This is a genomic window from Microcoleus sp. FACHB-SPT15, assembly GCF_014849525.1.
GTDB lineage: Bacteria > Cyanobacteriota > Cyanobacteriia > Cyanobacteriales > Coleofasciculaceae > Symplocastrum > Symplocastrum torsivum.
Genome location: NZ_JACJNU010000008.1, coordinates 1 through 97,610 on the forward strand (window position 1 = coordinate 1; position 97,610 = coordinate 97,610).

Here is a 97,610-nt window from a genome sequence, read left to right on the forward strand (position 1 = left end):
TTGGTATTTATTGAATATTTCAACCGAACCCTGGCTAAACCATTTGAGTGGAAGTACAAAGGCTACGCAAAGACCGTCTAGACTGGTGGGTTATTTCTGCCGCGCTGCACTAGGGTTAGAACTGACTTGCTTGGTTAACCACGCGATCGCACCCTTCTTCATCCCTTCCCCGTCAATCAACACCACAGCAGGGGCAGGATAGCAAGTTTGGATATTTAAATTGAGATAAGGAAGTTTTTCATCAACCGAACCACCCGATTGCTGCCATTTGCACTCAACAATTAAACCAGCAGGAATTGATACTGTATCAAAAATATAGAAGTCTACATAGATATCGGTTCCATAAATTCCTGGCCCAATATAAACTTGCTTGGCATAGCGTTTCAGGCATTCCTTCGAGTAGACAAGCCATTCCCTCCGTCGCTTTTTCGGCAAGTCTCGGCAGATTTCGGTATATCCATGGACTTGTAAGATTGTTTCAACTGTTCTTTCTAAGACATTTCCAGAAATAACAGCCCTACCACCCTGATTCATTGTGCTTCCCAAGGTTGATGGGTGAATCATATATAGCGGTTCTCCTAAAGGATGAGGTACAAGGTTCTGGGTTTTCGGGAATTGGGAATGGGGAATAGGTAAGAAAGTAAGAGGTATCTCACTAATACGAGAATCGCCATAGACAAAGATTACCTCTACTAGCTCTTTTTTTCTAGTTTTTTGGGTTCATCTACAAGTTGCCAGAAAAAATCATCAAAAAGTCGATTATTTTTGGATTAAAATAGTACTTATGTACTGTATTTGATGACGTTGTGGTATTAGCTTAATACAGATAGAATTGCCACTTCGTAATTGTGTACTTGAGATAAAAGTATGTGTGGAAGATATACCCAGAGCAAGTCGGCTGAAATTATTACTAGAGCCTTTCAGCTAGATAATGTGTCTGACATAGAGCCTCGATATAACATTGCGCCAACTCAATCAGTTTTAACAGTTTTACAACCATCGGCATCGGCAAATCGGCAGGGCAAAATGTTGCATTGGGGTCTAATTCCTAGCTGGGCGAAAGACCGGAAGATGGCATCTAAGCTAATTAATGCTAGGGCAGAAACAGTAGCTGAAAAACCAGCGTTTAGAAGTGCCTTCCGGAAACGGCGCTGCCTAGTCGTTGCCGATGGTTTTTATGAGTGGCAGCAACAGGAGAACAAGAAGCAAAAGCAGCCATTTTATTTTCGTCTGAGTGACGGGGAACCATTCGCCTTTGCTGGGTTGTGGGAGCAGTGGCAAGATGCCACAGGTGAGGAAATTGAGTCTTGTACCGTCCTAACAACGGAAGCAAATGACTTGATGCGTCCAATTCACAACCGGATGCCAGTGATTCTTGAACCAAAAAACTATGATTTGTGGCTTGATGCGGAGGCAACAAAACCAGAGTTGTTACAGCTACTGCTGCATCCCTATCCCACTGAAGAAATGACGGCTTACCCGGTGAGTACGGCGGTAAATAAGCCGACTAATGATAGTGCAGAGTGTATCAATAGCATTTAGCTGGTGAACATTCACCCGATCAGGTGACCCAATCGTATGAAGGCGATCGCATTTGAGATCAGCCAACTTAGTCATAGGTCATAGAACAGTAGCTAGCAACCTCGCTAGGTAACACCAACAAGGGCAGAGTGTCACTACCTAGCGGGGAAGTTTCTTAAATTGAGTATTGCTTGTTGATAGGCTTTGACTTGCAGATCAATACCAGTAATCGCCGTACCCACAACAACGGCATACGCTCCCAGTTTCAAAGCGTCTTGAGCCATCTGAGGCGATGCAATGCCACCTTCGCAAATTGCTGGAATATCTAGTTGTTCGACAATCTGGGTAAGGAGGTCAAAACCAGGAGGGGAAAGGTGTTTAGTTTGAGCTGTGTAACCATAAAGAGTTGTACCGACGAAATCAGCACCCGCCTTTTGTGCTGCGATCGCATTTTCAATCGTATCCACGTCAGCCATCACTGGTTTATTCAGTTCCTCGTGAATTCGAGCAATCAACGTCTCGACCGTTTCGCCACCAGGACGTTGCCGTAACGTCGCATCAATAGCGATAATATCAGCCCCAGCCGACGCAACAAGGGCAGCATGGTGAAACTGCGGTGTGATGTAAACGTCAGATTCCGGCAACTGCTGCTTCCACAGCCCGATAATTGGAGTTGTCGGGAGTTGTCGGCGTACTGCCTCGATATGGGCAGGGGTATCAATCCGAACAGCAATTGCTCCGTGATTACTAGCCGCTTGTGCCATGGCGGCAATGATGATTGGGTCATGTAGGGGTGAGTCAACTGGTGCCTGACAAGAGATAATCAAACCTTGAGGTAAAGCAGTACTGGGGTTGAGAGGGTTAGCGGGCATATATAAGTCGAATGTCACTGAGTTAAGCGAAAAGTAATCGTTCGTTGGAAAAACCCGGATTGGGGGACGTTGCCCCCCAAACCCCCCACTGGGGGACAAGCGTCTCCCCCAGTCCCCCCGCGCAAGGGTTAATCGGTGGAGAGTCGTTAAGTTAAGTTAGTGCCATTCATATTAATTCAGTGAAATTTAGCTTAAGAAGGGGTGTCATCCGGGAAGGAAAAGTAGGCGCAGGCAAACAAAGATAAGTGCGCCTAAACCGCCCGCCACAGGAAGCGTAATTAGCCATGCCAAACCAATAGATTTGAGTGTTTGGAAGCGGAGACTCTTCCAGTTTTGAACCAGTCCAATGCCAACAACACCGCCAACCAGGGCATGAGACGTGGAAACGGGTAGCCCAATCCGCGAGGCAAGCAAAATGGTGGTAGCTGTAGCAAGTTCTGCACAGAATCCCCCACTAGGTTGGAGAGGGATAATATTTTCCCCAATCGTGGCAATTACTTTTTTGCCCCAGACAGCTAATCCAAGAACAATACCACTACCGCCGAGGATAAGAATCCACAAGGGAACAGTGAAGCCAGTTAGGGGAACAGAATTAGTACGAATAATATAGGCGATTGCGGCTAGAGGAGCGATCGCATTTCCCACATCATTTGAGCCATGAGCAAAGGCAACAAAGCAAGCACTTAGTACCTGAAACTTCCCTAGTTGGCGTTCTACGGGATTGGGAATTGGGGAAGAAGATGTTTTAGAAGAAAGTGTTGGTGTTGAAGTGAATCGTGCTAATTGATGCCAGCTAAAAATAGAAAGAGCAACAGCCGCAGCAGCACCTGTAGCAATTGGTAGATCGTGAGCTGGAAGCGGGAAACTGGCAAAGAAAGGGCGTTCAAATATGGTTGGTAGCACAATGATGCCGAAAACGCCCAAGAGTGTTGCACTTAGCCAGGGAATCCACTCGCGTAGCTGCCTGATTGGATTGGGTTTGTCGAGAATTGAATATTTTATAAGGCTGTAAAATCCTGCTGCCAAAGCGCCACTCACAAGAGGCGTTACTACCCAGGCGCATGAGATACGACCAATATTTGCCCAATCAACTGCACCAAACCCTGCGGCTACCCAGCTAAATCCTGCGATCGCTCCAACAACGGCATGGGAAGAGGATACAGGCCATCCCTGACTTGTGGCAATTTGCAGCCATACCCCACAGGCGATCAAAACGGAAACCATGCCAAGGATTAGCACCTGAGGCATTCCGGCAAACAACTCAGGATTTGCCACTTCAGTTGCCAAGGTTGCAGAGACACCTTGACCAAATAAAACAGCGCCTGTGAACTCCAAAATTCCTGCAATTACTATGGCTTGCCGTAGTGTGACAGCCTTAGAGCCAACAGAGGTTCCCATCGCGTTGGCGACATCGTTCGCTCCCAAATTCCCAGCAAGATAGAAGGCGAGGATTCCCGTCAGAACTAATTGCAACACCGTGGATGACATCACCCTTGACCTTCCTCCAGCAAAATATCCTTCACCATCGTCCTATGGCAATTGTAGGACTGACGACTCAAGCCAACATAAAACAGGCTCTCCTTGTTGACCATCTTGCCAGACTGAGCCAACCGTATAAATCACCCATTGGGCGGGGAGTGGGTTGACAATTGTATCGACTTGTAGATGCGTAATATCTCCTTCAGTTACAGCTATTTTGCCTGGTATCATAGAAATTATCCATTAAGAGTAATGAGCATTACATAAGCGGATGTTAAGGCTTTTGAATTAGTATCCTAGAATCTGGAGTCTAAAAAAGTAGTGTTGTGCTTACGTGCTAGCTCTGTTCTAGAGAAGCGCTCCTAAAGCTTAAGCCTCGCGAACCTCCAAAATTAGAAAAATCTGGAGCATTTTGGTGGGGAAAAGCCAAGATTTAAATAAAAATACCCACTTAGCTAAGCTGAATTTCTGTAATATAAACTCGCGCAATCGCTCGCTTCAATTGCACACAACTTAGAACACTTCTGTTCTAAATACAACTTATTTCAGCTATGCAAAGAAATCTTCTCGCTATTGCTCTAAACGATATGCCGTTGTCATCTCAGCTCCAAACTGGGGAGCGCTGGCCGACTTTTGAGGAAATTTTGCAGCGTCTCCATACTCAGGGAATCTTCATCCATCCTGAGCAATTAGCAGAATTTCTACTCGCACACGGACTACCTGTTCATCTTCGTTATGTCCCTGCTCGTTTGCGGCTCAAAGCGCTAGTAATAAATCAGAATTATCAAGGAGATATGGTACGCCTGATTGAAGAACTTGAGCCACCGTCCTGGGATTTCTCGTGGATGGATAGCATCCAGAAACCTTTTACTCAGGACGACCATAGTACTTTCGCTCACCTGTTTGAACAACAAGAGCAGCCTTGTTGGGATTATTTATGATGCGCTAGCCGTTAGTCGTTGTTATCTGAACTCTTTTAATGAAGATAAATTCCCCGATGAACTCAAATGAAACTTTAGAATCCTCTAGTGTTGCTGGCTCAGAATCATCTGGGTTGACAGCAGAACAGTATCGCGCCAAGATGCAGCGACGAAAGGAAGTACAGGAACAACGCCTTGCACAAGCGTCGCAAGAGAAGGGTTTAATTGTTGTCAATACTGGCAATGGCAAAGGTAAGACAACAGCAGCCCTAGGAATGGTGTTGCGATCGCTTGGTCATGGTTACCGAGTTGCGATCGTACAATTTATCAAGGGAGCCTGGGAACCAGCAGAAAAAGCAGCATTCCAACATTGGACATTAGCTAAAGATGGAGAAGCACCCCAGTTGGAGTTCCACGCGATGGGAGAAGGCTTCACTTGGGAAACTCAAGACCGAGAGCGAGATATTGAAAAAGCTAAGGTGGCGTGGGAAAGTGCGTTAGGGTTTATTCGTAATCCTGACTTTCGTCTGGTACTGTTGGATGAAGTTAATATTGCCTTAAAGCTGGGTTACTTGAGTGTTCAGGATGTTCTTGCTGGACTGGAAGAAAAGCCAGCGAATACTCACATCATTCTTACAGGCAGAGGCGCACCAACGGCATTAATTGAAAGAGCTGATTTGGTGACGGAAATGACGCTTGTTAAGCACCCCTTCCGTGAACAGGGCATTAAAGCACAACCTGGTGTTGAGTTTTGATGTAAGAGATTTTAATAAAAAGCTCAAGTTGTAGAGATTATTCTTGACACTGCTGAACTGGCTTTAGTAGGACTTACGCACAAGTGCAATATCTGGTAGGGGCGCAAGCCTTGCGCCCCTACAAATGGTGGTTAAAAGGTGGATTTCCGTTCCAAACTTCACTCGATAGGGTGAACCCAAAAAGAGGAAGTATAGCGGCTACAGTCAGTCGTAATTTAAAGGTGTCGAGAAACTTGGATGAATAATGTTAGTTATGCTCAAGGCAAAAGACCTTAAACTTACGCGCCTTGGAGATTTTACTCTGGGAGGGCTACATCACATTCATTAGCAATTGGCTAGCCCAGAATCCCGAAGCCAACATTCTCAATATTACTGTTTCGTCTAATGTCAAAACGACGGGTTGGGACTGTTTAATTTGCTACAGTGAAAGCTAAGTCAATTACGACATCGGTAACAGTACCGCTCACGGCTGGCTGATTTCTTAAGTATTTGTCTTCTATCAACTACTGCTTACTATGACCTCTCCCAATTCGCTTGACGGATATGGGTTGTTGTAAGGTATTCCGAAAAAGCAGAAAGGCGATCGCATTAAAGCCTAAACCCTCAGTTGTTTTTCTCCCTACGGTTATTTTGATTCTGTATAGATGGGAATAAGTTGAGGCAAAGATTCGGTGAAGCACCCGGAATAATTAAGTACTTTAAGTAGTTGTGTGAAGCAGTGAAATCAGATACCCGTGAAATCCCTTAGAAAGTCAAAATCGTCAGGTTTGGTTTCCGTAGGTTCGCTGTTTCCCTGTAATGTGTCCTGAAATAGGATGCCCCTAATACTTTTCCGTCCTTAGAGGTTCTATCAATCAATGAAATCTACACGACTCCAAAAATTAGTTCACTTTTTAAGGGATGACTTAGCAATTCCTTCTGCTTCGATTGACCTCGCTATACGCCATCAGCCTGATATGCCAAATCTTTTACCAATGATTCTTTGGCAGTATGGGCTGGTTACATTAGAGCAGTTAGACCGAATTTTCGATTGGATGGAAACAGCATAGCCTTAGATTCTGCCTAAAATGGACGTTTCAATTAGGCAAACGATACTTCGTCAAGTGATTTATTTTTGTTCAAGCATTCCAAAGGCTTCGAGGTATTTGAGTCCTGATCCGGTGTTGAATAACACAACCCTTTCGTCCCGGCTTACCTTACCTTGGCTGATTAATTGTTTCAGCGCGGGCAGACAGGCTCCCCCTTCAGGAGCAACAAATATACCTTCAGCCACACCGATTTCTTTTACTGCCCAAAGTAGCTCCTCATCAGTCACAGCGACAGCACTGCCGCCACTGTTGCGAAGAATGTCAAGCATCATGAAATCACCAATAGCGCGTGGAACCCTCAGCCCTGATGCTATGGTGTGAGCATTTGTTATCTCTGCCCCAAACTGGGAACCTGAGTTGAACGCCTCAACAATCGGCGCACACCCAGAAGCCTGTACGGACACCATCCTTGGACGCTGGCTACTGATCCAACCCATTCGCTCCATCTCATCAAACGCCTTCCACATCCCAATCAACCCTGTCCCGCCCCCTGTGGGATAAAGGATGACATCAGGTAACTCCCAACCAAGTTGTTCGGCAAGCTCATAACCCATTGTTTTTTTACCTTCAACTCGGTAAGGTTCCTTGAGTGTCGAAACATCAAACCACCCTTCCGCCTCTTTGCGATCGCTTAGAATACGACCACAATCCGTAATCAAGCCGTCGATCAACGTTACATTTGCACCTGTTTGTTGACACTCGATGATGTTTGATGAAGGAGTATCGCTAGGCATAAAGATAAATGCTTCAAGCCCTGCCTTGGCAGCATAGGTAGCCAAGGCTCCTGCCGCATTTCCGGCTGAAGGGACTGCAAGCTTTTTTACTCCAAGCTCTTTTGCCATTGAAACAGCGACTGCCATGCCTCGCGCTTTAAATGAAGCCGTCGGATTAAGTGATTCGTCTTTGATGTAGAGGTGACCCATTCCTAGCAGAAGACCTAATCGCTCAGCTTTCAGGAGGGGTGTCATCCCTTCTCCGAGAGTGATGCGGTTACTTTGAGCATCAACAGGTAGTATCTCTTCGTAGCGCCATAACGTTGGAACGCGACTGGTAAGTGATTCTCGTGAGAGAGTTGTCTGCACATGCTCCAAGTCATAGGCAACCATTAGAGGCTTGCCGCAATCACACAGGTTATAGAGACGACGTGGTTCGTACTCTTTGCCGCAAGATGAGCAATACAGATGTGTGACGTTCATTATGTTGCAAAAACTTCTAGAGGACAAAAGATCTAGTCATCCTAGCCTATTGCCCCCTATTATTCTTCATGAATTGCTGTAGGTTGGCTCAAGCCAAACCAAAACCCAACAGGCATCTGATCGGTTTTATTGGGTTGTTCTACAGGAAGGCTAAGGCTTTATTTACCTCAAGCCAACCTACACCACTTAATTTAGTTTCTGTTCCTAAGAGGACTAACCCCTGCTGAGTCCAGATCTAGCTTTGATATTCGTTCAGACAGGAACTTAAAATTTGCTGGTCGTTCTCGCTAATTTGATTAATGGGTTGATATCCTTCGAGTCCAACAGCATGAGGATAACTTAGAGAGTCGTAGGTGTTTTCAAGGTTTATCTGTCCGCCAGCCGCCGCAATTGGGGATCGCTGTGTCCGAGCAATTGTATGGGAAAATGCCGTTTGATCGTAAGGGTTGGCAACAGTCAAATTCATTTGATTTGCATCAACCGTACCCTGAAAACAGCTATATTCTGAGCTTGGCATATATAGGGCACCAACTACCTTGCCCTGACGCGCTTCAAATACGATATATTCTTTGCCAATTTGTTCCGGTTCCGAGGACTGACCGTAGAGGTAGGTGCCATCTGGGATTGCGCCATCTGGAACTTGAGCAATTGCAACCGAAGTGGAGTTAGCCGCTTGAGTTTCTTGCAGAGGTGCCGCTGCTTCTAAAGTCGAGGCATTGGTTGCCAACCCTACGGTTAGAAGTAAACCAGTTAGCGGCAATTCCCAACGATTGAGCAGCGGACGTGACGAGAGAAAGAATCCAACTAATCGGTTAATCACCGTGGTTACCTCCTTAGAAAAACTTCGAGACACCCTGGAACTGAACGTTTGGGAGCTGGACTGTACAGGTTTTAGAAGCCAAATTGCTGAAAATCGCTTGATTTAGGCGAGAACAGAGTTTTGTTGACCAGCAGCCCTAAATATATTTATAAACCGGAACAATACTCGCTTTTACTTCTCTTCTGACCGGTTTGTTAACCGTCACACCTTGTACTTGCTCTTGTTAACAAGTTAACAAAGTACCTAGGGGTGACGATTCCCTCAAATGGGTGAACACTTGCTCACCTAAATGGGTGGTCTTTATCAAGAGCAACAACCCGTCACACGGTAGTTTTGTGGAGAATAAATTGGATCTGGGATTGAGCCAGTGTATTGAGTTCAAGGAATTCACTCTCCTAACCCTGCTTAACAGACTTATTGCAAAAGGCAATTGTTATGGCGTTGCACTAGTATTTATCTCCTAGGGATTTGACACTTATGCAAGAAGTCTGCTGATTGGCGTCTAGCTAGCCTATAACTTCAACGGTAAGGAGAGGGATTTCGCAAACATTCAAGAAATTTTTGCAAAAAAAAGAAGTGGTAACATTGCTTGCTACCACTCCTGTTTGTGTATTACTCAAACCGTTTTACATTAGCTGGCGATGTACTCCCGGACGTTTCCGTGACGACGGCGCAGCTGTGCCAAAGCTTGGTGTTCCAATTGGCGCACTCGCTCACGGCTGAGGTTGAGCCGTTGACCAACTTTTGCCAGTGACAGCTCATTGCCGTCTTCTAACCCAAAGCGTAGCGCTAATACTTCGCGCTGCTGAGGGGTCAGTTCTGCTAGGAGGTTATCCAGGTCTTGCCGTAGGGACTCCTGAGTTGTGAAATTAACAGGAGTTAAGCCATCATCTTCCAGGAGATCAGACAGTTCGGTATCCTGGTTGTCTCCAACTCGAACATCAAGCGAGATCGGTTGACGAGCAATACTCAAATATTCCCGAATCATTGAGGGTTCTAATTCCAACTCCTGAGCAATCTCAGCGGGAGTGGCATTGCGCCCTAAGCTCTGAGCAAGTTCTCGTTGGACTTTCTTGATTTTGTTGAGCTTTTCGGTGATGTGAATAGGCAGACGAATTGCACGCGCTTGCTGAGCGATCGCACGGGTGATTGCTTGACGAATCCACCAGTAAGCGTAGGTTGAGAACTTGTATCCCCGTGTGGGGTCAAATTTCTCTACACCCCGCTCTAAGCCTAGGGTGCCTTCCTGGATTAAATCCAGAAATTCCATATTCCGCTTCTGGTACTTTTTCGCGATCGCAACGACTAGGCGCAAATTTGCCTCAATCATCTTGCGCTTTGCTCGCGTCCCCTGCGTTAGTATTTTATTCAGGGATGCTTCGTCGAGATTAACGTGATCTGCCCACTCTTTGGTCGTCGGTTCACGCTGTAGCTTTTCAGCCAAGGCTTCTTTCGCCTCGATCAGCGTCATCATGTGCTGTACCTGCTTACCGAAGACAATTTCTTGCTCATGAGTCAGCAGCGGCACACGACCAATCTCATGCAGGTAAGTGCGAACCATATCTGCTGAGAACGTGGGCTTGGTCGTCTTTTTGGTGGTGTTAGCAGTGGGCATTTGTTGAGTTGTAACTCCGTCGTAAACAAGCAGTAAATCTTTCGCGGATTTCGACCTCAAAAGCGACGATCATCTTTCACCCTGAGGTTACTTACGCGAATCGGTAAAATACATCCTACAAAAGATGTATGGATCGCCTAGTTTCTCTAACGAGAGTAGGAGATCTAAAACGTGAAGGGGGCTGAGCTAGATACTGAGGAAAGTCTCTCTTCCGTAATTCTGCTGTGTTTCCCAGCCTATCGCTGCCTATAACTGGAAAACGAGCAAAAAATCGAAGTCAATATGACTTTGCTTTAGTACTATCGTATTACAGATTTAGACGCCAGTAAAGAGGAAAAGGTTCAACAACTTGGCTAGATAACTCTGGCGATGGTGTCGCAACATTAATTAATACTCCTAATGACACCGACAGAACTAAGTGGCTTGTATCGCTTCCTTTATATAATGATCACCCACTAAGCATTGAACTGAGCAACCCCTCGAAGCGAGAAAACCGAACCGATCTATGGAGTAATGTCTGGAAACCCAAAGTTTAGCAGGAATGAATAGGAATTGCATACCCACTTTGATTGGTCAAAGGAGGTGTTATGTGGAGAATACAAAGCAAAGCCTCCTGCTAATGCAATCGTAGCCTAAACCGAGAATTTTTATGTTCCCAACGTACCATCCTTGCTCAAGGCACAGGTTCGGCGGGACTCTCAAACCTTAGTGGCTTCCTCCCCGCTCCATAGCCCTCTGTACGGGCTTATTACTCGCCTGGGTCGCAGTTTTTTCCCAATCTGCCTGCTCTAATACCGCATCCAACACATCCGTAATGTTGCAACGTTGCTCAAATGCAATGCGCCTCAAAATTTCGTGATGCTCTGGCTGTATGTATACTGGCTTTCTTTGTGTCTGTGCCATTTCCCGCATTTTTCAGTAAGTTGCCTTCAGCCCATTGTACCTTAGCTAAGGAAATAAGTTGACAATTAGCTAATTATCTAATTTAATAATTTTATAGACAACCAATACCCCCGCATTTTGGAAGTATCGAAAACAGAGCGATCGCATAATTTTAAAGTTTGTGATTTATTTACGGAAGAATAGAAAGTCAATGAAAAAAACGATAGTCTCTTTATTTTCGGGCTGCGGCGGATTGGATATAGGCTTTCGTAAAGCTGACTTCAATGTCCTATGGGCAAATGAGTACGATAAAGATATTTGGTCAACCTACGAACACAATCATCCAGATACATTTCTCGAACGACGAGACATCAGAAAAATTGCTTCAGAAGAAATTCCCGATTGTATTGGAATTATTGGCGGCCCCCCATGCCAAAGCTGGAGTGAGGGGGGTACTCAGCGAGGGATTGATGACGATCGCGGAAGGCTGTTTTTAGAGTACGTGCGTATTCTAAAACACAAGCAACCTCTATTTTTCCTAGCAGAAAATGTTTCTGGAATGCTGCATAAAAAGCATGACTCAGCCCTACGAAACATCATTGCAGCCTTTGAAGAAGCTGGTTATGCTGTCTCCTTCAAGTTATTGAATGCTAAGTGCTATAACGTCCCACAGGACAGAAAGCGAGTCATCTTTATTGGCTATCACGTTGATTTGAACAAACGCTTTAATTTTGAATCGTTAGTGTCTGGTTCTGGCGTTCCCACTCTACGAGATGCCATTTGGGATTTACGCGATTCGGCAACTCCAGCCTTAGCAAATAATAAAACACGAGAGGACGCTTGCTTCGTGCCAAATCATGAATACATGGTTGGTGGGTTCTCTAGTATTTATATGTCGCGCAACCGAGTTCGTCCTTGGAATGAACCATCTTTTACTATCCAAGCTGGTGGTCGCCATGCACCCATCCATCCCCAGGCAAACAAGATGATTCATGGGGGAAAAGATAAATGGATATTTGACCCTAATTCATCAAAACCTTACCAGAGATTATCAGCGCGAGAGTGTGCCAGAATTCAGACATTTCCTGACAACTTTATTTTTTACTATGAAAGACTGGCTGATGGATATAAGATGATTGGTAATGCGGTGCCTGTAAACTTGGGCTATGCTTTAGCCCAGGTAATACACAAAGATTTATTTGACTACAATAAAGATTTAATAGAAAATGAACAATTAATAAAAAGGCTTGATTGTTCTCTTGCTATTTCTGTACTCTGAGGATTAAAAATGAAAAAACTATTTATAGATTTATTCTCAGGAGCCGGAGGACTTTCCTGCGGCTTAGAAATGTCTGGGTTCAAATGCTTGCTGGGGATCGATCAAGATAAGACAGCTATAGAAACTTTTAAATTAAATCACAAATATGCCCAAGCTATTGCTGGCGATATTAGAAAAATATCTACAGAATCTATAAAAGAGCTTATTGGAAATCAAAAGGTAAGTCTTATTTGCGGTGGTCCTCCTTGCCAAGGATTTTCAACAATTGGTCAAAACAATAAAGAAGACGAAAGAAACTTCCTTTTCTGGGAGTTTGTTAGATTTGTAGAAGCCTTCAAGCCAAATTATATTTTAATGGAAAATGTAACAGGTCTTCTTGCAAAAAAGAACGAACATACATTAAAAACAATTATTAAATGTTTTACAAATTTAGGTTACACCATTGATGTTAAAGTTTTATCAGCACATCACTATGGAGTACCGGAAAAGAGGAGAAGAACTATTTTCTTAGGAAATAAATTTGGCGTTGCTAACATCTATCCAGAGCAGTTGTTTAAGAATTCAGAAAAAGAGTCTACTAATTTACCTTTACCCAGAACTGTTGACTGGGCGTTTAGAAACTTATGTGAAGTTAATGGTAGAGTTTTTAATCATGACCTAGACAGTGCTCAAATACCTAATGAAATAGAAAAGAAAAGGCTCCAGTTTATCCCTGAAGGGAAAAGTGTTAGGTATAAAAAAGACGAGCTAGCGTACCTTCCTAAAGAATTATGGTTTGACGTAGATTGGAAAAATCTTCATGAAGAAAGATTTAGAGAAGCAAAACTAAACAGACTTAGCAGAAATAGTTGTTCTGGCACAATTAATACAAATCGTACAAGTTATTATCATCCAATTGAAAATCGTTATTTAACTGCTAGAGAAGCTGCGGCAATTCAATCTTTTCCTCCAGATTACATTTTCTGCGGAAGTCTTAATCAACAGTGGAGGCAAATTGGTAACGCAGTTCCACCTCTGTTAGCTAAAGCCATTGGGGAAGCAATACTTAAACTCGATCAGTGTAAAGATTTAATGGAAAAAACTCTTTCCATTCAAGATGTAAGTTCAATTAGAGCTACAGCTTTTTCTTATAGAGAAAATGTAGATGAACATCAATTTATTCAACTGAAGTTATTTTAAGACTTATGGAACTATTAGTGGGAAAATCCGTCCTTCTTTTTCTTCTACATCATATATAGATTTTAGAATTCGTGGCCCCTTTATTTTTAGAACTGCATAAAAGCCATACTTGTAGATAGGCAAACTATGTATAGTTTTTGCCCGTAACCTCAACACCATTTGGCAATTAAATTGAGGAGTCCCTAAACTCAGGATATCTGTCTCAAGATGGTAGAATCCATAACCGCCTATTTGTAGATAGTAACAATTTTTGTGGCTGTAATAGCTATATAATGATCTAATATCTATATCTCTACTATCTTCAAAAATTCTCTGATCCACTTGTTTGTGTTCGGTCGCTATTTCATCTCTAGGAATGGTGTATCTATTAGGAATGATATTTTTATTATTGATAATATCTAAAACTCCAATCTCTGTATAAAACCTGGTAGTAGGATCGTCTACACACCAAGTCCAGATCCCATTTCCCCAATTCAGCATTTTTTGTCCATAATCAGCTCGTAAATCTAGTTTTACTTCTAGTCGGCATTCACGAGAATTGTGTATAAACCGAATATCGGGTCCTCCACTAGCGCCAGCTCTAGTGGAATTTGGTGATAGTAATCCCTTTTGTTGAAAAATTTCAAAAATGACTCTCTCATAAGAATCACCACGGTTATATCCGACCATAAGAATCACCTCGGTTATATCTCAGAGTAATCCCTGAGTTTTAGTGATCCTGACTTCCCTAAGCAAATTAGGCGGAGAAATCAGCCAGCCACTTAAAACCTCTCATCGTAGCCTACCCCACCGCAAACTCTGTAAATTGCCTTTTGAAGGGTGAATGAAACGCTAAGACAATATCGCTTTTAGGAACCCCTAGCTCTACTAATTGATTAGCGATGCCAATCTCAGTGCCATCATGCTGTATCCAGATTTTGCCATCTTTGATATCTAGATGCAAGACACAACCATATACCCGTCTTTTATTATTCCAGCCAGCATGAACTAATTGATAATGGTCATGTTCACTATCAAAAATGGTTTGGGATTCAACATCTTCAGACGCTGACTTATAGCTAGCGTATTCTCTCAGTAAGTTTTGAATATGTTGGCGATATTCGTCTACTTTTCCCATTGGACAATCACCTCAGTCTCAGGTTCATAAACGATTAGCTTGAGTTGATGATGCTGGATTGCCATCTGGGTAAAGGGAAGAGTAAAGAAAGTATCGTAAGCATCGACAGTAATAGCTAGATATAAAATCCGCTCTGGATCTTGTCTTTCCAAGACTAAACGATAATTCAAAAACTGTCCCAGAGCCAAATGAAACTCAGAAATGGCAGATGGTGCTAGAAAACTCTTAATCTCAACGGCTATTTTCTCTCCATCTTTCTCAGCAGCAATAACCTTTTCTGCACCTAAATCTATGTAAATGTTAATGCCGCCAAAGCGAATGAACAACGGGTCATCAGTAATTAGCCACCCTTCTTTTTGAAGGGCGTTCTTTACAGCGTTGTGAAAGACATCTTTAGCAGACATTGACTATAGCCTCAAAACCCCAAATCAGCTTTAGCCGCTTCAGCAGCAGCGAATACTTCTTCATCACTCATTTCATCCCAAGCTGTATCACCAATTTCGGCATAGAATTTTTCGTCATAAGGACGAGTTCGCACCACGACTGGCATTGGAACAGCGTGACCTAGAATTAAGGCTTGTTGCTTGGAGTCGAGTTTGGCAAGTACCGATCGCAAACTTTGCCCCCCAGATACCCCTGTAAAGATTGCCTCAATATCTTTGTCATCATTCAGCAAGGCTGTAATACGGGTACCAATCTGGGACATCACTTCGTTGTCAATCCCAGAAGGACGCTGATCGACTACCAGTAGGGTGACGAAGTATTTACGCATCTCACGGGCAATGATCCCAAAGATTGTTTGACGAACTGTAGCGGGATCGAGGAAACGGTGTGCTTCTTCGATCGTAATGACGAGTGGGCGGGGGCGATCAATTGGATTTTTCGACTGCAAGAACTTCTCTGCCTTGCGTACATAGCTGCCATGAATGCGGCGAGTCATCACGTTCGTTGCCAACATATAGGACAGCATATTGGACTGGGAACCGAATTCCACCACCACATGCTTACCCGCTTCTAGGGATTGCAAAATCTGATCGACATAATTATGCGGGCAAGCGCTACGCATATATTTCAACTCATCCAAGCGCAGCAGTTTGCGCTGCAATGCCATGATTGAGGATTTGTTGCCTCGCTTCTCATCGCAAAATAGCTGGATTTCTTCATTGGTCATATTGAGCAACTGAGTAATCCAGGATTTGCCAAACTCGTTACGGAGAATGATCGCATTTTCCAAACTTGCCTCAGAAAGGTTTAACTCTTGACGCACCAACATGATGTCTTCGACTTCAATTTGGTCGTAGCTGAGATAAAGTTCATGGGCATCACGTATCCCCCGACGTTTGGTTGATTCGGGATCGAGGGTGTAAACCTGCACCTGGCTGGGAAATAACTGGCGCAAGCCTTTTACTGTGCTGAATTGTTTGCCCTCCGAGACGGCTTCCCAGCCATATTCTGAGTGCATATCAAAAATCAGGTTAACTGCCGCTTGCTTGCGGATAATTCCCGATAGTAGTAGCCGAGTCAGGAACGATTTGCCTGTGCCAGATTTGCCGAAGACACCATTACTGCGTTCGATGAATCGATCTAAATCAATACATACGGGAACGTCCATGTCAAGGGGCTGACCAATGGCAAAATTCCGCCGAGTCGGGTCATCTTCCCAACCAAAGACAGCACGAAAATCGCGATCGCTTGCGTCAAATACCTGAGAGAAGTGGCTAGGAATTGTTTTCACTGGCAACAATTCCATACTCTCGCTACTTTGGGCTTGAAAGGAGCCAAGTGAAGTGTTCCCATTAGGGACAATTGCTGACTTGCCATTGCTCAACTCTTGTGGCGTAAACATCAGCATTGGCGTGAGATTAACTGTCCCAAACGTGCCACTGCCAGCCAACACTTCTCTTAAAAAGTCATCGTCAGCGCTAGGAGGGTTGGCAAGAATTCTTTGGCTGGATGTCCCTAAAGTGACATCCGTGAGCATACAGAAAAAGCGCGATCGCACGCCTTGGACTACCAAAAACTTGCCAACTCGCATCTCTTCCACAGAGACATCGGGATGCAAACGCACTTCCAATCCTGCGGACAGAGAACCTTGAATAACTGAGCCTAATGGCTGATCTAAATTCATCGCGGCAACTGTTCTAATGCTAGAAAGCATATCTCAGGTTTAACTTATTTATCTCGTATTCTTGCTCTGTCAAATGCAACTGACAGCTCTTTTTTTATTCCCCAACCGTCAGTTACCTTCAAAACACAAAGGAAACTAATCATACCTGCTAATAGTACATAGGTACCATTATTTTTGCATCTAGTTGCATCTATAGCAGTCGCCAAGACGACTCTTGACTCTCGCTTTCATACTGAAACCAAGTCCCGTCAATATGCATCCCCTCTACCGTCTGCCATACTGCCATACTGCATCACTAACCAATTTCAGGACTTACGCAGAAAATCTAGTAGCAGGGTGCATTAAATAACACACCCTGCTACAGCTAGCGTTTAGCGTTTGATGAATAATTTTGCGTAAGTCCTAAACCGACTCTAATCAATTTCAATTGATGTCGGTGCAGAACCACTACTTGGTGTGGTAGTAGAAGCGGTCAATGGCTTACGGTAATCAGCATAGATGCGATCGCGCCAATCGAAAAATGTTTCGTAAAGAGTGCTATCTGCTAAACCAGGAATTCCTTTACCTTTGAGGGCTTCTGGCAAATCCAGGTAGGGGCCCACAGGAAACTTGAGTAGCATACTTAAGCCTGCTACCGCAAAATCAGCGAGGCAAGGGGTATCTGAAACCAGATAGGGACGATCTAAAAGCAGCAGACTCAAGGCTTCTAAATCTTGCTTCAGACCATCTTTTGCTTCTTTTATTGCCTCTCCACCAAACCCAACACCAGTACCCAAGAGGTCAAGAAGTTCTGGAGGAACAGCACCTACCACAGTCTTGAGGAAATCAGGCGCGGTATTGGGTAAAACTGAGGTGCGGAAGCTTGGATTTTGGCTTAATGCGCCAAACAACACCTTACGACTTTTAAGACCAATCGATTCATCTGCCCATTCTTCCATGAGCAAGCATAAGCCACGTTCTTTAGGATCTGTTGGGATTAAGGGTTTGTCTGGGTACTTGCGATCCAAATACATTGCGATCGCGGTGGAGTCACTAATTACTGTACTTCCATCTTTGAGGACTGGTACTCGCCGTTGACCAGACAGTCGGAAGAGATCTAGCTGTCCTACTCCTGGGGTAACTTCAATCTTGCGATAAGCTAGCCCCTTGTAATCCAGGATTAGCCGTATTTTTTCAGAGTATTGCGACAGTTCAAATTGGTACAATTCCAGCATCTTACATCTCCTCGCTGTTTACTTGGGAAATACTGTTAATTTAACGTTTCCAGGTTGCTACTTGTTACCTTCTGATTCCTGAGTAGGGTTTGCCCATTCTACTCAAGAGGCTGATTTAAGTTGATCATTAAATTTGTTAACTAACTTATGCACACTCAACAAAATTTCAGGTATTTCTAAAGCTTAAAAATTAAATTCATGGAAAATCCCCCATTGAAGAGATGGGGGAAAATACTTGAGCGATCAATTTAGGAAAGCTTTGGAAGCTGTTTAGGCGGCGCGTCTGGTTACTAAGCCCCAAATGAAGATAAGGATCAGGGCACCAATGACAGCAAAGAGGATACCAGGAATACTGAAAGCTCCTGATGTACTTATCCCTAGCAACGTGCTACCTAGCCAACCTCCAACTAGAGAACCTAAAATCCCTAAACCAATCGTTGCGAAGATACCGCCGCCTTGATTTCCTGGGTAAATAGCTTTAGCGATCGCACCAGCAATTAGACCTAAAATAATCCAAGCAATGATGTTCATTTGGTTCTCTCCTTAACTCAGTTGATTAACGTTTTTTTCTCGTTTATGTTTAGAACAAAGCTTTTTGAGTGATTTATGCAGCTCGTCTGGTTACTAAGCCCCAGATGAAGATAACGATCATTGCACCTAGAACCGCAAAGATAATACCAGGTATCGATAAGGCTCCTGCTGAAGCGGCTGATGCTCCTCCTATACCTAGAGCGCTACCCAGCCAACCACCAAGTAAGGCACCGACAATACCAAGAGCCATCGTGGCAAGGATACCGCCACCTTGGTTACCGGGATAAATGGCTTTGGCGATCGCACCTGCAATTAAACCTAAAATAATCCAAGCAATAATACCCATATCTTCTTCTTCCTTTTTATCAACGTTTTCTTTTCTCTTTATGCACCTAGAATATCAACGTCAAGAAGCTAGGCACCTCTATCAGAGGGAATAATCGAAAGGTAGAGAAATATTAGATAGTTTTAAATGTTTTCTAACTAAAGAGGCAGAAGGTTACTGAGCATTCGCTGCTCAATCAATCATTTAATCTTAATACCTTAGTACTATTGAGGCTTTATTTAAGAGGAAAAACTATTTCCTAATAATGCAAAATAAGGCAGTTCTGCACTTTGGTTCAGCTGTTCCCCTTAAAAATTAAGAATATTGTCCCAGTCAGGATTACTAGACTTAAGCAACATCACGCTGTTACAACATACTTTGTAAAGTGTGACTGGAGTTTATTTTAAGAAACCCGATGCAAGAGTTCTAAGTTGATCGGTTCTCCAGGTTGAGGGTCAATTACCTGGGTTTGCAGGTTGTGTAGAGCCAGTTGCGATCGCAATTCATCCACACTCCCAACAGTACGCAGCAAAGAATTCACTAATCCTTCATACTTCACATCACCACCCGCTGCCGTGGGAAGAAAAACTTGTGGTTCCAGCCATTGAGCGAGCTGCAAAGCCGTTTTACTGCCCTTAATAATTGCTCCAGCTAGCGGTAGCTCTAAACTCACCACAGGACTAATGACAACATCCACAGGTGCATATTTTTTTAACTCAGCCGGAGGAAAACCATGTGGTTCGTAATAGAGCGTTGTCGCGCTATCCAAATGCTTCAGGAGATAGCTGTTTTCTACCTGTAGTCCAATCGGTGCTCCTGGTAACGCTCGAATTTCGAGTTGATTAGCTAGAGTGAATGTCTGACCAGGGCTAAGACGGGTTACTTGGGTATAGCCTAACTGTTCCACTACCTTAGCCGCGCTGGGAGAAGCAACAACAGGGATTGTCCGGTTTAGTTGCTCTAATGTGGGTCGGTGAGCATGGTCTTCTAAACCTTGAGAGAGAATAATCAAGTCAATCTTATCGGGTAGAGACGCTAGTGGTTGCGATCGCTCACCTTTAAACAACCAACCTAGATTGCCAAAAACCAACGAACCAACTAGCCAAGGGTCAATCAGTATCCGTTGCAACCCCAGTTCAACTAGCCAGCTATTTGCTCCGAAATAAGTTAGGTACATGGACGTTTAATTATTAGATTTATTATTAAAAATTGTAAAAGAACTGATTAATAATTTTAGGTTAGGCAGACATCTATGACGAAACAGCTAGTGCTAATGGATCACGATGGCGGTGTAGATGATTATCTAGCCCTACTGCTGCTGCTGACGATGGAACACATCCAGCCGATTGGTCTTGTTGTTACTCCTGCCGATTGCTACATCCAACCTGCTGTAAGCGTCACACGCAAGATTTTGGATTTGGTCGGGCGTTCAGACATCCCCGTTGCAGAGAGTACCGTGCGGGGTATCAATCCTTTTCCCACCCTCTACCGCCGCGATTCCTTTATCGTTGATAATCTCCCCATCCTTAACGAATCCGAAGAGATTCAGACACCTCTGTTGACCCAATCCGGTCAAGAATTTATGGTGCGTGTGCTGATGGAAGCACCTGAACCAGTAACATTGCTTGTGACGGGTCCCTTGACAACCGTAGCTTCTGCTCTTGATCTAGCCAAGGGGATTGAAGCCAAAATCAAACAGATTATTTGGATGGGTGGTGCGATTAATGTTCCTGGCAACATTGCTCTAGACATCGAGCCAGGTCAGGATGGTTCAGCAGAATGGAATGTTTACTGGGACCCTCTTGCTGCTTACCGGGTGTGGCAGACACAGATTCCAATTGTGCTGTGTCCCTTGGATATCACCAACACGGTGCCAGTAACAACAGAATTTGTCCGTCAACTAACAAAACAACGTCGATATCCTCTCTCAGATTTCGCAGGGCAATGTTATGCACTTGTGACAACGCAAGATTATTACTTCTGGGATGTTCTGGCTACCGCCTATCTAGGTCATCCAGAGTTTTATGAACTGCGCGATTGGGAAACCGTAATTGTGACAAGCGGCAAGAGTCAGGGACGAACCCAAGTTAAGTCTGGCGGTAGAGTAATTCAAGCGATGAATAAGGTAAAGAAAGAACAATACTATGCCTACATCTTGCAACAATGGGCACGCTAATCAATGAATGTACAGCTTTTGGGACTCTACACTCTTGTGACAGAGCAGAAGGCATTTTGGTCAAATCACTCAGGAGAATTCTGAGAAATCTTTAGTTATTTTAATATTCGTAAATCTTTTTACTTAGAAATAAGTAAAATAGGTAAAAGTACTAATATGCTATCGTTTCTTTTCATACAGGGTCATCCAGCCAAGCCAAAGCAGATCCCTTTCTAGGGAAGACATCTAACACAAGCGCATTTTACCTAGTTCCTAACCTATATCCCTAAGAACTAGAACCAATTTATCTACAGTTATCTATAAAGGAAGCGACATCACCCGCCCCGCTTTCCTCCCATATTCCCTATAAGAAACTGGGTTTCTAGCGGGATGTTTTATATGACTCACCAATTAGCATCCGCCGTGTCCGCATCTCACTCTCCTGAGATTTCAGCCCCTCAGTCGTCAAAATCAAACGTGCATTCTCTTGCTGCTCTTTGGGCACGGAAATATTATGTTTCCGTTACAGGTATGGAGGAGCAGGCATCGATTGAAAAAGATGAAAATCTCAAAGAGGTTACATCTAAAGAAGGTCGAGAGCGCACGTCTGATAAGCTGAGGCAAAACTTAACATTGGCTAGCGCTCAAGCTTGGTCTTTGACGGAAACGCTGCTCTCAGAAGAGATTCGTCGTCACGGTATTGACCCAAACTTGATCAATCCCTTACAGATTGCTGCAGATACCCGTCACCTATTTCAAAAAGCTTTGGCGGCTTATTCAGAACACACAACACCAAGACGATTGTCTGTGGTTGTGAGTAAAGACTTTGGTCAGGTACGGCAAAAATATACAAGTGTTGACCGCCGTGCAATTGGCTTCGTCAGTATGCAGTTCCACTACACAGGTCAGATGTTGCTGAAGTGGCTTTCCCCCGCAGAGCAAGCGCTGTGGATACCTTACTTGAAGGTAATGGATGACCACATGTATATGCCCCTACAGGCGGCATACGAAGCTGCGGCGAACCATTCCTTTGATTCTCCAGCGCTAAGTGCCGTTCAGCATCTTCTACCTGTTAGTAGTAAAATTGCTGTCTCGGTTTGTCAACAGATATGCCGTCAACATCCCAAATACGCAAGTTACAGTGGGTCTCTAAATAGCATCACAGTCAAGACAGCTAGCATTCGGGATGTTGAGATGTTTCAGGTTTATCTGTGCCTATGCGTGTTAGAGGATGATATTCACTCGGTGCAGCGAGAACTCTTTCCCTTATGCGTAATGCTATATCCTCGTCTGCGCGTGAGCTGGAGATTAGTGCAAGACATGATAAAAACTCTAGGTTGGGATATGCATGATCGCCTATCTCCAGACGATATGGCAGCCTTCATACCTTATCTGCGTACCTTGACAGAAATGTTTTCTAGTGATGTGTTCAAATAGGTTCAAATAGCATAAATTTAAAGAATATAGCAGTTCTCAGTTAAATGAGGTGCTGAGGTAGAGCTAAAAGCTGTGAAACCACGTTGGAGTTAGAAAAACAAAAAAGCTGATGGCTGATAGCTGACAGCTTTCGGCTTCTATTAGTTTGGTGAAGGAAGAGGGCAGTTTTGTCTACAATAAACTTCAACAAAGCCGATAGATGCTGGTTTTTGAAAGTCTTTTGTTTCCTTTAATTCTGCTGTGGAGGAGGGATAATTTCCGGCAAATTGCTGTCCTTTAGGTGCAGCAACCCGGAAAGCGATCGCTTCTGAAGGGTCTTTGGCAAACTTGACGTATTCTCTCGACTCATTAACCGTGCTGTACGATAAGGTTGCCTCTCCGTAAACTGCCTCGGCTTGCGTAATTGGGGTTCCGGAACCAATACCTTGGGCTGTTCGATAGTTGGGATTATCTGTGACTAGCGCTTCAATGATATCGGAGTCACTTAAAGGTACTCCGGCTGGGTAAAGAATGTAATATTGCGTTTGCCCAGATTGCACAATAGCGATCGCATCAAAATCAACAATAAAGGGTGACTTCACCTGAAACTGCGCCTTCGTTCCGAGTCGCTTTTTGAGTTCCCCGAACGTCATCCCTACCTTCGCTTCACCAATCCCCTCTGCTGAAATAAGCTTGGTTTGATTAGGTGCAGTTGAATTAGGGGCTACTGCTGTTGTGCCCTGAGGCGTGTTGCTGCTGGGAGAAGTCGCTACAGTTGGACTCTCAACTGGGGAAGAATTGGTAGTTTGGGGTGTAGTGGTAGTGACGGGTGGAGGAGATGTCTCTGGAGTTTGCGTTGACGGAGGCTTTGCCTCACCACAACCCATGAGTAAGAGCAACGCACTAATTGTAAATTTGATTTTAAGTTGACTCATCATTGGTTTTCTTCTCCCAATTCTCAATTCCCAATTCCCTACTCCCCACTCTCATCTAAAGTATTCACTTCCGGTAGAGCCTGATCAGGAATAGCTAAGGCTAACTGATAGAGTTGACGGCGAGGGAGTTTGGTGACTTGCGCTAACTGGCGCGATGCTTGCGATCGCGATACTCCCTGAGCCATTATCTGTTGCAACTCTGCTTTTAGAGCATCTTCTGATAGCACTGTTGTCACAACTTGAGCGCCCGCAACAACTAAAGTAAATTCTCCCTTGGGTTCACGCTGGGTATAGTGAGCGATCGCATCCTCAATTGTGCCTCGCCAGAACTCTTCATACAATTTCGTTAACTCTCGTGCCAAAACGATCTGACGGTCTTTTCCGAAATGGTCTGCCAAATCTTGCAGGCTTTTTCGTAAGCGATGAGGAGATTCGTAAAAAACTAAAGTTCTAGATTCTGCTTCCAGAGATTCTAGACGTGTTCGCCGCTCCTGACCACTTGCAGGTAAAAAGCCTTCAAACACAAATCTGTCTGTTGGTAATCCTGCCGCGCTGAGTGCTGTGATGGCAGCCGTAGCCCCAGGAATGGGTACGACTGTTATCCCGGCTTCATTACAAGCTTTAACCAACTCATAGCCAGGGTCAGAGATTCCCGGTACTCCAGCATCCGTAACCAACGCGATCGCTTTTCCCTCATGCAGTTGACTCAGTAACTCTGGAAGACGTTGAGCGCGATTGTGTTCGTGATAGCTCAACTGAGGTGTATTGATCTGAAAATGCTGCAATAGTTTTCCTGTATGGCGTGTATCTTCTGCTGCGATCGCATCTACCGATTGCAAAATCCGTACCGCCCGAAAGGTCATATCTTCCAGGTTGCCAATCGGTGTCCCTACAACATAAAGCGTTCCTAATTTCATGAAAATTTTGGCTGTTGTTCTTGCAGTTCTCGCTCATCTACTCGGTAGACATGTACTTGATTGCGCCCTTGCTTTTTTGCAGAGTAGCAAGCCGTATCCGCTGCATTTAGAATATTTTCTGGATTTAAACGGCAGTCGTTGATTGATACCAGCCCAATACTAATACCAAGGGTAAAGGTTTGGTCTTGCCACACAAATCGGAACTCTTGAATAGACTTGTGCAGTTTCTGAACAACTCGTGTGGCTTCCTCTAAAGAGCATTGATAAAGTAGCAACCCAAATTCATCACCGCCTAAGCGAGCTAAAGTATCCGATTTGCGGCACCGATTTTGCAGTAAGCTGCTGATTTGGCGTAGCAGTTCATCACCAGCCAGATGACCACAGGTATCATTAACAATTTTGAAGTGATCTAAGTCCATGTAACAAAGTGTGCATTCCTGAGCGGAAGCCCTCGCCGTACTAACAGCTCTCTCTAAGCACTTCTCAAATTCACGGCGATTCACTAAATCGGTGAGAGCATCGTGGCTTGCTTGCCAGGAGAGTTGCTCATTTACCCTTGTCAGTTCAGCCGTTCGCGCTCCCACTAGTTCTTCTAAGTGTTCTTGGTAGTGTCGTAGCGCTGTATCTGACTGCTTGCGCTCTGTGATATTTTCTACCATGGCAATGCAGAATTGGGGATTTTCTTCGGCATCACGCACCAAAGAAACAGTAAGATGACCCCACACCATCTGCTTCTGTTTGGTGATATAAATCTTTTCTAGCTGGTAGAAGTCGCGAAGACCCTCGACCATCTCTCGATAAAGCTCCGCTTCAGTTGAGATAAAGTCTGAATGGGTGAATTGAGTAAAACGCATCTTACTCAATTCGTTCTCACTGTAGCCCAACATCTTGCGGAAGGCTGGGTTTGTTGCCATCAGTTCTCCGGAAACATTCGCCAGTACAATTCCAGTCGCCGCATCCTCAAAGACTAAACGAAAGCGGGTTTCGCTTTGTTTAAGTGCGGCTTCAGCCAAGATGCGATGCCTTACGGCGGCTTCGCTAGCGCTAATTTCCTGAGCGAGTTTTTGATTAGTTGCTTCTAATTGAGCAGGGCTAGGCAGCGCTAAAGCTTGAGGAATTAAGCCAAATAGTTCTATAGCTGTGTACAAGGAAATTAATGCTGTAGTTAGCTTAATTCCTCCAGAAAGCCAATAGTCCGGATGCCAGAGTGTCCAAACTGCCATCAGATGACTTGTTCCACAAGAAATGATGAACGCCCCAAACATTAGAAAGATTCCTTGAAAGGGCATATCCCGTCGCTTGTGGACGAAGTAGATTAGCATAATTGGAATTGAAAAATACGCTAACCCAATTAGTGAGTCTGAAGCTACGTGCAACCAGACAAGTTGTGGCTTCCACAGGTAGCAGTGACCATGGGGGATGAAAGAGTTTGAGGAAAAGAAATTTTTTACAGGTTCCAGCATGAGTTGTTACTGCTCCTTAAGAGCGGATAACAAACAATATGCCTAATGTGTCCATATTATCTTCCCTCCAAGGGGCAACGCAGGTCGAACCAAAACTTACAATTTAAACTCTAAAATTTTCAGCATTAGCCTGAACTGGAGAGAGTCGATGGCAAAAAAGGGACTTTTTGTGGGAATGGTAACGTTAGATCTGGTTTATCTAAGCGAAAAGCTTCCGGATAACAATCAAAAAACTGTTGCTTCTGACTACACTGTTACCGCTGGTGGACCAGCCACGAATGCGGCAGTCACGTTTAGTTACCTGGGTAATCAAACAACACTACTCGGTGTCGTTGGCATTCACCCAATCACATACCTAATTCGAGGTGATTTAGAAAAGTATGGAGTGACTGTTGCTGATCTTGCCCCCACTACCGTTGAACCGCCACCCGTTTCTTCTATTATCGTTACCGAAACCACTGGTGATCGCGCCGTGATCTCACTCAATGCTACTAGGATACAAATTAGCCCTGAACAACTGCCTACAACTATTGGCTTAGATGTTGTCGATTTAGTGATGATTGATGGTCATCAAATGCTGGTTGGATTTGCGATCGCTCAAATTGCAAAAGATAATAATATTCCAATTGTCATTGATGGGGGTAGCTGGAAGCCTGGATTTGAAGAAATATTGCCATTTGTGGATTATGCAATTTGCTCGGCTAATTTCTATCCACCAGGTTGTACTACTTGTGAGGAAGTCATTGCTTATCTTGCCGCTATAGGGATTCCCCACATTGCCATCACCCAAGGCGAAAAACCAATCCAGTATCTCAGCGATGGTGTATCAGGTGAGTTGCCAGTACCCCCGATTAATGCCGTTGATACGATGGGGGCGGGTGACATCTTCCACGGTGCTTTCTGTCACTACATCCTAGAGCAAAACTTTACCGATGCCCTAAACGCTGCAACAAAAATTGCCTCTCGTTCTTGTGAATTCTTTGGGACTCGTCGCTGGATGGAAAACGATTCCAATCCTGGTTGATCAGCGACAACAAATTTAACTTGCATACTCTACTGGTTCTTGCTGACTGTTGACACTCCCATTTACCCAGCGAACAGTCAACGAAATAAGGCTTGGAGTTGAGAATCGTAACAAAATGTTGCTTGAAAGGAAGATGTTGAAAGCTTCAAGCTAAAGCAGAAATATCACTGACTACCTTCATCCGTCCCCGACGCAAGGCACGCAATAAGCGATCAATTGCATCTCTCTCTTCTTGGGTGAGGGAATCTTCTAGCAGTGCAGCCATTAACCCATATCTATCAGCTAGTGTAATTGTTCCAGAAGTGCTGACATGAGCAAATAAATCGGAGATAGCACCAGGTAAGAGGCGAACTTGAACGTACATCGGACTCCATAGAACTCGATACTCTTACTATGAGTCGTTTTAGATCGGTTAGGAGTGATTGAACACAAACAATCACCGTGACAATTACCCACTTTTTAGGTGAGTCAAGTCGATTTTTTGGGTGACATTACTGTTGTTTTTGTGTGAGTTACGTGCTAAGGAATGGTGATATATATCGTTGTGTTTTGTGAGCTTAGTCACAATTAGTAGTACTCTGCTGGTTCGATCAAAGCTGGTAGGGAGTTTGCGGAGCTTACGTCAGATGAATAAAAAGCGATCGCCTACCCTTCGTGACTTCAAAAACAGCTAAGACAGTCAACAGGGAGGCGCAGGTGACGTAAGCACCACCACAACTGTTCCTTGTGCAAGTTGTAAAAACTGTCTATTTGCTCCTCTATCTCTAAATTGCGATCAATATGATGCGAATAACCTACTAAAGATTTCAGTTGAGGTAGACGAATTATGCAGTCACCAGTTAGTAATCAAGTTCACAGTACAGGTTGGGTTGTTCAAGCTTGGGCTTCTTTTGTTCTGTCTGTTGGCGCTATGAGTATTGGTATTCTGAACTTGCCTGTGGATAATTGGGCAAAAGGTTATATGGGAATGGGTTTAGCTTTCACGGTTGGCTCTACAATCAGCATGGCGAAAACAACTAGAGACAACCACGAAGCCAAAAGACTAACAGCTAGAGTCGATGAAGCAAGAGTGGAGAAACTACTCAGCGAACACCACCCTCTCAAATAAAAGCAAATCCCCAATTGCACTTAAGCATTGAGGATTATCTAACTGAGAAGCTGTACCAAACAGACCCTTCGTTTTTGTATTAAGCGTTAATAATGGCTTTTCTTTTTATTCTGTTTATTCAGCTTCTTACGTCGAGCTAGGGTAGCAACGACACTAGGGTCAAGTGGATAGCCGACAAGTGGAATTACCTGATATTGCCGCTCTTCTTCAAGATGTTTCAGTTCGGTGTAATCAACCCAATGAATGCAATCAACTGGACAGGTGTCTATTGCTTCTTGAATTACCTCTTCTGAATCCCCATCCTGCTGAACTACACGCGATCGCCCGTAGTCGGGTTCGATATAAAATGTATTGCGGGCAACATGAGCGCAATGCTTACAGCCAATACAGGTGATTTCATCAACATAAATACCCTTTTGCCGTAACATCCCTCCCAGTTCTGGCTCCAAACCTGAACGCTCTGGAGCATCCCGGAAGATACCTCCTAATTCTGGCTCTAGACCCGAACGCTCCAGTGACGATGAGGAGTCAGACATTAGGCACTCCAGCGCTGTACTACCAAGCGGATTGAACCATCCTGATTTTGTTGTTGTTCGGCAACTTGAAAGCCTTGCTTAGCAGTTTCTTGCATTACCGTGTGGTAGGCATAACGCTGGGTTACACGATTGAGGAAACCATCGACAGACAAAGGCTGCTGCCAGTACTGTAAGTCGGCAACGAGTTCGTATTCATTTCCATTCCAACTAAAACCAATGTCATAGTCATTGTCTTGTTCTATGACGACTTCGGCAGTGCGGGTCTGACCTTGGTATCCTCGAACTGAGCGAGGACCAGATTTCCAGTCAGCTCCCAGGTCTGACAGAGCCGCTTGCAAAGAGACAACGTTGCGGATTTGTGTTTTAATGTTGCTGAAATGTGACATCTTAGTTTGAAATAATTTACTTTATATTGAACAAAAAAACTTACCAATCGCTGAATGTCGCTTGAGCGGTTGCTGTTGCTGACTGCTTCAACGGCTGGGCAAAATATTCTGATGTCTGCTCTTGAGAGACTACTCGCCCCAATTGAGCTTCTATGGCTGCTGTCACCTCTGAACAAGAGGCTCCAACAATACCAGTAACTTTTTCCTGTACTCGACCATCTGGATAGATGACAAACTCCAAGGTTTCCATGCTCATGGCTGACTGTTGGGTAATCCTCAATTTCGGGTGGATAGTGATTTTAGCGATCGCTTGCGCGGAGCCTTCATACCTGTTTACTAACCAATTAATTGGCGAGTAAACAGGTAATCAATCGTGAGCAATCGCCTCACTCCGAATCATATTTCAACAAAACTTAGTAAATAGCGGGGATCATACTCTAGTCTTTAAGTAGTTTCTCTTAACTTTAAGATGCCGTCAAGCTGTCGTATTTCTTAAATATCAAGCGTTAATAAAACTATACATATCCAAATTTAGGCTTACTTGTGTCTTTAGGCTGATCTATAGAGCCAGGAACTCAGATAATTAAAGTCTATTTTATTGAAGTCAGGCATTATGAGTGAAAAGCAAAGCACCAGTCCAGCTAATGTGACAACGGCTGATTCTCTAATAACAACGCCAGTACGGGTAGGCGTTCTGGGCTTTGGGGGGTTAGGGCAAGCCGCCGCCAGAGTTCTTGCCCCCAAGCATGAAATGAGTTGGGTAGCCGCCGCTGATCAAAAAGGCTATGCCTATAATGCGGCTGGATTAAACCCCGATGCCTGTATTGCGACTTATGCCTCTCAGGGTTCATTAGGTTATCTAGAACCAACAGGTACTCTCAGCAACCACAGTATTTCAGACTTAATTGAACAAGCGTCTGTTGATGGGTATTTTTTAGCCTTGCCAAATTTGCCCAATACCTTTATGGCATCTGTAGCACGACAATTTATTCAAGCTGGATGGCAGGGTGTATTAGTCGATGCCCTTAAGCGTACCAGTGCAGTTGAGCAGTTGTTGGAGTTGCAAGCTGAACTTCAAGCAGCAGGCATCACCTACATGACAGGCTGTGGTGCGACACCAGGATTATTAACAGCCGCCGCCGCTTTAGCCGCTCAAAGTTATGCCGAGATTCATCAGGTGAAAATTACCTTTGGGGTTGGGATTGCGAATTGGGAAGCTTACCGGGCAACAATCCGGGAGGATATTGCTCACCTCCCTGGCTATGATGTTGAACGTGCCAGGGCAATGAGTGATGCTGAGGTGGAAGCTTTACTCGAAAAGACGAACGGCATCCTGAGCCTGGAGAATATGGAACACGCCGATGATGTAATGTTGGAATTGGCAGGAATTTGTCCGCGCGATCGCGTTACTGTTGGTGGTATTGTTGATACACGCAACGCCAAAAAACCTCTTAGTACCAATGTCCAAGTGACTGGTCGTACCTTCGAGGGCAAAATTTCGACTCATACCTTTACCCTTGGTGATGGAACCAGCATGGCAGCCAATGTCTGTGGTCCCGCATTCGGCTACCTCAAAGCTGGAGTATCGTTACACCAACGCGGAATCTATGGTTTATTTACTGCTGCCGAAGTAATGCCGCAGTTTGTCAAGTAGTGTAGCAGAAATCAACAAAAGCTGATAGTAATAGTTAGCCATTAGTAGTTAGTAGGAAGAATGCCGACTAACTACTAATAACTAACAACCAAGAACTAAGAACCAACAACCAACCATCAAGCCGGAGGACTTTCAGGAGACAACGTTCCTAACTCTTCCTCCTCCATAATTTCTGGCATCTCCACAATAAAAGGTAGACTTGCACCCAACAAGCCTCGTTGAATGCGTTGAGGAGTCTCTGGAAATACAACAAACAGTGGATAAATGCGATTATCTCCCTCGCTAAGTACGTGTTGATAGCGGATAGGCATCAACCACTCGTAGTCTTTGTCTAACAGCACTTGTGTTTGACGCCAACGACTTAATAAGTCGGAAAAGTCCTCGTGGGGGCGATGGATAAAGACAAGAATCTCAACCCCCATCTTAATTTTCCATTCCGGATCGCACATCAAAATAGCAACATCACAGGGCAAGCAAACAGCGCCCTGTAAGCTAGTAAGACCACTGGCAGTGTTATGTCCTGGTGGCTGAGGATTGCGGATACGCACAATCGGCAAGGGAATCGTAATCACGCTTTCGTCAGGTCGGCGCATACTCGGAATCATCTCTAGATACGGCCGATATTTCTTAAGCAGTGCGATCGCTGCCTCATGATTGCTGTACTCCGCTAAGCTAGCTTCGTAATCCGATTGCTTAATAGGCATTTTTCTAGATTTAAAAAGCGATAATTAACTAAATTTTTCTTAACAGTCTAGTAAAGTGGATTAGACAGATGACTTCTAAACAAATAGAGGGTTTCCACGTCCTCAGACCTCTGAATCAACAATGAAAACCCTCTCCTAAAAAGCCATAGGAACTTAAAATTTCCTACTCTTGCTTTAAGCCGTTTGACTTCTATCCCAAAGCATCATAGACCTTAAACAGAGGCAGATACATGGAAAGCAGAATCACAGCTACCATCCCTGCCAAGAGAACCATCATGACTGGTTCGATAAGGCTAGTCAGTGCTTTAACAGCTTGCTCTACTTCATCTTCATAGAAGTCAGCTACCTTCATCAGCATGGCATCCAACTCACCCGTTTCTTCACCAATGCTGATCATCTGAATTGCCAAGAGTGGAAACACTTGATCTCGTTGCAAGGCAAGACTAATCATCCCACCTTGTTGAATATCTTGCTTCGCTGCCTCCACAGCATTGGCAATGACTTGGTTGCCAGAGGTATCGCGAACAATATCTAATGCTCCGAGAATTGGTACTCCTGAACGAGTCAACGTCCCAAAAATTCGGCAAAAGCGAGCAACTGCGGCTTTTTGATTCAAATCACCAAACAGCGGCATTTTCAGCAAAAAGCCATCGATTTGTAAACGACCCATTGGTGTCTTGTAATACCACCGGAAGGCGATGCTGACAATGATGACAAAGGCGATCGGAATAATGATTCTCCAGCTTCTGAGGATTTCGCTTATATTGACCATAAATTGGGTCAAAGCTGGCAACTCTACACCCAACTCCTCAAAAATCTCAGCAAAAATTGGGATTAAAAACACCGTCATCGCGAAAAAGACAAGAATCGCAATGACTCCAACTGCCACAGGGTAAGCCAAGGCTGACTTGACTTGGTTTCTCAACCGTGCCATGTCCTCAAGAACTTTGGCTAATCGGTTTAGTACCTCATCAAGGACACCCCCAACCTCGCCAGCCTGAACCATGCTAACGTACAAGGTGTCAAAACACTCTGGGTGTTTACGCATTGCCTCAGAGAGATTTGTTCCCTGCTGCACCTCACCGCTAATGGCAACTAGGGCTTTTTTCAGCTTTGGCTTAGGACACTGTTCTGATAAGACACCAAGGCAGCGAACCATAGCCACCCCAGCATTGACCATGGCAGCAAATTGGCGCGAAAAGACAGCCTTATCTCTGATTGTGACAGAGCTAAAGCTTGTCATGAATTCTTTTACATCAAAGTCAATGCCGAAGCTTTTCTTGATGTTTCCGACGATAGGATAGCGGTTTTGGAGGATGCTACGGGCTTGTTCGGGAGAAGTCGCTTCAATTTTTTCTTTCTTAGCGTTTCCTCTGACGTCCCGAACTTCAGCAATGAAGGTAGGCATGGCTTGAGTTTAGATGAAAGTAAAGCAGCTGGATAAAACAATAATTTCATTGTTAATTTTGAGTGTTATTCAGTCTTAAAGACTCAGGACTAATACCGCTGCACTAGCCTAGTAACACTCAAAACTAACTGAAAACCTAACGAGTCTGCTTAGCAGGAACTCTGGCACTGATATTAGCCGAACTTGCTGAACCCGCAAGAATACGCTGCAACTCGTCGGGCTTAGAACTCTTGGATGCCGCTATCTCAAATGAGATTTGACCCGTTCTAACAAGATTAGCTAAAGACTGTTCCATCGTCTGCATCCCCATCTTCATCCCCGTTTGAATCGCGGAGTACATTTGAGCCACTTTTCCTTCTCGGATGAGGTTTGCGATCGCAGGTGTCACAATCATGATTTCTTGAGCCATTACCCGACCAAACTCACCCGGTTTCGGATTTTTCTTGGGCACTAGGGTTTGACTAAACACCGCAATTAGCGAGTTAGATAGCTGAGCATTGATTTGTTGTTGTTGTTCTGGCGGGAACACGTCGATAATCCGGTTTACCGTCGAAGCCGCTGAACTGGTATGGAGGGTACCCATTACCAAGTGACCTGTTTCAGCAGCAGAAATGGCAAGAGAAATTGTATCCAAATCCCGCATTTCCCCAACCAAAATCACATCAGGGTCTTCCCGTAGTGCTGACTTCAGGGCATTAGCAAAGCTTTTTGTGTCTTCACCCTTTTGACGTTGGTGAATCAAGCTCTTGACATTTGGGAATACATATTCTATTGGGTCTTCCACCGTCAGGATGTGTTCTCCTCGTGTGCGGTTGATTAAGTCAACCATCGCCGCCAGTGTAGTGGTTTTACCCGAACCTGTTGGTCCTGTCACCAAGACCAAGCCTCTGGGTCGTTCACTCATTTCCCGAACAATATCTGGCAGTCCCAACTGGTCAAAGTTAGGAATCTTAGAAGACAAGGCTCTCAATGCCGCCGCATAGTAACCACGCTCTTTGTAAACATTAACGCGGAAGCGAGCCAACCCTTTAACCCCGTAAGAACAATCCAATTCCCAGTTTTGCTCCAAATCCTTACGTTGTGTGTTGTTGAGCATACTGAAAATCAGCTTCTGACACTCTTGAGCGGTCAGTGGATCTTCACTAATTGGCTGGAGTTTTCCGCTAATCCGGAAGTAGACGGGGGCACCCGCTTGAAGATGCATATCTGAGCCGCCCAGCTCAATTAGCTGCTCCATTAAGTCTTCAATCATCAAGTCCATGACACTGTCTCCTGAGGTAGTTGTTAGTTGTTAGTTTTTGGTTGTTAGTTGTTAGTTAGAAGACGTTATCAATCCTAAAAACTAACAACTGTTTTTTAGACTAAAAACGAGGGGTCATACAGTAAGGACAGTCGAGCCACTCTGGTTGATTGTCTGCGCCACAAGTCCGACAAGTGAGGGAAGTCTTGCGTTTGGCTCTAAGTTCTGACTCTAGTCCGGAATCAGTAAACGTGACTCGTTCCACTTCTTCGAGTGTGGTGTAGCCTTGCTGCACTAGGTTCAAGCTGTAGGAGAGTAATGTGACCATTCCCTCATCTACTGCCGCTTCCTTAATCCGCTCAGTGGGGGCACCGTCGTTAATTAGGGTTTGGACAGTTTCGCTAACACGCATGACTTCATAGACACCAACCCGTCCCTTATAGCCAACACCACTACATTTTGTGCAAAGTTTACCTGTATTTCTCGCCTCCTGAATTTCCTCAGCTCGCAACGTATTGGCTTGATATAAGGTGATTTCTCCCTCATTGGAAGCTGATAAACCAAAACGAGCGAGTTCCGCTGAGCTTGGTAGATAAGAGATGCGACAATCTGGACAAACACGTCGCACCAAGCGTTGCGCCAATACACCCAACAGTGCGCCGGATACCATGAAAGGTTCAACGCCCATTTCGTCTAAACGTGCGATCGCACCAGCCGCATCATTAGTGTGAAGCGTTGTCAATACCAAGTGACCTGTAAGAGCCGCTTCAATCGCCGTTTTCGCTGTTTCCTTGTCCCGTGTTTCACCAACTAGAATCACATCTGGGTCTTGTCGCAGAAAAGACCGGAGAATTGAGGCAAAGTCCATGCCTTTTTCTCGCAACACCTGCACCTGAGTAATTCCTGGTAAGGAATACTCAATTGGGTCTTCAGCCGTACTGATATTGACTCCAGGGTCATTTCGTTCTGCCAGCATCGAGTATAGAGTTGTTGATTTACCAGAACCCGTGGGTCCGGTGACTAAGATTAGTCCAAATGGTTTGTTTGCCATTTCTCTAACTATTTGCAGCGTATCTTCGTCTGTAATCAACTTGTCCAAACCTAGCTGCGTGGCGGAGTTGTCCAAAATCCGCAAAACAACCTTCTCGCCGTAGCGACTGGGTAGGGTACTGACTCGAAAGTCTACTTTGCGACCTTGAAACATCCGCCGGATTTTCCCGTCTTGAGGTAGGCGTCGTTCCGCAATGTCCAACTCCGCCATAATTTTGAATCGGGCGGAAATCGCTGCGGTGATTTTCTTCGGCAAATCAAATGCTTGACGCAAAACCCCATCTTTACGGAAACGGATGCGTAAAGAATCTTCTTGGGGTTCAACGTGAATGTCAGATACATCCTCTTGCAGTGCCTTCGCCATGATTTTGTTAACCATGTTGATTACCGGGGCACCAGAGGCATCATTCAACGAGGAATCTAGATCCGGCTCAACTTCATCCGTCGCCTCCTGCAACGTGTCAAGAGTGTCTAAATTCTCAAGGTCTTCTTTGACATCTACAGCTTTTTCGACCTCTAGCTGCTTCTGACGAGCAAGTTGTTCATCAAGGTATCTAGAAATTAGCTGCTGATAATCTTCTTGGGTAATGACCATCCGTTGCAAGGCAATACCCTGAGGCCGCAGAATCCGGGTCAAATCATCCTGGGCATCTAAATTATCAGGGTCAACCATTGCCACCAAGATTGATGGAGGCTGCGTTTCCTTTTTTGCGAGTGGGACTAAGCGATAGCGGCGACAGATATCAATGGGTAGTAGAGTATCGATCAATTGACCGACTTGGTGATTGGAAATCTCACTGATTTCCGGATCGAGAGACTCAACCCCGTAAAGAACTTTTAGTTCAAATAATTGCTGTTTTTTGTATTGGCGTAGTAAGTCAGGTGACAACTGACGCCCTGTGACCGATTCGAGAATCTCTGTCAGTGGTCTTCCTGACTTGCGGGTTTCTACCAGTGCTTGATGCATCTGGTCATTGTCAACGTAACCCGCTTGAATTAACTTATTGCCGAAGGGCGAAAAATCGTTACGGACAATAAGGGCACGCCGTGGTGATGAGGATTGAGTCATAGCGGCTCTTGAATATCTCCTTACGTTATAAGTTATTTCCGACATTACAAAATTATTCCCAAAAGCTATGGATTCAATAGCATTTGAGAAAAGGGAGCTTCGGGGCAACAAGCGTCAACTGATACGCTTTGACTTGAGCAGCGTGACCGTCGCTCTTTCCTTAAGGCGGTTACCTCGTAAACCCTTAGGGAAAAGGCTTTTTATCACGTTATGCTGTCTCGCCCACACATTTTGATTTACAAATATCCTGACGACGAGGAAACGCCAGTTTGAAAGATATCTGAACTTGATAAAATTTTAGGTGCGAGCAGAAGCAGCATCATGCTTTATGTAGAATATTTTATTGATGATAGCTTTTACCAACTCGCGTTTGCACCGCTCGGACAAAGCTTTGTCAGCGATCGCAAGGTGATCCCAAAGGTCAGTTCATTCCTCCCTCAACCTCCATAATAGAGAAAACTCCCCCTACAGACATATTTTCTGTAGGCGAGTTATTTACTAGCTGTGTTAAGCTCCCCAGTCATAGCTAGGATGGCATCGGTAGAAGAATTCAGTCGTTGAGCAGGGGCTAGGAAGGCAAAACTCAAACAGCAATTGAGGTGAAAGCTGCATAGGAAGCCTAGCCGTAAACGTTAATGCTGTTTAAAAAATGTTACCTTGTGTTATGGGTAAACCAGGCGGAACGGTTTTACAGCCTAAACGGATAAAGTATGTAGACAAGCCAGCAGGGAGCTGCATAGAAAGTCCTGATGTCTGCCCTAAGGAAGCTGTTGGTGTTCAACCTAGATAGGATAGGATTTGAAAGATTAGTAATCCTACCCCGCTGGGTACTGTTTCCTCAAGCTGTAACCCGAAAAAACCGAGTAGGAATTGGGTTGCTAGTGGAAAATAATAGGCAAACAAGACCGCAATTACTAGCAGTCTTTTAATTGGGATGAGTGGAGTAATGATCGACGAAGAAAATCAGCAAGATAACACGACACGACAGACAGATAAGCCGATGGAGGATAGCTTAAAAAATCAGGGTGGAGAGTCGGCAGCAGCAGAGGTGGACTTGACTAGCCAAGTTGATTTGGAGTCACTACCCACATTGGATGATCTAGCGGCTGACCTAGATGACACTTCAGTTGTAACTGAACAAGGAGAAGTTGGGGAGTCTGTGGCAGTAGAGGCAGATGGTTCAGCCTCGTCACCGGCGGAGATGGACTTAGCGATACTAGAAAGCTTGAAGCGGGAAAATGAGGCGCTTAAAGCTCAACTAGAAGATATTTCTCAGCAAACTGAGTCCTTTAAAACGCAATCAATGCGGATTGCAGCAGATTTCGACAACTTCCGCAAGCGTACCTCGAAAGAGAAAGAAGATTTGGAGGTGCAAGTCAAGCGGAATACGATTAGTGAGTTGCTGCCCGTAATTGATAACTTTGAGCGGGCGCGATCGCAAATTAAACCCCAAACGGATGGGGAAATGACAATCCACAAAAGCTATCAAGGTGTCTATAAGCAGCTAGTAGATTGCCTGAAGCGCATTGGTGTTGCTCCGATGCGTCCAGAAGGGCAAGAATTTGACCCCAATCTCCACGAAGCGGTGATGCGGGAACCGACAAACGAATATCCAGAAGGAGTAGTGATCGAACAGCTAATGCGAGGATACTTCATCGGCGATCGCGTGCTGCGCCATGCTATGGTCAAAGTTGCTGCGGCTGCGGAACCCGTGGTAACCTCAGAGGAAGGTATCCCAGAAACCTAGTGGCAAGCCCATTAACCGTCCTTTGGCTTCGATCTTCAAGCATGAGTACGAGCCAGTAAATAAGGAGTGTTGAGCCAGGGTAAAATCCGGTCTTGTATTCGATTTATCGACATTCAAAAAACTCTACATAATCTTTAAGCCGAAGCACTATGGGAAAAGTCATTGGCATCGACCTAGGCACGACCAATAGTTGCGTCGCTGTTTTAGAAGGGGGTCAGCCCATCGTCATTTCTAACTCGGAAGGTGGGCGAACCACTCCGAGTATAGTGGGATTTGGCAAAGCAGACGAACGCTTAGTGGGTCAACTGGCAAAGCGGCAAGCAGTGACGAATGCCGAGAATACTGTATATAGCATTAAGCGCTTCATCGGACGGCGGTGGGATGATACGGCGACCGAGCGAGGACGGGTACCTTATACCTGCGTCAAAGGTCGAGATGATACCGTCGATGTCCAGATTCGAGGTCGTGACTATACCCCTCAAGAAGTCTCCGCAATGATTTTGCAAAAGCTCAAAGCTGATGCAGAAAACTTTCTTGGGGAAACTGTCGAGCAAGCCGTGATTACGGTTCCGGCATACTTTACAGATGCTCAACGGCAAGCTACAAAAGATGCTGGAACAATTGCAGGTCTAGAAGTCCTGCGAATTATTAATGAACCCACGGCAGCCTCCCTGGCATACGGTCTAGACAAACAAGATCAAGAGCAAACAATCTTGGTGTTTGACTTGGGTGGTGGCACCTTTGATGTTTCCGTTTTGCAACTGGGAGACGGCGTATTTGAAGTCAAGGCAACCTCTGGCAACAACCACTTGGGAGGGGATGACTTCGATAATGTGATTGTTCTCTGGATGACTGAAAACTTCAAGGAAGCTGAAGGAATCGACCTGGGAAGTGACAAAATGGCACTTCAGCGCTTACGAGAAGCGGCTGAAAAAGCAAAAGTTGAAGTCTCCAGCATGGTGACAACCTCAATCAACTTGCCATTTATCACAGCCGATGAAACAGGCCCCAAGCACTTGGAGATGGAACTGTCACGAGCAAAATTTGAAGAACTGGCAAGCGAACTCATTCAGGGAACAATTGAGCCAGTGACTCAGGCGCTTAAAGACTGTGACCTCAAGCCAGAGGATATTGACCGTATTCTCTTAGTTGGTGGTTCGACCCGCATCCCAGCCGTCCAGGAAGCCATCAAAAAGTTCTTTGGCGGTAAGTCCCCTGACCGTTCGGTTAACCCTGATGAAGCCGTCGCCCTAGGCGCAGCGATTCAAGGTGGTGTTTTAGGTGGCGAAGTTGAAGACTTGCTGCTACTTGACGTAACCCCTCTATCGCTGGGTATTGAAACCTTAGGAGAAGTCTTCACAAAAATCACCGAGCGGAACACGACGATTCCGACCAGTAAGTCTCAGATATTTTCTACTGCAACCGATGGACAAACATCTGTAGAAATCCATGTTTTGCAGGGAGAACGGGCAATGGCAAAGGATAACAAAAGCCTGGGCAAGTTTCTGCTGACGGGTATTCCCCCAGCGCCTCGTGGTGTCCCTCAAATTGAAGTCTCCTTTGAAATTGATGTCAACGGGATTTTAAAAGTCTCAGCGGCTGATAAAGGTACAGGTAGAGAGCAAAGTATCCGGATTACCAACACAGGTGGATTGAGTGCAACTGAAGTGGAACGGATGCGGGAAGAGGCAGAAAAATTTGCAGATGCTGACCGTCGCCGTGTTCAATTAGTTGAACTCAAAAATCAAGCTGATAGCCATATCTACAGCTATGAGACGACCTTGAAGGACAACGGCAACCTAGTTCGTGAAGAACTCAAGGTGCAAGGTGAAGAGAAAAAGCAAAAGCTGCTTGCCGTGTTTAGTGATCGATCAGCTAGTGTTGAGGAAGCAAAGCAACGGCTAGACGACTTCCAACAAACTCTATTTGCGATTGGTGCTGATGTGTATGGGCAAGCTTCACGCAATTTGGATGGCGATGAGTCTACCGAACCACAGGAGGAAAGTGCAGCTCCGGAATTTAGAGACCATTCTGATTCCCCTACGGAAGAAGAAGGTTTGATTTTTGACTTTGATGATGAAACAATGACAGCTGACTACGAGCCAGTTGACGCTGATTAAGGCAAGCTTATAAAACTAGGTAGCACTCAGCTTGTTTTCTGATAGACAATGATATGGATGTATGGGTGATCGTTAGAAGCGATCCGTCGCTTTACTTCTATTACCTAACGTCCACAAGTCCGCCCCTATTCAATAACCAAACACCGATCAGCGCTTTATGGCTGACTTTTATGAGACTCTTGGCGTCTCTCGTGACGCAGACAAAGAAGAACTGAAGCAAGCTTACCGTCGCCTTGCTCGGAAGTATCATCCTGATGTCAATAAGGAAGCAGGGGCTGAAGAGCGCTTTAAGGAAATTAATCGAGCTTACGAAGTCCTTTCAGAACCAGAAACTAGGGCACGCTATGACCGCTTCGGAGAAGCTGGTGTTTCGGGCGCGGGAGCTGGCTACCCAGATTTTGGGGACATGGGCTTTGCCGATATTTTTGAAAGCTTCTTCAGCGGCTTCGGGGCTGGCATGGGTCAGCAAGGTACTCGGAGGCGTAGCGGTCCAGCGCGAGGTGATGACCTGCGACTAGACTTGAAGCTGGAATTCCGGGAAGCTGTATTTGGCGGTGAAAAGGAAATCCGGATTCCTCATTTAGAAAACTGTAACGTCTGTAGCGGGACAGGTGCTAAGGCAGGAACTCGACCGCGTACCTGCCCCACTTGTAGCGGTTCGGGACAAGTGCGTCGGGCGACCCGGACACCTTTTGGGCAATTTACTCAAGTCTCTGTATGTCCTAGCTGTAATGGTGATGGACAGGTGGTTGAGGATAAGTGCGAAAATTGTGGCGGTGCGGGTCGCAAACAAGAAACGAAAAAGCTGAAAATCACCATCCCAGCGGGAGTAGATAATGGTACTCGCCTGCGGGTTTCTAAAGAAGGAGACGCAGGGGCACGGAATGGCCCGCCTGGAGACTTGTACGTCTACTTATTTATTGAGGAAGACGCAGAGTTTCATCGGGATGGAATTAATGTTCTGTCTGAGATAAAGATCAGTTATCTGCAAGCGATTTTGGGATGTCGGCTGGAAGTCAATACAGTGGATGGGCCGGTGGAGTTAACGATTCCTCCAGGAACACAGCCGAGTACGGTTTTGACACTGGAAAATCACGGTGTACCCAAGCTAGGGAACCCAGTCAGTCGGGGCGACCATCTGATTACGATTTTGATTGATATCCCGAATCGGATTACGGCGGAAGAACGGGAACTGTTAGAGAAGCTGGCAAAAATCAAAGGCGATCGCACAGGTAAGGGTGGTCTAGAAGGCTTTTTGGGAGGGCTGTTTCGCGGATGAGTAACCCAACGGCATCGATACCAAACTCGATGCCTGATGCTCAGTTAGATTTGCGCGGGACACCTTGCCCGATTAACTTCGTGCGTACCAAACTCCGCCTGGAGCAAATGACACCAGGAGCCTTATTAGAAGTGTGGCTCGACCCTGGAGAACCCATTGAGCAGGTACCAGACAGTTTGGCGATGGAGGGATACTCCATTGAGGAAGTCGATGATCGCACTGACTACTTTGCCTTGAAGGTACGTCGTCCGCTTGCCTCCGCATGAGTGGTGCATCACCTGATCTTGATTTGTCCCAAGTTTCTACGCCGTTACTGGGAACAGTAGTTGCAGTGCAGGCAAATTTCTATCAGGTGCAGCTTGATTCTAGGCTAGGTGGTACTAGCGATAGTAACAAATCCCTAGAGCTAAAATCTCCCTCTTCCGTTGCTACGGGAGAAAGCCAGAATATTCAACTACTGTGTACTCGCCGAACGCGGCTGAAGAAAATTGGTAAGCGGGTAATGGTGGGCGATCGCGTTTTGGTGGAAGAACCCGACTGGGTAGATGGACGGGGTGCGATATCAGACGTTTTACCCCGCAAAACCCTGCTAGACCGCCCCCCAGTTGCCAATGCCGAGCAAATTCTCCTTGTCTTTGCCCTCGTAGACCCTCCCTTAGACCCTTACCAACTGACTCGATTTCTGGTTAAGGCTGAGTCTACGGGGTTAGATGTCTGCTTGTGCTTGAATAAGAAGGACTTAGTACCTGATGAAGAGTTGGAAGAGTGGAGGAATCACCTCAAAGATTGGGGTTATGAACCTGTATTTATCAGCGTTCATACTCATCAGGGGGTAAAGGGACTAAGTAAGCAACTGAGCCAGAAAGTCACGATTTTGGCTGGCCCCTCTGGTGTTGGTAAATCTAGCCTCATCAATCAGCTAATTCCAAATGTTAGGCAGAGGGTGGCTGAAGTATCCGGCAAACTCAGTCGAGGGCGTCATACAACCCGTCATGTGGAACTGTTTGAGTTGCCTGGGGGTGGACTCCTGGCAGATACTCCAGGCTTTAACCAGCCTGACATTGATTGTAGTCCGGAAGAGTTAACTCAGTATTTTCCAGAAGCACGGCAGCGACTAGCGGCTAATCACTGTCACTTTAGCAACTGCCTGCATCGAGACGAACCGAATTGTGCAGTGCGGGGTGACTGGGAGCGATATGGGTATTATTTGGATTTGTTGGAAGATGCGATCGCATGGAAAGAGCATCTGAATCAACAAGCTGATCCAGAGTCAACCCTGAAGGCAAAAAATAAAGGAAAAGGGCAAACTCAGTACGAACCTAAACTAGAAAGTAAGAAATATCGTCGGCTTTCCCGTCGCGCTCAACAGCAAGCACTCGATGAGATGTATAAAGACAGGGACACGGATTTGTAAATGGGCTTAATCATCCCGGAATTCTAGAATATACTTAGCGGTTATCTGAGGTTGCTCAAGGTGAGGAACGTGACCGCAATCCTTAATCCAAATGAGTTGGGAATTTGCGATCGCTTCCTTAAACTTATACGCATCACCAGTCCCTAAAATTTGGTCAGACTCTCCCCACAAAATTAGCGTCGGCTGCTTAATTTCTGATAGCTTCTCTCCAAACGAGCTATAGCCTCCACTTTTTGTAAAAGCAATCAAAGCTTGCTGCCAACCTTGGGACTTCAAATGCAACGCCGCACAGAGTTGTGCATCAACCGAGGCAAAGCTTTTGTCGTGGTAAGCATTGATGCTAATCCGTTGACGGACTTTTGGATTACTCAAAAATGCCGTAGCTAGAGCGCCTAATGGCCCAAACATAAACTTACTAACATTCGGCCCAGCCGTATAGCCAGCACTATCAAGTAACACCAACTTTTTTACAGCTTCTGGGTAGGCAAGCGTAAAATCAATTGCTGCTGCCCCTCCCATCGAAGTACCCACTAAAATCACAGGTTGATTAATCAGTGTTTTCCAGAAGTAGTAGAAATGACTTTTAATGGCTGCTGGACTAAAGGGAATTTCTGTCAAGCGTTCTGTAAAGCCAAAACCCAACAAATCCACTGCCCAAGTTTCATTTTCAGCAGCAAGCAACGGTAGCAAACGGCGAAACTCAAACACAGAACTGTCAAAACCATGCAGCAATAAAATTGGCGTTCCACCACTGCCCTGACGCACATAGGTTGTTGTAATCGGTTGCTTACTTAGAGGCGCTGTAATGGCAATTTGCTGGATACTCTGAGCAAGAGCAATTGATGTAGACTCAGTTAGCTGAGCAATTTCAAACGGAAGAAAATCGGTAGACATAAATTAGGGAAAGCGGCGCTGCTGACCATATTGTTCAGCTTTTTGTACCAGGTTTACAAGTTCAGGATTATTCAAGTTAGGGATTCGCTGCCCCTGAAACAGTTCACGTATTCCAGACGTGATTAGGAAAAGGTATTCTCTAAACGTGAGAAAAGCTTTGTCCATAAAGGATATGTTGTTGGGTAGGGGGCTGGTGTGAGGAATCACAGTAAAACCCCGATCACGGAAATCAAGAAGCGATCGCCACATATGGGGTCCATCAGTAACTAGTAGAATTCGCCGAATCCCTTGTGCCTGTAGAATTGCTGCCGAGAACAAGGCATTTTCCGGTGTCGTTAACGAACAATCTTCCCCATCTAGCGATCGCACAGGAATGCCCTTCTTCTCAAATAGCGGCAACATCCTGGCAGTATCCCCCGTACCACTCACAAAAATTAGAGGCGCTCGTTTAGCTTTCCATAGTTCAGCCGCAACATCAATGCGTGGTATCCCAAGTTCTGTTCCTCTCCCCAGCACGACAATTGCTTGTACTGCTGTACCCGAATCAACTGGCAGGAAAAGAACCAGTCCTTTATCTGCCACTGCCAACAATACCAATAAAGTGGCAGTGACAGCACTTAGCAATAAAATTCCTCTAGGCTTACTGAACTGACGTTTCCAGCATGAACGCCTAAGCAGCAAGCGCACTCCGAAAAACACCAAAAGGAGTGGTACTACTAACAAGGGAATTTTAAGCCAATCAAACTGTCCCCAGTTCGAGAACAGAGGAAACTGGGTAAATTGGCGATCGCACAACGGTGAATCAAACATTGAAGTCAGCAGAGTTGGGTAGTATTGTCAAGCTATAGTCTCTAGTCTGTTATAGCCTTCGTTTCAATCAAGGCAGTCCTTGTTTGATGACTAACACTCCAGTCTCTCCCGATAGAAAGATGTTCTACCGCTTCAAAGGGGAGAAAATCAAAACCAGGTTTACTGAACTTAATGATTACTCAAATGTAGGAAAAGTGAATATTTAGTAGAACAAACACGTATCGCGCTTTTCAATTTTCAAGCAGGAGAGCGGTAATATTTCATGCCACAAGACAAGCTGTGGTTACTGAAATCGTTAATTGTAATAGCTTGATAAACTAAAAAGCGATCACCTATTTCCTTTGAATTGACCATTGAGTATCTACCGATACAAATTAGTTTAACATGGGCATTCATTACTATTAATCAGGCTCAATAGACACAACTTCTATTGAATTGATTTGATGTTTGTCGCTTAATCAAAAAAACTAGATGTACATTCCAAGTGGGGAGAATTAAAGATGAAAGTTGGTTCTAATTATCTGGGTGATGGTCGTTGTGAATTTACCGTTTGGGCACCTCCTCACGACGAGGTAGCTCTACAAATTGTCTCCCCTGAAGACCGCTTGCTCCCCATGCAAAAGGATGAAATGGGGTACTTTAAGGTGCTAGCTGAAGGCGTTGAGCCAGGAACGCTTTATTTCTACAAAATAGCAGGAGACAATAGACCTGATCCCGCTTCTCATTCTCAACCTAAAGATGTACATGGGCCTTCTGAGGTAGTTGATCATAGCTTCTCCGGCTGGACTGATTCGGGTTGGTCGGGTGTTCCCTTGGAGGAAATGATTATCTATGAATTGCACGTTGGTACATTCACGCCAGAAGGGACTTTTGAAGCAATTATTCCCCGCTTAGGTGAGTTAAAAGAGTTTGGGGTAAATGCGATCGAGATTATGCCTGTTGCCCAATTTCCAGGCGATCGCAACTGGGGATACGATGGCGTTTATACCTATGGGGTGCAGCATTCCTATGGTGGCCCTGAAGGATTGAAGAAACTGGTTGATGCCTGCCATCAGCAAGGTTTGTCAATCATTCTTGATGTGGTTTACAACCACTTTGGACCAGAAGGAAATTACACCAGTTTGTTTGGGCCCTACTTTACGGATGCGTACAAAACTCCTTGGGGCGCAGCAATCAACTTTGATGATGTTCACAGCGAGGGGGTGCGGAATTATTTTATTGAAAATGCCCTGTACTGGTTCGAGAACTACCACTTTGATGCGCTGCGATTAGATGCCATCCACGCCATTTATGACTTGGGGGCAAAACACGTCTTACAAGACATGGCAGAAAAAGTTGAAGCCCTCTCCGCTTCTCTGGGTAGAAAATTTTATCTAATTGCTGAAAGCGATTTAAACGATGTTCGGGTAATTCGTGAGAAGGAATTGGGTGGACATGGCATGGATGCCCAGTGGAGTGATGACTTCCATCACGCGATTCATACAGCAATCACTGGAGAACAAACAGGCTATTACAAAGATTTCGGCAAAATCGAACAGCTAGCAAAAGCCTATAAAGAAAGCTTTGTTTACTCCTGGGAATACGCTCCTCATCGTAAGAGATTCCATGGTAGCGATGCACGCGATCGCCCTGGTCATCAATTCGTCGTCTGCACCCAAAATCACGACCAAGTTGGTAATCGAATGCTAGGTGAGCGTTTAACCCATCTAGTATCCTTTGAAGGTTTAAAACTTGCGGCTGGCACGTTGATGCTTTCTCCTTACATTCCCATGCTATTTATGGGTGAAGAGTATGGAGAAGACTCTCCTTTCCTCTACTTTGTCAGCCACACAGACCCAGATTTAGTTGAGGCAGTAAGGCAGGGAAGAAAAAGAGAGTTTGCTGACTTCCATGCAGAAGGCGAATTTATCGATCCCTTTAGTCTTGATGCGTTCCAACAATCTCAACTGAAATGGGAGAAACGGCAGGAAGGCAAACATAAAGTCCTGCTAGAACTTTATCAGCACTTAATTCAATTACGCCGCACAATTCCTGCTCTGAAAAGCCTCGATAAGCAGAATCTGCAAGCCTCTGCTGCTGAAGAACAAAAGCTTCTAGTTCTCCGCCGTGGGAGTGGTACAAGCCAAGTCCTATGCATGATGAACTTCAATGATAAAGATGTCACTTTCCAAGAAACATCTTCAGGTGGTACTTGGCGAAAGATTTTGGATTCTTCGGATTCTAAATGGCTGGGTGCAGGTTCTACAATGCCAGAAAAGCTGATGCAAGAACAGGAAGTGACAATTCGCCCACAAAGTTTTGTACTCTACGAACTGGAACCCTTAGCCTAATCAATTGAAGTTGGCTTCATGTCAGTTTTGCAAGCAACAAAGTGTAGTAGTTCGTTTAGAGAAAAATGCAGGGTTATCTTTAACTACCAGTAAACTCTGTAGGGGCGCACGGCTGTGCGCCCTACCCTATTCAATCCGACCTACATAAGTGACATAGTGATCATGGTTCAGTTTCTTTAAGTCTTACGTCTAACTTGGCAACAGCGTCATGGTAAGTTTGGGCGATGTGAAGGGAATTAAAGATGAAAGTTGGCTCTAATTATCTTGGTGACGGTCGTTGTGAATTTATCGTTTGGGCACCCACTCATGAAGAGGTTGCTGTAGAAGTCGTTTCCCCTACTCATCGGTCACTCCCCATGCAAAAAGATGAATGGGGATACTTCAAGGTACTCGCTGAAGATATTGAGCCAGGAACACTTTATTTCTACAAACTAGGAGGAGAAACAGATAAACCTGACCCTGCTTCACATTCTCAACCGAAGGATGTGCATGGCCCTTCTGAGGTAGTCGATCACACTCAGATGAACTGGACTGATGCAGGTTGGTCTGGCATTCCCTTAGAGGAAATGATTATCTATGAACTGCATGTCGGAACGTTTACCGCTGAAGGCACGTTTGAAGCCATTATTCCTCGTTTGCGGGAGTTGTACGAGTTTGGGATAAATGCGATCGAACTGATGCCAATTGGGCAATTTCCGGGAAACCGAAACTGGGGTTATGATGGCGTTTTTCCCTATGCCGCACAGCATTCCTATGGTGGATCAGAAGGATTGAAAAAACTGGTCGATGCAGCTCATCAACAGGGGATATCAATCATTCTTGATGTGATTTACAATCACTTTGGACCCGAAGGGAACTGCATGAGTGACTATGCACCCTACTTCACCGAAAGCTATCAAACGGCTTGGGGGAATGCAATTAACTTTGATAAGCAATACAGTTACGGTGTGCGAAATTACTTTATCGAAAACGCCCTATATTGGTTTGAGACGTTTCACATTGATGCTCTGAGATTAGATGCTAGTGACAACATATTTGATATTGGGGTCAAGCACTTCTTGCAAGAACTAGCAGAAAATGTAGATGCCCTTTCCAAAAAACAAGGTAGGAAATTTTATCTGACCGCAGAAAACGACCTAAGTGATACAAAAGTCATTCGTTCCATTGAAGCAGGGGGCTATGGTATAGATGCTCAATGGAATGATGCTTTCCACCATTGTCTGCATAGCCTAATAACAGAGGAAAAGGCTGGGTATTACGAAGATTACGGCAGATGTGAACAACTGGCGAAGGCGTTTAAAGAAGGTTTTGTTTACTCTGGACAATACTCACCTTTCCGCAAAAAGTTCCATGGCAGTGATTCAAGCGCTATTCCCGGTCATCAATTTGTCGTTTTCATTCAAAATCACGATCAAGTTGGCAATCGGGCATTAGGCGATCGCTTAACTCATCTAGTATCATTTGAAGCGTTAAAACTCGCTGCTGGTGTACTCCTACTGGCTCCCAACATTCCCCTAATCTTCATGGGAGAAGAGTATGCAGAAGATGCACCATTCCTCTATTTTGTGAGTCATACAGACCAGAAATTAGTTGAGGTAGTTAGAGAAGGAAGAAAAAAAGATTTTGCTGCATTTCATTTAGAAGGAGAGTTCATCGACCCGTTCAGTGAAGATACATTCAAAAAATGTCAGTTGAACTGGGAGGATCGGCAAGAAGGTAAACACAAAGTGCTACTAGACCTTTATCAGCATTTAATCCACTTGCGTCGCACGCTTCCAGCGCTGAAAACACTCGACAAACAAAATTTAGAGGCTTCCGTAATTGAAGAAGATAAGCTGATGTTCCTCCATCGGTGGAGTCAGAACAGCCAAATCTTATGCATAATGAACTTTAGTGAAAAAGATGTCTCTTTTAACGCAACACTTCCTAGCGGTAATTGGCAAAAGACTTTAGACTCTTCGGAATCGAAATGGATGGGTTTGGGTTCTACATTGCCAGACAAGCTGAGGCAAGAACAGGAAGTTACAATTAGACCGCACAGTTTTGTGTTGTACCAGATGGAATAGGGTGCGTTATTAACGCCCTCTACATTGACGAGCCAAAATATTTATTAGGAGTAATCATTCAATCATGCGAATTCCCAGAGCAACTTACCGAATTCAATTTCAGTCGGAATTTAAGTTTGAGGCAGCAAAAAATATCATTGCTTATCTGGCTGATTTAGGAATTTCTGATCTCTACGCTTCACCGATATTTAAAGCCACACCAGGCAGTACCCACGGCTATGATGTTGTTGACCCGACTCAACTGAATCCAGAATTAGGTGCGCCAGAAGATTTTGAAGCACTAACAAGTGAAATTAAGAACCATGACATGGGATGGGTGCAGGATATTGTTCCCAACCACATGGCTTATCATAGCCAAAATACTTGGCTGATGGATGTTCTTGAAAATGGGCCTGATTCGGATTATCGTGACTACTTCGATATTGAATGGGAACACCCTTATGAAGACACTAAGGGACGAGTGCTTGCCCCGATGATGGGCAGTTTTTATGGAGAAGCTTTGGAGAATGGCGAGATTCAGCTCAACTATGAAGAAAATGGGTTAAGCGTCAATTACTATGCTTTGAAATTACCTGTCCGAATCGAATCGTATGGTCGGTTTATCGGTCAGAATTTAGGACAATTAGCAAGAGAGTTAGGAAAGCGCCATCCAGATTTCCTCAAGTTATTGGGTATTCTTTATCTGATAAAAAGCATACCTAACGAAACTAAAGGAAAAGAACGATATGGTCAGATAGCTTTTGTTAAAGTACTTTTGTGGGAAGTCTATACACAAAATCCGGAAGTCAAAGACTTCATTGATAGCAATGTGAAGTTTTTTAATGGAGAGAAGGGGAACCCTGATAGTTTCCATCTTCTCGATCATTTGTTACAAGAGCAGTTCTACCGCCTATCGTTCTGGAAAGTCGGTGCAGAAGAAATCAATTATCGTAGATTTTTTACTGTTAATGAACTGATTTGCATGAGGGTGCAAGAACTCAAAGTTTTTAACAAAACTCATGATTTGATAAGCCAGTTAGTTGAACAAGGTAAAATAACCGGATTAAGAATAGACCACATTGATGGACTTTATGACCCAACAGAATATCTAAAGCGGCTTCGGGAAAAAACAGGAGATGTCTACATCACTGTTGAAAAGATTTTGGAACTTGAAGAAGATTTACCTAGCGGTTGGCTGGTTCAGGGTACAAGTGGCTATGATTTTTTGAACTATGTCAATGGTATTTTCTGCAAAACTGAGAGCGAGAAACAATTCACTGATATATACAGGATATTTAGTAACTCTGAAACTTCTTACGAGCAGCTATTTATTGATAAAAAACAGCTAATCGTTGAGAAGAACTTGGCGGGAGATGTAGATAATTTAGCTCAAATTCTGAAAAAAATAGCAGGTCAATCCCGACTGGGTATTGACTTTACCATGAATGGTCTGAAAAGAACGCTTTCAGAAGTATTGTGCCTTTTCCCGGTTTATCGCACCTACGTCAATGGGGATGGAATAAGTGAAGACGATCGCATTTACATCAAGGAAGCGATCGAAGAAGCAAGAGGACGAGTTCCGCTACTCTTGAACGAACTTAACTATATTGAAAAATTGCTCTTACTTGAATGGGAAGAGGGGTTAACAGAAGAACAAAAAGCTCTACGGCTTCACTTCGTGATGAGGTTCCAACAGTTGAGTGGCCCTTTGATGGCGAAAGGGATTGAGGACACACTGTTTTATCTATATAACCGCTATCTCGCTTTGAACGAAGTCGGAGGCAATCCTGGAAAATTTGGCATCACCCTCGATGAGTTCCATGAAGTCAATCAAAAACAAAGTGCGCTTTGGCTTCACAAGATGAATGCTACTGCCACCCATGACACCAAGCGGGGGGAAGATGTCCGAGCAAGGTTACATGTACTTTCAGAAATACCAGACGAATGGGAAAAACAGGTAATAACTTGGATTCAACTCAATCGTTCTAAGAAAAACGAGTTGAGGGGGAGAGCGGTTCCGGTTCCCAATGATGAATACTTCTTTTATCAGACGTTGCTTGGTTCTTATCCGTTTGATGAGAGCGAGAATGAGTCGTTCATTGGACGGGTTAAAGACTATATGCTCAAGTCTGTAAGAGAAGCTAAGCTGCATACTGCTTGGCTACGCCCTGATAGTGATTATGAAGAAGGATTCCTTGCCTTTGTGGAGAAGGTTTTAGAGCCTTCTGACTCGAATGAGTTCATGAAGGAGTTTCTCCCATTCCAAAAGTGGGTGGCGGGCTATGGAATCTTTAACTCGCTTTCACAGGTGTTGCTGAAATATACCGCTCCTGGTGTACCCGATACCTATCAAGGAACGGAGTTATGGGATTTGAGTATGGTAGACCCAGATAATCGTCGTCCTGTTGATTATGAACAGCGAATGTCGTTTTTGAAGGACATTAAGGAGAGACAACAGACAGATATTGGGAAGCTAACTGATGAGCTACTTTCTACTAAGGAAGATGGCAGGATTAAGCTGTTCCTAACTCACAAAGTTCTTCAAGCGAGAAAAGAAAATTTGGACGTTTTCCAGAAGGGAGATTATCAGCCAATTGAGGTTAGTGGAAAGTTTAAGGAACATATTGTGGCGTTCGCGAGAAGCTTTGGGGATACAACTGCGATCGCAATTGCTCCTCGATTCTTCACTAGCTTAGTTCAGCCAGGAGACTATCCTATTGGTGAAGTTTGGGCAGATACTCAGTTACAGCTTCCACAAGGAAGGCAGTCTAGCTGGCGAGATGCGATCACCAATCAGACGATTTCTGGAACAGGTGCGATCGCGCAAATCCTACAACACTTCCCCGTGGCATTGCTCGTCAGCCAGCACAACCAGTAATCCTAGCTATTACTAGCGCCACCACAGTACGTAGCAGAGGATTACACTAACCGGAAGTTCCCTAGAGAGGAGCTTCCGGGTTGGGTTTCTGTCGAAATGAGCTAACCGCGCCCAGTACCTAGCAACCTAGTGTACTCACCGTTGATGATTTCATAACACTCACAAGAAGCGGCTTCCAATCCTTCCCGATTCAGGATGGTAATTTTTCCACGGTTGTAACGAATCAGTCCGGCCTGTTGAAGCGTGTTAGCTGCCTCCGTGACACCCGCACGTCGTACACCCAGCATCTGGGAGATAAATTCTTGAGTCAGAGGTAACTCGTTTGACCCTACACGGTCACAGATGAGCAGTAGCCAACGAGCAAGTCTCTGCTCCAGATGATGGAGTCGATTGCAGGCAACGTTTTGCGAAATGAAGGAATGCTGTGCTTGCATATACCGCAGCAGCAGACTTTGCAGTACACCACCTCGCTGAAACTCACTTTTAAGCAAGCTTGCCTTCATCCTCATCGCAGAGTTGGGTATCTGCACCGTCGCGGTTGTAGTTGTGATGTTGTCTCCCAAAGCGGCAGGGATACCTGCAATTCCGTCGTTACCCACTAAGCCAACTTCGACCGTCGAGCCATCTTCCAGAGTGGCGAGGAAAGAAACTATTGACCGATGAGGGAAATAGACGTATTCAATGGGTTCACCAACCTCGTAAAGGACTTGTTTAGAAGAGAGCGAGACGTGTTGTAGATGGGGAATAAGGTGTTGGTACTCCGCATCTGGCAGAGCAGCTAGCAGTCGATTGACTGCCTGGGGGAAGCCTTCAGACATCGGGTATTAGGAATCTCCTAAGGTTGAGCCGTTGCAAAAAACAACTGACGCCATCAGGAGAAGAATTTAGAACCTAGTCCGAATGTCAAAAGGTGTTAGTTGACCAGAAAATTGAAAAACTGGCTTTATGTATGATAACTATTAAACATTCCCCGCCGCCTATATCGCTTGCGATATAGGCGGCGGAGTTTTAAGACTTCTACCGCAGCCGTGCGATCGCTTTTCTATCTGACCTAAGATCTCTCAATCGTTCCCAGTACCTAGCAACCTAGCGTACTCGCCCTTGATAATTTTATAACACGGACAGGAAGCGGCTTCTAATTCCTGCCGACTCAGAATGGTAATTCTGCCACGGTTGTAGCGAATCAATCCTGCCTGTTGAAGACGATTAGCCGCCTCCGTGACACCCGCACGTCGTACAGCCAGCATCTTGGAGATAAATTCCTGAGTCAGCCACAACTCGTTTGACTCGATACGGTCACAGAAGAGCAATAGCCAACGGGCAAGTCTTTCATCGAGCTGATGGAGGCGGTTGCAGGCAGCAGTTTGCGAGGTTTGGGCGTACAGCGCTTGCGTATACCGTAGCAGAAGATTTTGCAGTGAGCCACCCTGCTGAAACTCGGTTTTTAGCAAGCTTGCCTCCATCCTCATGCCAGAGTCTTCTCGCTGCACCATTGCGGTTGTGCTCGCGATGTTGTCTCCCAAAACGGCGGGAATACCTACCATCCCCTCATTACCCACCAAGCCGACTTCAACATTCAAGCCTTCTTCCGGAGAGGCAATCAAAGAAACTATTGCCCGATGGGGGAAATAAACGTATTCGATTGATTCACCCCTCTTGTGAAGGACTTGCTGGAGAGGGAGCGGCACGTACTCTAGATGGGGAACAAGGCGTTGGTACTCAGCATCTGGCAAAGCAGCTAGCAATTGATTCACTGCCTTGGGCGACGGTTCAGACATTTCGTATTAGGAATCTCCTAGAGTTGAGCCGTTGCAAAAAACAACTGACGGCATCAGGAGAAGAATTTAGACCCTAATCCGAATGTCAAAGGTGTTGATTGACTGGGAAATTGAAAACCCACCTTTTATAGATTAACAGTTGACATTTTCCGCCGCCTATACCGCAAGCGGTATAGGCGGCGGAGCCTTAATTGTATTTTTTAATACCTACAAACTTAACTTAACTCTTTATCTAAAATAGCTATAAATCATGAATAACAATCAACACCGTCTCAACCCATGAAGGTTATTGAAGCAGCAGAGGCATAAATAAGCTAGCAGCCCTGTAGTACACTTTGTAAAAACATTGGGACGTACCTCAGCCTCAAATCTTGTATTAATCCTCACATCCGCCGGGGAAGGAATTCCTTGGTGCAGCGAGGAACCCCTCAGAAAGCCCCGCTTCACGCAGACGGTTCGCACCAATATTTCTACTGAGTACCGCTAGTCCTGCCAGGTGTGCTTGCAATCCCGCTGTACTAGCGCAGCAATCAGTAAGAATGAGCGGTTCAATGCCAATGTCAAAAACATCCATCGCCATTTTCAACACGCACATATCGGTATCAATACCAACCAGAAAAACTTGTTCAATACGCTGTTTGCGAAGGTAGGAAGCTAATTCATTTGGCATCCCGCATAGTCCGGGTTTGGAAAAAACTCGTTCTGGTTTTACCCAAGGTTCTAGTTCTGGGACAATGTTAATCTCTGGTTCACTGTCGCAACTATGCCAATCGAGAAGTTGTTGGTAGGGTCCATCTGGGGCGTTGATAAACCGAGTAAAAAGGATGGACGCATACTCCTGGCGCTGGATTAAACGGGCAACTCGTTGTGGGATGTGATGGGTAAATTCGTTGATAAAACCCACTTGCACATCAACAATGATTAATAGCTCTGACATTGGAAAAAGCGATCGCACATGTAGAAGTGGATAAATTCAAGCTCAGTCTCAGGATAGGGTATTCCTCACAACAGGAAATCTAAGCTGAGGTATATTCAGTTACTAATTTGAGGATAAACTCATGCCTGGTGGTCATGCTAGCCATAAAGGGTCTTCCATAAAACCCAATACCAATGCTGAGGGTGTAATTAATTCTACGGATGATGCTCCAGTAGACATTCCTGATATTGTTACCCAAAGTAGCACTCCAACCCGACCCGATGAAGCTCCGGAGAATGTGGCTGCTACTCAACGCCCTGAAGATAACAACGAACAAGAGTGAACGACCTAACCCAAAGTAGAGTTAAGTAGGCTAAAAGACGTTTCACCTGCAACTGCTCCATATTCCCAAAAGAATCCCACCCCTTTAAGAGGTGGGATTTTCAATAGTATCCTTTGTCAGGTTGTCGCTTCCAACCGCTGAGCCGACCTTAAATTGGTACCGATACGATCTAGGAAGTACGACGTAGCACCACAACCGATCGCCCTGTCACTGGCACCGCTTGCGAACCTGTGTAAACCTTCTCCTCTTTGAGGAAGCGAGGCTCCTTGGTGTCAATCACAACAGACCACTCTTTGTTACTTAACGCATCCGCTAAGGCAAACTCGATTGTTTCATAGTGGGCGTTAAAGAACAGGAGGAAACTATCATCGCTGACGCGCTGACCTTGGGGGCCGGGGCTGGGAATTTGACCTCCATCCAAGAACACCCCAATCGACTTGGCATAACCAACTTCCCACTCCTCGTCAGTCATCTCAGTGCCATCGGTATTGAACCAAGCGATATCACTAATGGCTTTTCCGTGAATTGCTTGACCTTGGAACCATTTGCGTCGCCGAAATACCGGATGCTGACGGCGGAAGAAGATAAGTTCACGGGTAAAATCTAACAGCTCCTCATTTCCCTCAACCAAGTTCCAATCGAACCAGGAGATGTCCGAATCTTGGCAGTAGCCATTATTGTTGCCCTTTTGGCTGCGCCCCATTTCATCTCCACCTAGCAACATCGGGATGCCTTGGGACAGGATTAGGGTGGTGAGCATATTCCGGCGCTGCTGCTCCCGCAACCGCAGCACTTCTGGGTCATCGGTTTCACCTTCGGCTCCACAATTCCAAGAGCGGTTGTGGCTTTCACCGTCCATGCTATTTTCCCCGTTCGCCTCGTTGTGCTTCTCGTTGTAGCTGACGAGATCGTTCAGAGTGAAGCCATCGTGAGCGGTGATGAAGTTGATACTCGCATTTGGTCGCCGTCCATTCGTCTGAAAATACAGGTCAGGACTACCCGTGAAACGGTAAGCAAATTCCCCTAAGCCACTCTCCTCACCGCGCCAGTAGTCCCGCATGGTATCGCGATACTTACCATTCCACTCCGACCAGAGTACGGGGAAGTTACCGACTTGATAGCCACCTTCTCCAATATCCCAAGGTTCAGCAATCAGCTTCACACCCGCTAAGGTTGGGTCTTGGTGAATGATGTCAAAGAACGCTGCCAGACTATCCACTTCATAGAGTTCTCGCGCCAACGCTGAGGCTAAATCAAAGCGGAAGCCATCGACGTGCATGTGCGTCACCCAATAGCGCAGACTATCCATGATTAGCTTCAGGACTTGGGCATGGCGCACGTTTAGGGAGTTGCCGCAGCCTGTATAGTCCATGTAGTAACGGGGATCGTCTTCCATCAGACGGTAATAAGTGGCATTGTCAATGCCTCGCAGAGTCACAGTTGGACCCTTATGATTGCCTTCGCCTGTGTGGTTGTAGACGACATCCAGAATCACCTCAATCCCAGCGTTGTGCAGCGCCTTGACCAGTTCCTTGAACTCCTTGACTTGTCCTCCCAGAGTTCCACTGGCACTGTAGCCGGAGAAGGGAGCAAAGTAGTTGATGGAATCGTAGCCCCAGTAATTCTTTAGTCCCTTGTCAGCCAGATGTCCCGGCTGGGACAAGTAGTGATGAACGGGCATCAGCTCAACGGCTGTGATTCCCAACCTTTGAAGATGTGCGATCGCAGCAGGGTGTGCCATTCCTGCATAAGTCCCCCGCAGGTTTTCCGGGATATCCGGGTGCAGCTTGGTAAAACCCTTGACGTGAGTCTCATAAATAACAGTTTCGTGCCAGGGGATTCGCAGCAGCTTGTCACCACCCCAATCAAAGGACTCATCCACAACAACAGACTTCGGAACCAGATGGGCATCATCTAGATCAGAAAATGATAGATCTTCTTCAGGTGAATCCCAAGAGTAGGCGAACAGTTCCGGGCCATTGCCAACTTCGCCATCAATTGCTTTGCCATAGGGGTCAATCAGCAGTTTGTTGGGGTTGAAGCGATGGCCCTCCTGGGGTGCCCACGGCCCATGCACGCGGAACCCATAGCGTTGACCGGGACTGATCCCAGGCAGATAGCCGTGCCATACGAAGTTACTGACCTCAGTCAACTGTACCCGTGTCTCTTTGTCGTCTCTATCAAATAAACAAAGCTCAACACCTGTTGCATTTTCCGAGTACAACGCAAAGTTTGTACCTTTGCCATCCCAGTCAGACCCTAAGGGATAAACTCTACCAGGCCAGATTGCTATATGCATACATGAATCTCCCAGAAAAACGAATACTCAGCCAGAATCAACTCCCCACTTTGAGGAGTTGACAAAACAAAAATAAGAAGTTTCCAAGCGTAATCTGAATAATAATTGCTGTTGTTCTTAATGCTTGGAAAGTCTTAGAATAGGTCTGAAAAGTAGCCTAGATAGCTTTTTAGGGTATCAATGGCTTATCAATACGAAAGACCAATTTTCTCTTTCAGAGTGCTTTTGAACCCAGTGGAAATACCCTGAAGTCTTCTAACTCAGGCTTTTCAAACCTACTCCTTAGATTTAGATAAAGCGGCAACCTCAAGTTAGTTTACCGACTCTTGGTAGAAACCCAATCCGCCTACGGATAGAAAGCTATAGTGATTCTCGTATCAGTGAGTACATTTTAACTTTCTTGCCTATTCCCAATTCCCAAAAACTCAGAACCTTGTACCTCATCCTTTAAAAGAACCGCTATATCTATTTCCCGACCTTCCGTGTTGAGTTTTTGACAAAGCTAAAGATAAAAATCTACCGAAGCTTTGTACACGCTTTCGGTAGCCGTCTCGCTTCTATAGAGTTGTACCAAGAGTGTATCAGCAACGATTGACTACTTTTCAAGCCTACTTATCCCTACCGCATTGAAAATTGGCGGTAGATAAGAAGGTTTGGTTATTATAATCACATATTTCCTCTAATTCAGGATAGGCTCCTATTAGCCAGCTAAACTTTTAGCAATTTCGCTCTCTTATTTATGTGTAAGAAAGCACAAGTTGAAATAGCAACTTCTACTTAGGATTGACATAAGCCTGTAGCCACTGCTCTGAAACGCCCACAATCTTGGCAACCTCAGCAAAGGAAAATTTTCCTAACAACAGTTTGTCAATCAAGTCTTTAGTTTTCTTGGAGATGGCTTGGTTTTCAATGACTTCGCTTTGGAGGCTTTGCATAACTGTCTGAGGAAAGTTCAGCAAGCGCTGTAACACTTATTTGCACTCTTTTAATGTAAAGGTTGGGCAATTATTTGTCCGTCCGTAACCGTACATTTTTTAGAGAATTCTGCGTCGAACGCCTAGGTGCTTAAGCCTTGGGTTGAATTGCACTTTACCCACTAGGGAGTGCCAAGCAAGCGATCGAACTCTTCTTTAACGACCTGATAACACTCACAGGAAGCTGATTCCAGACCTTGGCGATCGCAAATTGTTATCTTGCCACGACTGTAGCGGATTAGCCCCGCCTTCTGAAGAGTAGCGGCAACCTCACTGACACTGGCACGGCGCACACCCAACATTTGAGAGATTAACTCCTGAGTAAGCATAAACTGGTCTGACTTCACTCGGTCATGACACATCAACAGCCAGCGGCAGCATCGCCCTTCTACCGGGTGTAGGCAGTTGCAGGCAACCGATTGCGAGATTTGGTTAAGTAGTGCTTGCGTGTAGCGCAACAGCAGCTTGTAAAGTGAGGTACTTGGCGTAACCTCGCGTTTGAAGACATCCACCTTCATCCGCACAGCATCGCCAACAACCTGTGAAATCGCCAGAGCAGGCATTTTATCGGCTCCCAGGAAGACGGGGATGCCAGCCATTCCTTCATTGCCTACCATAGCCGCTTCGACTGTCCTGCCATCTTCCGTGACGTTCACCAAGGAAATAATGCCGCTGTTAGGAAAATAGACATACTCGATCGGTTCGTCGGGTGCGTAAATGATTTGCTTAAAATTCAGGGAAACAAGTTCCAGGTTAGGAAGGAGACGTTTGTATTCTTCTGTAGGTAAGGCAGATAAAAGTTGGTTCTCAATCAGATTGGGACGGTCTTTGGACATTGATGCTAGAAGTCTTATCGGCGCGTCTATAGCGGGGTTCAATTGGAGGTTCTTGCAGGACTCCGTCAAGGCACGAATGCCTTAACCCCTACCGTGCGATTTAGGTAACGGAGAACCTCTATAAACGTTACAACGAGAGCATGACAGCTTTATCTGCTTAAGCCCTCATCCCCTAACGCCTTCCCCCAATTTTGGGAGAGGGGGCGAGGGCAAAAGTTCATTTGCAAAACTGACATGCTCCCTATTACAACTACTCTATTTTGTTTGGCGATTAAGATAGCCTCCCAATTTATAAACTGTACGAATGCTTTGTCTGTCCCTTACCGTACTGACGTATTGTCACCCAAGCAAGCGATCGCTCTCTTGTTTGATTGTCTGATAACACTCACAGGCAGCCGATTCTAGACCTTCTCGGTTGAGGATTGTAATCTTGCCGCGATGGTAGCGGATGAATCCTGCCTGTTGAAGAATGGCAGCAACCACACTCACACTGGCGCGGCGCACTCCCAGTCGCAGGCGCGAACAGATTTGTTCGCCTTCAGTTTTCAGGCGAAGCCAGTCACGATGCTTCATCAGTTTTATCGGTTGGTAGATGAACGTGGGAGACCTCTCCCCCAGCCCCTCTCCTGTGAGGAGAGGGGAGTCAGAATCTGCATTTTTTAGGAAAGGCGATCGCATACACATACACACGGGCAAGCAATTGCTTATGGAAGACCAATACAAAGCTGCATCTATCAAAGCTCTGAAGGGAATTAATCGAGCTGCTGCCGAGAAGTTCATCGAAGTATATCTAGGTGAGCTGATTGAGGATGAAGAGCAGCCTTAGCAAAAATGTGTAGCCAGTAGCGATCGTGTTGCTGGCTTTTGACTTTAATTAAGCGCTTGTGAATGCGCTCGCTCTCCTACGCCATCATCCATGAATCTACTTGAGAGCGATCGTCCTTGAGCAAGCAGTATCATTAGGACTTACAGTCCGAGTCTCTAATACTAAGTGAAATCTTGCCGTGAATTAACGAACAAGGAAAGCCTCACCCATGACGAAACTACTTGAAGAAGCGATCGCATATATCTGGATATGGCTCAACAATATAGAAAGGGAGAATTTGCGCTGTTTCTTGATGAAAGCGGTAGTCCTAAGCCTAACCCTAGGGATTCTGCTCCTTTCTTTGCTATGGGGGGTGTCTTGGTTGAGAGGGCAGATGAGTCTACTATTGAGACCCTTTTGGCAGAGTTTAAAGGTCGTTGGGAAATTGACCCGAATGTACCTTTACACGGGAATGAAATACGCTCTCAAAAAAAACGCTTTGCATGGCTAGGAAAGCTTTCAGAAACAGAACGTTTACATTTTATGGATGATCTTACAACGACAGTTGTTAGTTGCCCGATCATTGTTCATGCTTGTGTTGTCTCTCGTACTGGCTATCTCAATCGTTATTTGAATAAATACGGTGAGAATACTTGGGAAATGATGAAAAGTGCTTTCTCAATTTTGGTAGAGCGTGCAGCTAAATATGCAGCTACCAAGGATGGAACAGTAATGCTCTACTTTGAAAAAGCCGGAAAGAAGGAAGATAAACTGCTCGAACACTACTTTAGTGAGTTGCGATCAGCAGGTCTTCCCTTTGACCCTAAAACTTCTAGTAAATATTCACCTATGCCTACAACTGAACTTTCTAGGCTACTGCGTGGTATTGAAGGGAAGTCCAAAAGCAACCCTTTGATTCAACTGGCTGACTTGTGCCTGTACCCAGTCGCTAGAAGCCCCAGCGATCCTAGTAATCGTGCTTTCTCAGTCCTGAGGGATTCCAACTTGATTGTAGACTGCGTCCTTGAATCCACTCAGGTTGAGACTTTAGGGATCAAATATTACTGTTTTGACAAGACATAAAAACAACAAAACCGCCATCTCTATTAGCGGTTTGTGCGGCAGTCATACGACTACCCCTAGGCTGTGCCCACTTCAATAATAGGTTGTGCAGGATAAAAAGTCAACAACAGGCAATTGGTAAATCTAAACCTGGCTTTTGTTTTCCACACCTTCTGCTGTTGCGATCGCTCTCCTACACGATCATCAATGAATCTACTTGGGAGCGATAGCAAAGACAAATTGTTTTAGTTAGACATCACTCGAATGGTCAAAAGTGCGAAAGCCATGAAATTATGATCAGTCTGTTCCACCAACTGCTATGGGTTCATGTTGAATATCTCGCACAGGATCGCCCAACTCCCGAACATTCGCGGCAAACTCTAGCAAGATACCATCAGGGTCAAAAAAATAAAATGATGAAATGAATGTACTTTCGTCAGCTTCCGGAACATAACCAGAGGGAACATCTGCATGGTGTAAAAGCGGTGTCACCTGGACACCCTTAGCTACTAGTTTTTCCCTGTACTCCTCAACTTTTGCCAGTGGGATGTTAAATGCTACATGGTTCATCGAGCCATGTGCTGTCCTGATATCGCCAGTTTGAAGAGCTTTAGGGTTCACAGATGCAATACCCGGTGCCGCATTTGGAGCTTGCGGAAACCAGAAAAACGCTAAAGCATCCCCATTACCAATATCAAAAAAGAAGTGTTGTCCACCGTCTGGTAGAGCAATAGTTTTAATCAAACTAAGACCGAGAGTATTGGTATAGAAGTCCACGGTACGCGCCATATCCTTGGATACCAAGGCGATATGGTTGATTCCCTGTAGTTGAAACTCTTTCACTTCGGTCACCTCTTTGTGGTATTCATTTTTGCTCCGTTACATTTTTACTCTATATCTTATGGAAGGTATGTACACTTTCATCCTCCGGTTTTATGCCTCAGCTCTCTATTAAACTGTTTTTCCCCTAATGACCTAAGGGTTCATTCGCAAGTGCTTAATGCGATCGCCTTTTTTGAGAGGTTGACAGAATGCGATCGCTCCTGATACCCAATCATCAATGAATCTATTTGGGAGCGATTGGGCTGATGGGAGTGAGAGTGCGATCGCGTTTGCACTTCAGGTAACGCTTTCCTTTTCAAATCTCATTCTAGATGGCTACAACCTTTCAAGTTGTTGCATCACTTCCTTGTTGCAAGTCTCTGAGATAGTCTCTGTGTTTTGCCCAAACACGGCGTAGGTATTCCAGGACAGGCTTGTCGTAGTCAAACTTTTCGCACTCTTGTTTAATCCATAACCCCATCTGCCAAAGGTCTTCAAGGGTAGTGCTTTTTTTGATTAGGGAAACAACAGCTTCAATCCACATGGCAAGTTTCCGGTAGCTGATGAATTGTCCTCCCTTGTCGCAACGATGGACAAATAGAACATAAGCCCAACATTCAGCTCGTACAAGTAGCGATTTTGGGATGTGTAGAAATTTGGCGATGAGGTCGAGGGTGATGGGAAATGAGTAGGGTTTAATCCGGCGAAATAAGGTTGTCATGGTTGCTTTAGTGTTTATAGAATTTACGCGCTAGTTCTCTTCTTCCTCTAAATCTGGAGGAGTGTCGAAGAGGACTTCAAATTCTGCGACGGGTATGAAGCGATTGAGGATTCTGAGATGGTCTTGGGCATCAGTTCTGTTGTGGAATCTGGCGACTGTGTAGCGTCTTAGGTTGGGTAGGAGACGGACGATTGCCCAAGGACGGCTGAAGTCTTCGGGTTGCTCGATGCGTTGGTAGGTTTTGATGTCCTCTCCTGTAACTGTGTTGAGGGTGTTTTGAATGACGTGCATGAGCTTTTCTCGTGTTGGAGTAGTGTCGTTTGGGATGAGACTCCAGTGGTTCACGGGTGCTGGTTGCCAAGTCAGCAAGTAGGATGTGCCTTCTAAGCTGATTTTCCAGGTCAAGCGGCGAGTTTGTTTATGGCATTGATAATTTTGCTGTCGCAGGCGCGAACAGATCTGTTCGCCTTCAGTTTTCAGGCGAAGCCAGTCACGATGCTTCATCGGATTGTATTGTTGAATGAATATAAGGAACGGAGGGCAGTTAGAATAATCTCTGCCCTTTGCGTTCTTGTAGTCCCTAAAAACTAGTAAAGCACAACTAGCTTAAATTTACTAGTATGTAGATCTAATATGCCGAAGGAAAGTGACAAGCGTCTTACACCAGCCGATTTGCGCCAGCGCACAGGTTTAACTCAAGTTCAATTTGCGGCTTTGATTGGAAAAAGTCCTTCAGCCGTTACTAAGTGGGAAGCTCGAAGTGCATTGCCTAGAGGGACACCATCTGAAATCAAGCGTCTGTGTGAGGCTTACAAATGCACTCTTGATGAATTGATTGAGGCTTTCGAGGGCATCGATCTCGACTCAGAGTAATCTGCTTTGGATTAGTGAGTAGATAGCGTTCGCGCTGTAGCAGAGTGAATGGGAAGAGCGATCGCCTTCACTAGGTCATTATTCATGAATTTACTTCTTAAGAGCGATCGCTATGTACGCAGGATTAGATGAAAATGTAGTCGCTCTAATTCGTTGGGTTAGTAGCTTTTCCGATTGTGCATCAAGATGAGGGTTTCCGTAAAATCACTTAACCTCATCTGCAAAAGAGTCTTTTTTCTAGGTATATTCGACATTTTCTTACTGGGTGTTGTTTATCTACTCTTCAAGTAGGTTCCGAAACACTGCTGAAAAACGCTGCTACATGAATACAAATAGGACTGCGAGAATTGCCAGCATTATCGAGAAGCGTCGTCCCTTCGCGCAGCAAATCGAAGGAGCAGAGGCAAATCTCAAGTCTCTTGCTTCAGCGCTGCGTAATCTTGAGGATAAGCGCAATCAACTGCTGACACAGGTTGATGATCCAAATGTCATTGGACAGTTGAAGGAAATCGATTTTTCGACGATTCAACTAAGTATTGCCGCTGAGTTGGAGGCACTGGGCAAGCTTCGAGTGCGTTTTTCCCGTGACACGCTCAATATTGGGGTTGTGGGACGGGCGCGGCAAGGCAAGAGTCGCCTATTGCAGAGTCTAACGGGACTTACGGCTGCTGAGATTCCTGATGGAGACAGGCAGCACTGCACTGGTGTACGTAGCACCATCCACCACAATCCAAGTGTGGAAACTCACGGTGAGGTCTGGTTTTATTCGGAGCGCTCATTTCTGGATGAAGTCCTCAGCCCCTACTATGAGAAGCTTCGCTTGGGTGCAAAGCCAATGACAATTCAAGACTTTGCCAGCCAGCCGCTGCCGCCACTGCCTAACGACCTTCGTGGCTTCGCTGAGTATGGAGCCATGTATGAACACCTGAGCGGGTATCATGCAAATCTCGAAAAGTATTGTCATCTGTTGCGGGAACCCTCACCTCGCCGAATTGGTAGGGATGAAATTCGGCAATATGTAGCTCAAGACAACCTCGCTGGTGAGCGCATCTATTTCAACTATTTGGCAGTACGAGAAGTCAAGATTGTCTGCAACTTCCCCAACGCTGAGGTCGGTCAAATTGCCTTAGTTGATATGCCTGGTTTGGGTGATACGGGAATTGGTGACGCGGAACGGCTGGTAAAAACGCTGGGTCAGGACGTTGATGCAGTTCTCTTTGTTCGGATGCCAAGTGCAAAAGGCGACTACTGGGCTGATGTAGACGTGCGACTGTATGACACAGCTAGTACGGCGTTGGTTGATTTGCCACTCAACCAGTGGTCTTTTATGATTCTCAACCAAACGGGTGCTGACTCCAAAAACGGGGACAACTCGAAAAACTGCCAAGACTTAGCGGGGGACATTGCTAAAAAACACATTAACGTTTCTGAATGGGCGATCGCTAATTGTGCCAATCCTGAAGAGGCAAACAAGGTTCTCGATCGGGTTCTAGACTACTTAGCTGCCAACATTACTGCTCTTGACAAGCAATATGCATCCTCCTGTCAGGAGCGCTTAAGTCAACTCCAGAGTGCGGTTAAGGCTGAGTTAGACAAGGCACGAACTAGCTTGGGCAAAGAAGCACAGCAAAGTAAGGATGCTCAGCTTTTTGTCCCTCTGTTCAATAAACTTTGGAAAAATCTCAGGAATGGTCTTCAAGAACTGCTTAAGGAACTCAGAAAGCAGCGTGATGAGGTAGATACAAACTTCAAGGAAAAGGTAGATGAGGCTATCCAAAATTGTCGAGAGGATACCGGAATTCCATCAATTGAGGAGATCGAAATTCAAGCTAACAGCACAGGTGGCTATCCTAATGCTTACTATCAGTATCTTCCAGAAGTTCGTGCCCACCTATCACATAAATTCTTATCTCTAGATGAAGGTTTAAAACTTTCACTAGAGCAGGTGAAATCTCAGGTGACAGAAGTACTCGTGAATCAAGGGCGTTTGGGAGGATTGACAGAGGCGCTAGGGTCTAACTTTCTCAGGGAGATGGTAAAGCTGTTACCCGATCAACTGATACCAGGAGAACAAAGCAAACTAAAATTTGGATTTCAACTGCTTGCTGAGTTTGAGCTTTCTTACCGTGGATTTGTTCAGCATCGAATTCGGCAGCATTTGGATGGTCTTACTCCCAATGAGTCAGCAACTCTTCAGCTATCTACATCTCCTTCTGCTCAACAAGTTTTTCTCAATCTCAAGACAGCTCATGCAGAAGCCGTTTATCAGTGTGAGAATGCTCTAGAAAATTTGCTTTGTGAGCCTAGCCAAGCCGCTTTTGCCATTGTCGAAGAATTTCTTGATCGCATACTCCGTGCAGAAGATGTCGATAGTGAATGGCGCATCTTTCTCGATGATGTGCGCTCAGAAGTGTGGCCTGATGAATTCAAACAGCTAAATGAGCGAACTCGGATGCGACGAGAGTGGTTAGATGCAGTAGATCGTGCAGCAGAAATCAACGAATCAAACTCAATGCAATTTCTGAACTAATAAAGTAAGGAGAATTAAATGCCACAAGAAATTAAAATTGCCATGCTTGGAGCGAGAGGTGTTGGCAAGACTAGTCTCCTGACTGCCATGTATGAGCAGTTTGAGAGTACGATTGGTCAGACCAATCTGCAACTTACACCTGACTTGAAGAGCGCAGCAATTCTACAGGAACGTTTAGGAGAACTAAAAAGCCTAACAGATGATTTTGAAGCTACAGGCGGAATTGTAGGTACCAACGATCCTCGCTCATTCATTTTTGATTTGGGAAGGAAGGGGACTAAGCCATCTTTACGCCTACACTTTCAAGATTTTCCTGGTACTTACCTCAGCATTCAAGCAAATCCTAAAGAAAGAGAATTTGTCAAAAATTTGCTGACAGAATCTGTTGCAGTTCTTGTTGCCGTTGATGCACCTGCACTTATGGAAGCAGATGGCAAGTGGCATGAAAAAATTAATAGGCCACAGCAGATTACTCAGCTTTTCCGATCGGTGTATCAAGATCTGAAGTCACCACGGCTTGTTATCTTAGCTCCCGTCAGGTGCGAGAAGTATATGCAAGATGCAACTTCTGCCAATGCTTTGCTGAAGCGTATCAAGGATAAATATGCTAACTTACTAAACCTTTTCAGTTCAGATGCTCTGCTGCCTTGGGTAGTTAGCGTAGTTACGCCAATTCAAACTGTTGGTACGGTGGTCTTTTCTCATATTGAGGTGGCTAATGGAACGCCTCACTTTTACTTCCGTAAGACGAGTCACGATGCTGAATATAGCCCCCGGAATAGTGAACAGCCTCTGCGCTATCTTTTACGGTTTGCGTTGAAAATCCAAATCGAGTCTAGGAACTGGAACTGGGGTCCGTTCAGTCCTATCCGCCTCTGGTTGGGTTGGGATAACCACATCAAGGAAGCAGCTCGTCAGTCTGCTTATGGATGCAAATCAACTTGGGGGTTCACAGTACTCCAGGGTGAAAAGTGGCTAAGTGTTGAATAGGGGTTAGCAATGGAAATTTACGTCCAAAGTGGTGGGGTTGCTCAAGAACATGACTACTGTTGGCTCGATGAGAATCACAACATTGTAGAAGCACACCCTCTTGTCAAAAAAGCCAAAGACTTGATTGAGAGTGAAGCGTTTTCAGTCGTATTGGCACGGAATAGCGATAAATTGCTATTGCTAGTAACTGGTCTTAAAGCAAGTGAGCGAAAAGATTATCGGGGGCGCACTATACGCAACTCGGTAGCCTGGATAGCTCAAGATACTGATGAAAATGAACCTACTTTGCGGGCGATCGCTGCTCATGCGTTACTAGGTTTTTTGGAAAAAGACATAGATGGTGCAGTGAAGTCGGGTGGTGAAAAAGGGTTTGAGGTTTCGTTTGATCAGATTAAAACCTTACCTGAAGGTAGAATAGACCAATCTAAAAGTGAACCCCTAAACTCTCCTCAGAAGGAGAAGAAAATAGGGCGTACCTCAGACAATCTTAAAAAAGAACTTGCCAGTGACCTGAAGCAATACTGCTTACCAAGGCAGGAACCAGAACATAAATCAGATAATCAGCTATTTGTGCCACTGGTTGTCGTGACGGGAATTCAGGACAAGGAAACGCTCCAAAAGGCAGGAGTCTGGCGGGGATTATCAAGTTTGGTTAATTCAAATTCACAAAATTGGGAAGATATGAAAGCTTATTCAAATCCAGCTCACAAGGGTTTGTTTCAGTTTTTACCGGATTTTATCAACCCAGGAACAACGCCGAAATTGCTAATACTGGTAATTATCATTTCTCTGTCTGTTAATATTTGGCTATATCAGCAGGTAGGAGGACAGGATAGAATACGAAATCTAGAAAACCAAGTGCAGAATCTATATGCTCAAAAACTGGATTTAGAAAATCAAGTACACCCACTCAAAACTCAAGTACATGATTTAGAAATTCAAGCCCAGAACAAACGTACTCAAAGGGCTGATTTACAAACTGATGTCCAAGATTTACAGACTCAAAAGCGCGATCTAGAAACTCAAGTACAGGGTTTAGAAAATCAAGTACAAGCTTTAGAAAAGCAGATTTGCCGTTAAGCTCAATAGATTAATGCTGTGTTAGCGATCGCATCTTCCCAGTATCCTCATAAGGAGCGATCGCTCTCCTACGTCATCATCAATGAATCTACTTGGGAGCGATCGCACTGATGGAGTGAGAGTGCGATCACCACATAGAAAGGAGATCTGTAAGTATCCAAGATTATGTAGCAACAACTCGTGTTCGAGCTTGTGAGCGAGATTTAGGTTTGGTTTTCACTACAATTTCCACATCTCGACCCAAAGCATTCAGAAAACGAAACAACCGTACAGTTGAAAATCCTGATAACTTTCCATTGATTAGAGCAGATACTTTTGGCTGATCAATCCCTAAAAGCTCTGCTGCTTCAGCTTGCGTCATCTGTTGCTTAGTAATAATGCTGTTGATCTTACGTGCGAGTTCAGCTTTTACAAGCAATTCATCCGAATTTTCTAAACCCAAATCGGCAAATACATTACCGCTACTTGCTTGTACTCTAATTTCCTGAGCCATTTTTTTCTCCCTTTTGCTGCTTGCTATAGTTTTCTGCGTAATGCTCTTTTGCTCGTTTAAGTCTTGTTTCAATCAACTCAATATCCTGCTGTGGTGTAGCGATTCCTTGCTTTGATTTCTTTTGAAAAGCATGTAGGACATAAATTACGCCAGCAAGTTTCACTGTATATACAGCTCGGTATGTATCTCCATCAAAGTCTTCCACAACTTCAAGCACCCCAGCCCCCTTAAATCCTTTGAGTGGTTTAGCCGAAGGATGCTTCTCACCGCATTGAGACAAGTACAAGGCATAGCCAACGGCTTGCTGAACCTCCTCTGGGAAATCTTTCAAATCCTCAAGGGAACTTCCAACCCATTCAACTGGTTTCAACGATGAACTCATCCTTTAAATATGCTAGTTCTGGCATATTATTGTCAATCGAAGCTGTGTATCTTGAGTGATGATGGAGCATTATTAAAAAAATGCCAAGTCTAAACCACAATTTCCTTTGAGATAGCTACGCTTTACGAACTCATCAGGGTGGGCAGGGTGGTGATCGCCTTTTTTGAGAGGTTGGCAGAATGCGATCGCTCTCCTACACCATCATCAATGAATCTACTTGAGAGCGATAAGCCTACAGAATAGCTTCGCTTACCGCAACACAGAAACCCCAGTGGAACAATCCTCAATCAACAAAAGCCTACGATCATATCAAGCGCCATCACGGTTCCCAACTGAAACCCCATCAACTAAGGGGAAGAATTGCCAAGACTAACAATAACCAAGGACAGTGGCTCAATGCTGATGATTGGGTAAAGGCTGAACGGTTCACTCCCAAGCATCCAGGACGGTACATCATTGATTTTAAGCGTCCTATCGCACGAGTTTATCACCCTGACAAAGCTATAACCGAAAATATTACTCGCGCCTTTATTCAAAGAAATTATGATGGAACTCTCAACTCTGGTTATCCTGTAACAACTAGCTTTACTCTCTTTTAATTAAAAAGGAAACAAACGTGAATAATTTCAAAAATTTTGATATCTGCTTAGAAGAACCTTGTTTAGAAAATTACTCTGACCCTCCAGAAGACCCATTGAAAGAACTTTCAGAGTTTGAAATGGGAATCCGAAAGTTCTGCTTTGACTGCAACCGTCAAGTATCAATAGAAATTGGCGATGAGAGACTACGGGTATTTTTAGATCCGGATATCTGTATGCTCCTAGAGGATAGGCTACCAGAACAAATTGGAGAACTATCACAAGGTAAAAGCATAGAAATCGAATTTACTGAAAGTTGTTGGTTAATTATTAAGCTTGTGCCTTTGGCAGATAAAATTAGTTGCACCTTAAAAGAGTTTGGATACTCATCTACCAAAAAGCACTTTGACCTGGATAAGGCTCAAGCCGTAGAAGTGTTAAGACGTTTTTTAAATGAACTAATCCAGCTAGCAGTGGAGCAAGGTTACATCACACAAGAAGATAAAGAGCAATTTCTGAGTCCAGCCTCTCCTGCTGAGGCACAGCCTACAGGTGTGCCTCAAGGTTCAGGAGTTTAACTGGCAGCAATTCGCGATTTCGCTTAATGACCTACGAGTTTATCCCGCAAATGCTTAATGCGATCGCGATACTTCGCCGCCTCCTCAAATTGCAAATTCTTCGCCGCATCCTTCATCTGTGCTTCCAATTGACCAATTAACTCCGGAATCTTCTCCAAAGGCAACTCATCCGCCTGTTCATAAACCTCTTCTAACTGTTGAGCATTCAATCGCCGCGACACTTCCAAGAACGCCAGAATCGAATTCCTCGATCGCTTGATAATCGGCTGTGGTGTAATGCCGTGCTTCTCGTTGTATTCCAGTTGAATCGTTCGGCGACGTTCAGTTTCCCCGATCGCTTTTGCCATGCTGTCGGTAAGATTATCAGCATACAGAATCGCCTGCCCTCGGACATGACGCGCTGCCCGACCAATCGTTTGAATTAGCGATCGCTCTGCCCTCAAAAACCCCTCTTTATCGGCATCCAAGATTGCCACCAGAGAAACCTCCGGCAAATCCAATCCCTCTCGCAACAAGTTCACCCCAATCAAGACATCAAACATACCCTCACGTAAATCTTGCAAGATTTCAATCCGCTCAATCGAGTTAATTTCCGAGTGCAAATAGCGTACCTTGATGCCGCGTTCCTGCAAGTATTCCGTCAAATCTTCCGCCATGCGCTTCGTTAGGGTAGTCACTAGCGCTCGCTCTTTCCGATCAACCCGATCCTTAATTTCACCCAAAAGGTCATCAATTTGTCCTTCCGTCGGGCGCACATAGATTTCTGGGTCAACCACACCCGTTGGTCGAATCACCTGTTGAATTACTCGCTCTTCTGAGAGTTCTATCTCCCAGTCTCCTGGTGTGGCAGAAACAAAGATGCACTGACTCACCTTCTCCCAGAACTCCTCTGACTTCAAAGGACGGTTATCTGCCGCACTAGGTAAGCGAAAGCCATGCTCAATTAGCACTCGCTTTCGGGCTTGGTCGCCGTTGTACATCCCCCGAATTTGGGGAACCGAAACGTGGGATTCATCCACCACCAACAGCCAATCTTTGGGGAAGTAATCAATCAAACACTCTGGCGGTTCTCCAGCAATGCGCCCTGCGAGGTGACGAGAATAGTTTTCCACACCGTTGCAGTAACCCACTTCTCGTAAGAGGTCTAAGTCATAACGGGTGCGCTGTCCCAAGCGCTGCGCTTCTAGCAAACTCCCCGCTTTCTCCAACTCTTCCAAACGCTGACGCAGTTCCTCCTCAATCGCATCACACGCTTCTTCTAATCGGTCATCCGGGGTGACAAAGTGACGCGCTGGGTAAACATTTAGAGCATCTAAGCTTTGGAGAATTTCACCCGTTACAGGGTCAACGTAGCGAATTGCATCAATTTCATCGCCAAAGAATTCCACACGAATAATCCGGTCTTCGTATGCCGGACCAATCTCCAAAACATCGCCTTTAACGCGAAACCGTCCTCTCCCCATCTCCATGTCGTTACGAGAATATTGCACCGAGGCTAAATCCCGTAACAACTGGCGTTGGTCAACTTCCTTCCCCATCCGCAAGGGGATCGAGGCTTTCAAGTATTCCGAGGGAATCCCCAAGCCGTAAATACAGCTAATTGATGCAACAACAATTACATCACGTCGCTCAAAAAGCGATCGCGTTGCCGAGTGCCGCAGCATATCAATCTCATCATTAATCGCCGCACTCTTCTCTATATAAGTATCGGTAACCGGAATGTAAGCTTCTGGCTGGTAATAGTCGTAGTACGAAACGAAGTACTCAACCGCATTGTTGGGAAAGAACTCACGCAACTCATTACAGAGTTGGGCAGCTAAGGTTTTATTGTGAGCTAGCACCAACGTCGGTTTGCCTATCTTGTCGATCACACTAGCGGCGGTGTAAGTTTTGCCTGTTCCTGTTGCACCGAGCAGAGTTTGGAAGCGATGACCAGATTGTAGACTGGATGTCAGTTGTGCGATCGCCTGTGGCTGATCACCCGTCGGTTTAAATGGAGCTTGCAGATTAAATTGCGCCATAGAAGTGAAGATGAAGAGGTGCCTCTATTACCTATGCTAAGGAACTTCTCACATAATTGCTTTTAGCCGGAGTTGTCGTCTATTTTGCCATCCACCTTCCCAATTCCCAATTCCCAATTCCCAATTCCCAATTCCTGAAAACGATACAGATTCAATGTTGCCTACAAAGCCGTCATGGTAAACTACAACCCACTGCAAAATTTGCCCTCTAGTGATGAACTGCCCGATTCCGATAACACCCCAGTGGATCACGAACTGCAAGCGATAATCCCTACGATGCTGAGGGTTATTTTAAATTGGCTGTGGGGCAGTCGTTTGGACTGGTTTTTTGGTGTCAATATGGGCGTTTATCATACAACCGGGAAAAATCCGAGAGTGGCGATTGTTCCTGATGGCTTCCTCAGTTTAGGAGTAGAGCGGCTAAAAGCAGGGAAGTTACGACCCAGTTACGTTGTCTGGGAAGAAAACTATATTGTCCCTATTTTGGTATTAGAAGTCGTTTCCAAAACCTATGGTAAAGAATATGACGAGAAAATGACCGATTATGCCAAATTAGGGGTGCTTTACTATGTAATCTACAACCCTGACTACTGGCATCGCGATAAGCATGACTCGTTTGAAGTTTATCGCTTGGTAGAGGGAGTTTATCAACGTCAACTGGGGAAACCTGTCTGGATGCCGGAAATTGGCTTAGGAATTGGGCGTGAGATTGGTACTTATGACAGGTGTCAGCGAGAGTGGTTGTACTGGTATGACTCTGAAGGTACTAGATTTCTTACGCCTGATGAGGCTGCCGAGCAGGAGCGGCAACGAACACAACGGTTAGCAGAGCGGTTGCGAGAAATGGGAATTGATCCAGAGCAAGTGTAGTGGTCTGAACCTACTCTTTTTTTACTGAGGCGATCGCTTGAAGTTTCCCAAGATCAGGTTTTGCTGAAGATTAGAGGGAACTCAGTTTGCTGAGATTTTCTCATAGTTCCCTAGGCTTTAGCCAAGAGCTTCTCTAGAGCAACATCCTCCTCAGCAACTTGTTTAGGCAGATGTGTCTGAAGTCATCATGTCAAGCTAGATGACTGAGATCTTTATGTAGAATTGTGACATTTCCAGGGTTTTATTAAAAAGTGTTGCGGGTAGTTGATCCCCTTGCTAGGTTATGCAGTGAAAACCAATCAAGGAGCGTTGCACTCATGACAACCGTGCTAAACATTGGGGATTATGCACTTCACAAAACCACAGGTAACATAGGTCAAGTGGTTGCCTATGGGTATGAGATGCTTGATGGGGCTTATTTACCAACAATCAAAGTAGAAGTTAGAAACAACACAGGGATTAAGCAGAGAACTTTTGTAGAAGATTTATCCAATACGTGGGTGCCAGTAGAGAAAGACAGTATCTCTAGAAACTGCGCCTAAGTCTACCATTCCACTGGAGAATCTTCCCAAATGCTGGTTTTACAAGGGCGAAGCTTTCGTTGCAAAAACCGACGAAGACAGGGTAAAGGGAATTTTGTGGAAAGTTTCGTCCTTATTTATTGTTGAGAATCATCAAAATTGGTCAGTTAGCCAATCTTGTCTGAAAACTGCGGGAATCTAGCGATCGCATACTTCCCCATCTCTAGGTTCAGAGGATTAAAGACAGGGTAATGTTGATGAGGATTTCCGATAGAACGAGATCGCACCCGTTGGTCTTATCGCTCAGCGTGTACATAGTCAACGAAGTAAAATCTCGGCTCCAGCCAAAATTTGAGCCAAGTAAACGCAGATAGACCTAAAAGTGCCACTCCCATTAGGGGTAAACCGAAACTGAGGCGCACTGCATCTGGCATCAAGGCAACGCCTGAAATCGTCAGGACAAAGTACCCTAAAAGCACTCTCTGCAAACGCTGTACCGTTTTCAATGCACCTCGACAGCTACTGCAATGCTGGGTGTGTTGTTTATAGCGATCCAGCACTTCCTCTCGGTTATCGTTAAGTTTCCTTGTATCTGGAGTACTAAGCCCAACTTCGCGCCACGGGAGCTTTCCTTCGCAGTACTTATCAAACCAATTCCTAAACTCAATGACTAAGCGATCGGCACTTGTAGGTAGTTTGTAGGCAGTTTTCCAGCTTTCGACCTGTTGTCGCTGTTGCAGAAAATACTCTTGCTGCTGGAGCAAAATCATATCTCCCTCAAGTACCAGATTACGATTATTAATGTGATCCCACCACCGAGGCGTTAACTGAAAAACGGTTTTGGCAAAGTTACGGGGAAACTGAGCAACGAGCCTTGATTTACCTGGAGCCATAGGAATACAGTATGTAACGAGTCCAAGCTCCTGTCCCTTATCGCCAAAACTGATCGCATACTCCAAGCGGCAAGGAGGTTCAAAGGTAATGGTTGTGCTGAATCGTCCGGGGGTAGTAGCTTCAATTAGATTAGGTGTTGATTGCTCAATTTTGAGAGAAATTGGTGTCGCTCGTTCTCGATTTCCCTGTATTCCGTGATGAGCAAAGGGAACATGGCTCGGATCGGATACATTCTCAACCAGCGTTTGCCAATCATAGTCTAAGTCGCGCACGAAAGAAGACCAAACAAACCCTTTACTGGCATCCACTTTAGGGGAAATTGGTTGGGGTGTAGTGGCGGCGAGTTCTGCGGAGTTGGTATCTAACCAAACCCAAAGCAAATCATTTTCCTGGCAACAAGGTAGTGCGATCGCACACAAGTTTTTTTGTTGATTGGCAACCAGTTGTGGATTTTCTGCCTGGGGAATCTTTGTACAGGTGCCTTGCTCATCAAACTGCCAGCCATGATAGCTACACATGAGATTACCCGTCTTCTCGTCTACCCGTCCCTCACTTAAGGGGGCAAGTCGATGAGGGCATTGATCTAGAAACACTCGATAAGTCTCAGATGAACTAGGCTTCCAAATGACTAGGCGAAGTCCTAAAACAGTAACAGGGGTTGGTCGTTTTGGATCAAGGTCTTCGACAGGTGAGAGAGGATACCAATGCTGAAAAAAGTTAAACTCAGGTGGCATAGTGCAGCTAGTTTCAAGAATCCTGTGAGAATTATCTTAGAGGTTATGCCGACTAGAAGCGATCGCATCGTAAGAATTCAGAATCAACTCAAACCTCTCTCCTTTAAGAAGCTATTGCCCACCCACAAGTGCCAGAAGTTAAGACTGGTAGGGGTGTACTGCAATACACCCCCACCTAATTAGAATCTGCAAGAAAAAGCACAACCAATAAGAAAACGGTAAGCTCAGCTTGCATAAACTTTCTCAGCCAAACGTTGAGCCATTCCAGCCCCACAAAGAAGCCTTAGCATCAGCAAACTCAATATAAACTCGATTAATCGGTACACCGAGCTTTTCGTTTACCACCTGACAAAAGTCCTGACTCATCGCTTTCGTTTGCGCCGGACTCATATTACCGATGCTTTTGACCTCAATGTAGCAGACTGGCTCAACTGTACCAGCAAAAGTCATCGCCACTTCTGGCTCAAAAGCCGTCATCACATATGACTCCGGCTTGCCCAAATGCGTTGCTAGCTTAGCAGAAAGAATTTTAAGCAATCCTTCGACAGCAGTTGGTGCTGGGAGAGCAACAGATGTTTGTACTTTAATCAACGGCATAATGTTGTTAGTTGTTCGTTCTTTGTTGTTTGTTGTTAGTGGGAAAATGTTTATAAACGACTAACATTAGCTTTAATAGCCTACCCACCATATTGCCAGCCAGTGTCTTCTAGTAAGATTTGTTTGCCCTCCCGATGGATACCTGAGGCAATAACTTCACCAACAAATACCGTGTGATCACCTTGTTCCACTGAACCCACTACCTGGCACTCTATATAACCGAGTGAGTCGGAGATGATTGGACAGCCAGTTTCTCCTGTGTAAAATTCCACATCCTCAAACCGATTGCCAACGCGACGTAGTGGCTGAAAGAATTTCTGCGCCAAATCTTTTTGTTCCTTCTCCAGGAAGCTGACGGCAAAAACGCCACTATTTTTGATCATGGCGTGGGACGTATGGTTTTTGTTGACGCAATTGACGACCTGTGGGGGTTTAAACGACGATTGCATCAACCAACTGATCGTAAAACCGTTAACGTTTTCTCCATCCTTAACACCGCAAATATAGATTCCGTGGGGAATCTTGCGTAACATAGTTTTCTTTGCTTGTTCGTCCAGCAAGGGTCTACCTACTTGTAAATGTCCTACACTGCATCAGTTTATCAATCTTCATTGAAATCCCCATTCTCCAGTTTGAGAAATTAGCTCGATTGACGTGAAGTCATCTCATAAATAGCAGTTAGAGTAGTGACTCTGATTTGATGGACTCGTAGCACAAGGCAAGTGCCATCTTGTAGACTCCTATAGGTATCTATCGCACTTCAGCGCGTAGGGAACAATCGATCAACCGCACCAGGATGACGGATATAGCTACCATCTCCATCAATAAATCTTTTGAGGCGAAAGGAATGGAAAACTTGACTATACCTGCTCAAAGGCGCTGTCCTAGCTGGCGGTTTGGTATGGTGTTGGCGTTTGGGATAGTCGGAGCAAGTACAAGTATAGGCACTCCCTCCCTGGCTCAAGTTACACCGGATACTACTTTAGGCGCTGAAGGTTCTGTCGTTGTTCCAAACGTTATTCCAAACGCAAATATTGACTTAATTGAAGGTGGGGCAACTCGCGATATCAACCTCTTCCACAGCTTCTCAGAATTTAATGTTGGGGATGGACAGCGAGTTTATTTTGCTAATCCGATAGGGATTGAGAATATTCTGACGCGGGTGACGGGAAATAACCTATCGAACATTCTAGGAACCTTAGGAGTAGATGGGAGTGCAAATCTGTTTTTGCTCAATCCCAATGGCATTATTTTTGGACAGAATGCCAGGTTAGATGTAGGCGGTTCGTTTGTGGCGACGACGGCGGATAGTTTGGTGTTTGGAGATGGGCTTGAGTTCAGTGCAACTAACCCAGCCGTGCCGTCATTATTGACGGTTAGTGTACCGTTGGGACTGCAATATGGACTGCAACCAGGAGCGATCGCAAGTCAAGGTATTTTGTTCGTTGATGAGGGACAAAGCTTAATCTTGGCAGGAGGCAACATCACGCTAGATGATAGCTTCCTTGCAGTGGACTTTTTTGAAGGAGGACGGGTTGAACTCGGTGCAGTTGCTGGAGAAGGAACGGTTGGGCTGAATGCAGAGGGTAACCTGCTTAGTTTAAGTTTTCCCAATGAATTAGAACGGGCAAATGTCTCTCTCACTAATGGTTCTCTCGTAGACGTATCCGCAGAGGATGGCGGCAGTATTGCAATTCATGCTCAAAACATCGGTATCTCAGCAGGTAGCAGACTCATAGCAGGCATCGCTTCGGGTTTGGGTTCGCCGGAAAGTCAGGCAGGAAGTATCATCCTTGATGCAACAGGGGAAATTAGAGTTGATCGGTCTATCATTTACAATTTGCTCTTTCCTGGTGCCACTGGAACAAGCGGCAACATCGAAATTACGACGGGTTCCTTGGCAGTCACCAATCGGGCGCAACTGAGTGCTAGCACGCTTGGACAAGGAAATGCGGGCAGTGTGATGATCACCGCAAGCGACAACATCTCGTTTGATGACAGCAGTGCGCTTAGTGTTGTGGAAGATGGTGCAGTCGGCAGAGGAGGCAACATTGAAATCACGACTGGCTCGCTGTTGCTGACTAATGGAGGACAACTTGATGCGAGTATCTTTGAGGGTGGACAAGGCGATGCAGGTGATGTTCTTGTTAATGCTCGCGATACGGTTTCGCTAGATGGCACTAGTGCTGATGGTGTGAGGGCTAGCACGCTCTTTAGTGAGGTAGTCGAAGGTGGGGTGGGAAATGGTGGCAATGTCATCGTAACAACAGGCTCTCTCATCGCTACTAATGGAGGGCGACTGGAAGCAAGCACTGAGGGAGAAGGCAATGCAGGAAATGTGATTGTTAATGCTCGTGACATTGTTCAGTTTGATGGCACCAGCCAAGATGGGCGATTGTCGAGTGGAGCACTTAGCAATGTCGTCGGCGATGCTGTGGGTAATGCAGGTAATGTTGAGATTACGACAGGCTCACTCTTTGTCACCAATGGAGCACAACTGGATTCCAGTACCGAAGGACAAGGCAATTCAGGCAGTATCATTATCAATGCTCGCGATCAGGTTACTTTTCAAGGAGTTAGCGCAGATGGAGAATATGGCAGCGCTGCCTTTAGCCGTTTAGAAGAGAGAGCCGTAGGGGATGGTGGCAACATTGAGATCACGGCTAGAATGCTCTCAGTTACCGATGGCGCTCAACTGCAAGCTCAATCTCTAGGACAAGGAAATGCCGGGGATGTCATCATTAACGTTACTGAGAGTGTCGTATTGGATGGATTTGATCAAAGGGTAATCGGTAAAAACGACTTTGGCGGTGACATCATTCAATTCTTTCTCAGCACCATCGTGAGTTCGGTTGAAGAGATGGGAAACGGGAGTGGAGGAGATATTCACATTACTACGGGTTCACTTTCTCTAACCAATGGTGCTCGCATTAGCAACGGTACCAATGCACAGGGCAATGCAGGGAATGTAATCATCAATGCACGGGATCAAGTCTTTCTTGATGGGAGTGCTTCATCGTTTGCGAGTGCAATCTTCAGCTCTGTTGGTAGCGATGGCAACGGCAACGGAGGAAATATTGATATTACAACCAGAGAGCTGTCGTTAACCAACGAAGCTTATCTGAGTGCTAGCACCAATGGACGCGGCGACGCAGGGAATATATCTATCGATGCTACTGAGCGCATTTCCTTAGATAGCGATTCATATATTGCCAGTGTTGTTGACGATACGGGTAACGGCAATGGCGGAGACATTCGCATCACAACAGGATCGCTGTTTGTTGCTGGTGCGGCTCAGCTAGACAGTAGCACCTTCGGACAAGGAAGTGCAGGAGATGTGATCGTTGAGGCTCGTGACACAGTTTCCTTGACAGGAATTACGGACGCTCGTTCCAGTGGTATCCTCAGCACGGTTGAAGAAAGAGGCATCGGTGATGGTGGCAACATTCGCATCAGTACTGGATCGCTATTTGTGAATGACAGCGCACGACTCAATGCCAGCACCTTTGGAGAGGGCAATGCAGGCGATATCGTTATTGAGGCTCGTGACATCGTTTCCTTTTCGGGAACCAGTCCCGATGGGTCATTTCCTAGTGCTGCATTCAGTACTGTTGGAGACACAGGTATTGGCGATAGCGGGAACATTCGCATCTTGAGTAGATCGCTGACTCTCAGTGATGGCGCTGTACTGAGTTCCAGAACTGCTGGACAAGGCACATCTGGGAACGTGATCATCGAGGCTAGTGAGCAAGTCTCCTTGAAGAATGATGCAGTTATCTCTAGCATTGTTGACGACACTGGGAATGGTGATGGCGGAGACATTCGTATTAGAACAGGAGCGTTGTCTGTCACCAATGGTGGTGTGCTGCAAGCCTCTACATTTGGACAGGGCAATGCAGGTAATGTAGACATTGAAGCAAGTGACCAAGTTGCTTTTAGGGGAATAGGTCAGAGTGAGTTCCCTAGCTCCATCCTCACGACAGTTGGTTTGACGGGTGATGGGGATGGAGGAGAGATTCGCATTACCACAGGATTGCTATCTCTGACCAATGGTGCTCAATGGGAAGCCAGCACCTTTGGAGAGGGCGATGCAGGCGATATCATCATCACGGCTGGCGATCGCGTCTTGTTAGATAGGGCGATTATTTACAGCACTGTCGGGAACCCGCTTGCCGGAGTCGGCAATGGCGATGGAGGAGACATTCGTATTACTACTGGCTTGTTATCTGTTACCAATGGTGCTCAACTGAGTGGCAGCACCTTTGGACAAGGTGATGCAGGTGACATCATTATTGAAGCCGTTGATAGCGTGTCTTTTGCTGGAATCCGTCCTGATAGCAGCCTCGACCTTCCCAGTGCTGCCTTTAGTATTGTTGGAGACGCAGCCAATGGCGATGGCGGTAACATTCGCATTTCGAGTAGATCGTTATCGGTTACTGATGGCGCTCGTATCAGTGGCAGCACGTTTGGGCAAGGTAGGGCTGGTAATATGCAGATTGATGCTAGTGATATCGTCTTGCTTGATGGAGTAAACAACAGCACTGGATTGGTAAGTGGATTGTTTAGTTCAACGTCTGAAGGAGCAGGCGCACGAGGGGGAACGATTACTGTCAATACAGATTCCTTCGGCATTACTAATGGAGCTATAGTCGATGCCCAAACCTTCGGTGCTTTTCGAGGTGGAGATGTAATTATCAATGTACAGAGTTTGAGTTTGAGCGATCGCGCCCAAATCTCGGCTAGAAGTCAGGGCACAGGTGACGCAGGCGCTGTAAATATTACTGCTGATGAAGCAGTTACGCTGACAAACAGCGACATCACAACGTCAGCCGAACAAGCCGCAGGAGGAGCAATCTCTATCACTGCTGATTCCTTATCCCTTAACCGAGCAAACATTACCGCCGCTACCGGAACCAGTGGTGCCGAAGGCGCAGCCAACATTACCCTACAAGGATTAGACCTCGTGCTTATGGGTAACGAAAGCCTGATTTCTGCCAATGCTCTCAACAACGCTAACGGCGGCAACGTTGCGATCGACTCGACATTCGTTGTTGCAACACCTCCAGAAGGTTCAGAAGGCAGTGACATCACTGCCAATGCTTTCCAAGGCAATGGTGGTCGAGTCAGCATCAATACACAAGGTCTCTTCGGTATCGAGTTTCGATCTGAGCGTACTCCTGATAACGATATTACTGTTACTTCCCAATTCGGTTTGGCAGGTGTCTTTGAACAAAATACGCCTGGTGTTGACCCTAGCCGTGGGTTAGCTGAGTTGCCAACTGACGTAGTAGATGCCTCCAAGCAGATTGACCGCCGCTGTAGTCTTGGTGGCACAACCCAAGAGCGCAACAGCTTTACTGTTACAGGTCGTGGCGGTTTGCCGCCTAGTCCTAACGACACTCTACAGGGAGAGGCTGTGGTCACTAACTGGGTTAGTCTCGACTCTGAGGTAGAGGATAGCACTTATTCAAGTTCTACAACGCCTAGTCGCTCTGCTCAAAGACAACTGCGAGAAGCACAAGGATGGGTCATTAATGAGAAAGGGGAAGTTGTCCTCACAGATAAAGCGGCAATAGTAACGCCTCAGGAGGGTGGCTTTCAAGGGTTACAGTGCAATGCTCCTCCTGAAAACGCACCCTCTTCATAACTCAACGGAAGCTTGTTCAACAAACAATGCCTAGCTTTTTCGTCGAAAAACTTTCCAAGCTTGATTGAGGATGCCTTCGCGATTGAAGTTGTGCTTAAAGTTCTTAAACTCACCCGCATCAAACCAAACACCGTTGCAGGCTGGACATTTTTCGTACCAGATACAGTGTTGATCAATATCAACCATGCGAGTCATTTTGGCGTTACAGCGAGGGCAGTTAATATCTTCAGTGATTTTATCGAGCTGACTACCTGTTGCCGGGTCGCCAATATCCAAAAAGTGTTCAGAACCTTTCACAGCTTTGAGCTTTTCTGCCTCTAGGGAATCAAACCAAATTCCTTTACAGTAGAGGCAACGATCGACTTCAATCCCGGCACAGATGACTTGCTCTAAGCTTCCCCCACATTTTGGGCAAGTTGTTGGATTCATGGATTTTCTTGTTCACCCTATTTCCAGCTTAGGAGACTGGACGAGAGGGGCGGAAAAGATGGGAGTGTTCGGGGTGGTAAAGACGCGATCGCGCTTCTCCCATACTTTGCCGTTGTCCTAGTTCTGAAGGTGCTGTTGCGCTAACTTCCAAGGCTGGAAACTCTGTCTTTCCTACTGCCTTTAAGGCTGGACTCACTACATAAAGTGTTGTCCGAATTAGATTCTCCTGTTGAGTCACGGCTGCCATTTCTGTGAGGGGAACCAGCCAAATTTGTTCATCTGGCCAACCAATCCGGAAGCAGACGGCTACAGGGGTGTCGGCTGGGTAGTGTTCTAATAATTTCGCTTGTGCCTCTTCAACATGACGTGCAGCGAGGTACAGGCATAGACTGGCTTGATGGGAAGCCAGAGACGCTAGTTCTTCCGACTCTGGGACGGCTGAGGCACGACCACTAATGCGGGTAAGGACGATTGTCTGTACCAATCCGGGAACCGTTAGCTCAACTCCAAGTTTTGCAGCAGCAGCTTGGAAGGCGCTGATACCTGGGATGAGTTCAAAGGGAACTTCCGCTTCTGCAAGGACTTGCATTTGCTCGTGGATGGCACTGTAGAGACTCAAGTCACCCGAATGGAGACGAACTACAGATTTATGCGATCGCACTCGCGAAATCATCAGTGGCAAAATCTCTTCTAGAGTCTTATTGCCAGTGCGAACAATTTCCGCATCGGGACGAACCTCCTGCAAAATCTGCTGCGGCACCAGAGAGTCAGCAAATACGATTACATCCGCCCGTTGGAGAATTTTCTGTGCCTTAACTGTCAATAAATCTGGGTCGCCAGGGCCTGCACCAACAATATAAACGGCTGGTGCTAAAGGAGGGAGGGAGTTTCTAAGCTGTGTAGATTCAGTAGGGTGAGACATAGATAAAGGCAGCTTGCCCAGAAAAGTTTCTAAATTAGCAAAATTATTCCGGATTCACTCTATTTCTTAAGAAATAAGAAATGGTAGATGCACCCTGGTTCAGCTCTAGAGTTTAACTCTAGGGCTTTTTTTTTCCTCAGGATGTCTTCACTCTTGTTTTAATCAGAACGATAATCCCATCGTTGTTCTTCAGGAGGAACAACATCCGGTAGGGGACGGCGCAAGAGATACAGCCACGCTAGACCAAGCAGCCCCAAAGCGATGGCACTTAAGCTCACAATTTGAGCAATTCGTAGTGGACCAATCATCAAGCTATCCGTCCGAAATCCCTCAATCCAGACTCGACCCGCACTATAGGCAACCATATAAATCAGGGCTAGCGTTCCTACCTTCAGATGCGATCGCTTTTTTAAATCCCTAAAGAACAACGTCATCAGTATCCCGAAAACCATCAAATTCCATAGGGATTCGTAGAGGAAGGTAGGATGGAAATACTCAAAATTGATGAACTCTAGGGGGCGCTGCTGTGGTGGAATGTATAGCTTCCAAGGCATATTTGTCGGACGACCAAAAGCTTCAGAATTGAAGAAATTACCCCAACGCCCAATTGCTTGACCCAGAATTAGGGAAGGCACGACAAGATCGGCTAACTGCCAAATCGAGACTTTCTTAAGTCGCGCAAAAATCAGTGCCGCCAGAGTCCCACCGATGATTGCTCCATGAATCGCAATCCCACCATTCCAAATCGCAATAATTTGGTCAGGGCGCTTAGAGTATTGCTCCCACTCAAATAACACGTAGTAAAGTCTAGCCGCAGGAATTGCCGAAAGTACTAGCCAGATTGCTAAGTCACCCAAAAGATCTGGGTTAACATTACGGCGCTTCGCTAAGTCTTGAGAAAGACTGACTCCAATCAACACTGCCGAGGCAATCAACAGACCATACCAGCGGATTGCGAATGGTCCGAGTTCAAACAAAATCGGTCCTGGAGAAGCAAATTGAAACGCCAGCGTCAGAGAAGACATTGCTTGCAGCATCGAATTAGAGTTCTAGTTACGTTCACACATACCACTCAACACTACCAATCCTAATCACACTTCCAGGAGTAAGTTTATAGTGTTGGTGCTGAGCTAGTCGTTGTGAGCTGACGGTTAATAAGGGCAAGACTCTTACTCAGCTCACGACCATTGGCAAAGGGAATGCCTTCCTTGAGATTACACTACCATCACAGCAGTTCACTAAAAGCGCGATCGCACGTTGTGATTTGTTCTCTTGATTGTCAGGACTTACGCCCAGACGCTCTGGTGAGGTCAAAAGCCGCAGTTAATAACTTCCCTTGAGCATACTGCTAAAGATATTGAAGTTTTTGTCAATCGTACCAATCAAGTCCACAGCACTTGAGAGCGATCGCGGTGGTTTAGAAATTAGGGTATCCTCAGCAATTAAGCGATCGAAGTTAACTTTAACCTCCCCAATACGCTCAGTCCCATCCTGATAAAACTTGACACCCGCTAGCTGCATGATTTTGATCAATTCCTGAGCCATAATCCCATAGCCAATTGTCGTGGGATGAATGCCATCTAGGGAAAATAAGCCACCATCCGTGCGACCATTGGCACCCGACCGAAAGAAGCGAGAATTTGGTACAGGAGAAAGCTTTTGCAAAGCAGGCGGCAGTTTGTAATCACCCCCAACTTTTTCCCACCAATGTGGTCTTGCTAAGGGGTCTTCAATGTAGCGCCGAGATGCCAAGCGGTCTAGTAAGCCAGCCGTTTCAAACACATACCAATCTCTGCCTTCACTTCGACTGCTGCGTACTGCCTCAGTGATTGATTCGTTGTACTGGTCAATTGCGCTATCAATTGCTCTTACCTCCTGACCTGTGAGATGCGGGTGCTTGTCCGGGTCAAACTCTTCGTCGCTAATCCAAGGCAAGGTATAAAAGGGAAAGTATCGAGACCCCGCCGCCGCTTTTTTCCCCTCCAGGTCTTTATTGATACCACGAGCAAAGGGGGCGATGGTAACGTGAGGGACGGTTCCCAAAATTACATGACGGGCGCGGATTTGCTTAACTTCTGCAACAACCCTGTCGAGTTCAGCCTGGAAGTGAGTCGGACGCCAGACGGTATAGCGATCATTAATTGCCATGTTGTCATAGCCTGTATCAGTCCAAACAACTTTGAATGTCAGAACACTGCCCAAAGCATTATTTGCCCCGATGAGGACAATCAGCGTCTCAATACCATCCCCGTCGTTGGTTTCTTGCGACCCTTCAGCGCCCAGTGCTGCCGCTGCTTGTAGTGGTGTGAGAGCCTTACCATTGGCATCTCGTGCCGAGTTCAAAACCCGGATTGCCGCACGTTCGTTATGATACTCGACGACCTGCCTGAGGTAATCGTCATCAGACGGATTCTCCTCTAATACTTGTTGGCAAATTTGTGCAGTCCGTGAAAGGGTGTTCCGCAGATCCCACCCATACACTGCCAAGTTGTGATTTATCGGTCTTTTTGGATCAGGTGGAATAGAACCAGCATCACGTTCCCAGTAATCCTCCACTTCATCCAAGTAGTTGCGTACAAACGAGAGAAACGAGGGGAATTCCCACCAATCTATGTTGAGACCAAACTTCTGCTCGAGCTGTCGGGCTAGATGTTCTAGATTGATTGGCAACCCATCTCCTGGTCCCTCATAAGTTGGATAACGCAACTGATTCCAGCCCATTTCCCTGGCAATAATGTTGGGATAGGAGAGTCGGGTATTAAAAATTGCTCCACTTTGAAAGCCATGAGTTAAAGAGTCACCAATCGTGACAAGCCGATGTCGGGGAGTTCCTTGTTTGTTGACATTAACAGGGATACCAAGTGTCGGGTCTATGACAGGTTCACGCGCATCTGGCTGGACATTGACATCTGACGGTGTTTTAGCATCAAGCATGTTAGGCGTGAGTAGTCTTGCCATGTTATCTCCTTTACTATTACGAGTATCAGGTTACCGGATGCTTCACAACCAATCGGCGAAAGTCCAGAACTTCTACTAATTTGCTTTTTAAAACTCTACACATTGACATTAACTCTGAACCCTTTTTAGGTTCAAAGAGAGCAAGAAGGGGAAGCGGAGCTAGCGCGGAGGTGATATAGACTACATCAGTCTTGAGGTGGTCTAATGATTTAGTTAAAAAAGGTATTTTCTATCTCTTTAGGTAGACTCGCTAGGTGCAAGAGGTATTTAATCTACGAATAGACTACAGTTTTGACTGCATGGCTCAAATTCAGGCAATTTTTGGTCGGGGTTCCCTCTACTTAATTGGGAAATCCCGGAGATTCAAAGTCTTTATCAGTTATCGGTTTCAGGCAATGTGGTGGCTTATCGTTGGCTAAGCCACAAGAGCAATTAGCGATCACGTTTGAGTGCGACAAAGTTTATGTTGCTTAAACGTTAGTTGATTTCGGCTGGCGACAACCTAGCATTGAAACAATAAAACTCCCGTCAATTCAGTCCTCTACTACCTGAGAGATGCACAGGGTAAAGTTGTGCATCTCAAAGTTGCTTGTAGTAGATGGCAGAGTCCTGTTTTGAGGGTTCGCCGATCGCTTATTGTCATGGCTGTTAGCGGTGTAAACACATATTGTGCTGATTGCTGAAACTAGTTGAATAAGGACAATAGAAAATGAGTAGTGTTCAGGCAAAGTTTGCCGCGACTGAGACTGCATTCTGTGTAGAAGGCTATGAAAAAATTGATTTCAGCCTTGTTTTTGTTAATGGGGCTTTTGATCTTAAGAATACGGAGCTTGCTGAGAACTACAGGAGTTTTGGGCGTTGCCTTGCAGTGGTTGACCACAATATCCATCGCATCTATGGCGCTCAAATTGAAGCCTATTTCAATTACTACGATATTGACCTAACAATTTTTCCCATTGCGATTACTGAGCCAACCAAGACGATTGATACGTTTGCCACAATTATTAATGCTTTTGCTGATTTCGGCTTGGTACGGAAGGAACCCGTCTTAATTGTTGGTGGTGGCTTGTTAACGGATGTCGCGGGATTTGCTTGTTCGGCGTATCGTCGCAGTACAAACTTTATTCGGGTTCCCACAACACTCATTGGTTTAATTGATGCTGGTGTCGCGATCAAAGTGGCGGTGAATCATGGCAAGCTGAAAAACCGTCTTGGTGCGTACCATCCACCAAAGCAGGTGATTCTTGACTTCTCCTTTTTGCAAACCCTGCCTACTGATCAAGTCCGTAATGGCATGGCAGAGTTGGTGAAGATTGCTGTAGTTTCCAACCTCCAAGTGTTTGAGTGGTTGGAGGAATACGGAGAAGAACTGCTTCGTACACACTTTGGTTACATTGACGGCACACCAAAACTCCAAGCAATCGCTCATCAAGTCAACTATGAGTCGATTAAGACGATGCTGGAGTTAGAAACTCCTAACTTGCATGAGATAGATCTTGATCGCGTCATTGCCTATGGACATACATGGAGTCCGACTCTAGAACTCGCGCCAGCAGTACCCTTGCTACATGGTCATGCCGTGGCAATTGATATGGCATTGTCAGCCACCATTGCTGCACGACGAGGATACATCACCGCAAATGATCGCGATCGCATCTTAGGACTCATGAGCCGCATTGGACTCTCACTTGACCATCCTCTCTTAGATAGCGACCTCTTGTGGCAAGCTACCCAATCAATTACGCAAACTCGCGATGGTTTGCAGCGTGCTGCTATGCCGCATCCAATCGGCACCTGCCACTTTGTTAACGACCTAACGGATGAGGAACTTAAAGCAGCGTTGGTTGAACACAAGCACCTGTGCAGCAGCTATCCTCGTGCAGGCGCAGGCATTGAGGCTTATGTAGGTAGTAGCCAGCAGTTAATCGGGAGTGGGACAAATGGTTAACACGCTCAATCAAAAGAGCCTAGAATCCCCTCGTCCCGTTACACCACTAGGCATTTTAACCGAGCATCTGCAAGCCGCCGCGCAGCTTCTAGACCAAGAAACCAGCGTGTCAGCAGACATTAAGCAACACGTACAACAAGCGCTAAAGCTCGCTTCAGGGTTGGATGCTTATGTTGAAACCTGTACTTCTGAAGAGTCCCCGGCTTTAAAGGCGATCGCTTTTAAAACCAGTCAAGAGAACTGGAACCAACGCTTCTCAGACGGCACAACGAATCGGCATCTGGAACAAGAGATGCTATCGGGACACGTCGAGGGACAAGCACTCAAGATGTTCGTTCACATGACTCGTGCCCAACGGGTATTAGACATCGGTATGTTTACAGGGTACTCGGCGCTAGCAATGGCAGAAGCTTTGGCAGAAGAGGGTGTCTTAGTGGCTTGCGAGGTCGATCCTTACGTCGCTACATTTGCTCAAGAACTATTTCGTGAGTCACCGCATGGAAACAAAATCCGGGTGGAATTAGGTTCAGCCTTGCAAACGCTTAATAAACTGGCAACGGCTCAAGTATCTTTCGATCTAGTGTTTATTGACGCTGATAAGAAGGAGTATGTGCAGTATTTTCAAACTGTACTTGATAGCAACTTGCTTGCTCCTGGCGGCTTCATCTGTGTGGATAATACGCTACTTCAAGGTCAACCCTACCTACCACCAGAAGAGCGAAGTGAAAACGGTGAAGCGATCGCTCAGTTCAATCGCGTTGTTGCTGCCGATCCTCGCGTTGAACAAGTTCTGCTGCCAGTACGGGACGGTTTAACGATTATTCGATACCTCTAACCAATGGGATAGGGAGATGAGCAACCTTAAGCCTTGCTCATCTTCCTGCATAAATCACTACAAGACTGTAATAAGAACAACATTCTGATGCTGAGCAATCCTATTGCAACAACGAGTAGTGCTGATAGTTTCCTAAGTGATACAGCGATCGCAAACTTTCAGCAGATTCTCAAAGCACAAGGCTACCTGTACCTTGAGCAGCTACCTGATGATTTTGACCACCTAGTGTTCGCTAGTAAGTTTGGCGTGTTGCTGCCACACAAATACAACGGCGAATATGTATTTACCATCAAAGTCAATCCCAATCTTGGCGATCGCTATCCGGCGTTTACCACCAGTGAGGTTGAACCGCATACCGAAGGCTACGAGTATGAACATCATCCCTTGCATTACCAGTGCCTTTGGTGCGTGAGTCCAGCAACTTGTGGGGGTGGGCAAACCCTGTTAGCAGATGGTTACGCCTTCGTCAATTCCTTGTCAGACGAAGAACGCGAATACATCACTGTCTACAAGTTTGAGTTTTTGACTCCTAGTGGCAGTATCGTCAGACATCCACTCTACGACGTTGAGCCTGGAAAACAACCAATTGTTCGGTTTAACTTTAGCCAACTACGCCGAGAAAGCGATCGCACACTCAATAACATTGCCATTCGCTTCCTTCAGTTCTTTGATGACGAAAAGATTGCGATCAACTGGTCGAAAAACGATTTTTTAATCTGGGACAACTTCCGCATGTTGCACTCGCGGACGACTTATCAAGATCGCGATCGCGAACTCAAGCGAGTTTACCTTAATGCTTAGTCAAGAACTAAACTGCAAGCCAGCCTTGGCAACTGTTACAGATTGATTCTGCTGTAGTCCGACCTCACTTATGACATCGCTTACACCGACACGGACACCAACGTCTACAGTGCTAAAAAGTCTGGGCACCCTCGCCTTACTACTGATTGCGCTCCCAATCAACGGCATTGTAGTCGTTGTTGCGTTGGTCTGGAATCTGCTCACCCAACCCTTACAAAAGAAGCCCACGCCAGCAAACAACCCAAAAACGATTATGCTGACGGGCGGTAAGATGACTAAAGCACTTCAGCTTGCACGCTCCTTTCATGCAATGGGTCATCGAGTCATCTTGGTGGAGACTCACAAGTATTGGCTGACAGGTCATCAATTTTCTAATGCTGTCGATCGCTTCTATACTGTTCCTGCACCACAAAAAGACCCAGAGGGTTATACGCAAGCCCTGCTGAATATTGCTAAACAGGAGAACGTAGACCTGTACGTTCCCGTCTGTAGCCCGGTTTCCAGCTACTACGACTCACTGGCAAAGCCTGTCTTATCTGGTTGTTGCGAGGTACTTCACTTTGATGCTGACACCACAAAAATGCTGGATGATAAGTTTGCCTTTGCCGAGACAGCGCGATCGCTTGGTTTGTCCGTTCCCAAATCGTACCGCATCACCGATCCACAGCAAGTTCTAAACTTTGACTTCTCCAACGAAACTCGCCCATACATCCTCAAAAGCATTCCCTACGACTCCGTTCGCCGCTTAAATCTCACCAAGCTACCCTGCGCGACACAGGAAGAAACAGCCGCTTTTGTGCAAAGTCTGCCCATTAGCAAAGAGAAACCCTGGATCATGCAAGAGTTCATCCCCGGACAAGAGTACTGTACGCACAGTACGGTAAAAGATGGGGAGTTACGATTGCATTGCTGCTGTGAGTCATCGGCTTTTCAGGTTAACTACGAGAACGTTGACAATCCTCAAATCCTTGAATGGGTGCAGCATTTTGTCAAAGAATTAAAGCTAACTGGGCAAGCATCTTTTGATTTTATTCAGGCGGAGGATGGGACGGTATATGCGATCGAGTGCAACCCCCGTACTCATTCTGCAATTACGATGTTTTACAACCACCCAGGTGTAGCAGAGGCGTATCTGGGCAAAGAACCCCTCACTGAACCACTGCAACCTCTTCCAACAAGTAAGCCAACCTACTGGCTATATCACGAGTTATGGCGACTTACTCAAGTTCGTTCGTGGCAACAGTTGCAAACTTGGGTAAATACTATTTCGCGTGGCACTGATGCCATTTTTCAGGTTAATGACCCAATTCCTTTTCTAACCGTTCATCACTGGCAAATTCCCCTGTTGCTCCTTGACAATCTGCGCCGACTGGGAGGTTGGATCAGAATTGACTTTAATATTGGCAAACTCGTGGAGATAGGAGGGGACTAATTGAGAAGGGGAAAGGGTAAGGGAGAAAGGGAAAAGGTTGATGTGTCGTCCTTTCCTCTAACCCAACAGGTAAATTTTTCCGGCGCGGTTCTAATAGACCTTTTGCAAAAGTCTCTTGCATCAAATTTTTGGCAGGCGCCTATCCCACAAGAAAAAAAGGCTCCTGTGGGATAGGCATCTTGCCCGTCCTAGCGCATCAGTCCAGGTAGTAGAAAACAATTCGTTTACAGTAGAAGCTCATGACAACTACGCTCAATAACAACGTCTCTTCAGTAGAAGCCAAGAAAAAACTGTTTGGCATGGTCTTGGCATTTATTCAAAGTCAGTGCATTTATACTGCTACTCGCTTAGGCATCTTCAACCTGTTACACACCGAAGGCGCACAGAGTCTAGAGCAGATTGCACAACAAACCAACACACACCCAGAGCGGCTTTATTTCATCCTCCGTGCTTTAGCACATTTGGACGTGTTGCAAGAAAGTCAAGAACGAGTATTTGCCCCGACTGAACTTTCGGAGTTGCTTGTCACTGACAAAGGACCTTCAATTGGACATTTTGCCATGCACCTGCTCGAACCCGCTCAATGGGACGCTTGGAAAGTGTTGGAAGAGGCATTGCACACCGGAGAAGTCCCGTTTGAACGTGCTAATGGGAAGGGAGTGTATGAGTTTTGCCAAGATAACGACTGGAGTGGTGAGGTTTTCATCAACGCCATGAGTTTTTTAACCGATCATGCTGTTGATGCTTTATTAGATGTCTACGACTTCAGCCGTTTTAATACAGTCATGGATGTGGGGGGTGGACAGGGTGGACTGATTGCTAGGATTGTCAAACGTTTTGATTGCAAAGGGATTTTGTTTGAGGTTCCCTATGTTGCTGAAACCGCTCCGGCTTATCTTCTTCAGCAAGGCGTTGAGCGAGATGCTGTCAAGATTGTAGCGGGTGATGTGTTCAAGGAGGTGCCAACGGGTGCAGATGCGATCGTCATGAAGTATTTCATCTCTGCTTGGAATGACGAAGATGCAATGAAAATTCTACACAACTGCAAGAAAGCCTTGCCTCCTCACGGCAGAATTGTCCTATTGCAAGCCTTTGTTCCCGATTTAGACGAACCCAAAGTCGCTCCCGATGGCATTATGCCAGGAGTATTTGCCGTGCAGGTGAATGTTGCTGTACCAGGAGGCGGATGGCGTACCAAGAAACACTTCCAGAAGTTATTCGAGCAGTGTGGGTTTCAGTTAGAAAAAGTGGTTGACAGCCAAACCAATCTCTCAGCAATGGAGTTTAGCCTAATCTGAAAATAAGCCAGAAGGCACAGGGCAGAAGAAATAAGGATTCCCCTGCTTCCCCTGCCTCCCCTACCCTCTACTTTCTCCACGGCTTTAAGTTTGCCAATATCTGCTGAACATTGAGATGAAGTTAAGTCGATTACATCGAAAAATTATTTCCTACCTTGAGCCGCTTCCAACAGGACACCAAGACCCGACAACTATTGGTTTACTTGAGCAAGGGAAGCTAAGACTTAGCGAAACTGTTACCGGAATTTTGCGTCATTCCCGCCGAGGTCATCCGATGGTGTGGGACCCTTGGATACTCAAGGATGGTGATGTTTACCGTCTATTTTACTTAGAGGGAGTAGAAGGACAGATGCCTTGGTGGACAATTAGTAAAATCCGTGGTGCGATTTCAACCGATTTAGAACACTGGCAAGAGATAGGAACTCTACTTGAGCCAGAGCCTACAAATGCTTGGGAATCGGGAAGAGTTTGTGCGGGTTGCACTTACAAAGAGGATGGCGTTTATTATTTGTTCTACTCAGCAGGCGGTAAAGAACCTCCTCATCTACGAAATGAAGGAATTGGCTTAGCAGTATCTGAAGATGGTTTGCACTTTTCACGATATAGCGATCGCCCTTTAGTCATGCCAAACCATGACGACCCTTGGTATGGACGCAGCAACTGGACAGGACATTTTCACTGGCGTGACCCATTTTTATTGAAGGATGAGCAAACAGGTAAATACTACCTGTTCATTTGTGCCTCTGCAAAAGCTCCTGGCAATTTTCAAGGATGTGTTGGTTTAGCCGTTGCAGATAAAGTTAGTGGACCCTACAAAATACTTCCACCTGCCGTCACCATTCCCACTGATGCCATAGAAAACTGGGCTTACTATCACATGGAACGACCACAAGTAATTTACAGAAAGGGCAAGTATCATCTCTTTTTCTCGTGTTTCAAAATATTTTTTAATCAAAAATGGCTACAAACTATTAAGCATAAGCAAATTACCAACTCATCACTGTACTGGTACACTTCCGACCAAATTCATGGCCCTTACCAACCTATCAACAAAGATAACTTTGTGGTTATCGGCAGTGAAAAGACGGGAATGTATGGAACGAACTTTCTGCAAATATCGACTAATCCAGAAGAATATCTTGCTTATGGCTGGTACCACAGATTGCACAGCCTAGAAGTTTCAAAAGCCTTTCGCGTTATCTGGAACACCTCCGCAGGACATTGCCAGTTAACGGCTTATTGACAAATACCTAGTTGTCTCAGTTTAAACTTGGCATTGGTACCAGGTAACTTATCTTTTTCGGACAAAAACTTATACGGTAAAATAGACAAGTCAAAGGACTTAAATATATGAGTAAATCAAGCTTAAACACTTGAATAGCGAGGAAATCTCAAAAGTCTTACTTTTATATAATTCCCTGAAATCAAGACAAAGGAACATCCTTGATCTAAAAAGCACAAATAATCCTGAAGATTGAGAAAATGGAAGTTCTGCAACTTGACAGTTATAAAAATAAGGTAATTATTCTAGAAATATTACTTCACTAATAAAATTCGTAACTTATGCTACAAAAAAACAAGGGTACAAAATTCTTAAATAGATATTAAGTCCTGCACAATCTCTCATTGTCCCTTTCCACCCTGCTATGCGGAGGGTGGATCTCTCGCAAGGTTCCGATGAATAGAATTTACCAAATCAATCGTCGCAAGTTTATCCAATACAGTTCACTCACTGTTGGGTCTGCTATCATTGCAGCTTGCACCAGTAATTCCAATCAAACAGCATCCCAGAGTGCTTCCCCAACAGCGACACCAGCAGCTAGCGGAAAACTTGACAAAGTTAGTTACGGTACAAACTGGTTTGCTCAAGCTGAACATGGTGGCTTTTATCAAGCCGTTGCCACTGGTATCTATAAAGAGCATGGTCTGGATGTCACGATTAAGATGGGTGGACCTCAGGTCAATGGCACTCAGTTGCTGATGGGTGGTGCTGTTGATTTTTTCATGGGGTATGGGTCTGACGCGATTAAAGCTGTGGAAGCAGGAATTCCTAAGATTACTGTAGCGTCGATGTTCCAAAAAGACCCGCAAGTGTTGATTGCTCACCCAGATGTAGGCGTTGACTCTCTAGAAGACCTCAAAGGCAAGCCAATTATTGTCTCTGCGGCGGCAAATACAACCTACTGGCCCTTCCTGAAGGGAAAGTTTGGCTTTACGGATGACCAGAAGCGTCCTTACAACTTTAATCCAGGGCCATTCTTAGCGGATAAAACCTCAGCTCAACAAGGCTACTTAACCTCTGAACCGCTCAAGATTGAGAAACAGGGGAAAATTAAGCCTGTTGTGATGCTTCTGGCTGACAATGGCTACACACCGTATTCAACAACGATTGAAACGAAAAAAGAATTGGTTGAAAAGAACCCGGACTTGGTGCAACGCTTTGTCGATGCTTCGATTAAAGGTTGGTATAGCTATTTAGAAGATGACCCCAGTCCTGCGAATGAACTGATTAAGAAAGATAATCCGGAAATGACGGATGAGCAGATTGCCTATGGGATTGAAAATCTCAAAAAATACGGCATTATCATTTCTGGGGACGCAGAAACGAAGGGAATTGGCGCAATGACAGAAGAGCGCTGGAAATCATTTTTTGATACGCTGTCACAGCAGGGTGTCTTTAAAAAAGATACCGACTATAAACAAGCCTTCACCCTGCAATTTATCAATAAGGGTGTAGATGCTTATAAGGCTTAAAGCATATATCTTAGTAGGATGTTCAGGTTCAAAGCCATAACCTGAAAATGAAGGCAAGAAATCCAAAATCCAAATTAAGATGAGTAATCACTCTGCCAACTCTACTCCGCCGCAGTCTCAGGCGATCGCATCAGGCACGACACCAAACACGATCGCAATTAGCCACGTTAATAAGGTTTACTCCAACGGCACTGTCGCCTTGCAAGACATGAGTCTCACCATTGGTGAGGGTGAATTTATCAGCTTAGTTGGTCCATCTGGATGTGGTAAAAGTACGGCCCTGCGCCTGATTGCTGGTTTAGGCAAGATGAATTCTGGCAGCATCAGTTTGGGTAAAGGTCAAAAAAAGCCGGAACTTGCCTTCGTCTTTCAGGAAGCAGCGCTGATGCCTTGGGCAAATGTGGTTGAAAATGTTCGTCTGCCTCTGAAGTTGGTGGGTGTTCCGAAGCGAGAATCTCGTGCGGCTGTGCAAGAAGCCCTCAATTTGGTAGGATTAGCAGGATTTGAGCGCAACTATCCGCGTGAACTCTCCGGTGGGATGAAAATGCGGGTATCGATCGCAAGGGCACTTGTTACAAAGCCTGACATTATGTTGATGGATGAACCGTTTGGTGCGTTGGATGAGATGACGCGCAGCAAACTCAACAGCGATTTGCTGAATCTTTGGCAACAAAAGCACTGGACGGTTGTCTTTGTCACACACAACATCTACGAAGCGGTGTATTTATCGAATCGCGTAATTGTGATGGCCCCTCGTCCCGGACGGGTAGTAGCGGATGTGGCGATTGATGCACCTTATCCCCGTACTGAAGAATTCCGCACGTCTCGATTGTGTAATGAATATTGCAGGGAAGTTTCTGCGCGTTTAACAGAAGCGGTGACAGGCATTTCGGAAAGAGCCAGTGTAGCGTAAGGACAGTCAAAGAACAATACGGCACTTTAAAGATACCTATGCTTCCTACGCCCAATCAAAGTTCAATTGTTGCAAATGGTAGAACGAGTGCTGTGACTCGATCGCCTCAACCGATTTGGTCAGCTTGGGTGAAAAAGTTAGCCTCGGTTGATGTTATTGCACCAGTGGTGGTTGGCATCCTAGCAATATTGGCTTGGGATATCTTTGTGCGGGTGACGAAGATGCCGCCTTATTTGCTTCCTGGGCCGTTGCTAGTGTTGCAAACACTGATTAGTGATTGGAATACTCTGTTTCCTTCGCTGATTATTACATTACAAATTACGATCGCAGCTTTTGTGGCAGCGGTTATTTCGGGGCTTTTTGTTTCGATTCTGTTTACTCAGAGTAAGTGGATTGAACGCAGTTTTTTCCCCTATGCTGTGATATTGCAGACAACGCCGATTGTTGCGATCGCGCCGTTAATCATCATCTGGTTAAAAAACAATACGTTTGCTGCCTTGGTAGTTTGTGCCTGGATTGTTGCCTTCTTCCCAATTGTTTCTAATACAACGCTGGGACTCAATAGCGTTGACCATAATTTGAGTAACGTTTTCCAGCTTTATAGGGCTTCTCGATGGCAAACACTGCTGTATCTTCGCTTACCAGCGGCGATGCCTTACTTTTTGGGTGGATTGCGGATTAGTGGGGGCTTAGCGTTGATTGGGGCGGTTGTGGCAGAGTTTGTTGCGGGTACGGGTGGGGCGCGATCGGGGCTGGCTTACCAAATCCTGATGGCAAGCTATAATCTGCAAATTCCTCGGATGTTTGCGGCTTTATTCTTGACGACAGGTTTAGGTGTCATCATTTTTGTAGGGTTAACGGTTCTATCTGATTTCCTCCTAAGAAGCTGGCACGAGAGCGCCGTTAAGCAGGAAAATTAAGGCATTAGGTAGGAGAAAATACGATGATTCCAGCCGTGAATCACTACTGGCTGAAAAATGCCCATGTGCCTGTATCGCTATTAAATGTTGAGGATGCAGCGATTACCGCAAGGCAGACAAGGGATGGTTTGTCTTTGGTGGATATTGAAATTGCTGCTGGTGAAATTGTGCGTATTGTTGCAGCAGGTACGGACGAGATAGAAGAGACATCAACGGTAAGTCTGCGGGGTGGGCAAGTTTGGCCGTGTTTCGTGGATATGCACACCCACCTGGATAAAGGTCATATTTGGGAGCGATCGCCTAATCCTGATGGTACCTTTCCCAGCGCCCTAGAAACAGCAAGAATTGATAGCCAGAAGTATTGGCAAGCTGAAGATGTCTATCGCCGCATGGAGTTTGGGATTAAGTGTAGCTACGCCCACGGAACCAAAGCAATTCGCACGCATATTGACTCGTTTGATGAACAAGCGGCAATCAGTCTAGGAGTATTCAAATGCCTTCAGCAAGAATGGTCAGAGCGAGTGACGCTGCAAGCCGTTACTCTCGTTAATCTCGACTATTACCAAACCCCTGAAGGCATCATCCTCGCTGATCGTATTGCCGAAATTGGTGGCATCCTTGGTGGTGTAGCATTTATGCATCCTGATTTAGATGCCCAACTAGATACTGTATTCGCCCTTGCGAAAGAACGGAATCTAAACCTCGACTTCCATACTGATGAAACTGACGACCCTGATTCAATTTGCCTACAAAAAGTAGCAGACGCTGCTCTCCGCAACGAATTCACGGGGCAAATTATCTGTGGTCACTGCTGTAGTTTGGCAGTGCAATCACCAGAGGTAGTCGAAAAAACCCTTGATTTAGTCAAACAAGCCAGAATTGGCATCGTTAGCTTACCGATGTGCAATCTCTATCTCCAAGATAGACAACCTAACCGAACACCACGTTGGCGAGGAATAACACTACTACAGGAACTCAAACAACACGGCATTCCTGCGGCAGTGGCTAGTGATAACTGCCGTGACCCGTTTTATGGGTTTGGTGACCATGATGTTTTGGAAGTCTTCACCCAAGCTGTAAGAATTGCCCATTTAGATACGCCTTATGGCGATTCGCCTTGTACTGTTACCAAAACAGCCGCTGACTTAATCAATTTGCCAAACGTCGGGCGGATTGGTGTCGGTCTTCCAGCCGATTTAATTGTCTTCAAAGGGCGCAGCTTTAGTGAAGTGTTATCCCGTTCTCAGCATGATCGAATTGTCCTCAGAAAGGGTAAGTCAATTGATACAACTTTACCGAATTATGCGGAGCTGGATGATTTAGTGGCGAGAAATACCCTATGAAAACAAAATGAACTTTTGAGGAAGTCAGCGTGCGAAAAAGCCTCCTTCCTTGAGTGAGGAAAGAGGCTTTTGTCTTTTGTTATGTGTGTCGAGAATTGACCTGGCACCGAGCTATTTTCCCGTGGGGCAACCCCCAAAGTATCTTCGCCGCAGCAACGTTTCACAACCGAGTTCGGGATGGAGTCGGAGTGGAGCCATCGCGCCAATAGC

Annotated in this window: 89 protein-coding genes and 1 rRNA gene; 39 read left to right on the forward strand and 51 right to left on the reverse strand. The window is 45.5% G+C overall.

The window, feature by feature from the left end:
- Positions 1 to 90 precede the first annotated feature (90 nt).
- Positions 91 to 564, reverse strand: coding sequence for a PD-(D/E)XK nuclease superfamily protein (locus tag H6F98_RS03665; protein WP_242058332.1), 474 nt, complete (start codon positions 562 to 564; stop codon positions 91 to 93).
- Positions 565 to 867: 303 nt separating this feature from the next.
- Between H6F98_RS03665 and H6F98_RS03670 the strand changes: the two genes are divergently transcribed.
- Positions 868 to 1,542 carry an SOS response-associated peptidase gene (locus H6F98_RS03670; protein WP_192217332.1) on the forward strand — a complete coding sequence of 225 codons (675 nt, stop codon included), beginning with the start codon at positions 868 to 870 and terminating at the stop codon, positions 1,540 to 1,542.
- Positions 1,543 to 1,676: 134 nt separating this feature from the next.
- On the opposite strand, the gene H6F98_RS03675 is transcribed toward H6F98_RS03670, so the two are convergent.
- The 3 genes from H6F98_RS03675 to H6F98_RS03685 all read right to left on the reverse strand — a co-directional run bounded on the left by H6F98_RS03675 (position 1,677) and on the right by H6F98_RS03685 (position 4,103).
- Entirely contained in the window at positions 1,677 to 2,393 is a 717-nt protein-coding gene (locus tag H6F98_RS03675; RefSeq protein WP_192217415.1) for an N-acetylmannosamine-6-phosphate 2-epimerase, read from the reverse strand.
- Positions 2,394 to 2,597: 204 nt separating this feature from the next.
- On the reverse strand, positions 2,598 to 3,881 hold the full coding sequence (locus tag H6F98_RS03680; protein ID WP_192217416.1) for an inorganic phosphate transporter: 1,284 nt from the start codon (positions 3,879 to 3,881) through the stop codon (positions 2,598 to 2,600).
- 42 nt (positions 3,882 to 3,923) lie between these two features.
- The gene (locus tag H6F98_RS03685) at positions 3,924 to 4,103 is read right to left on the reverse strand and encodes a hypothetical protein (RefSeq protein ID WP_192217333.1); all 180 of its coding nucleotides are present in this window, start codon (positions 4,101 to 4,103) and stop codon (positions 3,924 to 3,926) included.
- Between the two features lie 320 nt (positions 4,104 to 4,423).
- Here H6F98_RS03685 and H6F98_RS03690 point away from each other — a divergent pair, with 320 nt between their 5' ends.
- The 3 genes from H6F98_RS03690 to H6F98_RS03700 all read left to right on the forward strand — a co-directional run bounded on the left by H6F98_RS03690 (position 4,424) and on the right by H6F98_RS03700 (position 6,596).
- Entirely contained in the window at positions 4,424 to 4,813 is a 390-nt protein-coding gene (locus H6F98_RS03690) for a hypothetical protein (RefSeq protein ID WP_192217334.1), read from the forward strand.
- 56 nt (positions 4,814 to 4,869) lie between these two features.
- Positions 4,870 to 5,547: a cob(I)yrinic acid a,c-diamide adenosyltransferase gene (gene cobO / locus H6F98_RS03695; RefSeq protein WP_242058334.1), complete on the forward strand. Its 678-nt coding sequence runs from the start codon at positions 4,870 to 4,872 to the stop codon at positions 5,545 to 5,547.
- An 857-nt stretch (positions 5,548 to 6,404) separates the two neighbouring features.
- On the forward strand, positions 6,405 to 6,596 hold the full coding sequence (locus tag H6F98_RS03700) for a DUF2949 domain-containing protein (protein ID WP_192217336.1): 192 nt from the start codon (positions 6,405 to 6,407) through the stop codon (positions 6,594 to 6,596).
- A gap of 59 nt (positions 6,597 to 6,655) precedes the next feature.
- On the opposite strand, the gene H6F98_RS03705 is transcribed toward H6F98_RS03700, so the two are convergent.
- The 4 genes from H6F98_RS03705 to H6F98_RS03720 all read right to left on the reverse strand — a co-directional run bounded on the left by H6F98_RS03705 (position 6,656) and on the right by H6F98_RS03720 (position 11,169).
- Positions 6,656 to 7,831: a threonine synthase gene (locus H6F98_RS03705; RefSeq protein ID WP_192217337.1), complete on the reverse strand. Its 1,176-nt coding sequence runs from the start codon at positions 7,829 to 7,831 to the stop codon at positions 6,656 to 6,658.
- Positions 7,832 to 8,066: 235 nt separating this feature from the next.
- A complete protein-coding gene (locus H6F98_RS03710; RefSeq protein ID WP_192217338.1) occupies positions 8,067 to 8,651 on the reverse strand; it encodes a hypothetical protein in 585 nt (194 codons plus the stop codon).
- A gap of 631 nt (positions 8,652 to 9,282) precedes the next feature.
- Complete coding sequence (locus H6F98_RS03715) at positions 9,283 to 10,266, reverse strand: RNA polymerase sigma factor, RpoD/SigA family (RefSeq protein WP_192217339.1); 984 nt, start codon at positions 10,264 to 10,266, stop codon at positions 9,283 to 9,285.
- 705 nt (positions 10,267 to 10,971) lie between these two features.
- Positions 10,972 to 11,169 (reverse strand): hypothetical protein, encoded by a 198-nt coding sequence (locus tag H6F98_RS03720; protein ID WP_192217340.1) that lies wholly within the window; start codon positions 11,167 to 11,169, stop codon positions 10,972 to 10,974.
- A gap of 190 nt (positions 11,170 to 11,359) precedes the next feature.
- Between H6F98_RS03720 and H6F98_RS03725 the strand changes: the two genes are divergently transcribed.
- Complete coding sequence (locus H6F98_RS03725) at positions 11,360 to 12,427, forward strand: DNA cytosine methyltransferase (protein ID WP_192217341.1); 1,068 nt, start codon at positions 11,360 to 11,362, stop codon at positions 12,425 to 12,427.
- Positions 12,428 to 12,436: 9 nt separating this feature from the next.
- The gene (locus H6F98_RS03730; RefSeq protein WP_192217342.1) at positions 12,437 to 13,606 is read left to right on the forward strand and encodes a DNA cytosine methyltransferase; all 1,170 of its coding nucleotides are present in this window, start codon (positions 12,437 to 12,439) and stop codon (positions 13,604 to 13,606) included.
- 3 nt (positions 13,607 to 13,609) lie between these two features.
- Here H6F98_RS03730 and H6F98_RS03735 read toward each other — a convergent pair whose 3' ends face one another.
- The 8 genes from H6F98_RS03735 to H6F98_RS03770 all read right to left on the reverse strand — a co-directional run bounded on the left by H6F98_RS03735 (position 13,610) and on the right by H6F98_RS03770 (position 20,098).
- Positions 13,610 to 14,275, reverse strand: a complete 666-nt coding sequence (locus H6F98_RS03735) for a hypothetical protein (RefSeq protein WP_192217343.1) — start codon at positions 14,273 to 14,275, stop codon at positions 13,610 to 13,612.
- Positions 14,276 to 14,387: 112 nt separating this feature from the next.
- Positions 14,388 to 14,723, reverse strand: coding sequence for a XisI protein (locus H6F98_RS03740; RefSeq protein WP_192217344.1), 336 nt, complete (start codon positions 14,721 to 14,723; stop codon positions 14,388 to 14,390).
- A complete protein-coding gene (locus H6F98_RS03745) occupies positions 14,711 to 15,127 on the reverse strand; it encodes a XisH family protein (protein WP_192217345.1) in 417 nt (138 codons plus the stop codon). The genes H6F98_RS03740 and H6F98_RS03745 overlap by 13 nt, the downstream gene beginning before the upstream one ends.
- Positions 15,128 to 15,138: 11 nt before the next feature.
- On the reverse strand, positions 15,139 to 16,851 hold the full coding sequence (locus tag H6F98_RS03750; RefSeq protein WP_192217417.1) for a helicase HerA domain-containing protein: 1,713 nt from the start codon (positions 16,849 to 16,851) through the stop codon (positions 15,139 to 15,141).
- 413 nt (positions 16,852 to 17,264) lie between these two features.
- A complete protein-coding gene (locus tag H6F98_RS03755) occupies positions 17,265 to 18,065 on the reverse strand; it encodes a glutathione S-transferase family protein (RefSeq protein WP_192217346.1) in 801 nt (266 codons plus the stop codon).
- Positions 18,066 to 18,335: 270 nt separating this feature from the next.
- Positions 18,336 to 18,596 (reverse strand): GlsB/YeaQ/YmgE family stress response membrane protein, encoded by a 261-nt coding sequence (locus H6F98_RS03760; RefSeq protein WP_192217347.1) that lies wholly within the window; start codon positions 18,594 to 18,596, stop codon positions 18,336 to 18,338.
- Between the two features lie 73 nt (positions 18,597 to 18,669).
- The gene (locus tag H6F98_RS03765; RefSeq protein WP_192217348.1) at positions 18,670 to 18,942 is read right to left on the reverse strand and encodes a GlsB/YeaQ/YmgE family stress response membrane protein; all 273 of its coding nucleotides are present in this window, start codon (positions 18,940 to 18,942) and stop codon (positions 18,670 to 18,672) included.
- Between the two features lie 382 nt (positions 18,943 to 19,324).
- The gene (locus H6F98_RS03770; RefSeq protein WP_192217349.1) at positions 19,325 to 20,098 is read right to left on the reverse strand and encodes an MBL fold metallo-hydrolase; all 774 of its coding nucleotides are present in this window, start codon (positions 20,096 to 20,098) and stop codon (positions 19,325 to 19,327) included.
- A 75-nt stretch (positions 20,099 to 20,173) separates the two neighbouring features.
- On the opposite strand from H6F98_RS03770, the gene H6F98_RS03775 reads away from it, so the two are divergent.
- A complete protein-coding gene (locus H6F98_RS03775) occupies positions 20,174 to 21,097 on the forward strand; it encodes a nucleoside hydrolase (RefSeq protein WP_192217350.1) in 924 nt (307 codons plus the stop codon).
- Between the two features lie 378 nt (positions 21,098 to 21,475).
- A complete protein-coding gene (locus H6F98_RS03780; RefSeq protein WP_242058336.1) occupies positions 21,476 to 22,513 on the forward strand; it encodes a hypothetical protein in 1,038 nt (345 codons plus the stop codon).
- A gap of 140 nt (positions 22,514 to 22,653) precedes the next feature.
- Here H6F98_RS03780 and H6F98_RS33270 read toward each other — a convergent pair whose 3' ends face one another.
- From H6F98_RS33270 to H6F98_RS33275, 3 genes are read right to left on the reverse strand one after another with little or no spacing between them, the layout of a single operon-like run.
- Positions 22,654 to 23,430 carry a hypothetical protein gene (locus H6F98_RS33270; RefSeq protein WP_242058338.1) on the reverse strand — a complete coding sequence of 259 codons (777 nt, stop codon included), beginning with the start codon at positions 23,428 to 23,430 and terminating at the stop codon, positions 22,654 to 22,656.
- A 35-nt stretch (positions 23,431 to 23,465) separates the two neighbouring features.
- The gene (gene rsmI, locus H6F98_RS03790) at positions 23,466 to 24,344 is read right to left on the reverse strand and encodes a 16S rRNA (cytidine(1402)-2'-O)-methyltransferase (RefSeq protein ID WP_192217352.1); all 879 of its coding nucleotides are present in this window, start codon (positions 24,342 to 24,344) and stop codon (positions 23,466 to 23,468) included.
- Positions 24,341 to 25,807 carry a GGDEF domain-containing protein gene (locus tag H6F98_RS33275; protein ID WP_242058340.1) on the reverse strand — a complete coding sequence of 489 codons (1,467 nt, stop codon included), beginning with the start codon at positions 25,805 to 25,807 and terminating at the stop codon, positions 24,341 to 24,343. Before H6F98_RS33275 ends, rsmI begins: the two co-directional genes overlap by 4 nt.
- A 148-nt stretch (positions 25,808 to 25,955) precedes the next feature.
- Between H6F98_RS33275 and H6F98_RS03800 the strand changes: the two genes are divergently transcribed.
- Positions 25,956 to 26,831 (forward strand): sugar kinase, encoded by an 876-nt coding sequence (locus H6F98_RS03800; protein ID WP_192217353.1) that lies wholly within the window; start codon positions 25,956 to 25,958, stop codon positions 26,829 to 26,831.
- Positions 26,832 to 26,976: 145 nt separating this feature from the next.
- Here the strand turns inward: H6F98_RS03800 and H6F98_RS03805 are convergent, their stop codons facing one another.
- A complete protein-coding gene (locus H6F98_RS03805; protein WP_192217354.1) occupies positions 26,977 to 27,195 on the reverse strand; it encodes a hypothetical protein in 219 nt (72 codons plus the stop codon).
- A 462-nt stretch (positions 27,196 to 27,657) separates the two neighbouring features.
- On the opposite strand from H6F98_RS03805, the gene H6F98_RS03810 reads away from it, so the two are divergent.
- Entirely contained in the window at positions 27,658 to 27,939 is a 282-nt protein-coding gene (locus tag H6F98_RS03810) for a YiaA/YiaB family inner membrane protein (protein WP_192217355.1), read from the forward strand.
- An 86-nt stretch (positions 27,940 to 28,025) separates the two neighbouring features.
- Here H6F98_RS03810 and H6F98_RS03815 read toward each other — a convergent pair whose 3' ends face one another.
- Genes H6F98_RS03815 through H6F98_RS03825 form a run of 3 tightly spaced genes read right to left on the reverse strand, consistent with a single transcriptional unit; the run spans position 28,026 to position 29,111 of the window.
- Positions 28,026 to 28,475, reverse strand: coding sequence for a ferredoxin (locus tag H6F98_RS03815; RefSeq protein ID WP_192217356.1), 450 nt, complete (start codon positions 28,473 to 28,475; stop codon positions 28,026 to 28,028).
- A complete protein-coding gene (locus tag H6F98_RS03820) occupies positions 28,475 to 28,861 on the reverse strand; it encodes a DUF1257 domain-containing protein (RefSeq protein WP_192217357.1) in 387 nt (128 codons plus the stop codon). The genes H6F98_RS03815 and H6F98_RS03820 overlap by 1 nt, the downstream gene beginning before the upstream one ends.
- A 40-nt stretch (positions 28,862 to 28,901) precedes the next feature.
- A complete protein-coding gene (locus H6F98_RS03825; protein WP_199348288.1) occupies positions 28,902 to 29,111 on the reverse strand; it encodes a DUF2997 domain-containing protein in 210 nt (69 codons plus the stop codon).
- Positions 29,112 to 29,474: 363 nt separating this feature from the next.
- Here H6F98_RS03825 and H6F98_RS03830 point away from each other — a divergent pair, with 363 nt between their 5' ends.
- Positions 29,475 to 30,515 carry a saccharopine dehydrogenase-like oxidoreductase gene (locus H6F98_RS03830; RefSeq protein ID WP_192217359.1) on the forward strand — a complete coding sequence of 347 codons (1,041 nt, stop codon included), beginning with the start codon at positions 29,475 to 29,477 and terminating at the stop codon, positions 30,513 to 30,515.
- 116 nt (positions 30,516 to 30,631) lie between these two features.
- Here H6F98_RS03830 and H6F98_RS03835 read toward each other — a convergent pair whose 3' ends face one another.
- From H6F98_RS03835 to H6F98_RS03850, 4 genes are all read right to left on the reverse strand, one after another.
- The gene (locus H6F98_RS03835; protein ID WP_192217360.1) at positions 30,632 to 31,219 is read right to left on the reverse strand and encodes a hypothetical protein; all 588 of its coding nucleotides are present in this window, start codon (positions 31,217 to 31,219) and stop codon (positions 30,632 to 30,634) included.
- Positions 31,220 to 31,409: 190 nt separating this feature from the next.
- Positions 31,410 to 32,627 (reverse strand): type II secretion system F family protein, encoded by a 1,218-nt coding sequence (locus H6F98_RS03840; RefSeq protein ID WP_192217361.1) that lies wholly within the window; start codon positions 32,625 to 32,627, stop codon positions 31,410 to 31,412.
- Between the two features lie 136 nt (positions 32,628 to 32,763).
- Positions 32,764 to 33,888 carry a type IV pilus twitching motility protein PilT gene (locus H6F98_RS03845; protein WP_192217362.1) on the reverse strand — a complete coding sequence of 375 codons (1,125 nt, stop codon included), beginning with the start codon at positions 33,886 to 33,888 and terminating at the stop codon, positions 32,764 to 32,766.
- Between the two features lie 100 nt (positions 33,889 to 33,988).
- Entirely contained in the window at positions 33,989 to 35,986 is a 1,998-nt protein-coding gene (locus tag H6F98_RS03850; RefSeq protein ID WP_192217363.1) for a GspE/PulE family protein, read from the reverse strand.
- Between the two features lie 949 nt (positions 35,987 to 36,935).
- On the opposite strand from H6F98_RS03850, the gene grpE reads away from it, so the two are divergent.
- From grpE to rsgA, 5 genes are all read left to right on the forward strand, one after another.
- The gene (gene grpE / locus H6F98_RS03855; RefSeq protein ID WP_396810508.1) at positions 36,936 to 37,733 is read left to right on the forward strand and encodes a nucleotide exchange factor GrpE; all 798 of its coding nucleotides are present in this window, start codon (positions 36,936 to 36,938) and stop codon (positions 37,731 to 37,733) included.
- Between the two features lie 149 nt (positions 37,734 to 37,882).
- On the forward strand, positions 37,883 to 39,853 hold the full coding sequence (gene dnaK / locus H6F98_RS03860) for a molecular chaperone DnaK (protein WP_192217365.1): 1,971 nt from the start codon (positions 37,883 to 37,885) through the stop codon (positions 39,851 to 39,853).
- 157 nt (positions 39,854 to 40,010) lie between these two features.
- A complete protein-coding gene (gene dnaJ, locus H6F98_RS03865) occupies positions 40,011 to 41,132 on the forward strand; it encodes a molecular chaperone DnaJ (protein WP_192217366.1) in 1,122 nt (373 codons plus the stop codon).
- Positions 41,129 to 41,398, forward strand: a complete 270-nt coding sequence (locus H6F98_RS03870; protein ID WP_192217367.1) for a sulfurtransferase TusA family protein — start codon at positions 41,129 to 41,131, stop codon at positions 41,396 to 41,398. Before dnaJ ends, H6F98_RS03870 begins: the two co-directional genes overlap by 4 nt.
- Complete coding sequence (gene rsgA / locus H6F98_RS03875; protein WP_192217368.1) at positions 41,395 to 42,546, forward strand: small ribosomal subunit biogenesis GTPase RsgA; 1,152 nt, start codon at positions 41,395 to 41,397, stop codon at positions 42,544 to 42,546. Before H6F98_RS03870 ends, rsgA begins: the two co-directional genes overlap by 4 nt.
- Positions 42,547 to 42,552: 6 nt before the next feature.
- Here rsgA and H6F98_RS03880 read toward each other — a convergent pair whose 3' ends face one another.
- Together H6F98_RS03880 and H6F98_RS03885 are read right to left on the reverse strand one after the other, a co-directional pair.
- Entirely contained in the window at positions 42,553 to 43,440 is an 888-nt protein-coding gene (locus tag H6F98_RS03880; protein WP_192217369.1) for an alpha/beta fold hydrolase, read from the reverse strand.
- Between the two features lie 3 nt (positions 43,441 to 43,443).
- A complete protein-coding gene (locus tag H6F98_RS03885) occupies positions 43,444 to 44,250 on the reverse strand; it encodes a YdcF family protein (protein ID WP_192217370.1) in 807 nt (268 codons plus the stop codon).
- Positions 44,251 to 44,750: 500 nt separating this feature from the next.
- On the opposite strand from H6F98_RS03885, the gene treZ (H6F98_RS03890) reads away from it, so the two are divergent.
- From treZ (H6F98_RS03890) to treY, 3 genes are all read left to right on the forward strand, one after another.
- Positions 44,751 to 46,580, forward strand: a complete 1,830-nt coding sequence (gene treZ, locus H6F98_RS03890) for a malto-oligosyltrehalose trehalohydrolase (protein ID WP_192217371.1) — start codon at positions 44,751 to 44,753, stop codon at positions 46,578 to 46,580.
- A 242-nt stretch (positions 46,581 to 46,822) separates the two neighbouring features.
- Positions 46,823 to 48,646 (forward strand): malto-oligosyltrehalose trehalohydrolase, encoded by a 1,824-nt coding sequence (gene treZ, locus H6F98_RS03895; RefSeq protein ID WP_192217372.1) that lies wholly within the window; start codon positions 46,823 to 46,825, stop codon positions 48,644 to 48,646.
- 64 nt (positions 48,647 to 48,710) lie between these two features.
- Positions 48,711 to 51,503: a malto-oligosyltrehalose synthase gene (gene treY, locus H6F98_RS03900; RefSeq protein ID WP_192217373.1), complete on the forward strand. Its 2,793-nt coding sequence runs from the start codon at positions 48,711 to 48,713 to the stop codon at positions 51,501 to 51,503.
- Positions 51,504 to 51,604: 101 nt separating this feature from the next.
- Here the strand turns inward: treY and H6F98_RS03905 are convergent, their stop codons facing one another.
- The 3 genes from H6F98_RS03905 to H6F98_RS03915 form a co-directional block, all read right to left on the reverse strand.
- Positions 51,605 to 52,321: a Crp/Fnr family transcriptional regulator gene (locus H6F98_RS03905; protein ID WP_192217374.1), complete on the reverse strand. Its 717-nt coding sequence runs from the start codon at positions 52,319 to 52,321 to the stop codon at positions 51,605 to 51,607.
- A gap of 243 nt (positions 52,322 to 52,564) precedes the next feature.
- A complete protein-coding gene (locus H6F98_RS03910) occupies positions 52,565 to 53,281 on the reverse strand; it encodes a Crp/Fnr family transcriptional regulator (protein WP_192217375.1) in 717 nt (238 codons plus the stop codon).
- A 376-nt stretch (positions 53,282 to 53,657) separates the two neighbouring features.
- On the reverse strand, positions 53,658 to 54,218 hold the full coding sequence (locus tag H6F98_RS03915; RefSeq protein WP_192217376.1) for an isochorismatase family cysteine hydrolase: 561 nt from the start codon (positions 54,216 to 54,218) through the stop codon (positions 53,658 to 53,660).
- Between the two features lie 121 nt (positions 54,219 to 54,339).
- Here H6F98_RS03915 and H6F98_RS03920 point away from each other — a divergent pair, with 121 nt between their 5' ends.
- Positions 54,340 to 54,540, forward strand: coding sequence for a hypothetical protein (locus tag H6F98_RS03920; protein ID WP_192217377.1), 201 nt, complete (start codon positions 54,340 to 54,342; stop codon positions 54,538 to 54,540).
- 169 nt (positions 54,541 to 54,709) lie between these two features.
- On the opposite strand, the gene glgX is transcribed toward H6F98_RS03920, so the two are convergent.
- The 4 genes from glgX to H6F98_RS03940 all read right to left on the reverse strand — a co-directional run bounded on the left by glgX (position 54,710) and on the right by H6F98_RS03940 (position 59,327).
- The gene (gene glgX, locus H6F98_RS03925; RefSeq protein ID WP_192217378.1) at positions 54,710 to 56,839 is read right to left on the reverse strand and encodes a glycogen debranching protein GlgX; all 2,130 of its coding nucleotides are present in this window, start codon (positions 56,837 to 56,839) and stop codon (positions 54,710 to 54,712) included.
- A 773-nt stretch (positions 56,840 to 57,612) separates the two neighbouring features.
- Positions 57,613 to 57,774, reverse strand: a complete 162-nt coding sequence (locus tag H6F98_RS03930) for a hypothetical protein (RefSeq protein ID WP_206759633.1) — start codon at positions 57,772 to 57,774, stop codon at positions 57,613 to 57,615.
- 161 nt (positions 57,775 to 57,935) lie between these two features.
- Positions 57,936 to 58,649 (reverse strand): Crp/Fnr family transcriptional regulator, encoded by a 714-nt coding sequence (locus H6F98_RS03935; protein WP_192217380.1) that lies wholly within the window; start codon positions 58,647 to 58,649, stop codon positions 57,936 to 57,938.
- Between the two features lie 339 nt (positions 58,650 to 58,988).
- On the reverse strand, positions 58,989 to 59,327 hold the full coding sequence (locus tag H6F98_RS03940; protein WP_206759634.1) for a helix-turn-helix domain-containing protein: 339 nt from the start codon (positions 59,325 to 59,327) through the stop codon (positions 58,989 to 58,991).
- Positions 59,328 to 59,724: 397 nt separating this feature from the next.
- Between H6F98_RS03940 and H6F98_RS03945 the strand changes: the two genes are divergently transcribed.
- A complete protein-coding gene (locus tag H6F98_RS03945) occupies positions 59,725 to 60,537 on the forward strand; it encodes a DUF3800 domain-containing protein (RefSeq protein ID WP_192217382.1) in 813 nt (270 codons plus the stop codon).
- 276 nt (positions 60,538 to 60,813) lie between these two features.
- Here H6F98_RS03945 and H6F98_RS03950 read toward each other — a convergent pair whose 3' ends face one another.
- The 4 genes from H6F98_RS03950 to H6F98_RS03965 form a co-directional block, all read right to left on the reverse strand.
- A complete protein-coding gene (locus H6F98_RS03950) occupies positions 60,814 to 61,359 on the reverse strand; it encodes a VOC family protein (RefSeq protein ID WP_192217383.1) in 546 nt (181 codons plus the stop codon).
- A gap of 140 nt (positions 61,360 to 61,499) precedes the next feature.
- Positions 61,500 to 61,658, reverse strand: a complete 159-nt coding sequence (locus H6F98_RS03955; RefSeq protein ID WP_192217384.1) for a hypothetical protein — start codon at positions 61,656 to 61,658, stop codon at positions 61,500 to 61,502.
- 26 nt (positions 61,659 to 61,684) lie between these two features.
- On the reverse strand, positions 61,685 to 62,059 hold the full coding sequence (locus H6F98_RS03960) for a hypothetical protein (protein ID WP_192217385.1): 375 nt from the start codon (positions 62,057 to 62,059) through the stop codon (positions 61,685 to 61,687).
- Positions 62,060 to 62,089: 30 nt separating this feature from the next.
- Positions 62,090 to 62,563 carry a hypothetical protein gene (locus H6F98_RS03965; RefSeq protein WP_192217386.1) on the reverse strand — a complete coding sequence of 158 codons (474 nt, stop codon included), beginning with the start codon at positions 62,561 to 62,563 and terminating at the stop codon, positions 62,090 to 62,092.
- Between the two features lie 129 nt (positions 62,564 to 62,692).
- Between H6F98_RS03965 and H6F98_RS03970 the strand changes: the two genes are divergently transcribed.
- The 4 genes from H6F98_RS03970 (at position 62,693) to H6F98_RS03985 (ending at position 67,532) form a co-directional block, all read left to right on the forward strand.
- Entirely contained in the window at positions 62,693 to 62,932 is a 240-nt protein-coding gene (locus H6F98_RS03970) for a helix-turn-helix transcriptional regulator (protein ID WP_192217387.1), read from the forward strand.
- Between the two features lie 322 nt (positions 62,933 to 63,254).
- Positions 63,255 to 65,462 carry a hypothetical protein gene (locus H6F98_RS03975; RefSeq protein WP_192217388.1) on the forward strand — a complete coding sequence of 736 codons (2,208 nt, stop codon included), beginning with the start codon at positions 63,255 to 63,257 and terminating at the stop codon, positions 65,460 to 65,462.
- 18 nt (positions 65,463 to 65,480) lie between these two features.
- On the forward strand, positions 65,481 to 66,452 hold the full coding sequence (locus H6F98_RS03980; RefSeq protein ID WP_192217389.1) for a hypothetical protein: 972 nt from the start codon (positions 65,481 to 65,483) through the stop codon (positions 66,450 to 66,452).
- 9 nt (positions 66,453 to 66,461) lie between these two features.
- Positions 66,462 to 67,532 carry a hypothetical protein gene (locus H6F98_RS03985; protein WP_192217390.1) on the forward strand — a complete coding sequence of 357 codons (1,071 nt, stop codon included), beginning with the start codon at positions 66,462 to 66,464 and terminating at the stop codon, positions 67,530 to 67,532.
- A 163-nt stretch (positions 67,533 to 67,695) separates the two neighbouring features.
- On the opposite strand, the gene H6F98_RS03990 is transcribed toward H6F98_RS03985, so the two are convergent.
- Together H6F98_RS03990 and H6F98_RS03995 are read right to left on the reverse strand one after the other, a co-directional pair.
- The gene (locus H6F98_RS03990) at positions 67,696 to 68,025 is read right to left on the reverse strand and encodes a helix-turn-helix domain-containing protein (RefSeq protein ID WP_192217391.1); all 330 of its coding nucleotides are present in this window, start codon (positions 68,023 to 68,025) and stop codon (positions 67,696 to 67,698) included.
- Entirely contained in the window at positions 68,009 to 68,407 is a 399-nt protein-coding gene (locus tag H6F98_RS03995) for a type II toxin-antitoxin system RelE/ParE family toxin (protein ID WP_192217392.1), read from the reverse strand. The genes H6F98_RS03990 and H6F98_RS03995 overlap by 17 nt, the downstream gene beginning before the upstream one ends.
- 616 nt (positions 68,408 to 69,023) lie before the next feature.
- On the opposite strand from H6F98_RS03995, the gene H6F98_RS04000 reads away from it, so the two are divergent.
- Positions 69,024 to 69,563 (forward strand): hypothetical protein, encoded by a 540-nt coding sequence (locus H6F98_RS04000; protein ID WP_192217393.1) that lies wholly within the window; start codon positions 69,024 to 69,026, stop codon positions 69,561 to 69,563.
- Between the two features lie 23 nt (positions 69,564 to 69,586).
- Here H6F98_RS04000 and uvrB read toward each other — a convergent pair whose 3' ends face one another.
- On the reverse strand, positions 69,587 to 71,584 hold the full coding sequence (gene uvrB / locus H6F98_RS04005) for an excinuclease ABC subunit UvrB (RefSeq protein ID WP_192217394.1): 1,998 nt from the start codon (positions 71,582 to 71,584) through the stop codon (positions 69,587 to 69,589).
- 174 nt (positions 71,585 to 71,758) lie between these two features.
- Here uvrB and H6F98_RS04010 point away from each other — a divergent pair, with 174 nt between their 5' ends.
- Complete coding sequence (locus H6F98_RS04010) at positions 71,759 to 72,454, forward strand: Uma2 family endonuclease (protein ID WP_192217395.1); 696 nt, start codon at positions 71,759 to 71,761, stop codon at positions 72,452 to 72,454.
- 317 nt (positions 72,455 to 72,771) lie between these two features.
- Complete coding sequence (locus H6F98_RS04015) at positions 72,772 to 72,996, forward strand: hypothetical protein (RefSeq protein ID WP_199348286.1); 225 nt, start codon at positions 72,772 to 72,774, stop codon at positions 72,994 to 72,996.
- Between the two features lie 275 nt (positions 72,997 to 73,271).
- Here the strand turns inward: H6F98_RS04015 and H6F98_RS04020 are convergent, their stop codons facing one another.
- From H6F98_RS04020 to H6F98_RS04030, 3 genes are all read right to left on the reverse strand, one after another.
- Positions 73,272 to 74,603, reverse strand: a complete 1,332-nt coding sequence (locus H6F98_RS04020) for a Rieske 2Fe-2S domain-containing protein (RefSeq protein WP_192217396.1) — start codon at positions 74,601 to 74,603, stop codon at positions 73,272 to 73,274.
- A 243-nt stretch (positions 74,604 to 74,846) separates the two neighbouring features.
- Positions 74,847 to 75,200 (reverse strand): phenylpyruvate tautomerase MIF-related protein, encoded by a 354-nt coding sequence (locus H6F98_RS04025; RefSeq protein ID WP_192217397.1) that lies wholly within the window; start codon positions 75,198 to 75,200, stop codon positions 74,847 to 74,849.
- Positions 75,201 to 75,280: 80 nt separating this feature from the next.
- Complete coding sequence (locus tag H6F98_RS04030; RefSeq protein ID WP_192217398.1) at positions 75,281 to 75,760, reverse strand: flavin reductase family protein; 480 nt, start codon at positions 75,758 to 75,760, stop codon at positions 75,281 to 75,283.
- A 287-nt stretch (positions 75,761 to 76,047) separates the two neighbouring features.
- Between H6F98_RS04030 and H6F98_RS04035 the strand changes: the two genes are divergently transcribed.
- Positions 76,048 to 80,847 (forward strand): filamentous hemagglutinin N-terminal domain-containing protein, encoded by a 4,800-nt coding sequence (locus H6F98_RS04035; RefSeq protein ID WP_206759635.1) that lies wholly within the window; start codon positions 76,048 to 76,050, stop codon positions 80,845 to 80,847.
- A gap of 30 nt (positions 80,848 to 80,877) precedes the next feature.
- Here the strand turns inward: H6F98_RS04035 and H6F98_RS04040 are convergent, their stop codons facing one another.
- The 4 genes from H6F98_RS04040 to H6F98_RS04055 all read right to left on the reverse strand — a co-directional run bounded on the left by H6F98_RS04040 (position 80,878) and on the right by H6F98_RS04055 (position 85,156).
- Positions 80,878 to 81,276, reverse strand: a complete 399-nt coding sequence (locus H6F98_RS04040; protein ID WP_192217400.1) for a zf-TFIIB domain-containing protein — start codon at positions 81,274 to 81,276, stop codon at positions 80,878 to 80,880.
- 28 nt (positions 81,277 to 81,304) lie between these two features.
- Positions 81,305 to 82,198, reverse strand: coding sequence for a precorrin-4 C(11)-methyltransferase (gene cobM, locus H6F98_RS04045; RefSeq protein ID WP_192217401.1), 894 nt, complete (start codon positions 82,196 to 82,198; stop codon positions 81,305 to 81,307).
- A 158-nt stretch (positions 82,199 to 82,356) separates the two neighbouring features.
- Positions 82,357 to 83,223: a prolipoprotein diacylglyceryl transferase gene (lgt, locus tag H6F98_RS04050; RefSeq protein ID WP_396810496.1), complete on the reverse strand. Its 867-nt coding sequence runs from the start codon at positions 83,221 to 83,223 to the stop codon at positions 82,357 to 82,359.
- A 298-nt stretch (positions 83,224 to 83,521) separates the two neighbouring features.
- On the reverse strand, positions 83,522 to 85,156 hold the full coding sequence (locus tag H6F98_RS04055; RefSeq protein ID WP_192217403.1) for a hypothetical protein: 1,635 nt from the start codon (positions 85,154 to 85,156) through the stop codon (positions 83,522 to 83,524).
- A gap of 709 nt (positions 85,157 to 85,865) precedes the next feature.
- Here H6F98_RS04055 and H6F98_RS04060 point away from each other — a divergent pair.
- The 10 genes from H6F98_RS04060 to H6F98_RS04105 all read left to right on the forward strand — a co-directional run bounded on the left by H6F98_RS04060 (position 85,866) and on the right by H6F98_RS04105 (position 97,400).
- Complete coding sequence (locus H6F98_RS04060; RefSeq protein ID WP_192217404.1) at positions 85,866 to 87,104, forward strand: sedoheptulose 7-phosphate cyclase; 1,239 nt, start codon at positions 85,866 to 85,868, stop codon at positions 87,102 to 87,104.
- The gene (locus H6F98_RS04065) at positions 87,097 to 87,939 is read left to right on the forward strand and encodes an O-methyltransferase (RefSeq protein ID WP_192217405.1); all 843 of its coding nucleotides are present in this window, start codon (positions 87,097 to 87,099) and stop codon (positions 87,937 to 87,939) included. Before H6F98_RS04060 ends, H6F98_RS04065 begins: the two co-directional genes overlap by 8 nt.
- A gap of 87 nt (positions 87,940 to 88,026) precedes the next feature.
- Entirely contained in the window at positions 88,027 to 88,740 is a 714-nt protein-coding gene (locus tag H6F98_RS04070) for a TauD/TfdA family dioxygenase (protein WP_192217406.1), read from the forward strand.
- Positions 88,741 to 88,810: 70 nt separating this feature from the next.
- Complete coding sequence (locus H6F98_RS04075) at positions 88,811 to 90,172, forward strand: ATP-grasp domain-containing protein (protein WP_192217407.1); 1,362 nt, start codon at positions 88,811 to 88,813, stop codon at positions 90,170 to 90,172.
- A gap of 239 nt (positions 90,173 to 90,411) precedes the next feature.
- Entirely contained in the window at positions 90,412 to 91,470 is a 1,059-nt protein-coding gene (locus H6F98_RS04080) for a methyltransferase (protein WP_192217408.1), read from the forward strand.
- A gap of 115 nt (positions 91,471 to 91,585) precedes the next feature.
- The gene (locus H6F98_RS04085; protein ID WP_192217409.1) at positions 91,586 to 92,713 is read left to right on the forward strand and encodes a family 43 glycosylhydrolase; all 1,128 of its coding nucleotides are present in this window, start codon (positions 91,586 to 91,588) and stop codon (positions 92,711 to 92,713) included.
- Between the two features lie 434 nt (positions 92,714 to 93,147).
- Positions 93,148 to 94,224, forward strand: a complete 1,077-nt coding sequence (locus H6F98_RS04090) for an ABC transporter substrate-binding protein (RefSeq protein WP_192217410.1) — start codon at positions 93,148 to 93,150, stop codon at positions 94,222 to 94,224.
- A gap of 79 nt (positions 94,225 to 94,303) precedes the next feature.
- Positions 94,304 to 95,137: an ABC transporter ATP-binding protein gene (locus tag H6F98_RS04095; RefSeq protein WP_192217411.1), complete on the forward strand. Its 834-nt coding sequence runs from the start codon at positions 94,304 to 94,306 to the stop codon at positions 95,135 to 95,137.
- Between the two features lie 38 nt (positions 95,138 to 95,175).
- Positions 95,176 to 96,057: an ABC transporter permease gene (locus H6F98_RS04100; protein WP_192217412.1), complete on the forward strand. Its 882-nt coding sequence runs from the start codon at positions 95,176 to 95,178 to the stop codon at positions 96,055 to 96,057.
- A 23-nt stretch (positions 96,058 to 96,080) separates the two neighbouring features.
- Positions 96,081 to 97,400, forward strand: a complete 1,320-nt coding sequence (locus H6F98_RS04105; protein WP_192217413.1) for a cytosine deaminase — start codon at positions 96,081 to 96,083, stop codon at positions 97,398 to 97,400.
- A gap of 98 nt (positions 97,401 to 97,498) precedes the next feature.
- Here the strand turns inward: H6F98_RS04105 and rrf are convergent.
- A 5S ribosomal RNA gene (rrf, locus tag H6F98_RS04110) occupies positions 97,499 to 97,610 on the reverse strand; the annotation flags it as partial.

Bases quoted from the DNA above. Each gene is read 5' to 3' on its own strand.
- H6F98_RS03930 (WP_206759633.1), bottom strand. From the start codon at position 57,774: ATGCAAAGCCTCCAAAGCGAAGTCATTGAAAACCAAGCCATCTCCAAG.
- rsgA (WP_192217368.1), top strand. From the start codon at position 41,395: ATGAGTGGTGCATCACCTGATCTTGATTTGTCCCAAGTTTCTACGCCG.
- H6F98_RS03700 (WP_192217336.1), top strand. From the start codon at position 6,405: ATGAAATCTACACGACTCCAAAAATTAGTTCACTTTTTAAGGGATGAC.
- cobO (WP_242058334.1), top strand. From the start codon at position 4,870: ATGAACTCAAATGAAACTTTAGAATCCTCTAGTGTTGCTGGCTCAGAA.
- treZ (WP_192217372.1), top strand. From the start codon at position 46,823: ATGAAAGTTGGCTCTAATTATCTTGGTGACGGTCGTTGTGAATTTATC.
- H6F98_RS03885 (WP_192217370.1), bottom strand. From the start codon at position 44,250: ATGTTTGATTCACCGTTGTGCGATCGCCAATTTACCCAGTTTCCTCTG.
- H6F98_RS03940 (WP_206759634.1), bottom strand. From the start codon at position 59,327: ATGCGATCGCCTTTCCTAAAAAATGCAGATTCTGACTCCCCTCTCCTC.
- H6F98_RS03995 (WP_192217392.1), bottom strand. From the start codon at position 68,407: ATGAGTTCATCGTTGAAACCAGTTGAATGGGTTGGAAGTTCCCTTGAG.
- H6F98_RS04095 (WP_192217411.1), top strand. From the start codon at position 94,304: ATGAGTAATCACTCTGCCAACTCTACTCCGCCGCAGTCTCAGGCGATC.
- H6F98_RS03960 (WP_192217385.1), bottom strand. From the start codon at position 62,059: ATGACAACCTTATTTCGCCGGATTAAACCCTACTCATTTCCCATCACC.
- treY (WP_192217373.1), top strand. From the start codon at position 48,711: ATGCGAATTCCCAGAGCAACTTACCGAATTCAATTTCAGTCGGAATTT.
- H6F98_RS04025 (WP_192217397.1), bottom strand. From the start codon at position 75,200: ATGCCGTTGATTAAAGTACAAACATCTGTTGCTCTCCCAGCACCAACT.
- H6F98_RS03870 (WP_192217367.1), top strand. From the start codon at position 41,129: ATGAGTAACCCAACGGCATCGATACCAAACTCGATGCCTGATGCTCAG.
- H6F98_RS04065 (WP_192217405.1), top strand. From the start codon at position 87,097: ATGGTTAACACGCTCAATCAAAAGAGCCTAGAATCCCCTCGTCCCGTT.
- H6F98_RS03750 (WP_192217417.1), bottom strand. From the start codon at position 16,851: ATGAATTTAGATCAGCCATTAGGCTCAGTTATTCAAGGTTCTCTGTCC.
- H6F98_RS03805 (WP_192217354.1), bottom strand. From the start codon at position 27,195: ATGTACGTTCAAGTTCGCCTCTTACCTGGTGCTATCTCCGATTTATTT.
- lgt (WP_396810496.1), bottom strand. From the start codon at position 83,223: ATGTCTTCTCTGACGCTGGCGTTTCAATTTGCTTCTCCAGGACCGATT.
- H6F98_RS04060 (WP_192217404.1), top strand. From the start codon at position 85,866: ATGAGTAGTGTTCAGGCAAAGTTTGCCGCGACTGAGACTGCATTCTGT.
- treZ (WP_192217371.1), top strand. From the start codon at position 44,751: ATGAAAGTTGGTTCTAATTATCTGGGTGATGGTCGTTGTGAATTTACC.
- H6F98_RS04100 (WP_192217412.1), top strand. From the start codon at position 95,176: ATGCTTCCTACGCCCAATCAAAGTTCAATTGTTGCAAATGGTAGAACG.
- H6F98_RS03735 (WP_192217343.1), bottom strand. From the start codon at position 14,275: ATGGTCGGATATAACCGTGGTGATTCTTATGAGAGAGTCATTTTTGAA.
- dnaJ (WP_192217366.1), top strand. From the start codon at position 40,011: ATGGCTGACTTTTATGAGACTCTTGGCGTCTCTCGTGACGCAGACAAA.
- H6F98_RS03985 (WP_192217390.1), top strand. From the start codon at position 66,462: ATGGAAATTTACGTCCAAAGTGGTGGGGTTGCTCAAGAACATGACTAC.
- cobM (WP_192217401.1), bottom strand. From the start codon at position 82,198: ATGTCTCACCCTACTGAATCTACACAGCTTAGAAACTCCCTCCCTCCT.
- H6F98_RS03845 (WP_192217362.1), bottom strand. From the start codon at position 33,888: ATGGACTTGATGATTGAAGACTTAATGGAGCAGCTAATTGAGCTGGGC.
- H6F98_RS03690 (WP_192217334.1), top strand. From the start codon at position 4,424: ATGCAAAGAAATCTTCTCGCTATTGCTCTAAACGATATGCCGTTGTCA.
- H6F98_RS04105 (WP_192217413.1), top strand. From the start codon at position 96,081: ATGATTCCAGCCGTGAATCACTACTGGCTGAAAAATGCCCATGTGCCT.
- H6F98_RS03675 (WP_192217415.1), bottom strand. From the start codon at position 2,393: ATGCCCGCTAACCCTCTCAACCCCAGTACTGCTTTACCTCAAGGTTTG.
- H6F98_RS04070 (WP_192217406.1), top strand. From the start codon at position 88,027: ATGCTGAGCAATCCTATTGCAACAACGAGTAGTGCTGATAGTTTCCTA.
- H6F98_RS03990 (WP_192217391.1), bottom strand. From the start codon at position 68,025: ATGGCTCAGGAAATTAGAGTACAAGCAAGTAGCGGTAATGTATTTGCC.
- H6F98_RS03810 (WP_192217355.1), top strand. From the start codon at position 27,658: ATGCAGTCACCAGTTAGTAATCAAGTTCACAGTACAGGTTGGGTTGTT.
- H6F98_RS03970 (WP_192217387.1), top strand. From the start codon at position 62,693: ATGCCGAAGGAAAGTGACAAGCGTCTTACACCAGCCGATTTGCGCCAG.
- H6F98_RS04085 (WP_192217409.1), top strand. From the start codon at position 91,586: ATGAAGTTAAGTCGATTACATCGAAAAATTATTTCCTACCTTGAGCCG.
- H6F98_RS03915 (WP_192217376.1), bottom strand. From the start codon at position 54,218: ATGTCAGAGCTATTAATCATTGTTGATGTGCAAGTGGGTTTTATCAAC.
- H6F98_RS04035 (WP_206759635.1), top strand. From the start codon at position 76,048: ATGGAAAACTTGACTATACCTGCTCAAAGGCGCTGTCCTAGCTGGCGG.
- H6F98_RS03705 (WP_192217337.1), bottom strand. From the start codon at position 7,831: ATGAACGTCACACATCTGTATTGCTCATCTTGCGGCAAAGAGTACGAA.
- H6F98_RS04015 (WP_199348286.1), top strand. From the start codon at position 72,772: ATGACAACCGTGCTAAACATTGGGGATTATGCACTTCACAAAACCACA.
- H6F98_RS03760 (WP_192217347.1), bottom strand. From the start codon at position 18,596: ATGAACATCATTGCTTGGATTATTTTAGGTCTAATTGCTGGTGCGATC.
- H6F98_RS03935 (WP_192217380.1), bottom strand. From the start codon at position 58,649: ATGTCCAAAGACCGTCCCAATCTGATTGAGAACCAACTTTTATCTGCC.
- H6F98_RS03720 (WP_192217340.1), bottom strand. From the start codon at position 11,169: ATGGCACAGACACAAAGAAAGCCAGTATACATACAGCCAGAGCATCAC.
- H6F98_RS03740 (WP_192217344.1), bottom strand. From the start codon at position 14,723: ATGGGAAAAGTAGACGAATATCGCCAACATATTCAAAACTTACTGAGA.
- H6F98_RS03980 (WP_192217389.1), top strand. From the start codon at position 65,481: ATGCCACAAGAAATTAAAATTGCCATGCTTGGAGCGAGAGGTGTTGGC.
- H6F98_RS04080 (WP_192217408.1), top strand. From the start codon at position 90,412: ATGACAACTACGCTCAATAACAACGTCTCTTCAGTAGAAGCCAAGAAA.
- H6F98_RS03755 (WP_192217346.1), bottom strand. From the start codon at position 18,065: ATGCTGGAATTGTACCAATTTGAACTGTCGCAATACTCTGAAAAAATA.
- H6F98_RS04040 (WP_192217400.1), bottom strand. From the start codon at position 81,276: ATGAATCCAACAACTTGCCCAAAATGTGGGGGAAGCTTAGAGCAAGTC.
- H6F98_RS04090 (WP_192217410.1), top strand. From the start codon at position 93,148: ATGAATAGAATTTACCAAATCAATCGTCGCAAGTTTATCCAATACAGT.
- H6F98_RS03665 (WP_242058332.1), bottom strand. From the start codon at position 564: ATGATTCACCCATCAACCTTGGGAAGCACAATGAATCAGGGTGGTAGG.
- H6F98_RS33270 (WP_242058338.1), bottom strand. From the start codon at position 23,430: ATGATGAGTCAACTTAAAATCAAATTTACAATTAGTGCGTTGCTCTTA.
- uvrB (WP_192217394.1), bottom strand. From the start codon at position 71,584: ATGGCGCAATTTAATCTGCAAGCTCCATTTAAACCGACGGGTGATCAG.
- H6F98_RS03775 (WP_192217350.1), top strand. From the start codon at position 20,174: ATGACGAAACAGCTAGTGCTAATGGATCACGATGGCGGTGTAGATGAT.
- H6F98_RS03780 (WP_242058336.1), top strand. From the start codon at position 21,476: ATGACTCACCAATTAGCATCCGCCGTGTCCGCATCTCACTCTCCTGAG.
- H6F98_RS03830 (WP_192217359.1), top strand. From the start codon at position 29,475: ATGAGTGAAAAGCAAAGCACCAGTCCAGCTAATGTGACAACGGCTGAT.
- H6F98_RS04010 (WP_192217395.1), top strand. From the start codon at position 71,759: ATGGTAAACTACAACCCACTGCAAAATTTGCCCTCTAGTGATGAACTG.
- H6F98_RS03850 (WP_192217363.1), bottom strand. From the start codon at position 35,986: ATGACTCAATCCTCATCACCACGGCGTGCCCTTATTGTCCGTAACGAT.
- H6F98_RS33275 (WP_242058340.1), bottom strand. From the start codon at position 25,807: ATGCTGGAACCTGTAAAAAATTTCTTTTCCTCAAACTCTTTCATCCCC.
- dnaK (WP_192217365.1), top strand. From the start codon at position 37,883: ATGGGAAAAGTCATTGGCATCGACCTAGGCACGACCAATAGTTGCGTC.
- H6F98_RS03685 (WP_192217333.1), bottom strand. From the start codon at position 4,103: ATGATACCAGGCAAAATAGCTGTAACTGAAGGAGATATTACGCATCTA.
- H6F98_RS03800 (WP_192217353.1), top strand. From the start codon at position 25,956: ATGGCAAAAAAGGGACTTTTTGTGGGAATGGTAACGTTAGATCTGGTT.
- H6F98_RS03715 (WP_192217339.1), bottom strand. From the start codon at position 10,266: ATGCCCACTGCTAACACCACCAAAAAGACGACCAAGCCCACGTTCTCA.
- H6F98_RS03910 (WP_192217375.1), bottom strand. From the start codon at position 53,281: ATGTCTGAACCGTCGCCCAAGGCAGTGAATCAATTGCTAGCTGCTTTG.
- H6F98_RS03770 (WP_192217349.1), bottom strand. From the start codon at position 20,098: ATGTACCTAACTTATTTCGGAGCAAATAGCTGGCTAGTTGAACTGGGG.
- H6F98_RS03670 (WP_192217332.1), top strand. From the start codon at position 868: ATGTGTGGAAGATATACCCAGAGCAAGTCGGCTGAAATTATTACTAGA.
- H6F98_RS03905 (WP_192217374.1), bottom strand. From the start codon at position 52,321: ATGTCTGAAGGCTTCCCCCAGGCAGTCAATCGACTGCTAGCTGCTCTG.
- H6F98_RS03680 (WP_192217416.1), bottom strand. From the start codon at position 3,881: ATGTCATCCACGGTGTTGCAATTAGTTCTGACGGGAATCCTCGCCTTC.
- H6F98_RS03945 (WP_192217382.1), top strand. From the start codon at position 59,725: ATGGCTCAACAATATAGAAAGGGAGAATTTGCGCTGTTTCTTGATGAA.
- H6F98_RS03815 (WP_192217356.1), bottom strand. From the start codon at position 28,475: ATGTCTGACTCCTCATCGTCACTGGAGCGTTCGGGTCTAGAGCCAGAA.
- H6F98_RS03880 (WP_192217369.1), bottom strand. From the start codon at position 43,440: ATGTCTACCGATTTTCTTCCGTTTGAAATTGCTCAGCTAACTGAGTCT.
- H6F98_RS03765 (WP_192217348.1), bottom strand. From the start codon at position 18,942: ATGGGTATTATTGCTTGGATTATTTTAGGTTTAATTGCAGGTGCGATC.
- H6F98_RS03730 (WP_192217342.1), top strand. From the start codon at position 12,437: ATGAAAAAACTATTTATAGATTTATTCTCAGGAGCCGGAGGACTTTCC.
- H6F98_RS03745 (WP_192217345.1), bottom strand. From the start codon at position 15,127: ATGTCTGCTAAAGATGTCTTTCACAACGCTGTAAAGAACGCCCTTCAA.
- H6F98_RS03725 (WP_192217341.1), top strand. From the start codon at position 11,360: ATGAAAAAAACGATAGTCTCTTTATTTTCGGGCTGCGGCGGATTGGAT.
- H6F98_RS03840 (WP_192217361.1), bottom strand. From the start codon at position 32,627: ATGCCTACCTTCATTGCTGAAGTTCGGGACGTCAGAGGAAACGCTAAG.
- H6F98_RS04075 (WP_192217407.1), top strand. From the start codon at position 88,811: ATGACATCGCTTACACCGACACGGACACCAACGTCTACAGTGCTAAAA.
- H6F98_RS04020 (WP_192217396.1), bottom strand. From the start codon at position 74,603: ATGCCACCTGAGTTTAACTTTTTTCAGCATTGGTATCCTCTCTCACCT.
- rsmI (WP_192217352.1), bottom strand. From the start codon at position 24,344: ATGAAATTAGGAACGCTTTATGTTGTAGGGACACCGATTGGCAACCTG.
- H6F98_RS03965 (WP_192217386.1), bottom strand. From the start codon at position 62,563: ATGAAGCATCGTGACTGGCTTCGCCTGAAAACTGAAGGCGAACAGATC.
- H6F98_RS04055 (WP_192217403.1), bottom strand. From the start codon at position 85,156: ATGGCAAGACTACTCACGCCTAACATGCTTGATGCTAAAACACCGTCA.
- H6F98_RS03835 (WP_192217360.1), bottom strand. From the start codon at position 31,219: ATGCCTATTAAGCAATCGGATTACGAAGCTAGCTTAGCGGAGTACAGC.
- H6F98_RS03825 (WP_199348288.1), bottom strand. From the start codon at position 29,111: ATGGAAACCTTGGAGTTTGTCATCTATCCAGATGGTCGAGTACAGGAA.
- glgX (WP_192217378.1), bottom strand. From the start codon at position 56,839: ATGCATATAGCAATCTGGCCTGGTAGAGTTTATCCCTTAGGGTCTGAC.
- H6F98_RS03920 (WP_192217377.1), top strand. From the start codon at position 54,340: ATGCCTGGTGGTCATGCTAGCCATAAAGGGTCTTCCATAAAACCCAAT.
- H6F98_RS03975 (WP_192217388.1), top strand. From the start codon at position 63,255: ATGAATACAAATAGGACTGCGAGAATTGCCAGCATTATCGAGAAGCGT.
- H6F98_RS03820 (WP_192217357.1), bottom strand. From the start codon at position 28,861: ATGTCACATTTCAGCAACATTAAAACACAAATCCGCAACGTTGTCTCT.